Annotated in this window: 66 protein-coding genes, 1 tRNA gene and 1 pseudogene; 34 read left to right on the top strand and 34 right to left on the bottom strand. The window is 62.2% G+C overall.

Annotated features, from left to right (window positions below):
- Positions 1-25 precede the first annotated feature (25 nt).
- Both JT360_RS22705 and JT360_RS22700 read right to left on the bottom strand, forming a co-directional pair.
- Positions 26-409: a hypothetical protein gene (locus tag JT360_RS22705; RefSeq protein WP_214474243.1), complete on the bottom strand. Its 384-nt coding sequence runs from the start codon at positions 407-409 to the stop codon at positions 26-28.
- Between the two features lie 87 nt (positions 410-496).
- Positions 497-2,023, bottom strand: coding sequence for an FAD-dependent oxidoreductase (locus tag JT360_RS22700; RefSeq protein WP_214474241.1), 1,527 nt, complete (start codon positions 2,021-2,023; stop codon positions 497-499).
- 806 nt (positions 2,024-2,829) lie between these two features.
- Here JT360_RS22700 and JT360_RS22695 point away from each other — a divergent pair.
- The 3 genes from JT360_RS22695 to JT360_RS22685 all read left to right on the top strand — a co-directional run bounded on the left by JT360_RS22695 (position 2,830) and on the right by JT360_RS22685 (position 6,592).
- The gene (locus JT360_RS22695) at positions 2,830-3,723 is read left to right on the top strand and encodes a DUF1236 domain-containing protein (RefSeq protein WP_214474238.1); all 894 of its coding nucleotides are present in this window, start codon (positions 2,830-2,832) and stop codon (positions 3,721-3,723) included.
- Between the two features lie 570 nt (positions 3,724-4,293).
- The gene (locus JT360_RS22690) at positions 4,294-5,526 is read left to right on the top strand and encodes a serine hydrolase domain-containing protein (protein WP_214474236.1); all 1,233 of its coding nucleotides are present in this window, start codon (positions 4,294-4,296) and stop codon (positions 5,524-5,526) included.
- Positions 5,527-6,088: 562 nt separating this feature from the next.
- Complete coding sequence (locus JT360_RS22685) at positions 6,089-6,592, top strand: helix-turn-helix domain-containing protein (RefSeq protein WP_250889000.1); 504 nt, start codon at positions 6,089-6,091, stop codon at positions 6,590-6,592.
- Positions 6,593-6,609: 17 nt separating this feature from the next.
- Here the strand turns inward: JT360_RS22685 and JT360_RS22680 are convergent, their stop codons facing one another.
- From JT360_RS22680 to JT360_RS22655, 6 genes are all read right to left on the bottom strand, one after another.
- On the bottom strand, positions 6,610-8,127 hold the full coding sequence (locus JT360_RS22680; RefSeq protein WP_502845484.1) for a CapA family protein: 1,518 nt from the start codon (positions 8,125-8,127) through the stop codon (positions 6,610-6,612).
- Between the two features lie 52 nt (positions 8,128-8,179).
- Positions 8,180-8,575 carry a DUF2958 domain-containing protein gene (locus JT360_RS22675; RefSeq protein WP_214474229.1) on the bottom strand — a complete coding sequence of 132 codons (396 nt, stop codon included), beginning with the start codon at positions 8,573-8,575 and terminating at the stop codon, positions 8,180-8,182.
- Positions 8,576-9,004: 429 nt separating this feature from the next.
- Positions 9,005-9,181, bottom strand: a complete 177-nt coding sequence (locus JT360_RS22670; protein WP_214474226.1) for a hypothetical protein — start codon at positions 9,179-9,181, stop codon at positions 9,005-9,007.
- Between the two features lie 64 nt (positions 9,182-9,245).
- Positions 9,246-10,622 (bottom strand): DUF6538 domain-containing protein, encoded by a 1,377-nt coding sequence (locus JT360_RS22665; RefSeq protein WP_250888999.1) that lies wholly within the window; start codon positions 10,620-10,622, stop codon positions 9,246-9,248.
- A 114-nt stretch (positions 10,623-10,736) separates the two neighbouring features.
- A tRNA-His gene (locus JT360_RS22660) sits at positions 10,737-10,813 on the bottom strand.
- 382 nt (positions 10,814-11,195) lie between these two features.
- Positions 11,196-11,654 (bottom strand): phasin, encoded by a 459-nt coding sequence (locus tag JT360_RS22655; RefSeq protein ID WP_214474223.1) that lies wholly within the window; start codon positions 11,652-11,654, stop codon positions 11,196-11,198.
- A gap of 248 nt (positions 11,655-11,902) precedes the next feature.
- Between JT360_RS22655 and JT360_RS22650 the strand changes: the two genes are divergently transcribed.
- Entirely contained in the window at positions 11,903-15,808 is a 3,906-nt protein-coding gene (locus JT360_RS22650; RefSeq protein WP_214474222.1) for a PAS domain S-box protein, read from the top strand.
- 268 nt (positions 15,809-16,076) lie between these two features.
- On the opposite strand, the gene JT360_RS22645 is transcribed toward JT360_RS22650, so the two are convergent.
- Positions 16,077-18,047, bottom strand: a complete 1,971-nt coding sequence (locus tag JT360_RS22645; protein WP_214474221.1) for an acetoacetate--CoA ligase — start codon at positions 18,045-18,047, stop codon at positions 16,077-16,079.
- A 237-nt stretch (positions 18,048-18,284) separates the two neighbouring features.
- On the opposite strand from JT360_RS22645, the gene JT360_RS22640 reads away from it, so the two are divergent.
- Positions 18,285-20,138 (top strand): AsmA family protein, encoded by a 1,854-nt coding sequence (locus tag JT360_RS22640; RefSeq protein WP_214474220.1) that lies wholly within the window; start codon positions 18,285-18,287, stop codon positions 20,136-20,138.
- Between the two features lie 90 nt (positions 20,139-20,228).
- Here JT360_RS22640 and JT360_RS22635 read toward each other — a convergent pair whose 3' ends face one another.
- The 6 genes from JT360_RS22635 to JT360_RS22610 all read right to left on the bottom strand — a co-directional run bounded on the left by JT360_RS22635 (position 20,229) and on the right by JT360_RS22610 (position 27,180).
- Entirely contained in the window at positions 20,229-21,047 is an 819-nt protein-coding gene (locus JT360_RS22635) for an ABC transporter permease (protein ID WP_214474219.1), read from the bottom strand.
- The gene (locus JT360_RS22630; protein WP_214474247.1) at positions 21,044-22,012 is read right to left on the bottom strand and encodes an ABC transporter permease subunit; all 969 of its coding nucleotides are present in this window, start codon (positions 22,010-22,012) and stop codon (positions 21,044-21,046) included. Before JT360_RS22630 ends, JT360_RS22635 begins: the two co-directional genes overlap by 4 nt.
- Before the next feature lie 8 nt (positions 22,013-22,020).
- Complete coding sequence (locus JT360_RS22625; protein WP_214474218.1) at positions 22,021-23,160, bottom strand: ABC transporter ATP-binding protein; 1,140 nt, start codon at positions 23,158-23,160, stop codon at positions 22,021-22,023.
- Positions 23,161-23,237: 77 nt separating this feature from the next.
- Positions 23,238-24,335, bottom strand: coding sequence for a polyamine ABC transporter substrate-binding protein (locus tag JT360_RS22620; protein ID WP_214474217.1), 1,098 nt, complete (start codon positions 24,333-24,335; stop codon positions 23,238-23,240).
- Positions 24,336-24,647: 312 nt separating this feature from the next.
- Positions 24,648-25,601, bottom strand: a complete 954-nt coding sequence (locus JT360_RS22615) for a DMT family transporter (protein WP_214474215.1) — start codon at positions 25,599-25,601, stop codon at positions 24,648-24,650.
- A gap of 136 nt (positions 25,602-25,737) precedes the next feature.
- Complete coding sequence (locus tag JT360_RS22610) at positions 25,738-27,180, bottom strand: helix-turn-helix domain-containing protein (RefSeq protein WP_214474212.1); 1,443 nt, start codon at positions 27,178-27,180, stop codon at positions 25,738-25,740.
- Between the two features lie 238 nt (positions 27,181-27,418).
- Between JT360_RS22610 and aceA the strand changes: the two genes are divergently transcribed.
- The 3 genes from aceA to JT360_RS22595 all read left to right on the top strand — a co-directional run bounded on the left by aceA (position 27,419) and on the right by JT360_RS22595 (position 29,692).
- Positions 27,419-28,708: an isocitrate lyase gene (aceA, locus tag JT360_RS22605; RefSeq protein ID WP_214474210.1), complete on the top strand. Its 1,290-nt coding sequence runs from the start codon at positions 27,419-27,421 to the stop codon at positions 28,706-28,708.
- A 57-nt stretch (positions 28,709-28,765) separates the two neighbouring features.
- Positions 28,766-29,008, top strand: a complete 243-nt coding sequence (locus JT360_RS22600; protein ID WP_111546723.1) for an SMc00767 family acetate metabolism repressor — start codon at positions 28,766-28,768, stop codon at positions 29,006-29,008.
- A 276-nt stretch (positions 29,009-29,284) separates the two neighbouring features.
- Entirely contained in the window at positions 29,285-29,692 is a 408-nt protein-coding gene (locus JT360_RS22595; RefSeq protein ID WP_250889002.1) for a response regulator, read from the top strand.
- 79 nt (positions 29,693-29,771) lie between these two features.
- On the opposite strand, the gene JT360_RS22590 is transcribed toward JT360_RS22595, so the two are convergent.
- Entirely contained in the window at positions 29,772-30,482 is a 711-nt protein-coding gene (locus JT360_RS22590; RefSeq protein ID WP_214474208.1) for an HAD family hydrolase, read from the bottom strand.
- 146 nt (positions 30,483-30,628) lie between these two features.
- Here JT360_RS22590 and JT360_RS22585 point away from each other — a divergent pair, with 146 nt between their 5' ends.
- The 4 genes and pseudogenes from JT360_RS22585 (at position 30,629) to JT360_RS22570 (ending at position 35,108) form a co-directional block, all read left to right on the top strand.
- Positions 30,629-32,065 carry a glutamine synthetase family protein gene (locus tag JT360_RS22585; protein ID WP_214474207.1) on the top strand — a complete coding sequence of 479 codons (1,437 nt, stop codon included), beginning with the start codon at positions 30,629-30,631 and terminating at the stop codon, positions 32,063-32,065.
- A 46-nt stretch (positions 32,066-32,111) separates the two neighbouring features.
- A pseudogene (locus tag JT360_RS22580) lies at positions 32,112-32,407 on the top strand (four helix bundle protein); the annotation flags it as partial.
- Positions 32,408-32,552: 145 nt separating this feature from the next.
- Entirely contained in the window at positions 32,553-33,839 is a 1,287-nt protein-coding gene (locus JT360_RS22575; protein ID WP_214474206.1) for an NAD(P)/FAD-dependent oxidoreductase, read from the top strand.
- A 459-nt stretch (positions 33,840-34,298) separates the two neighbouring features.
- A complete protein-coding gene (locus JT360_RS22570; RefSeq protein ID WP_250888998.1) occupies positions 34,299-35,108 on the top strand; it encodes an SH3 domain-containing protein in 810 nt (269 codons plus the stop codon).
- 133 nt (positions 35,109-35,241) lie between these two features.
- Here JT360_RS22570 and JT360_RS22565 read toward each other — a convergent pair whose 3' ends face one another.
- Positions 35,242-35,988 carry an SDR family oxidoreductase gene (locus JT360_RS22565; RefSeq protein ID WP_214474245.1) on the bottom strand — a complete coding sequence of 249 codons (747 nt, stop codon included), beginning with the start codon at positions 35,986-35,988 and terminating at the stop codon, positions 35,242-35,244.
- A gap of 306 nt (positions 35,989-36,294) precedes the next feature.
- Between JT360_RS22565 and zwf the strand changes: the two genes are divergently transcribed.
- The 3 genes from zwf to edd all read left to right on the top strand — a co-directional run bounded on the left by zwf (position 36,295) and on the right by edd (position 40,358).
- Positions 36,295-37,764, top strand: coding sequence for a glucose-6-phosphate dehydrogenase (gene zwf, locus JT360_RS22560; RefSeq protein ID WP_214474202.1), 1,470 nt, complete (start codon positions 36,295-36,297; stop codon positions 37,762-37,764).
- The gene (pgl, locus tag JT360_RS22555) at positions 37,746-38,462 is read left to right on the top strand and encodes a 6-phosphogluconolactonase (RefSeq protein WP_214474200.1); all 717 of its coding nucleotides are present in this window, start codon (positions 37,746-37,748) and stop codon (positions 38,460-38,462) included. The genes zwf and pgl overlap by 19 nt, the downstream gene beginning before the upstream one ends.
- A 72-nt stretch (positions 38,463-38,534) precedes the next feature.
- Positions 38,535-40,358, top strand: a complete 1,824-nt coding sequence (gene edd / locus JT360_RS22550; RefSeq protein WP_214474198.1) for a phosphogluconate dehydratase — start codon at positions 38,535-38,537, stop codon at positions 40,356-40,358.
- Positions 40,359-40,427: 69 nt separating this feature from the next.
- Here edd and JT360_RS22545 read toward each other — a convergent pair whose 3' ends face one another.
- The 4 genes from JT360_RS22545 to JT360_RS22530 all read right to left on the bottom strand — a co-directional run bounded on the left by JT360_RS22545 (position 40,428) and on the right by JT360_RS22530 (position 46,884).
- Positions 40,428-42,092: a vWA domain-containing protein gene (locus JT360_RS22545; protein WP_214474196.1), complete on the bottom strand. Its 1,665-nt coding sequence runs from the start codon at positions 42,090-42,092 to the stop codon at positions 40,428-40,430.
- Positions 42,093-42,217: 125 nt separating this feature from the next.
- Positions 42,218-43,216: a GlxA family transcriptional regulator gene (locus tag JT360_RS22540; RefSeq protein ID WP_214474194.1), complete on the bottom strand. Its 999-nt coding sequence runs from the start codon at positions 43,214-43,216 to the stop codon at positions 42,218-42,220.
- A gap of 11 nt (positions 43,217-43,227) precedes the next feature.
- Positions 43,228-44,127: a bifunctional methylenetetrahydrofolate dehydrogenase/methenyltetrahydrofolate cyclohydrolase FolD gene (folD, locus tag JT360_RS22535; RefSeq protein WP_214474193.1), complete on the bottom strand. Its 900-nt coding sequence runs from the start codon at positions 44,125-44,127 to the stop codon at positions 43,228-43,230.
- A gap of 183 nt (positions 44,128-44,310) precedes the next feature.
- On the bottom strand, positions 44,311-46,884 hold the full coding sequence (locus JT360_RS22530; protein ID WP_214474192.1) for a GumC family protein: 2,574 nt from the start codon (positions 46,882-46,884) through the stop codon (positions 44,311-44,313).
- A 198-nt stretch (positions 46,885-47,082) separates the two neighbouring features.
- Here JT360_RS22530 and JT360_RS22525 point away from each other — a divergent pair, with 198 nt between their 5' ends.
- Entirely contained in the window at positions 47,083-48,378 is a 1,296-nt protein-coding gene (locus JT360_RS22525) for a lipopolysaccharide biosynthesis protein (protein WP_214474191.1), read from the top strand.
- Positions 48,379-48,433: 55 nt separating this feature from the next.
- On the opposite strand, the gene JT360_RS22520 is transcribed toward JT360_RS22525, so the two are convergent.
- Genes JT360_RS22520 through JT360_RS22510 form a run of 3 tightly spaced genes read right to left on the bottom strand, consistent with a single transcriptional unit; the run spans position 48,434 to position 51,323 of the window.
- Positions 48,434-49,363 carry a DUF6492 family protein gene (locus tag JT360_RS22520; protein ID WP_214474189.1) on the bottom strand — a complete coding sequence of 310 codons (930 nt, stop codon included), beginning with the start codon at positions 49,361-49,363 and terminating at the stop codon, positions 48,434-48,436.
- Positions 49,360-50,154: a WecB/TagA/CpsF family glycosyltransferase gene (locus JT360_RS22515; RefSeq protein WP_214474187.1), complete on the bottom strand. Its 795-nt coding sequence runs from the start codon at positions 50,152-50,154 to the stop codon at positions 49,360-49,362. Before JT360_RS22515 ends, JT360_RS22520 begins: the two co-directional genes overlap by 4 nt.
- The gene (locus JT360_RS22510; RefSeq protein WP_214474186.1) at positions 50,151-51,323 is read right to left on the bottom strand and encodes a glycosyltransferase family 4 protein; all 1,173 of its coding nucleotides are present in this window, start codon (positions 51,321-51,323) and stop codon (positions 50,151-50,153) included. The genes JT360_RS22515 and JT360_RS22510 overlap by 4 nt, the downstream gene beginning before the upstream one ends.
- A gap of 172 nt (positions 51,324-51,495) precedes the next feature.
- Here JT360_RS22510 and JT360_RS22505 point away from each other — a divergent pair, with 172 nt between their 5' ends.
- From JT360_RS22505 to proC, 3 genes are read left to right on the top strand one after another with little or no spacing between them, the layout of a single operon-like run.
- On the top strand, positions 51,496-52,494 hold the full coding sequence (locus JT360_RS22505; protein ID WP_214474185.1) for a glycosyltransferase family 2 protein: 999 nt from the start codon (positions 51,496-51,498) through the stop codon (positions 52,492-52,494).
- Positions 52,463-53,791, top strand: coding sequence for an O-antigen ligase family protein (locus tag JT360_RS22500; protein ID WP_214474183.1), 1,329 nt, complete (start codon positions 52,463-52,465; stop codon positions 53,789-53,791). The genes JT360_RS22505 and JT360_RS22500 overlap by 32 nt, the downstream gene beginning before the upstream one ends.
- A 59-nt stretch (positions 53,792-53,850) precedes the next feature.
- Positions 53,851-54,666, top strand: coding sequence for a pyrroline-5-carboxylate reductase (proC, locus tag JT360_RS22495; protein ID WP_214474181.1), 816 nt, complete (start codon positions 53,851-53,853; stop codon positions 54,664-54,666).
- Positions 54,667-54,669: 3 nt separating this feature from the next.
- Here proC and JT360_RS22490 read toward each other — a convergent pair whose 3' ends face one another.
- The 8 genes from JT360_RS22490 to JT360_RS22455 form a co-directional block, all read right to left on the bottom strand.
- Positions 54,670-55,986 (bottom strand): NAD(P)H-dependent oxidoreductase, encoded by a 1,317-nt coding sequence (locus JT360_RS22490; RefSeq protein ID WP_214474179.1) that lies wholly within the window; start codon positions 55,984-55,986, stop codon positions 54,670-54,672.
- A gap of 83 nt (positions 55,987-56,069) precedes the next feature.
- Positions 56,070-57,464, bottom strand: coding sequence for a multicopper oxidase family protein (locus JT360_RS22485; protein WP_214474178.1), 1,395 nt, complete (start codon positions 57,462-57,464; stop codon positions 56,070-56,072).
- 109 nt (positions 57,465-57,573) lie between these two features.
- On the bottom strand, positions 57,574-58,716 hold the full coding sequence (locus JT360_RS22480; protein WP_214474176.1) for a hypothetical protein: 1,143 nt from the start codon (positions 58,714-58,716) through the stop codon (positions 57,574-57,576).
- A 507-nt stretch (positions 58,717-59,223) separates the two neighbouring features.
- A complete protein-coding gene (locus JT360_RS22475; RefSeq protein WP_214474175.1) occupies positions 59,224-59,763 on the bottom strand; it encodes an A24 family peptidase in 540 nt (179 codons plus the stop codon).
- A 9-nt stretch (positions 59,764-59,772) separates the two neighbouring features.
- Positions 59,773-60,327, bottom strand: a complete 555-nt coding sequence (locus JT360_RS22470) for a tetratricopeptide repeat protein (RefSeq protein WP_214474173.1) — start codon at positions 60,325-60,327, stop codon at positions 59,773-59,775.
- Between the two features lie 51 nt (positions 60,328-60,378).
- The gene (locus JT360_RS22465) at positions 60,379-61,335 is read right to left on the bottom strand and encodes a type II secretion system F family protein (RefSeq protein ID WP_214474172.1); all 957 of its coding nucleotides are present in this window, start codon (positions 61,333-61,335) and stop codon (positions 60,379-60,381) included.
- A gap of 9 nt (positions 61,336-61,344) precedes the next feature.
- Entirely contained in the window at positions 61,345-62,316 is a 972-nt protein-coding gene (locus JT360_RS22460) for a type II secretion system F family protein (protein ID WP_214474170.1), read from the bottom strand.
- The gene (locus JT360_RS22455; protein WP_214474169.1) at positions 62,316-63,701 is read right to left on the bottom strand and encodes a TadA family conjugal transfer-associated ATPase; all 1,386 of its coding nucleotides are present in this window, start codon (positions 63,699-63,701) and stop codon (positions 62,316-62,318) included. Before JT360_RS22455 ends, JT360_RS22460 begins: the two co-directional genes overlap by 1 nt.
- Positions 63,702-64,245: 544 nt before the next feature.
- On the opposite strand from JT360_RS22455, the gene JT360_RS22450 reads away from it, so the two are divergent.
- From JT360_RS22450 to JT360_RS22405, 10 genes are all read left to right on the top strand, one after another.
- Complete coding sequence (locus JT360_RS22450; protein ID WP_214474166.1) at positions 64,246-64,461, top strand: Flp family type IVb pilin; 216 nt, start codon at positions 64,246-64,248, stop codon at positions 64,459-64,461.
- Between the two features lie 87 nt (positions 64,462-64,548).
- Positions 64,549-65,577 carry a Flp pilus assembly protein CpaB gene (gene cpaB / locus JT360_RS22445; RefSeq protein WP_214474163.1) on the top strand — a complete coding sequence of 343 codons (1,029 nt, stop codon included), beginning with the start codon at positions 64,549-64,551 and terminating at the stop codon, positions 65,575-65,577.
- 53 nt (positions 65,578-65,630) lie between these two features.
- Positions 65,631-67,076 (top strand): type II and III secretion system protein family protein, encoded by a 1,446-nt coding sequence (locus JT360_RS22440; protein WP_214474162.1) that lies wholly within the window; start codon positions 65,631-65,633, stop codon positions 67,074-67,076.
- Positions 67,063-67,356: a hypothetical protein gene (locus JT360_RS22435; RefSeq protein ID WP_214474159.1), complete on the top strand. Its 294-nt coding sequence runs from the start codon at positions 67,063-67,065 to the stop codon at positions 67,354-67,356. The genes JT360_RS22440 and JT360_RS22435 overlap by 14 nt, the downstream gene beginning before the upstream one ends.
- 71 nt (positions 67,357-67,427) lie before the next feature.
- Complete coding sequence (locus JT360_RS22430) at positions 67,428-68,873, top strand: TadE/TadG family type IV pilus assembly protein (protein ID WP_214474156.1); 1,446 nt, start codon at positions 67,428-67,430, stop codon at positions 68,871-68,873.
- A gap of 4 nt (positions 68,874-68,877) precedes the next feature.
- On the top strand, positions 68,878-69,402 hold the full coding sequence (locus JT360_RS22425; RefSeq protein ID WP_214474153.1) for a TadE/TadG family type IV pilus assembly protein: 525 nt from the start codon (positions 68,878-68,880) through the stop codon (positions 69,400-69,402).
- A gap of 1 nt (position 69,403) precedes the next feature.
- The gene (locus JT360_RS22420; RefSeq protein WP_214474146.1) at positions 69,404-70,051 is read left to right on the top strand and encodes a TadE/TadG family type IV pilus assembly protein; all 648 of its coding nucleotides are present in this window, start codon (positions 69,404-69,406) and stop codon (positions 70,049-70,051) included.
- Positions 70,048-71,211: a CpaE/TadZ family protein gene (locus JT360_RS22415; RefSeq protein ID WP_214474142.1), complete on the top strand. Its 1,164-nt coding sequence runs from the start codon at positions 70,048-70,050 to the stop codon at positions 71,209-71,211. The genes JT360_RS22420 and JT360_RS22415 overlap by 4 nt, the downstream gene beginning before the upstream one ends.
- Positions 71,195-71,782: a L,D-transpeptidase gene (locus tag JT360_RS22410; protein WP_214474140.1), complete on the top strand. Its 588-nt coding sequence runs from the start codon at positions 71,195-71,197 to the stop codon at positions 71,780-71,782. Before JT360_RS22415 ends, JT360_RS22410 begins: the two co-directional genes overlap by 17 nt.
- On the top strand, positions 71,779-72,354 hold the full coding sequence (locus JT360_RS22405; RefSeq protein WP_214474138.1) for a hypothetical protein: 576 nt from the start codon (positions 71,779-71,781) through the stop codon (positions 72,352-72,354). Before JT360_RS22410 ends, JT360_RS22405 begins: the two co-directional genes overlap by 4 nt.
- Positions 72,355-72,397: 43 nt before the next feature.
- On the opposite strand, the gene JT360_RS22400 is transcribed toward JT360_RS22405, so the two are convergent.
- Entirely contained in the window at positions 72,398-72,928 is a 531-nt protein-coding gene (locus JT360_RS22400) for a hypothetical protein (RefSeq protein ID WP_214474137.1), read from the bottom strand.
- A gap of 453 nt (positions 72,929-73,381) precedes the next feature.
- Between JT360_RS22400 and JT360_RS22395 the strand changes: the two genes are divergently transcribed.
- Genes JT360_RS22395 through JT360_RS22380 form a run of 4 tightly spaced genes read left to right on the top strand, consistent with a single transcriptional unit; the run spans position 73,382 to position 78,970 of the window.
- Positions 73,382-74,830: a TolC family protein gene (locus tag JT360_RS22395; protein WP_214474135.1), complete on the top strand. Its 1,449-nt coding sequence runs from the start codon at positions 73,382-73,384 to the stop codon at positions 74,828-74,830.
- Positions 74,831-74,870: 40 nt separating this feature from the next.
- On the top strand, positions 74,871-77,003 hold the full coding sequence (locus tag JT360_RS22390) for a type I secretion system permease/ATPase (RefSeq protein WP_214474133.1): 2,133 nt from the start codon (positions 74,871-74,873) through the stop codon (positions 77,001-77,003).
- Between the two features lie 46 nt (positions 77,004-77,049).
- The gene (locus JT360_RS22385; protein WP_214474131.1) at positions 77,050-78,339 is read left to right on the top strand and encodes an HlyD family type I secretion periplasmic adaptor subunit; all 1,290 of its coding nucleotides are present in this window, start codon (positions 77,050-77,052) and stop codon (positions 78,337-78,339) included.
- Positions 78,329-78,970 carry a ribbon-helix-helix domain-containing protein gene (locus tag JT360_RS22380; protein WP_214474128.1) on the top strand — a complete coding sequence of 214 codons (642 nt, stop codon included), beginning with the start codon at positions 78,329-78,331 and terminating at the stop codon, positions 78,968-78,970. Before JT360_RS22385 ends, JT360_RS22380 begins: the two co-directional genes overlap by 11 nt.
- Before the next feature lie 102 nt (positions 78,971-79,072).
- Here JT360_RS22380 and JT360_RS22375 read toward each other — a convergent pair whose 3' ends face one another.
- A complete protein-coding gene (locus JT360_RS22375; protein ID WP_352128105.1) occupies positions 79,073-79,945 on the bottom strand; it encodes a transglutaminase-like cysteine peptidase in 873 nt (290 codons plus the stop codon).
- Positions 79,946-80,334: 389 nt separating this feature from the next.
- Here JT360_RS22375 and JT360_RS22370 point away from each other — a divergent pair.
- On the top strand, positions 80,335-82,228 hold a 1,894-nt coding region (locus JT360_RS22370; RefSeq protein ID WP_214474126.1), incomplete at its 3' end, for a cadherin-like domain-containing protein.

Genomic DNA, 82,228 nt, shown 5'->3' with positions numbered 1-82,228 from the left:
CAAATAAGACGTTCGCAATCGACTCCTAGCGTAGGGCAGACCTTAGCAAGACCGTCCTTTGCCGGCTGTGATCTCGCGCGCTTCCCGAGCATAGAGCGCCAAAGTGCCGAACACGGCGCCGTTCCCTGAGAGTATGGGTGTTGACCAGCAGGCTCTGAGGATAGGGCCGCGCGATCCGCTCTGCCTGTAGTTTGGTATACGGTCCCATCGGTCGGGTCTTTTCATCGCCGCGACGAATCCGGCAATACCAGTGGCGGCCGTCGGAGAAGATTTCAACCAAGGTCGGCGCATCCTTGGCCACCTGCTCGGCGACCTCGTCGGCAAATTCCACCATCTTTGAGTAACGCTGGGCGGGCGAGACCGTGTGCAAGCTGATGGCAGCCGCTGGTTCCTGCTGTGCCGTGGACATAATCGAACTCCTTTTTACTCACGACCGTATTCCGCCTTTGCCATTCCGACTGTGCGCTTTTCGAGTCGGAGTGACGAAGGTGAGCTGCTATTGGCGCTCCATCTCGACCTCTGCCTCCAGGCTGTCGAGGTCCCGGAACATCGAAGCGACAGCCAGCGTGCGCCCTTCGCGCTTGAAGCGGAGCAGGCAGTCCTTGGCTGCAATGTCGCCATCGACCGAGATCTCGTCCCATCGTACTGCATGGCCGACATAGTTGATCGGGACGTCGTAGTGCTGGCTCCAGAAGAACGGCACGGCCGCGAATTTCTCCCGCCGGCCGAGCATGTTGAGCGCCGCGGTCTGCCCCTGCCGCTCTGCAACCACCCAATGCTCGACCCGAATGCTCTCGCCGCTATGAGGATCTGGCCAGCGCGCAATGTCGCCGGCCGCGAATACTCCTGGCTCGCTCGTTTCCAGAAAGGCGTCCACGACAACGCCGCGATCAACGACCAGCCCAGCCGTTTCGGCAAGCCCGGTCCGTGGCCGCACACCGATGCCGACGACGACGAAATCGGCCGCCAGCGTGCCGCCGCTGCTGAATTTCACCTCGCCGCCGGCAATGCTGGTTGCGGTGTCGTCAAGATGGAATAGGACGCCATGCTCCTCATGGAGGGCCCGGACGAAGTCGCCCATTTGCGACCCCAGGACGCGCTCCATGGGTCGTTTTTCCGGCGCCACGACATGAACTTCGATATCCCGAGCACGCAGGGCCGCAGCTACTTCCAGGCCGATGAAACTGGCCCCAAGCACGATAGCGCGGCGCGCGTTAGTAGCTCGCTTGATGATCGCCTTGCAATCGGCGAACGTGCGCAGCGTGTGTACGTGCGGCTCATCGGCGCCTGGGATGGAAAGGCGCACCGGTTCTGCCCCTGTGGCAAGCAGCAGCCTGTCGTAAGGGACCCTGCCCTCATTTGCGACGACGACCTCGCGGGATTGCCGGTCGATGTGAACGGCTTTCGTATCGAGACGCAGGTCGATGTTGTTTTTTGAATAGAACTTCTCACCGCGAAGCGGAATCCAATCTTCCGGTGCCTTTCCGGCGAGATAGTCCTTGGAGAGGTTCGGTCGGTCGACGGGCGGCGCTTGGTCATCGCTGATCATGACGATGCTGCCCTGGTACTGCTGGCGCCGCATCATTTCGGCCGCCGCGAAACCAGCCGCGCCGCCGCCGACAATGACGATCTTGTCGGGCATCGGGCCAGCGCTTCCGTCGCGTGGCTGCGGCACCGTCCGCTTGAGCTTCTCGCCCACGAATATCTGGCCATCGCGCTGTTCCACCGACCAGCAAGCGAGTGGATTGAACGCAGGCGCTCGCAACGCCTCACCGGTGCGCAAATCGAAGCACGCGTGATGCCAGGGACACCGAACGGTATCCGCCACCACAAGACCTTCGACAAGAGGTCCGCCGTAATGGGTGCATGTCGCCGAGGTGGCGAAAACCTCGCTTCCCCGGCGCACCAGCAGAACCGGCTCGTCGCCGCAATGGCCGACAAGCTTTCCGCCATCGGGAAGCTCGGACAACGAGATGCCCTGGACCAGATCCGGCCCATCCGCTTTCACATGATCTTCAGCCATTTTCTTCTTCCTCGGCGATCCGACGTCAAGATCGCCGGTACATCGAAACGGCAATCCCGATGCGTCGGATTACCTTTGCCTGGCCAGCGCGCCCTCAGATTCACGGCACTGTTTGCGCCAACCCTTAGTCGGCTTCGCGCCGCAGTTTCTCGCCGTCGTTGCTATCATGCAAACGAATTTAATCGGTACTTGGATGCAATTTTTCTGGTGGATCAGGCGATTTGCCGATGCGCGAATTGCACGTCTATCTCCATTTTGCCCAATCGAGCCCGCTGGTGGCAGCAGTCGCCACGAAACTCTCAAGTTGGTGTGAAGCAGGCCCGGCTCCCACTTGTAATCCCACCAACACCCCTCAGGGCTGCTTTGGCGCCCTGGCGGGGACGCCAACAATCACCCTGTCATTTTTGCAGGGTACGCCGCCGGCGGCACGTGGACTATCGTGCATGTCGCTCGGTTCGCTTGCACCGCCATTTTGCTGGCGGGTCTGCCGGCGCTATTCTTAGGCCTTGACGCTCAGACGGAGACTGCGAGGTGGACCGGCCGGTTCGGCGGGGCCTCAACGGTGGCGGCCTTTGCACATCTTCATGTCGTCGTGACGTTGACGTGAGCGAATCGCCTCCTACGCTGCGCCTGCGATCTCCACAGCCGTCGGCGCTGGCCAAACGCCGCCGGCCAGGCCTTGTTCCTGAAAAATTGCCGTCGGCGTTTTCACAAGACGCCACCGGGGTTTGCGGGCAAATTCGGAACAATGCCTTTCGCCTGGGGTTTATCGGAATGAAGGGACCGAGTTTCCGAGGAGAAATCAGATGAAACATCTTCTGATCACGAGCATGATCGCGCTCGGCGTCGGTTGCGGCGCCGCGATGGCGCAGACCGAATCCGCGCAGCCGAGCGCAGGCGACAATTGCGCCGCCGGCCAGGCCGACTGCCAGAAGGGCGGCAAGGCGGGCGAGCAGGCCCAGGGCAAGATGAAGTCGCAGACCGAGCAGAATGCCCAGGGCAAGGCCGGCGCCAACACCGAGCAGCAGGCTCAGGGCAAGACCAAGGCGAAGACCGATGAGCAGGCCCAGGGCAAGGCCGGCACCAACACCGAGCAGCAGGCTCAGGGCAAGACCAAGATGAAGACCGATGAGCAGGCCCAGGGTCAGGCTGGCACCAAGACCGAGGAGCAGGCTCAGGGTACGGCTAAGTGCCAGACCGGCATGGCCAACTGCCCGAAGGGTTCGAAGACAAACGAGCAGGCCCAGGGCAAGACCGAGATGAAGAACACTGAGCAGAATGCCCAGGGCAAGACCGGCACAACCACTGAGCAGAACGCCCAGGGTACGACCAAGATGCAGACCCAGCAGAATGCCCAGCGTAGGACCGGTACAACCACCGAGCAGAACGCCCAGGGCAACACCAACGTCCAGACCGACCAGAACAAGACGGCCTCGATCAACAACGTGACGGTCGAGCAGAGGACGCAGATCACGCAGATCATCCACGAGACCCGCGTCCAGCCGGTCGCGAGTGTCGACTTCGACATCTCGGTCGGCGTCGAGGTGCCGCGGCATAAGATCCGCCTGCATCGGCTGCCGGCCCGTATCGTCAAGATCGTCCCCGCTTATGAACGCTACGAGTATTTCGTGCTGGCCGACGGACGCATCGTCATCGTCGATCCGGACACCTACGAGATCGTGGCGATCCTTGAGGCCTGATCGGGACAACATCGCGAAAGCAAAAGGTCCGCCGTGCCGCAAGCCTCGGCGGCACCTTTTTGCCCGGCCTCGAAATACGCGGGATGGCGGATGAACCGAGTGGCCTAAGGACGAGCGGCCGATCGTTTCGCTTCCCGCCGGCTGATCGCTACGCCTGGGATTTCGGCCCCTGCTCTTACGAGCGGGGGTAATCGACACCAAGCAGGACGGCACTTGGACCTCGCCGACCGCGTTGACATCGGATCGTCACTGTTGGCGAGCAATGCCATGCCAGGCTGAGCCACCCGCCAATAGAGATTGTTTGTGGTGCTTAGGTGCGCAACGAGGTCGCCAGCGGGCACCCGCTTGCTGATGACTTTCGGCCTAGAAGCCGTCAGTCCGTTCACGTGACCCAATGCGGCCTGACGGCAATGCGCCGCAAGTCTGCCGTAGGGGACCGCATTTGGGATTCCTGAGAGCAGACGTCGTCTGCAGCTTCACTGGAGGTCAAGCAGACAACTATTGGCAATAGTGCGGGGAGAGCGCAGGATTGTCCAAAGGGCCTCCGTTTGCGACAGGGGCATTTGGGCGATGAGTCAATTTGGTAGTGAACCAGTTCGTGTTCCTGCGGACCTCGGCTTCGACAAGGCGCGGCTGGCGCGACTGAAGCGGTGGATGCAGCGCTATGCCGACACCGGGCGCTGGCCGGGCGGTGCAGTGCTCATTGCCCGTCGTGGAGAACTCGCCTTTTTCGACTGCGCCGGGCACGCCGACGTCGAGGCCAAGCGGCCTTGGCAGCGCGACCTCATCGCCCGCATCTACTCTATGACCAAGCCTGTCACCGCCGTCGCGCTGATGATGCTGTACGAGGAGGCGCGCCTGCATCTCGACGATCCGGTCGAAGCTTACCTGCCGGAATTCAAAAACAGTCAACTTCTGATACCGGGCGCAACGTCGCTGGACCAAACAGTGCCCATCAAAACGAGGATAACGATCCACCATCTGCTGACCCACACATCTGGCCTAAGCCTTTTTACGAACCCCGGACTGCTCGGTGAAGCTTATGCCAAAGAAAAACTCGGCCTCGCCCTTGCTTACGGTGGGCTCGACAAGATGGTGCGGGGGATCGCCGAGCTGCCATTGGAATGGGAGCCGGGCACGAAATGGCAATACAGCACCGGGTCCGATGTCATCGGCCGCATCGTGGAAGTCGTTTCCGGAATGACGCTCGACAAGTACTTCGCGACTCGCATCTTCGAGCCCCTCGGCATGATCGACACCGGCTTCTCTGTGCCGGAGTCTGAGATCAGCCGTTTTCCCCCGCTCTATGAGGCTACGGCTGGCGGCATGGCATTGCACGAAGCGCCGGAGGTTTCGGAATGGCGGCAAGGCAGGGTTGATACGTTCTGCGGCGGAGGCGGGCTCGTCGGAACCATCGACGACTATTGGCGGTTCACCGAAATGCTGCGGGCTGGAGGTGAACTCAACGGCGAACGCATCCTCAGTCCCCGCACTTTGAGATTGGCGGCGCGCAATCACCTACCGGGAGATCTTGCCTCTATGGCCACCGAAGTTTGGGCCGAAACCCAGTTTGACGGCGTCGGGTTCGGTCTGTTGGGCTCGGTCGTCCTCGATCCGGCCAAGGCACAAATTTCGGCGCAAGTGGGCGACTATGGCTGGGGCGGGGCGGCAGGCACCTTCTTCTGGGTGAGTCCGGTCGACGACCTGATTGTCATTCTCTTCACGCAACTGCTGCCTTCGAGTGCCATTCCCGTGCGCAAAGAGCTGCGCGCACTCGTCCATGGCGCATTGACGGGGGCCTGAGACACGTCAACAGAAACTGCGCGGAGCAACTTTGCGCTTGGCAGGCTTGGGCCGTGGTTGAGATGACTGCCCGCGCAACCTGAATGTCCGCTCTTGAGGAACCGCAGCCTGAAGCTGCCCGTCCCCTTGCGGGCCCAAAATCAGCCGTAAGTCGGTTCCTGCAACGGCTCACTCAACGCGTTGGTGACGAACCGGCTAACTGGACATGCGAGCGCGAGAACCTATGAGCGGCAAGCCCTCACCTTTTTTAACCGGCGAGCATGAATTCGACACCCACGATTATCAGAGCAGTACTGACCTGGGATTCTACCCAGCCATTCTCCAGCGCGTTCAGCGATGCTTTGTCAGCAAGCTCCTGCCGCACCCAGGCGAACAAGGCGCGGGCGGCTCGAATCCGTGTTGAATTGACCACCCCAGCACGATGGGCAGGTGGATATCTTTTGTCATGTATGCCTCTACTTTACACACTATAAGGTGTATTAGGTGACAATTAACTTCAGAGAGTCGACACAACTGCGACAGCCTCCTTCGAGGATGACCCGGTGGAGCATCGAAGGCATTGTTGAAATCGAAACATTCCGACCTCTTCCAGACCAGGGCAACTCCTGATGGAGCGGGTAGCCCTCATCCCGCCGATCAGTATGTGGGCAGACAGATCGCAACTGTTCGCGTTCAATCAGACGTTTCTCAGGCTCAGCTTGCCCGGGCGATAGGCATCAGCTTTCAACAGCTCCAGAAATACGAGAACGCCAAGAACCGCGTCAGCGCATCCATGCTCTACGAAATCGCCAGCTCATTGGACGTCCCCGTCAGCCGCTTCTTCGAAGGCCTGCCCGGAAATGACGAGACAAGCCGTAACGCTTCGCCACTGCCAGTCGATGAGCGCATCGACTTTATCGCCAGCGCGGAAGGCCGGCGCCTGATCAAGGGGCTGATGCAGCTTCCTCCACGAGTGCGTGGCCGGCTCTCAGCTCTGATAGCCGCCTTAGGAGAAGAATTGGGATTGGGCGACTCGGACGACGAAACGGCCGACGGGTACTCGCCGGCCGAGCGTAAGATGGCCTGACAGCCCATCAGGACATGTCAGCCGTATTTCCGCGCAGCGGGAACATCGATGCGACCGCTGGATCCGGAAAGCGCTATATCGGTACCGAAGACCCGCGAACGGGTTGCAAACCCCTCAAGGATATTTCGCGCGGCGCTCCCGATTGCCGCATTGGGAACCAGCCTGCCCGTTGCCGATCCGGTAGACTGCGCGTCCACGCCGACGACAACGGGCAGGAGGTCTATCCCTTCAAGGCTTCCGCTCACGTCATACCGGCACGCTGCGACGATGCTTTGCCAGACTTCCGGCGGGTCCCATTCGTTTTCGTCGGGGTGCACCTGGAAAAGGAAGTTTCCAAGGCCATAGAAGATCGGCGCGCCATTGTAGATCTCCAGCGCTTGAAGCACGGGAGCGCCGTGACTGACGAAGAGGTCCGCCCCGGCGTCGACGCACGACCGGGCAAATGTCTGCACCCAGCGCGGCACATCCTGCCAACCTGGTTCCCAATGGTGATGATGCAGATAGGCGACGACGAAGTCGCCTTGCGCCGCCGCCTGCCGGATAGCGGACAAATGGACGGCCGCGCTCTGAGAGTCGACGTCGACGATGCGGCCGAAGTTGGCCGCTTGCGCAAACACAGTGCCGAAGAAATTGATCTCCTCGCCGCTCGTCACATCCGGTGGATCCTCCGGTTGCGCATAGTTGGCGAGTTCGAAGGGGGTGCTTTGCAGATGTTCGCCAAGCCTTGCCAGTCTGCGGAAATGCCCGTCTGGCACCCCAAACTTTCGAACGGTCTTCAGTTGGTTGACGCCTGGGCGAGCCGGGCGAAACACTGTGCCGTTCGCGGCATACATGTTGGCCGGGCCTGGGCCTGCATCAATGGCAAGAAGTGCGACCTCGCGCGTCCCAAGCCGGCGGCGTCCCGGTAGCGCCGCGCCTGCCTCGTCCGCCCCTATCCCAGCATGTAAGAAGCCGCGCGCCTCCACCTCCTCCAGGGTATTCAGCACGCCGTGAGGACCGAGATCGAAAGCGTGGTTGTTCGCCAGTGCAAGAGCGTTGAAGCCGATTGCCTGCAACGCGTCCAGCACTTCCGCTTTGGAATAGCCGAAGTACTTGCCCTTGGTCGGCCAACCGCCATGCTTACCGAGGATCGTCGACTCGAAGTTGGTGAAAACGAGGTCGCCCTGCCGCGGCGCGCGTTCGATGTTCTCGGCGAGCGAAACCTCCTCGGCCAGAAGCGCGCCGGATGAACTGCCGACAACACAGGGAACGGGTGCGGTCTTGGCGAGCCGCTTCTGCTTCACCAGCATTTCGAGTGCACGATAGCGGCGACCGCCAGCCGGCACCTCGAACATGCCGGTTTCTTCACCAGCGGCATCGAGCACGGGACGTACATGGATGCTCTGGATCAGGCCTCGGCGGGCGATCGAGGCTGCCAGGTCCTCGATCGAAACGCCTGCCTTGATGCGCCGGACGTTGGTCTGGGCAAGCACCAGCTTGTTGAAAGGAATGTCGCGCGAGGACGACAGCGTGATTTTTTGAACCGCGCTAGCCATAGGGTTTTCTCCGCGACGGGCGCCGAGAGCCTCTCTCTCAGCCCTGAACCCGTCACGAAAATCCCCTCAACCCTCTTCCTCTTCTTGCCTCGACGCTGGCTCGGCGGCCGCGCGCAGCACGCGTTCGGGGGATGCTTCCGGCCGCGCGGGCAGCTTGGACATAGACCGAGATCAGGCGGCGGCCGACGAAAAGAATGCGCTGTGCGATGCCAGTTGACTGGCTCGAAGAAAGCTTGCGGGGGCGAATGAGAATCTGCGCCGCCAATGCGTCATGGAAGAACCCAACAACCCAGCGACAACGGCGCTGAATCCAAGGTTTGCCTTCGAACCTGAATACGTCTGGCACACCATCGTTGTATCTCATCGACTTTCGCGCCGGCACCGTCGGCGCGCCAAGAAAGAACGGCGCATAAACCGCAGTCCTGCGCGCGTCCGCAACAACGGACATTGTCGCGCGCAGGACGGAGGAAATTCGCCCCCGCCGCGGGCGGTGATCAGGACAGCCGTAGGAGCGTCAGCATAGCGCCGGCCGCAGGACGGGACGCGGGACCGACTGTCCCCGTCCGCGGTGGCCCGCATAACGCTTGCGAATCGGCGTTGCGCTTGATGACATCCCTATTGTGCGTGCCTGGGCACAATACTGTCGACGACATAGGTGCGCTCCGGGTGGGTGGCGGCGCGCAGGCCTCCAAACATCCGCCCTTGTCGATAGAGACGTCAACGACAGCCGGGCCTTCTTGATACTGGACAGGACTGAGCGCTGCTATTGCCTCTCCACCTGCGGCGTCCGCGATGAGCGATCCGTCCTAAATACACGCTAGCGCCGCTGTTTGCCGCCCGAGCCACAGGCACACCTTCTTTCCCGATCAAAGTCCGTCTACGCAGAAGTTATGCTGAGTTCGCGGATGCACAGAAAGAAGCGGTCGTGAGGCGGCACGTGCGCGCTCCTGAGCATGTCACTGCAGAACGCATCGAGCGCGTGCTCGACCGCGTCGCCGAAATTATTGTCGCGCGAGGCGACCAGGGCGAGGCATGGCTTCCGTTGTACGACCATTTGGAACGAGCCCTGCAGGACCATCGGGCGAAGGAAGAACGTCTCGAAGAAGTGCGCCAGCGCGTCATACGATCGCGAGGTCGAATGGCAGCGCGATCTTCCTGAGTTCTTCCTGCCACATCTTCATGTCGCCGCCCTCGCCGTATCTCGGACGATCGATGGTGTGACCCATCAGCATGCGCCGAAGCTCCTCGTCCAGCCTGGCGTTTTTCATCCGATCTTCAAACGAATGGCGGAGCGAGTAGACAGTATGCTCGCTTGTCGGAAACAGCTCGTGTTTCTTGAAGTGTTTATTCAATGTGGCCGACAACTGAGCCTCGCGATCCTTGTAGCGGGGAAAGCCTTTCGGATGCCCCTTGAATACCTCAAGCGCTACGCCGACCAACGGCACCCTACGCACCGAGGAGGCCGTCTTGATTTCACGCGGATCCTCAGGATCCTCGCGCGGCTCAACCGAGATATGCGGCACGTCGTGGTCGAGATGGATGACCCCTGCATGCAGGTTTGCGAGTTCGCTGGGCCGACACCCGGTTTCGATGAATGCCAGGACGATACCTCGGGCCTGGTCATTGAGTTCTGTCAAAGCACCCGGTGCGAGGATCTTGTCCTTAATCCAGTCGGTCGGGAACGGCGGCCGACTGCGTTTTGACTTGTCTTTGAACGAGAGGTCGGCAAATGGGTTTTTCTGTTCGGGGAACCCCAGATGGCGATAATAGTCGCGGTATAAGGTTCGGAGGTTGCCCATGTTCCGGTTGCCGGTCGACGCCGAGCGGTCGCCCGCGCCCTCCTCTGGTGCCACGCGGTCCAGCCAGTATTTATGAACTTTGCGCGCGTCATCGCGCGTGATCTGGCTCATTGGCTTGTCTTCGACCAGTTCGATGAAGACGTCGACGCTCATCTTACGCTTGGCCTTCCAACGCTTGCGCTGATCAGGACTTTTCGTGCGCAGCTCGTCACGGACGATCTCGGAGAAATATAGCTGGAGTGCGTCGGATATCTTGTCGTCTGGCGGCGCCACCATGCCGGTGACAGCGTCGACGACGGGAGATTTTGCCGGCTCGCCAGCGATACTCTCCACGCGCCGCATGATGGTCTCAAGCGGCTCGGAGGCGAGAATTTCGCCCAGTGGCCGGTAGACGAATCCAAGCGATTCTGCCCGCTTCATGGCCAGCTTGTAGCGGACCTGCGCGGCTTGAGGATTTTCTCCAAGCAGCAATGCAGCCCAGAGTCCGTTATCCGCAGCCTCGTGGAGGTCGCGCGCGGTTCTGGCCTTTGACTTGTCCTTCGTGTCGAGCGATCGGCGCACGAATTCGCCGCGCTCATCGAGGCCCCTGACCTCTGTTGGGACCCGTCGTCGGTAATGGAAATAACCGCCCCTCAGGTGGAGGTAGCGATCAGGATCTTCCTCTTCGCGCCTTCGTCCCACGCTCGCCGATACCATTTTGTATCACAATAGGTAGCACAATTTGTGACACAAAATTGCCTCGTCAGCAATCCTCCAAGCCAAAAGGCCTAAGTTTTGCGAGTGAAATCAGCAGCTTACGGGAGAAGCCGATGGTACCGTTGGCTGGGATCGAACCAGCGACCTCCGGATCCACAATCCGGCGCTCTAACCAGCTGAGCTACAACGGCACATTTGCCTGGGCGGATCGCGGCGGAAATTCGTTCCGCTGATCCGCTCTGTCGTTCGGCGATGCGTCCTTACGGGCTTATGGATTTTAATTCAAGGCTTTTGCAAAGCAAAGGTCACTTGCCCACATCGGCGCGATATCGTTCGGACAAGGAAACGCGATATTGTTCGGACAAGGAAACATTGGGCAAAGAAAAAGGCCGGCGGGAGGAGGTGCCGGCCTTTTCCTGTTACGAGCCAGCGGGAGGAGGTGCTGGCTGGTCACCCCGGAGGTGGAGGGAGGAGGTTCCACCCGCCGGGTATTCGTTGATGGCTGCCATCATAAGCATGATCGGTCTAAGGAAAATGCGACCTTTTGTTGCATCTTCCGATCATGCGCAAATATTAGGCAGCCTTAATGTCTTTCACTGCCTTCTCGAAGGCGGTCTTGATCGGCTTGGAGACGTCCTCGGCCGCCTTGGAGGCAACAGCCTGGAAGTCCTTGGCCTGATCGACGGTCATCTCGACGCGCTTGCGCAGGAAGGCGGTCTGCAGCTCGACGACTTCCGACAGCGACTTGGCACCGATCAGGGCTTCGAGATGCGAGAAGCCGGCTTCGGCATTGGCGCGCAGCGCCGCGATGGTCTTGAGCGACAGGTCGCTGGAAACAGTCTTGGCGGTCTCATAGGTCGACTCCAGAGCCTTCTGGGTCTCCTCGGCGCCGGTCTTCAGCTTGGCATAGGCCTCCTTCGACTGCTCAACGCCCTTTTCGGCGAAAGCGCGGATCTGGTCGGTAGCCTTGGAAGCGTCGAAGCTCGGGAATTCAACGTTTTCGATCGTCTCGGCGGTCTTGGTCCTGGACATTTTCCATCCTTTTCAGCGGCAGCGGCTTTGACAGAAAGCCGTCTCGTTCATGTATGATGGCAATATAAAGGCAAATTTTGTGCATTGCAATATCTTTGTTGCAGTGCACAAAAAATTCTTTTTTGCCGTTAACCACAAGCCGAAATTCCAGCCTTTGCACGTTCTGGCTTGTGGACCTTCGCGGCTCCGGCTTTTATTAACAAAGTGTTAACTGCAATTTCGCCGCTCCGTGAGGGTTCGCCAAGCGCATGCCGTCCGAATATTCCTTCCTCGACGTCGCCGTGCTCGACGCGGTCCGCCAGCGCTTTGCCGCCGGCGACGCGATCGCGATCCTGTCGGTGGACCTGGAGCAGGTGATCTGGGCCAATGGGCCGGGCGCCGCAATGTTCGGCTATCCCGACATCGAGGCGATCATCGGAGCCTCGGCGCGATTGCCGCTGATCGCCCGCCGCCAGATCATGGCGACCAGTGGCTTTCCCGAGATCGGCAGCGATCGCGCCATCCTGGTACGGCTGGCAACCGGCATGACCAGCCGTGCCGTCGGCTTCCTCGCCAGTGCCGTGACGCTGCCCGATGGCGAAAAGGCGATCATGCTGGCGGTGCCGGCGGTACAGACGGGCTCGCGCAGTGCAGCCGAGATCGCCAGCCGGGCGATCAGCGGTTTCACCGAAGACGGCCATTTCCTCGCCTTCATCGATGCCAAGGGCAATGTCGAGGCCGCGTCGGACGGGTTTTCAGGGCTCGACATCGAACCCGCGACACTGGCGGCTCTGGTGGCCGATGTTGCCGCCGAGGGCGAGCGCATCGTCAAGCGCCTCGTTCCGGGCGGCAAGACATCCTACCCCGCCGGCCTCGCCCGGCTGACGCCGGAGCGGCATCTCCTGGTGGTGATCGATGAGGACCAGCTCGAGGACAATGCTTCCGTTGACGAGGCTTCAACGGATGAACAAAATGCGGTTGACGGCGCTGTAGCAACGATGCCGGACGGCGAAGGCGCTAGGTTCGAGTCTCGCCAGGACAACCAGCCCACGGCAGATATGTCGCCGACGGAGAAGACCGGGCAGCAACCCGCCCCTTCGGAGGTCGTCGCTGGAGACAGCCCGAAACCGGCAGCGCAGGATGAGCCGGCGACAGGTGGCACGCCGTCGCAGCACGACCATTGGTATTTCAATGCCGGCGAGCACGACCGCCAGCCCGCGCGTGACGCTGCCACACCCGGCGGCCCGGAAACAGGGACCAGACAAGCCGTCGCCGACGCCTCCGTGGAAAGTGGCAGAGCGGACATCCAGGCCACCTCCCCGACCGCATCGACGGCAACTCCAGCCGCCCGGACGATCGACCGCTCGGCGGCGCCGATGCGTTTCGTCTGGCGCACCGACGCCGAGGGCAAGTTCAGCACGCTGTCGCCGGAATTCGCCGACATCGTCGGCAAGCCGGCCGCCGACGTGATCGGCCGGCGCTTCAGGGATGTCGCGGCGGCCTTCGGCCTTGACGCGTCCGGCGAGATCGCCGGCCTGCTGGAGCGGCGCGACACCTGGTCCGGCCGCTCCGTGCTGTGGCCCGTCGTCGGCACCGACCTGAAGATCCCCGTCGACCTGGCGGCCTTGCCTGTCTATGGCCGCAGCCGCGCCTTCGAAGGCTTCCGCGGCTTCGGCGTTGCCCGTCCCAGTGACGCGGTCGTCGATCCGGAAGCAATCGGCATGGCGCTGGTGCCCAATGGCGAGGCGCCGGCGGCGCCAGCACCGGAATCCATCGAAGCTCCCGCCGAAGAGCGGAAGGCCGAGGAACCGAAGGCGGCGGATCCGTTCAAGGGCGAGGTGCCGGCGCTGACCATCGTGCCGAAGCCGGAACGGCGCTTTGCCGACAAGGTGATCCGGCTGGCCGAACACCGGCAGCCGGCCAACGACAAGGGGCTGTCGACGCTGGAGCGCAGTGCCTTCCGAGAGATCGGCGAGCGGCTGAAGAAGGACAGTTCGGCGGCCGAGCCGCCGCGAGCGAAAAAGCCCGGCGTCGAAAGCCCAACCGAACTGGCGGCAGAAATATCCGCTGAACCTGTGGCGGAGGCAGAGGCGCCTACCGCGAAGACGGACATTCCGGTCGATGCAGCCGGCGAGGTTTCGGCGGCGGACCATGCTGCAACGCCGCCCGAAGAGCCGCAGGATGCCGGCGAACCCCCGACGGCGACAGAGCCCGAGGACGCGATTCTGGCCGAGCCCTCCGAGACCGAGCTGGATGCCGAGGACGAAGCGGATCTCGCACGGCTCGACGGCGTGGACGAAGCGGCGCGTGCGGAAACCGACACCTCGCCCGGCGCAACCGGCTCGCTGCTCGACTATGCCGACCGGAGCGACGAAGCCGGTCCTGTCGCGGACGGTGACGAGCCCGTCGCCACAGATGCCGAACCGGCTGCCGCAGATGCTACACATGAGGCTGTCGACGACGACAGCATGACATCAGCCGATTTTCGCGATGCCGAGGACAATGAGGACTGGGCTGACGGCAACGGGGCCGCCGCGCCTGATGGGCAGGCGGTCGCGCAGACCGGTGAAAGCGCCGGCGGCGCCGTCGAGAGCCATGCCGGACGACCACGCCTGCAAACGCCGCCGCTCAAGACCGAAGGGATTGTGCCGTCGGCGTTTTCCGTCGGAGACGAGAGCAAGGCACCCGATACCTCGCTGCTCGGCAAGCTGCCGGTGCCGCTGCTCATCCATTCGGGCGACCAGTTGCACTATGCCAACGAGGAGTTCCTGAACCTGACCGGCTACGCCGCGCTCGAGGATCTGGAAGATGCCGGCGGCCTGGGCGCGCTGTTTGCCGATCCCTATGCCGATGACGGAGCTTCCGACAGCAGCGACCACGCATTGCGGCTGAAGACGCGCGATGGCCAGGAATTCCCGATCGATGCCATCCTGCGCTCCGTTCCCTGGCGCGACGGCAAGGCATTGATGCTGGTCGTGCGCCGTTCCGGCGAGGACGAGGCGCCCGCAGCCCTGCATGTGATCGGCGAGGAGCCGACTCAGCCCGACATTTCCGAGCTCAAGGCGCGCATCGCCGAGATGCGCACCATTATCGACACCGCGACCGACGGCGTCGTGCTGATCGGCAGTGACGCCACCATCCGATCGATCAGCCGCCCGGCCGAAGCGCTGTTCGGTTTCGACAGCGACGAGGTGACCGGCAAACCGTTCGCCTCGCTGTTTGCCATCGAAAGCCAGCGCACGGCGCGCGACTATCTCAGCGGACTGTCCGAGCCCGGCGTGGCGAGCGTCTTGAACGACGGCCGCGAGGTGATCGGACGCGAAGCGCAGGGGCGCTTCATCCCGCTGTTCATGACAATCGGCCGGCTGCCCAACGACAGCGGATTCTGCGCCGTGGTGCGCGATATCACCCAGTGGAAGCGGGCCGAAGAGGATCTCACCCAGGCGCGCGCGGTGGCCGAACGGGCTTCCTCGCAGAAGACCGATTTTCTCGCCCGCATCAGCCACGAGATCCGCACGCCTCTCAATGCCATCATCGGCTTTTCCGAATTGATGGTCGACGAGAAGTTCGGACCCGTCGCCAATGACCGCTACCGCGACTATCTGCGCGACATCAACCGCTCGGGCAATCATGTGCTCGATCTGGTCAACGACCTCCTGGACATTTCGAAGATCGAGGCCGGCCAGCAGGAGATGGCCTATGAGGCAGTGTCGCTCAACGACACGCTGGCCGAGACCGTGGCGATGATGCAGCCGCAGGCCAACCGCGAACGCGTCATCATCCGCTCCAGTTTCGCCTCACGGCTGCCGGAGGTCGTGGCCGACCTTCGCTCCGTGCGCCAGATCGCGCTCAACATCCTGTCGAATGCCATCCGCTACACACAGGCCGGCGGCCAGGTGATCGTCTCGACGGCTTATGAAACCTCGGGCGATGTCGTCATGCGTGTGCGCGACACCGGCATCGGCATGAGCCCGGCGGAGATCGAACAGGCGCTGAAGCCGTTCAAGCAGATCAATGCGCTGAAGCGCGGACGCGGCGACGGCACCGGCCTCGGATTGCCGCTGACCAAGGCGATGGTGGAAGCGAACCGCGCCCGCTTCACCATCAATTCGACGCCCGGCGAAGGCACGCTGGTGGAGGTTGCTTTTCCCTCGACCCGGGTGCTGGCGGAATAGGCGACCGCTTTCAACCAGCCCGCTCCCGTAAAAGAAAAGGCGCCCAAGGGACGCCTTAAGAGATGGGATTGCTGTCACAACGGGGGCTTGAGCGAATTCAGATCCTCCGGGGGCTGAGGAACGGGATTTCTCCCTCAAGTTACGTGCGACTATCGGGGTCGGCCCTTAACAAGTCCTTACCGGCTCGCCGAAAAATTTACGAATGTGTACCACTCGTGAAATCTAGGTAAATTCGAGTGACAGATTTGGTTAACCATGCCGGCTGGGATCACTGGGCGAGCTGCGGCAGGTTCCTGAACAGCTCCAGAGCTTCCGGGTTGGCAAGCGCTTCCTTGTTCTTGATGGCGCGGCCATGCACCACGTCGCGCACCGCAAGTTCGGTGATCTTGCCCGATTTGGTGCGCGGAATATCGGTGACGGCGACGATTCTCGCAGGCACATGGCGGGGGCTCGCGCCGCTGCGGATCTTGGCGCGGATGCGTTTTTCCAGATCCTCGTCGAGCGTCACACCCGCGGCCAGCCGCACGAACAGCACCACGCGCACATCATTGTCGAAATCCTGGCCGATGCACAGCGCTTCCAGGATCTCCGGCATCTGTTCGACCTGGTTGTAGATCTCCGCCGTGCCGATCCGCACGCCGCCGGGGTTGAGCGTGGCGTCCGAGCGGCCATGGATGATCATGCCGCCATGCACGGTCCATTCGGCGAAATCGCCGTGGCACCAGACATTGTCGAAACGCTCGAAATAGGCCGCGCGATATTTCTTGCCGTCGGGATCGTTCCAGAAGCCGATCGGCATCGACGGAAAGGCCTTGGTGCAGACCAGTTCGCCCTTCTCCTGCCGGACCGGCCTGCCGTCGTCGTCCCAGACGTCGACGGCGAGGCCAAGGCCGGGCCCCTGGATCTCGCCGGTCCAGACCGGTTCGGTCGGCACGCCAAGCACGAAACACGAGACTATGTCCGTGCCGCCGGAAACCGAAGCCAGGTGCACGTCCTTCTTGATGCCGTCATAGACGAAGCGGAAATCCTCGGGCGACAGCGGTGAGCCGGTGGAGGAGATCGCCCGCACAGTCGACAGACCATGGCTGCGGATCGGCTTGAGACCGGCCTTGCGCACGGAATCGATGAACTTGGCCGAGGTGCCGAAGAAGGTCATCTTCTCGACATCGGCGAAGTCGAACAGAACATTGCCGTCGGGGTAGAAGGGCGAGCCGTCATAGAGCAGCAGCGTCGCGCCGGAGGCCAGGCCCGACACCAGCCAGTTCCACATCATCCAGCCGCAGGTGGTGAAGTAGAAGAAACGGTCGCCGTCGAGCAAACCGGCATGCAGCCGGTGCTCCTTGACATGCTGGACCAGCGTGCCGCCGGCCGAATGGACGATGCATTTGGGAATGCCTGTCGTTCCGGACGAAAACAGGATGTAGAGCGGATGCGAAAACGGCAGCCGCTCGAAGCTGACGGGCTTGACGGCGAAGGGCGACAGCGCCTCCTCCATCGCCACAGCCTTGTCGATGGTGGCAGCCACGTCTACCGAGGTGCCGAGATAGTCGACGACCAGGACCTTTCGGACACTGCCGAGCTTGGCCGCAACCGCAGCGATCTTGTCTGCGACCTCGATTGCCTTGCCATTGTACCAGTAGCCGTCTGGCGCGATGAAGACGACGGGTTCGATCTGGCCGAACCGATCGAGCACGCCCTGCTCGCCGAAATCGGGGGAACAGGATGACCACACCGCGCCGATCGAGGCAGCGGCCAGCATGGCGGCGATGGTCTCCGGCATGTTGGGCATCATCGCGGCAATACGGTCGCCCTTCTTCACCTTGAGCGACAGGAAAAGCTGCTGCAGGCGCGAGACCAGGCCATGCAGTTCGTTCCACGACAGCCGCCGCTCGACCTTGTCCTCACCGCGAAAGACGATCGCCTCGCCCGCGCCGGTCTTCTTCAGCAGGTTCTCGGCGAAATTCAGCGAGGCGTCGGGAAAGAAAGAGGCGCCAGGCATCTTGTCGCCATCGGCGAGCACGTGCTCGCGCCGATCGGTCCCCTTGTCGCCGACGATGCCGCAGAAATCCCAGACGAGGCTCCAGAACGCCTCGCGGTCTTCGACCGACCAGCGGTGAAGCTCGGCATAGGAGGAGAATGTGGCGCCGGCTTTCGCTTCCGCGGCCTTGAGGAAGGCAGTCAATGGCGAAGCGTCAATCTGGTCTTGCGTCGGCGTCCAGAGCGGTACTTCGGCAGCCATGATCGATCCTCCCACGGTCGTCATCGCTTATGCATATCGCAGCGCAGCAGAGCAAGATTTTGTTGGGCGCAAGCGGTCGGGTGTGCGCAAATGCCATCGCCGGGCCATAAAGACTTGAAATGCGTCAGCCCTAAGTCGTACTGACGACTGGAAGTCGTGGTGACGACCGGAAGTCGTGTGACGACTGGGTTATACCCGTCGGACGATTTTTATCGGAATGGAAGCATACGGGGCGATATGCCATCATCCTTGATCCGCCGCGGAGTATGGGCGATCGGCGCTGCCGTGATCGTCATCGCTCTGGTGGTCGCCGCCCTGCCGCTGATTGCCTCGACGCGCATCGTGCGCGATCGCATCGCCTGGGAAATGAGCGCCTGGAGCGGGTTCCGGGTCGCCATCGATGGCTCGCCGCGGATTGAGGTCTGGCCGAAATTCCGCGCAATCCTGACCGATGTGACGCTGTCGAAGTGGACGGATACCGACGCGTCGCCAGTCGTCGAGGCTGAACGGGTCGAGGTCGACCTCTCGGCCATGGCGGCATTGCGTGGCGACGTGGAGTTCTCCACGGCACGGCTGGTGCGGCCGACGATCCGGGTGCAGCGAACGGCGGACGGTCTGTTCCTGCCCACGGCGCCGACCGGCGGCCGCATCGCGCGTTCCATCGATGCGGCGCGCGGCGTGGTCAGTGCCGATCCTGCCAAGCCCGATCTCGACAAGCTGCCCGCCGACACGTTCGGTACGGTGGAGTTCAGGGATGGCCGCATGGTTGCGTCCGTGAACGGCAAGGACGTGGAGATCCTGAGCAGCCTTAGCGGCCAGGCGACATGGGCGGCGATGAACAGCAATGCGACGCTGTCGGCAACCGGAATCTGGCGCGGCGAAAGCGTGACCGTCGATGCCGCCTCGCCGAAGCCGCTGGTGCTGTTTGCCGGCGGCATGGCGCCGCTCACCCTGTCCTTCAAGGCCGCGCCCGCCACCTTCTCCTTCGACGGCACGGCCAGCATGTCCGAAAACGCCTATTTCGACGGCCAGGTGAAGTTCGCGGCCCCTTCGCTGCGCCGCGTGCTGGAATGGTCGCAAGCCGGCATCGCTCCGAGTGCGGCGATCGGCTCCGTCAGCATTTCGAGCAAGGTCACCGCGTCGGCCGGGCGCGTCAAGTTCGAGAACACCGCGCTGTCGCTGGACAACAATCCGGGTATGGGCGCGCTGGACCTGTCGCTCGGCGACGCACAGCCGGTGATCTCGGGCACGCTCGCCTTCGACACGCTCGACCTCAGATCATTTTTGTCCGCCTTCACGCCGCTGGGACCGGCGAGCGGGGCTGGACCAGGTGACGCCGACACAAATTTCGCCGACCGCGTCAACCTCGACCTCAGGCTGTCGGCGGCGCATGCCACGGCGGGTGCCATCCAGCTAGCCGATGTCGCCGCCACCGCCCAGGTCAAGGATGGCCTTTCCGTCTTCGACATCTCCGATGCCTCGGCCTTTGGCGGCAACATCCAGACCAGCCTCCGCTTCGACCGTAAGCCCGAGGGGACCCAAGTCGAAATCCGGCTGCTTGCGTCAGATGTCGATGGCGGCGCATTCGGCACGGCGGCCGGAATGACCCGGCTGGTGCCGGTCGGCACCGGCACCGTTTCGGTCATCCTCAAGGGACCGGGCAGGACCTGGGATTCGATCTTTGAGAACGCGGACGGCTCGGTCTCGGCGACCTTCGGCCCAGGCGCGCTCAGCAAGTTCAACCTGCCGGCCTTTCTCAAACATACCGAACAGGGCGGCTTCTTCGCGCTCGACGACGTTTCGGACGGGACATTGCCGATAGACGGCGCCGAAGTGAAGGCAACCATTTCGAGAGGCGTGGCGAGGCTGGACAAGGCCGAGGCCAATTCGGCGAAAAACAAGATCTGGCTTTCCGGCATCGCCTCCTATGCGGGGCGTGGGCTGGCACTGTCCGGCGGCGTCATCCAGCCAGACCAGACGGCGGCGCAGAAGAACGGCCAGCAGGGGCCGAACCAGTCATCCTTCTTCGTCGGCGGAACGTGGAGCACGCCGTTCATTTCACCGATAAGCCGCGGCGTTTCGGGCGAATAGCCACGCGGTTTCGTTAAGTTGACATGATCTTATCCGAAAACCGGCTTCCATCCTCGGGTCAGGCCCGAGGGCATGCTTTTCGGATCCTGCTCACCCGCGCTGCGCGGCCCGTTCGTCGAGCTGGCGCTGCACCTCGCGCCGCTTGTTGGCGATCGAAGCGAGGATGACGCCGACCGCGACAACGGCGATCAGGATGGTGCAGGCGGCATTGATCTCCGGCGTCACACCGAGACGGACCTGGCTGTAGATCTTCATCGGCAGCGTCGTGGCACCCGGCCCCGAGGTGAAGCTGGCAATGACCAGATCGTCGAGCGAAAGGGTGAAAGCCAGCATCCAGCCGGACACGATCGCCGGCAGGATGACCGGCAGCGTGATCTGGAAGAAGGTCTTCGCCGGCGTTGCGCCGAGATCCATCGCCGCCTCCTCCAGCGAACGGTCGAAGGAAACCAGACGCGATTGCACGACGACCGCCACGAAGCACATGGTGAGCGTGATGTGGGCAAGCGTCACCGTGAAGAAGCCGCGGTCGAGACCGATGGCGACGAAGAGCAGCAGCAGCGACAGGCCGGTGATGACTTCCGGCATGACCAGCGGCGCGAAGACCATGCCGGAAAACAGCACCCTGCCCCTGAACCGCGTGTAGCGCGTCAGGGTCAGCGCCGCCAGCGTGCCGAGCACCGTCGCCACCGTTGCCGAAATCACGCCGACACGCGCCGTGACCCAGGTGGCATCCATCAGGCCCTGATTGTGGAACAGCGACACGTACCATTTGGTCGAGAAGCCGCCCCAGACGGTGACGAGTTTGGATTCGTTGAAGGAGAAGACGATGAGCAGCACGATCGGCAGGTAGAGAAAGGCAAAGCCCAGCACGATCGAAGTGACGTTGAAGCGGCTCCAGGTGGTGTTCATTTGTCCTGCTCCTGGGCCCTGGCCTGTGCCTGCTGGAAAAGCATGATCGGCACGGTCAGCAGCAGCAGCAGGATGACGGCGACGGCCGACGAGACCGGCCAGTCACGGTTGGCGAAGAACTCGTTCCAGAGCGTCTTGCCGATCATCAGCGTCTGCGATCCGCCGAGCAGATCGGGGATGACGAACTCACCGACGGCCGGGATGAACACCAGCAGGCAGCCAGCGATGACGCCGGGCAGCGACAGCGGGAAGGTGATCTTCCAGAAGGCTGATGTCGGCGGGCAGCCGAGATCCTTGGCCGCCTCGATCAGGGAATAGTCCATCTTTTCCAGCGACGAATAGAGCGGCAGCACCATGAACGGCAAATAGGAATAGACGATGCCGATGAAGATTGCCGTGTAGGTGTTGAGGATGACCAGCGGCTGGTTGATGATGTGCAGCGACAAGAGCAGCTGGTTGAGCAGGCCTTCGGGCTTGAGGATCCCGATCCAGGCATAGACGCGGATCAGGAACGACGTCCAGAACGGCAGGATGACCAGCATCAGCAATGTCGGGCGGATGGTGGCCGGCGCACGCGCCATGCCGTACGCGATGGGATAGCCGACCAGCAGCGTCAGCACCGTCGAAATGGCAGCGATGATCAGGCTGGTGACGTAAGCCTTGAAATAGAGCGCGTCCTGCGTCAGCCAGACGTAATTGTCGAAGTTGAGATTGCGGAACCTTTCGAAAAAGCCGGAAATACCCTCCCTGAAATCGAGCACCGGTGTGTAGGGCGGCATGGCGATCGCCGTCTGCGACAGCGAAATCTTGAAGACGATGACGAAGGGGATGAGAAAGAAGAATAGCAGCCAGAGATAGGGGACGATGATGACGAGCCGGTTGACGAAACCGGCGCCCAGGCGCGTCAGGAACGGCTTGGCGGCAGTCGATGGCATAGCGGCATCGGTGACGGCGATGTTGGACATATCAGCCACTACCGCGCCAGCACGACGCCGGCGTCGGGCCGGAAGGACACCCAGGCGCGGTCGTTCCAGGTCAGCGGATCCTCGGTCACGCGCGCCGCGTTCAAGGCGCTTGCCCGCACGATTTGCCCGTCGTCCAGCCTGACGTGATAGACGGTCATGTCGCCGAGATAGGCGATGTCGTAGACTTCGCCTTGCAGCGCGTTGACGGCATCGGCCGGCTTTTTTGACGAGACCTTGATCTTCTCCGGCCTGATGGCGAAGACGATATCGGCATTGGCGGCAGCGGCGCCGCTGTTCTCGACAACGATCTGGGCTCCGCTCGACCCGGTGATGCGTGTGGTGTTGGCCGACCGCTCGGCGACCTTGCCCTCGAACATGTTCACATTGCCGACGAAATGGGCGACGAAGCGCGACGTGGGGGCCTCGTAGACTTCCGCCGGCGTCGCCACCTGCATGACCTCGCCCTTGTCCATGATGGCAATGCGATCGGCCATGGTCATCGCCTCTTCCTGGTCGTGGGTGACGACGACGAAGGTCAGCCCGAGCTCCTGCTGCAAATCCATCAATTCGAACTGGGTTTCCTCGCGCAGCTTCTTGTCGAGCGCGCCGAGCGGCTCGTCGAGCAGCAGTACCTTCGGCCGCTTGGCGACCGAGCGCGCAAGCGCGACGCGCTGGCGCTGACCGCCGGAGAGCTGGTGCGGCTTGCGCTTGGCGAACTGCTCGAGCTTGACCAACTTCAGCATCTCGGCGACGCGCTTTTCGATATCGGGACTGGGCATGCCTTCCTGCTTGAGGCCGAAGGCAATGTTCTTCTCGACCGTCATATGCGGGAACAGGGCATAGGACTGGAACATCATGTTGACTGGCCGCCGATAGGGCGGGATGCCACGCAGATCCTGGCCGTCGAGCAGGATGCGGCCGGCGGTCGGTTCCTCGAAGCCGGCAAGCATCCTGAGCAGAGTCGACTTTCCACAACCCGAGGCACCGAGCAAGGCGAAGAACTCGCGCTCGAAGATGGCCAGCGACAAATTGTTGACGGCGGTGAAGTCACCGAACTTCTTGGTGACGTTCTCGAACTGTATATATGGCCTGGCGCTCGGGTCGTTCCATGGCGTGAAATCCCTGCGGATGCTGCCAAGCGATTTCATATCCCACTCCGTGCTGTTTTTGATGTCCCAACAGAAAGCAACCCCGGCAGCCAGCTGCCGGGGTCGTGTCATATGGCTTACTGGCCGGTGACGATCTTGGTCCAGGTACGGGTGATGACACGCTGGGTCTTGGGATCGTACGGCGAGACCGTATAGAGCTTCTGCAAGGTCGCGTCGTCAGGATAGACCGCCGGATCGGTCAGCAGCGCCTTGTCGACGAACTGTTGGGACGCCTTGTTGCCGTTGGCGTAGAGCACGGCATTCGACGATTTGGCGATCACTTCCGGCGTCATCATGTAGTTGAGGAATTCATGCGCTTCGGCGACATGCGGCGCATCGGCCGGAATGGCCATCTGGTCGAACCACATCTGGGCGCCTTCCTTCGGCACGGAATAGCCGATCTCGACGCCTTGCTTGGCGTCGACCGCGCGGTTGCGGGCCTGGAACACATCACCCGACCAGCCGACCGCCAGGCAGATGTCACCATTGGCGAGTGCATTGATGTACTCGGACGAGTGGAACTTCCTGATAAAGGGGCGGACCTTCATCAGCGCGTCCTCGGCCTTGGCGATGTCGTCGGGCGAGGTGCTGTTCGGGTCGAGGCCGATATATTTCAGCGCCGCCGGAATGATGTCGGCCGGCGAATCCAGCACGTAGACGCCGCAGTCCTTCAGCTTGGCGAGCCTTTCGGGATTGAAGAACACGTCCCAGCTGTCGATCTTGTCGGTGCCGAGCGCTGCCTGCACCTTCTTGATGTTGTAGCCGATACCGACCGTGCCCCACATGTAGTTGATCGAATACTCATTGCCCGGGTCGTATTTGGCGGTTCTTTGGGAAACCGTGTCCCACATGTTGGAGAGGTTCGGCAGCTTCGACTTGTCGAGCTTCTGGAACACACCGGCCTGGATCTGGCGAGCGAGGAAGTTGCCGCTCGGCACGACGACGTCATAGCCGCTGCCGCCGGCAAGCAGCTTGGTTTCCAGGATCTCGTTGGAATCGAAGGTGTCGTAGACGACCTTGATGCCGGTCTTCTTGGTGAAGTCGTCGATGATCGTCGGGTCGATATAATCGGACCAGTTGAAGACATTGACGACGCGGTCCTCGGCATGTCCGGCGGGCGTGAACAATGTCAGAAATACCGAGGTCGCCGAAAGCCAGAGCGCTTTGCGGATCATGCTATTCTCCTTTGGTGAGTGTTCCATCGCCGGCTCGTCGCGACTTGTGCGCGGCCGGGCATTTGCTTCAGACTATTGAGGTTTCCAAGGCACAACAAGCGCTGCTTGCGGCCGCGCAGCCGTCCCGGGCTGGGAGGAATCACGGCGCCGTCAGAAGCTTTCGCCGCCGCGCGGACAGAAATACAGAAACTTGGTCCGGTCTCGATCTGACCGGCAGGGAGACTTGGCAAGATAAGCCTGTCTTGTTGTTGCCGAGGTCCCAGCCTGCCCGGGCGGCAGTGACGTTGTCAATGGCAAAGCTTTAGCGCCGCATCAATTAGGCGACGGCACCCCGGTGACCCCAGCGCGTCTCGGCCGTGCCTGGCGCTTGAACTCGAGCCCGATATGGACAAGCAGCGCCGTGACCACCACCGCGCCGCCGATGATGGTGCGCCCGGACGGCACCTCGGAATGGATGAGCCAGACCCATATAGGCCCAAGAATCGGCTCGAACGTGCCGAGCAGTGCCGCGATGGCGGCCGGGATCAGGCGCGCGCCGGTGGCGAAGAAGGCGAGGCCGATGCCGAGATTGACCACGCCGAAAGCAAAGAGAAAGCCCATGTCGCCTGCCGAGACCGTGAAGGTCGATGCCTGCGAGGCGGCAAGGCCCGCGGCCAGGATGGTGCCGAGACAGGTCGCCGGCGTCATCCTCACGCTGGAGAACCGCCTTGTGATGACGGTGGCGATCGAGAACATGAACGCGATCAGCAGCGCCAGCCCGTCGCCTATGGGCGAGACGGCGCCATCGAGCGATTCCGACACCATGATGGCGACGCCGGCGATGACGGCGGCAATTGCCATCCAGGTCACGGCACCGACCCGTTCGCGAAACAACGCCCAGGCAAACAGTGCCGCCAGAAGCGGCACGCCGGCCTGCATCAAGAGGATGTTGGCGACCGTGGTGTAGGCGAGCGCCACGACGAAGGAAGTCGACGCGATGGCGAAGCAGAACCCCACGGCAAGGCCGGGCAGGCCCATGTCGCGAAACGATCTCAACATGCCGCGCCAGCCGTCTCGCCAGGCCATGAACGAGAGCAGGAAGGCGGCGGCCCAAACGGAGCGCCAGAAGATAACCGTCCAGCTGTCGCCGACGGTGATGAAACGAGCGATGGTGCCGCCAAAACTCCACATCAGCGCCGACAGGAAGACCAAAAGCATGCCGACGCGCTCCTCGCGCGGCGAGACTGTCGAGGTAACAAGGTTCGGTGATGATGCTGCGTCTGTCATGGGCGCGACTGTCGAGCTTTTGTGGACGGGACGATGCGCAAGGGACGACAAAAAACTGCTCTGTTCGCGTAACGCAAAGACTTGAGCAGCGGGTGATCCAGACACCGGCGACGATTGTGGCACCTTTGCTGCCGCGTTACTGGAAATCGAAGGCGCTCAGGCCCGTCACCATCTCGTCGAGGCCGAGCGGGCGCGTCACCGGCGGCTCGGCACGCGCCAGGCAGCCGACACGTTCGCAAAGCCGGCAGGCCGGTCCGACCGGCGTTGCCGCGACAGTGCCCGGCCCAGCCTTTGCGCCTGCGCCAGGCAATGCCGCGCCATAGACGATGTCGTCGCGAAAGCCGATGTCGCAGCCGAGCAGCAGCGCCGTGCGGCGCGGTCGTTCGGAGAACGCGCCTTGCGGCCCTTCCAGCGTGCGCGCGATGCACAGGAACTCGGCGCCGTCGGGCATTTCCACCGCCTCGACGAAGACCTGGCCGGGCTGGGAGAAGGCGACATGCACGGGCAGCTTGGGGCAGCCACCGCCGAAGCGGCTGTGCGGAAAGCCCTGGCTGCCGGCCCGGCGGAAGCGGTTTCCCGCATTGTCGACCTCCAGCATGAAGAACGGCACACCAGACGCGCCCTGACGCTGCAGCATGGTCAGCCGGTTCGCCGCCTGCTCGAAGGAAACGCCGAAGCGCGAGCGCAGGACATCGATATCGTAGCGGGCGCGAACGGCGGCGGCGTGAAAGGCCTGGTAAGGCATCATCAGCGCATGCGCGGCATAGCGGCCGAGTTCGAAGCGGGCGAGACGGCGGGCCTCGTCCGTGCTCGGCTTGAGCGCCTGGATCTCGCCGGCGACCGCGACCGTCATGCGGATCAGGCAGGCCTCCATCGCCACCTCACGCAACTGGTCGAACGGCGACAGCCGCTCGGACAGGAACAGGCGCTGCGAGTGGCGATCATAGCGGCGGCGCCAGTTCGGCATGGTGGCGACCGGCAGGACCTTGACCACGATGCCGTATTCGCGCTTCAGCCAGGCCTTGAGCGCGCCGGACAAATCGTCGCCGGCATCAAGCACTGATGTGAACGCCTCGGCCTCCTCCTCGAGTGCCGCAAAATGGTTCGGCCGCCGCTCGAAGATTTCGTGCACCTCGTCGATCGGCAGGCGGGCACCGGAAAGCGCCGTCGCCCGGCCCTCGCGCGCCAAAAGCTCGTTGAGGTCGGACAGGCGCTCGGCCTGCTCGCGATAGGCGCGGAACAGTTTTATCACCGCGGCGGAAGCATTCGGCGCCGCCTCGGCCAGCTCGATCAGTTCCTGGTCACCCGGCAATTCGCCGACCAGCAGCGGGTCGGTGAACACCTCCTTCAAGGCCGCGACCGAGCCCCTTGCCTCGCCCTGCAATTCGTGCGGATCGACCTTGTAGACGGACGCCAGCTTAAGGATCAGCTGGACCGTCAGCGGGCGCTGGTTGCGCTCGATCAGGTTGAGATAGGACGGCGAGATGCCGAGCCCCTCGGCCATCGCCGTCTGGGTCAGGCCCTTGGCATTGCGGATGCGGCGAATGCGCGGTCCGGCGAAGATTTTCTGATCGGCCATCGACTAGCCTTGACAAGAATTTACACAGCTCGTGGCAAACCCACGTCGCCCGACGCCTTTACAATCATGACAACTTTACAGAAGCTCTCTGTCAAACACAATACAGATTTTCCCTTATGTTCCACCACGTTTGTTGATTTATCTGGCTCATTCCGCGCCGAAATGTAAATTCAGTCACATTCCAACGAGCCAACGATTGGCCGCCGGCCACAAGCGCAGCAATCCTTCGGAGTGACACATGACTGATTTTTACAACCTCGTTCCCTCGGCACCTGAAGGTCGCTTCGACGGCATCGAGCGTCCCTACTCGCCGGAGGATGTGAAGCGGCTGCGCGGGTCGGTGCAGATCCGCCAGAGTCTCGCCGAAATGGGTGCCAACCGGCTGTGGAAGCTCATCCACGAGGAGGACTTCGTCAATGCGCTCGGCGCCATGTCCGGCAATCAGGCGATGCAGCAGGTGCGCGCCGGATTGAAGGCGATCTACCTTTCGGGCTGGCAGGTCGCGGCAGACGCCAACACCGCGTCCGCCATGTATCCCGATCAATCGCTCTATCCGGCCAATGCGGCGCCCGAACTGGTCAAGCGCATCAACCGCACCTTGCAGCGTGCCGACCAGATCGAGACCTCCGAGGGCGAGGGGCTTTCGGTCGAGACCTGGTTCGCACCGATCGTCGCCGATGCGGAAGCCGGCTTCGGCGGGCCGCTCAACGCCTTCGAGATCATGAAGGCGTTCATCGAGGCGGGTGCGGCCGGCGTCCACTACGAGGACCAGCTGGCGTCGGAAAAGAAGTGCGGCCATCTCGGCGGCAAGGTGCTGATCCCGACCGCGGCGCACATCCGCAACCTCAACGCGGCGCGGCTGGCGGCGGACGTGATGGGCACGCCGACGCTGGTCGTTGCGCGCACCGACGCGGAAGCCGCGAAGCTTCTGACATCGGATATCGACGAGCGCGACCAGCCCTTCGTCGACTACGATGCCGGGCGTACGGTCGAAGGTTTCTACCAGGTCAGGAACGGCATCGAGCCGTGCATCGCGCGGGCCGTCGCCTATGCGCCTCACACCGACCTGATCTGGTGCGAGACCTCGAAGCCCGATTTGGCGCAGGCCAAAAAATTCGCCGAAGGGGTGCGCAGGCACCATCCGGGCAAGCTGCTGGCCTATAATTGCTCGCCGTCTTTCAACTGGAAGAAGAACCTCGACGACGCGACGATCGCCAAATTCCAGAGGGAACTCGGCGCCATGGGATACAAGTTCCAGTTCATCACGCTCGCCGGCTTCCATCAGCTCAACTACGGCATGTTCGAACTGGCGCGTGGCTACAAGGCACGGCAGATGGCGGCCTATTCGGAGTTGCAGGAAGCCGAGTTCGCCGCGGAAGCCAACGGCTACACCGCGACCAAGCACCAGCGCGAGGTCGGCACCGGCTATTTCGACGCCGTCTCGATGGCGATCACCGGCGGCAAGTCGTCGACAACGGCCATGCATGAATCGACCGAGCACGCACAGTTCAGGCCGGCCGCCGAATAGCCGAACAGGAAACACCGAGGAAACGCCCAACAGGGCTTCAGACACAGGAGAAGACCAATGGCATCGATAAGCCGCGTCAAGGAACGGGCAGAGGAACAATCGACGACAATGACCGTCGACCAGCAGGCGACGATCCGTATGCTGGCCAACGACCTGCACAGGCTGAACCAGTCGGTGATGAAGGCGGTCGAGGCGGGCGTTTCGGTGGAACTGGTGCGCTCGGCCCGGCACCATGGCGGCGACGGCAATTGGGGCGATCTGCTGATCCCGGTGATCGTCACGCAGCAGAGCCATGGCTGACTCGAAATCATTGCAACCGGCCGTTCACCTGCGCAGTGTTTGCGCAGGTGAATTTTATTTTCATGCAACCAATCCGTGGACAGGGCAGTACAGTACCGTTGCTTGACTCCACTGTTGGAGGCGACCTTCCCAAGGCCTTTTATTTCAACTTGACATGGGGCGCGATCTCACGCCAATTGTCGCTCGGATTTCAACTCTGCATTGAAATGGGAGCGAGTTCTTGGCCGACTTGGGTGCCGTGTGAATCGTGACGGCGAGACCGCAAAACATCCGAATCTGGGAACCCGAGGTTCAAGCAGCGAGACGATCCACGATCCTTCGCAGGTGCTTGTCGTCGGAAAATCGCCAATCAATCGCGTGGTGGTGTCGAAGATTGTCGAGCGTTCCGGGCTCAGACCGATCTCGGAAGCGCCCGACATGGCGGTGAGGACATTGCGGTCGCTCGTGCCCGGCGCGATTGTGCTGGACGGCGGCCCCGACAACAAGGACTGCGACAATCTGATGTCCGGCATCGAAGCGTTGCGGCGTGCCTCGGGCAGATCGTTTCCTCCCGTGATCCTGCTTTCAACCAAGAATGGCACGCCGGAGAGCCTGGGCCTGTCTGATATCATCGATGTGGTGGTGGCCAAGCCGATCACACCCGAACGGCTGCAGCCGGTGATCGATCGCCTGATCGGCCGCTAAGACATTTCCGGGAAGAGGTCAGCAACGGCTTTCCGTCCGGAATTGTGTGAAAACAAACAGTTGAGGCCGACGATCGGCCTCACTTCATGACGCTTTCGACCAGCCCAGGCAATTGCCCGAGGTCGGATATCTGGCGGAACCGAGGCTCGGCGACCGGCGCCTCGACATGCTCGAGAACCCAGGTCAGTTCGTGCGGCACGTGGACGCCCCAACCGCCGGCCTCGATGGCCGGCACCACGTCCGATTTCAGTGAATTGCCGACCATCATACTTTTTGCGGGACCGTCGCCGTGGCGGCTGAAGAGGCGGGCATAGGTCGCGGCAGTCTTGTCGCTGACGATCTCGACCGCGTCGAACAGATCGCCGAGGCCGGACCCGGCCAGCTTGCGCTCCTGGTCGAAGAGGTCGCCCTTGGTGATGAGCACGATGCGGAACGCGCCGGCGAGTTTCTCCACCGCCTCGCGCGCATGCGGCAAGACCTCGATCGGGTGGCTCAGCATCTCGCGGCCGGCATCGAGAATCTCCGCTATGACCGAAGCCGGCACGCGCCCGTCGGTGACCTCGATCGCCGTTTCGATCATCGACAGCGTAAATCCCTTGATGCCGAAGCCATAAACGGCAAGGTTGCGCCGTTCGGCCTCGAGCAGTCGGTCCGAGATCTGTTTTTCCTCGCCGTGCTCGGCGAGCATGGCGGCGAAGCGCTTCTCCGTCATGCGGAAGAACTGTTCGTTCTGCCAAAGCGTGTCGTCGGCGTCGAAGCCTATCGTGGTCACTTCGCTATTGGTTCGCATCGTCGACTTCTTGTGTGCAGGGCAGGCCGACCCTAGGCCAATCCACGGGCTCTTTTCAACCGCGGCGGCAAATGCGGGCGGCGGCTCCCCTTCCCTTCCACAGCGGCGCACGGCTATACTTCGAAATCCGCAACCCAATCTGGTGAATGATGCCGCCTGCAAAAAAGGAAGTCCGTCCGTCGAGCCGCGGAGGACGCGCCCGTACGCCTGCCTTCGTGAAAAACCTGCGTGGCGTGAAGAACTGGAAGGAAGTCAGCGAATGGCTGGAATGGCGCGGCATCGAGGATATCGAATGCATCACGCCTGATCAGGCTGGCGTGGCACGCGGCAAAATGATGCCGTCGAAGAAATTCACCTCCAACACCTCGCTCGCGCTGCCTTCGGCTGTCTTCATGACGACGATTTCCGGCGGCTACCCCGAGGACGGCAACGGCTTCCACTATCCCGAAGATGACGGCGACCTCAAGCTGATGCCGGATCTGTCGACGCTGACGGTGGTGCCCTGGGAAGAAGACCCGACGGCCGCCGTGATCTGCGACCTCGTCCACCAGGACGGCCGGTCGGTCGAATTCACGCCGCGCAATGTGCTGAAACGCGTCATCGCCGCCTATGACAGGCTTGGGCTGAAGCCGGTGGTCGCACCCGAGATCGAATTCTACCTGGTGCGCAAGAATCCCGACCCGGATTATCCGCTCACCCCGCCCGTCGGCCGGTCCGGACGGGCGATCGGCGGCGGCGCCGGCTATTCGATCGCCGGCGTCAACGAGTTCGACGAACTCATCGACGACATCTATCATTTCTCCGAAAGCCAGGGCCTGGAGATCGACACGCTCATCCATGAAGAGGGCGCCGGCCAGCTCGAGATCAATCTGCGCCATGGCGATCCGATCGAACTCGCCGACCAGGTGTTCATGTTCAAGCGCACCATTCGCGAAGCCGCGCTGAAACACGAGATCTATGCGACCTTCATGGCCAAGCCGATCCAGGGCCAGCCGGGTTCGGCCATGCATATCCACCAGTCGATCATCGACAAGAAGACGGGCAAGAATATCTTTTCGTCCGAGGACGGCTCGGAAACCGAGGACTTCTTCCACTTCATCGGCGGCATGCAGAAGCACGTGCCGAACGCGCTGGTGATGTTCGCGCCCTATGTCAATTCCTACCGCCGGCTGACACAGGCGGCCTCGGCTCCGGTCAACAACAAATGGGGCTATGACAACCGCACCACGGCGTTCCGCGTGCCGCGTTCCGACCCTGCGGCGCGGCGCGTCGAAAACCGCATCCCGTCCTCCGATGCCAATCCCTATCTGGCACTGGCGGCCTCGCTTGCCTGCGGCTTGATCGGCATCACCAGGAAGATCAAGGCCGAGCCGCCGGTGCTGACGACCGCCAACGCGGACGAGATCGACCTGCCGCGCAGCCTGCTCGAAGCCGTCGACCTGTTCGAGGGAGACGAGGAACTCTGCGCGCTGCTGGGCAAGTCGTTCGCCGCAACCTATGCGGCGATCAAGCGAGCGGAATTCGAGACGTTCATGGAAGTGATCAGTCCGTGGGAGAGGGAGTATTTGTTGCTTAATGTTTAGGGGAATAGGGGAATAGGGGAGTAGGGGAGTAGGGGAGTAGGGGCAGATGGCCGAGAAAACAGGTTCCTACAAGGACTTGCTAGTTTGGCAGCAAGCGATGGACCTTGCAGTGGCTGTGTATGGCTCCACGAAATCATGGCCCAAAGAGGAACCCTATGGGCTGACCAGCCAAGTTCGACGCTCGGCAAGCTCGGTACCGGCAAACATTGCCGAGGGTATGGCAGGGAAGTCCGTGGCTCCTATCAACAGTTTCTTCGCATTGCTCAAGGATCGCTGAAAGAATTGGAAACGCAACTTATTGTCGCGGAGAGGACCGGCATCGCCTCGGAAAAAACAACAGCTTCGTTGTTGGCCAGTGCCGAAAGTGTGGGAAAGCTCTTGCGGCTTTTGATCCGTAAATTGTCTCCGGAATAGACTCCCCTACTCCCCTACTCCCCTACTCCCCTACTCCCCTACTCCCCTACTCCCCTACTCCCCTATGAGCATCATGCCCTACCAATCCCCCATTTCTCCCGGCCGTTCCTGGTATGAGGATACTGCGGGTCCGCGGCCTGAATATCCGGCGCTCGACGGCGACCGGAGCTGCGATGTCGTCATCATTGGCGGCGGTTTTACCGGGCTGGCGGCGGCAACGCATCTTGCCAAGGCTGGGACCAATGTCGTTTTGATCGAAGCCTACCGTTTCGGTGACGGCGCGTCCGGTCGCAATGGCGGGCAGCTCGGCACCGGCCAGCGCGCCTGGGCCGAGGAGTTGGAGGCGGAATACGGCTTCTCCCGCGCCAAGGCGCTGTTCGATCTTGCCGAGGAGGCGAAGGCACATCTCATCGAATTCGCGGCCGCCAACCAGATCGATATCGACTACATGCCGGGCCAGCTCTCGGTGGCGCACAAGCCGCGCTATGTCGACGACTACAAGGCGCATGCCGAGATCATGGCCGGCCGGTTTTCCTATCCGCACATCTCTTTCATGGACGCGAAGGAGACGGCGGAGCGGCTGGGCTCGACCGCCTATTTCGGCGGCACGCGCGACACCGGCACCGGCCATATCCATCCCATGAAACTGGTGATCGGCACGGCACGCGTAGCGGCACAGGCAGGCGCGCAGCTGTTCGAAGGGACGCCATCGACCGGCATCATTTCCACCGGCGGCAAGGTGAAGGTTTCCACGCCGAAGGGTACGATATCGGCCCAAAAGTGCCTGATCGCGGTCAATGCCTATGGCGGCACGCTCGAGCCGGTGAGTGCGGCGCACATCATGCCGATCGGGTCATTCATCGGTGCGACCGTGCCCCTGAGGTCGGGCTCGAAAGTGCTGCCCGGCGGCGAATCGGTCGACGATTCCCGCTTCGTGGTGCGCTATTTCCGCAAGTCGCGGGATGGGCGATTGCTGTTCGGCGGGCGGGAGGTCTACGGCGTTAACGATCCGAAGGACATCCACATCCATATCCGCCGTCAGATCGCGGAGCTCTATCCGGCGCTCAGCGATGTCGAGATCACCCATGGCTGGGGCGGCTATGTCGGCATCACCGTGCCGAGAAAGCCATTCGTGCGCGAAGTCATGCCCAATGTGATCTCGGCCGGCGGCTATTCTGGCCATGGGGTCATGCTGTCGAACTTCTTCGGCAAGCTCTATGCCGAAACCGTTGCCGGCAATCGCGACCGGCTGAAGCTGATCGAAGACCTGAAAATCCCGCCATTCCCCGGCGGCCGGCGCTTCCGCGCGCCACTGCTGTTCCTGGCGCTCAACTGGTTCGCGCTGCGCGACAGGATCTAATGGAGGCCGCCTAAAATCGGCTCCCGGTTTCGGGGGAACGCCAGGCAAGAAATAAAACCTGAAGCGCGTCGTGTGAATCCGCTTTCGACACAACTAGGCGGGAAGAGAATCGGCCGCCGCGATCCCATTCAATCACGGTCTAATGTAATATTGTAATATTCATTGTACATTTGTTGCCCTAGCGGCACGTTGCGGAACTCCCGGCAAAGGCGCAGAATCCTTAATAAAGGCGTACTGATGCCACAATCGCGGACGAAAGGTTCCGCTTCTGGGGGACTATTCGGGGATTGCTGCGGGTTTGCCCGTGTTGATTTTTGGGGACTGATGCCGATCAGCTGCCGGACTACCGGCAACGATTGAAAGAACATCGGCCCGCTTATGGAGGTGGCGAGAGTGAGAGAGCCCTTCAGTTTCGGTGCTCCGGAACGTCGGCGCTTTGCTATGCAGTTTGGATACGACATGCGGCCATCCTTCTGGCAGGAAGTCCGTTCGAACTCGCATCTGGTGATTGCCGCGGTCGGCACCGCCGCGCTGCTCGGCGTGGCCGCGGTGGCGCTCTGGCTGGCATTGCCGACGAGCGAGCGGCAAGCAGCCGCCAGCCAGGAGCAGAGCATTCCGGCCGTTCCGGTAAAAACGACTAAAATTTCCCCCTCGGGGACGACGGTGACCGTCGCGGCAGCGGTGCCGCGGGTGGAGCCCAAGTCCAGCAAGGTCACACCGACCGTGGCTGTCGCCCAAGCCGCCATTCCCGCACTCGCGGCCAATGATCCTCGCTGGTCCGGCTCCCAGGCAAAGGCTGTGGCGGCTCCTACTCCAACTGCCGCCGGCCAGGCGCCGAGCCAGACCGAAAAGACGCCGGACAAACCGGCTACCGCGGCGGCATTCGCACAATCGGCGGCCGGTACCGATGCCGCCACTGAACTTGCAAAGGTTGCCGCACCGACCCCGGCCGCGGCCAGCAATCCCGATGGCGCGCAGACCGCTGCCATCCCCGAGGTGCAGCCGCAAGCACCCGAACAACAGCCAGCGACGGCCGGTGACGAGGGCAGCAAGGTCAACGCCAAGCCGAGCAAAGTGGCGGCGGCCGGCAACGGGCGCATTCTGAGGGCGGTGACCATGCGCAGCGGCCCGAAGAAGAATGCAGCCGCTATCGCCACGGTGCCGGCGAAGACGTCTGTGCAGGTGATGAGCTGCACGAAATGGTGCCAGATCGTCTATAATGGCAAGACCGGTTGGGTCTACAAGAGCTACATCAAGACCGGCGCGTAATGTGCCTGCGCATTAGCCTTGCTGCCGAGATCGGCCTACGACGATCCACTTCCGAGCACGCGCCGCAGCTACTGCCGGAGGCCGGGTCAAGCCAACGGATGGCATTTGCCTGGCATTGCCACGACAATCTGCTTCAGATGCAGCGGCCGCCATCGACCTCCAGCGCCACACCGGTGATGAAGGCGGCTTCATCCGATGCCAGCCAGAGTGCCGCATTGGCGATATCGAGCGGCGTCGACAATCGGCCGAGCGGGATCGAGGCGCGGAATTTCTCGCGGATCTCAGGCGTGTCGGCGCCCATGAATTTCTCCAGCATGCCGGTCTCGCCGGCGACCGGGCAGAGGCAGTTGACGCGGATGTTCTTCGGCGCGAGTTCCACCGCCATCGACTTGGTGGCGGTGATCGCCCAGCCTTTCGAGGCATTGTACCAGGTGAGGCCGGGCCGAGGCCGCAGGCCCGCGGTGGAGGCCGTCGTCAGGATAACGCCACCGCCTTGCCGCTCCATGATCGGCACCACGGCAAGAGCCGCGTGATAGATCGCTTTCATGTTGACTGATGTGATCAGGTCGAAGGTCTCCTCGTCGACCTCGAGCATGTCGCCATTGCGATGGGTGAAACCGGCATTGTTGACCATGATGTCGATGCGGCCGAAGGCGCTCTTGGCGGCATAGATCATTTCGTCGAATTCGGAGCGCAGCGAAACATCGGTCTGCGTCCAGATCGCCGCCTCGCCGATCTCGCCGGCGACGCGCTCTGCCCCCTTGGCATTGAGATCCGCGACAACCACCCTGGCGCCCTCTTCCGCGAACCGCTTGGCCATGCCCTCGCCAAATCCGGATGCCGCACCGGTGATGACGGCCACCTTGTTTTCCAGACGCATGCTTTTCCCACTCATCGATATCTTCCTGGAGCCAATCAGGGCTTCCCGCCGTGGCCCATGCCGCGACAGGAAACGCCATTTCTCCCTTAGCTTTCGTCACATTCACGTTCTATGCTGCAACTGCGAAAGCTTCCGGAGTCGCCGTTCATCGACAAGCTCTCCAGGTGGCGCCAGTGTCAAGCGCACATGTGGGCCCAATCAATATCCTGCGATTGGTCCTCGATGTGACCGCATGGCACTGGAAAATTTAAATCGATTAGAATATATCAGCCGCGTACTTGCGACCGGCGTCAAAGCGGACAGACCATGACCAGCCAGATCATCCCCGTCGATCCTTTCGACTTCATCATTTTCGGCGGCACCGGCGACCTGTCGGAACGCAAGCTTCTGCCCTCGCTCTACTATCGCCAGCGCGACCATCAATTCTCCGAGCCGACACGCATCATCGGCACGTCTCGCTCGAAAATGAGCGACGAAGAATTCCAGGCCTTCGCTAGCCAGGCAATCTCCGATCACGTCAAGCCGGCCGATATCGACGCCAAGGAGTTGAAGACCTTCCTGGCGCGGCTTTCCTATGTCTCGGCCGATGCGACGAGCGGTGCCGGCTTCGACAAGCTGAAGAAGGCGATCGGCGAGAGCGAAAGCATCCGCGCCTTCTACCTGGCCGTCGCACCGGCGCTGTTCGGCGATATCTCGCACAAGCTGAAAGAGTACAATCTGATCACGCCGAACTCGCGCATCGTGCTGGAGAAGCCGATCGGCCGCGACCTTGCCTCGGCGCAGGCGCTCAACGACCTGGTCGGCGACGACTTCCATGAAAGCCAGATCTTCCGCATCGACCACTATCTCGGCAAGGAGACGGTGCAGAACCTGATGGCGCTGCGCTTTGCCAACGCACTTTACGAGCCGCTGTGGAACTCCGCCCATATCGACCACGTCCAGATAACCGTGGCCGAGACCGTCGGCCTGGAAGACCGCGTCACCTATTACGACAAGGCCGGCGCGCTGCGCGACATGGTGCAGAACCACATGCTGCAACTGCTCTGCCTCGTCGCCATGGAGGCGCCGTCGTCCATGGACGCGGACGCCGTGCGCGACGAGAAGCTGAAGGTGCTGCGGGCGCTGAAGCGCATCAACGGCAACGAGGCGCCGAAGCACACGGTACGCGGCCAGTACCGGTCCGGTGCGTCCTCCGGCGGGCCGGTGAAGGGTTATGTCGAGGAACTTGGCAAGGACAGCAACACCGAGACCTTCGTCGCCATCAAGGCCGAGATCGGCACCTGGCGCTGGGCGGGCGTTCCATTCTATCTCAGGACCGGCAAGCGGCTGGCGACCCGGGTTTCGGAAATCGTCATCGAGTTCAAGCCGATACCGCACTCGATCTTCGGCGACAGCGCCGGGCCGATTTTCGCCAACCAGCTGGTCATCCGCCTGCAGCCTGACGAAGGCGTCAAGCAGTTCATCATGATCAAGGATCCGGGCCCAGGCGGCATGCGGCTGCGCCAGATCTCGCTCGACATGAGCTTCGCGCAATCGTTCGACGGCCGCGCGCCCGACGCCTATGAACGGCTGATCATGGACGTCATTCGCGGCAACCAGACGCTGTTCATGCGCCGTGACGAGGTCGAGGCGGCGTGGAAATGGATCGACCCGATCCAGAACGCCTGGGAAGGCACAAGGCAGGAAGCGCAGGGCTATACGGCAGGCACCTGGGGGCCGTCGGCCTCGATAGCGCTGATCGAACGCGACGGACGGACATGGCACGAGAGCAATTGAACGGCGCCAGTTACAACTGGAACGCTTTTCCTGACAGGCCGCAATTGGCCGCGGCGCTGGCCGGCCGCGTTGCCGACCGGCTGACCAAGGCCATCGCCGAACGTGGCGCGGCGTTGCTGGCGGTCTCCGGCGGCACGACGCCTGCCAGATTCTTCGCGGCGCTTTCGGCGGCGCCGATCGCCTGGGACAAGGTCATCGTGACGCTGGTCGACGAACGTTTCGTGCCGGCCTCTTCGCCGCGTTCCAATGCCGGACTTGTGGCTGCCAATTTGCTGCAGAACGCTGCCAAGGCAGCGCGCTTCGTGCCGCTCTACCATAAGGCCGTGGGCATCGAGGATGCCGCGGCATCCGACGATGCGGCACTGCGGTCCCTGCCCTGGCCACTCGATGTCGTCGTGCTCGGGATGGGGCCGGACGGCCACACCGCCTCGTTCTTTCCCGATGCCGATGATCTGGCAAAGCTGCTCGACCCGGCCTCGGACGGGATCATCCTGCCGGTTCATGCGGCAAGTGCGGGTGAGCCACGGCTGACCCTGACGCTGGCGCGGATCATCGATGCCGGCTTCATCGCATTGCACATAGAGGGCGAGGACAAACGCACCGCTTTCGACGGCGCCGTCGCGCCCGGACCGCGAAAGCCGATCCGCGCCGTACTCGACGCCGCGCCCAGACCCCTAGAGGTTTTCTGGGCGCCCTGATTCTAGATTTACTGTGGTCCCGGCAACGGCGGGAGGACGTTTCCGGGACCTCGCCTGAAAGGACCGACCGCCATGACCGCAAGACGAGACATCGAAGCCATCACCGAACGGATTCGCCAGCGCTCCAGAGCGGGCCGCGAGCGCTATCTCAGCCGTATCGCCGAAGCGTCGAACCAGACCGCCAACCGGGCCGTACTGTCGTGCGGCAACCTCGCCCATGGCTTTGCGGTCTGCAGTCCCTCGGAAAAGCTGGCGCTCGGCGCCGACAAGGTGCCCAATCTCGGCATCATCACCTCCTACAACGACATGCTGTCGGCGCATCAGCCCTTCGAGACCTTCCCCGCCCTGATCAAGCAGGCCGCGCGCGAGGCCGGCGGCATCGCCCAGGTTGCCGGCGGCGTGCCGGCGATGTGCGATGGCGTGACGCAGGGTCAGCCCGGCATGGAGCTGTCGCTGTTTTCGCGCGACGTGATTGCCATGGCGGCGGCGATCGGCCTGTCGCACAACATGTTCGACGCCGCCGTCTATCTCGGCGTCTGCGACAAGATCGTGCCGGGACTGGTGATCGCGGCGCTGACCTTCGGCCATCTGCCGGCGGTGTTCATCCCGGCCGGTCCGATGACGACTGGACTGCCCAATGACGAAAAGGCCAAGATCCGCCAACTCTATGCCGAGGGCAAGGCGGGGCGCGCCGAACTTTTGGAAGCCGAGTCCAAATCGTACCATGGGCCGGGCACCTGCACCTTCTACGGCACCGCGAACTCCAATCAGATGCTGATGGAGATCATGGGCCTGCACACGCCCGGCGCGTCCTTCGTCAATCCCGGCACGCCGCTGCGCGAGGCCTTGACCCGCGAGGCGGCGAAGCGGGCGCTGGCGATCACCGCGCTCGGCAATGCCTATACGCCGGCAGGGCGGATGATCGACGAGCGTTCGATCGTCAACGGCGTCGTCGGCCTGCACGCCACCGGCGGCTCGACCAACCACACCATCCACCTCATCGCCATGGCGGCGGCGGCCGGCATCGCGCTGACCTGGCAGGACATTTCGGACCTCTCGGAAGCCGTGCCGCTCTTGGCCCGGGTCTATCCGAACGGGCTTGCCGACGTGAACCATTTCCACGCCGCCGGCGGGCTCGGCTTCCTGATCCGCGAACTGCTCGACGAGGGTGTCCTGCACGAGGATGTGCAGACGGTGTGGGGTGAAGGCCTGCGGCCCTATGCCGTCGAGGCAAAGCTCGGCGCCGACGGCTCCGTGGTGCGCGAGGCCGCGCCGCGTGCAAGCGGCGACGAAAAGGTGCTGGCGCCGTTCAGCAAGGCCTTCCAGCCGACGGGCGGGCTCAAGGTGCTGGCGGGCAATCTCGGCCATGCCGTCATCAAGACCTCCGCCGTCAAGCCGGAACGGCGCATCATCGAGGCGCCGGCCAAGGTGTTCGACAACCAGCAGGGCCTGAACGATGCGTTCAAGGCGGGCACGCTGACCGGCGATTTCATCGCCGTTATCCGCTTCCAGGGTCCGAAGGCCAACGGCATGCCTGAACTGCACAAGCTGACCACCGTGCTCGGCATCCTGCAGGATCGCGGCCAGCGCGTCGCGCTGGTTACCGACGGGCGTATGTCGGGCGCTTCCGGCAAGGTGCCGGCGGCCATCCATGTGACGCCGGAAGCGGTCGAGGACGGGCCGATCGCCAGGATCCATGACGGTGATGTCATCCGCCTGGACGCCGATGCCGGCACGCTGGAAGTGCTGGTGCCAGGAACGGAGTTCGCGCTGCGGCGCACGGCCGAAGCCGATCTCATCGGCAACGAGTTCGGGTTCGGCCGCGAGCTTTTCGCCGGCTTCCGGCAACTGGTGGGCCGTGCCGACCACGGCGCCAGTGCGTTCGGAACCGCTTGAGCCATCTTCCACGGAACACGACAAAGGGCGGCACATGGCCGCCCTTTTTGTTTGCGTGTCAGGCGACAATCACGGCTGAACCGTGACCTCTGCGCGTTCGCCGGCCTTCACCGTCACCGGCATTTCCTTGTCGTGGCCTTCATCGGACATGTGCCGGACCACGACATAGTCGCCGGCCGGTATGGTCTGTTGCCAGGTATCGCCATAGCTGAGTCCGAGCGCCTTGCGGTTGCCCTGGATGTCCTTCTTCGGCGACAGGACCTCGATCGAATAGGCGCCGGGAGCAGACATGGCCAGCACACCCGCGTCGAGCGGCACCTTGATGTCCTTGATATCGCCGACCTTGACGGTGAACGGCTGCTCGACGACCGCAAGATCAAGCGTGGTGACCGCGACATAGTCCTCGGGCGGCAGCCAGAATTTGCTGTCAGGCCCATAGGAATGCGCGACATCGTCACGCGAACCGTCGATCTTCTTCTTCGCCTTGACGATCTGGAAGCCGATGCCCGAGGCGTCGGCCTTGTCGCCGCCGGCTGTATAGTAGGCATTGAGAACGGCATGGCCGACGCCGACGATCACATCCTTTTCGATCTTCTGCCCGGCGGCAAGCTGGATGGTTTCGGTCACCGAGCCGCTGCCGATCTCAACCGTTATCTTCTGTTCCCCGGCGGGCAGGATGATCTTGGTGTCGCCATAGTGGGTGGTGCTGCCGCTCGGGTAGGTGAAATCAAGACGGGCCTCGTCGCTGATGTCGGCGCCCTGGTTGGCCTTGGGATGGATGAGCACGGTGCCGGCGTTCAAGGTGAAGAGCGGCTTATAGACCTGGCCGGCCTCGATCTTGACCTTCTGTTCCACCTTGGCTTCGTCATCACGCGCCACGACGATATAGTCGCCCGGATCGAGATTGCCGTTGTAGGTGCCGTATTCCGTGGTGACGGAATCACCGCGTGAGCCATCGGAATTCGCCTTGTAGATTTCCCAGGCATTGCCATCGGTGATCGGCTCGCCGCCTTCGGCCATCACCACTGTCGGCTGGAAATTGAACTCGGCCTTTGCGGGTTCGGGCGCAGGGGCGGGAGCCGGCGCCGGTTCAGGCGCGGGTGCTGGTGCCGGCGCGGCGACGGTTTCGGCCAACGCTTGCTGCAAGGCCTTCTCGTCCGAGGCCTGGATGTATTTGCCGCCGGTGTTGTCGGCGAGGCAAGCGATCTGCTTGCCTTCGTCGGCGGTCAGCCCGAAGCCGACGACATCGGCGGTGAAGTCGACGCCGGACGCCTCGAGTTCCTTGCCAAGCGCGCAAGGGTCGCCACCGCAGGTTTCGAGCCCATCGGTGATGAGGACGACGGTCGCCTTGTCCTCGGTGTATTTCAGCGCTTCGGCCGCCTGCTTGACGGCGGCCGTCAGCGGCGTCTTGCCGAGGAATTTCATGCTGTCGGCCGCATCCGTGATGGCGCTTGCCGAGCCCGCCTGCGGCGGCACGATCAGCTGGATGTCGTCGCAGCTGCCTTTTTCGCGATGGCCATAGGCCATGAAGCCGATCTCGTCGTCGGCGGGAACCGATTGAAGCACGGTCCGCAGCGATTCGCGGGCGATCTCAAGTTTGGGCTTGCCGTCGATCTGCGCCCACATCGACCCGGATGCGTCGAGAATGATGATGACCTTGTTCGCGGCAAAGCCGAATGTCGTCATCGACAAAAGGAGGATCGCCGCAGCGACGCTCCGTGCAAGTCCCGCCATCGAAATCTCCTGAGTAGCCACCCCGTCCGCCGGCTGAAGCTATTTGAGCCCACCTTGGGACACAAGCCCAGATGCGGCCCTGTCCTCAGGCACCTGGGTTGGGCCGGCCCGAAGCGTGGGGCAGCTCAGTAGGTGGTGCGACGCTCTTCGGAAGGAGGACGGCCAAACTGCAGCCGGTAGCTCTGGGCAAAATAGGAATGCGAGGTGAAGCCGGTTGCGATCGCCACGTCGAGGATCGGCATGTTGGTCTGGCGCAGCAATTCGCGCGCCCGTTCCAGCCGCAGCCGCATATAGTAGCGGCCGGGCGTGACATTGAGGTGGCGCAGGAACAGGCGCTCCACCTGGCGCACCGAAAGACCGGCCGACTTGGCAAGCTGCACCGCCGACAGCGGCTCGTCGAGATGATCGGCCATCAGTTCGACGATGCGCCTCAGCTTCTCCGACTTGCCGGTCAGGTCGCGTTCCGGCCCGACCCGCTGGCGGTCGCCGGCCGAGCGGATGCGCTCATGCTGGAACTGGTTGGCGACGCCATTGGCGAGATTGGAGCCGAAATCGCCGCGCACGATCTCCAGCATCAGGTCGATCGAGGTGGTGCCGCCGGCGCATGTGTAGCGCTTGCGGTCGATCTCGAAGACATTGCCGGTGCAGTTGATGTCGGGGAAGCGCTCCATGAAGCCGGCGCGGTTTTCCCAATGGATGGTGCAGCGGTAGCCGTCGAGCTGGCCGGCCTCGGCCAGCAGGTAGGATCCGACCGACAGCGCGCCAAGCGCGTTGCCGCGCCGGCCCCAGCCGCGCAAGGCTGCCAGAACCTTGCTCTTGCCGGGAAATTCGGTCGTCAGGCCGACCGACACAAAGAGGATGTCGACCGGTGGCAGGTCGGCGACACTGTAGTCGATCTTGAGCGGCAGGCCGTTGGACGCCATCACCGGATCGCCGTCTGCCGACACCGTGGTCCAGCCATAGAAATCGCGGCCGAGCAGGCGGTTCGCCGAACGAAAGGTATCGATAGCGGCGGCCAGCGAGAACATGGAAAACTTGTCGACCAGCAGAAACGCGAACTGCCGGCCACCTTGAACGGGATCATTCGTGACCGGCCGTTCCTGGGAAACAGAGTGGTTCGGCAAAGCTGGCGCTTTCAGAAGGAGGGCCGTTTCAATCCGGCAGCAAGGTAGGCAGAAGCTAACGTATTGGCCATCAGCATGGCAATGGTCATCGGCCCGACCCCGCCGGGCACCGGGGTGATGGCGCCTGCTTCCCTGGCCGCCTCGGCATAGGCAACGTCGCCGACGAGGCGCGACTTGCCCTCGCCTTTTTCAGGTGCGGGAATACGATTGATGCCGACATCGATGACGGTGGCGCCGGGCTTCACCCAGTCCCCCCTGATCATTTCCGGCCTGCCAACGGCGGCGACAAGAATGTCAGCCGTGCGGGCAAGTGCCGGCAAGTCTTTGGTGCGGCTGTGGGCGATGGTGACAGTGCAGTTGGCGGCAAGCAGCAGATTGGCCATCGGCTTGCCAACGATGTTGGAGCGGCCGACGACGACGGCGTTGAGGCCGGACAGGTCCTTGCCGCGCACGCGCTCGATCAGAAGCATCGAGCCGGCGGGCGTGCAGGGAACGAAGGCGGTGTCGAGCTCGCCAGTGCCGAGCTTGCCGACATTGATGAAATGGAACCCGTCGACATCCTTCTGCGGCGCGATGGCCTGGATGATCTTGCCGGCATCGACATGGGCGGGCAGCGGAAGCTGCACCAGGATGCCGTTGATGGCCGGATCGGCATTGAGCTCGCCGATGATCTTGAGCAGCGCTTCTTGGGTGGTCTCGGCCGGCAATGTGTGCTGCAGCGAATGAAAGCCGCATTCCTTGGCGGTGCGGGATTTGGAGGCGACATAGACCTGGCTGGCGGGGTCCTCGCCGACGATCACCACGGCCAGACCCGGCTTGGCCTTGCCCTTGGCGACCAGCTCGGCGGTCAGTGTCTTGACCGTCCGCACCACATCCTCGGCAACGCTCTTTCCGTCAATCACTTCGGCCATGAACCATCCTCAAACATCGTTTCGTCCAACGCCGCTTCCGGGAACACAGTGCAGCGGCGCCGGCAACATGCAGCGCGGCATTGTCACGAAAATACCACCAGGCAATCCCGCCAAAACGCCGTCCGATGCCGTTTACGCGAAACCGGGAAGGTTTTGTTCCGCCTCGGCAACGTATTTTGTAGCTCAGAAATAGCGGCGGCGGGCGCGGCTCTCGGTGAGTTCGCGGACCGCCTCGCGGAATTCGCGCAGGCTGGCGCGAATTTCCTCGATCGGCGCCTGTTCGGCGCTTTCCTCGACCTGCGAAGGCCCTGCCGATGGTTCGGCTGGATAGGCTGGTGACTGCGGCGGAGCAGGCTGCGGCGGGTATGGCATATGCCCGGCATAAGGCGCCATGGCTTGGGTGTAGAGGTGACCTGCCGGCGACGGCGCCTGCCACGGCTGCATCCGCGGATAGCCCGTCTGCTGTACAGGGGGATAGGGTGGCGGAGCCGGATTGATCGGCTGCGGCTGCATCAGAGGCGACCGCGACGGCGGGCCCATCGGGCGGGTATAAGTGGCATCGAAACCTGGCTGGAAAGGCGGCCGCGAATAGTCCGCCGGCTCCGGCCGAGGCATGAAGGTCGAATCCAGGTTCGGCAGGCCGGAGGGCACCGAAGCATCCGCCGCTGGCCGCGTGTTTCCGCCAAAGGCGGCGAACTCGCCGGAAATGTCGTCGTCCGCTTCGGCGGGTGGCTTGCGGGATAGGGCATTGCGCAACGTCGCCATCAGCGCGCCGATCCGCCCGGGCCGTTCGGCTGGCGCGGCTTCGGCCTGTGCGGGAGGCGGCGGCGATGCGGGTGGCGTCGGCGCCGGAGGCACCGGCGTTGCCGGCAGTGGTGGGGCGGGCGGCGTTGGTGCCCGTAATACTTGCTCCTCGAGGGGCGCCTTGCGGTCACGGCGCGAGCGCGATGCCGCGGTCTCGCGCAAGCTTTCATAGGCGCCGCGCATGGCCCCAAGACCGAGGCCGGAGGCAAAACCCAGAAGCAGGCCGGCAAGCGCCGTCAGGGCCCGCGACGGGCCTTTCGCCTCAAGCGGCGCAAAGGCCTTGGAGATGACGTTCATGTTGGCGGTGTTGATGTCCTTCTGCTCGCCGGTCTCCTTGGCGCGCAGCAGGAACTGTTCGTAGACGGAGCGCTTGGCGGCGGCCTCACGCTCCAGTTCGCGCATTGATACCAGATCGCTGTTGACGTCGCCGCTGCGCACCTTGAGCTGGGCAAGGCGGGAAGAGAGGTCCTGTTCGAGTTGTACGGCGCGTTTCAGGTCAACCTGCAGCGAGGACGCGATGCGGCGCAACTCGCCGGCGATGCGGTCGCGGGCACCGGCGATCTGTGCGTTGACGGCCTGGAGTTCGGGATGGCGGGGCCCAAGCCGGATGGCGGCGCGGTCTGCCTCCTGCTTGAGCGTCGCATATTGCGAGCGCAGGTCGCTCATCGTGTTGGAGTTGATCTCTTCCGGCAACGTGCCGGAGAGGACCGAATTGACATCGAGAGATCGCGCCGAAGCCGCCCTTGCATTCAGTTCCAACGTTCGGGCGCGGGCGACCGAAAGCTGCTCGTTGAGCTTCAGCATCTCGTCGTCGCTGATCAGGTGCCCCTGCGCATCGACAAGATCGTGCGAGGCCCTGAAATCCTCAACCTTGCGCTCGGCCGCCTCGACGCCCTTGCGCAGTTCATCGAGCCTTGCAGTCAGTTCGTCGGTCGCGCGGCCAGCGGTATCGGACTGTATCTGGCCAAATGTCTGCAGAAACACGTCCGTCATCGTGTTGGCGATGAGCGCCGATTTCTCGCCGTTCTGCGTGATTGCGCTGACGGTGATGACGAAAGTCTTGCCGCCGCGCTCGACCGAGAGGCTTTCGGCCAGGTTGCCAACCGCGAGCGCGCGCCGGCGAACTTCATCGGCACCGCTCGGGTCATCCTGGCGCGACAGAATAGAATGGATGAGAGACCTGATGCCGAGGCCGCCGGTGCCCTGGCCATTGAACTCCGGATCGTTGACCAGGTTGAGCTTGTCGACAACCTTGTTCAAGACCGTGCCCGAGGTCAGCACCCGGACCTGATTTTCGACGATGGCAAGCGTGGCGTCGGAGGCGACGACACTCTGGGTAAGGTCGCGGTCGGTGAGCTTAAGGTCGCGCGGATCGACAATCAGTTCGGCGGTGGCTTCATATTTCTTCGGCGTCGACAGCGCGATGGCGACGCCGAGCCCGGCACCAATCAGGGTGGTCGTGATGATCAGCAGCTTCGACCTGGCGATGCCGCGCACCACCTGCATCGGATCGATCAGCGGCTTCCATTGCTGGTCATCTCCGCGATCGCCAAAGGATGCGTCGCCCTCTTGGCGGGATCCGGATGCGGCATGAGTGCGAGTGCTGCCGGAAGGTTCTTCATCGGCCGTTCGTGCGCGCGGCATGGCCGGTGGCGGATCGCCGCTGCCGGCGTCCTCCTGCGAGTGCCAGGCGTCGTCCTGCGCGGCCGCGTCCGGCTGCTCGTCCGGCCGAAGCCGCTCCGTGCCAACGGCAGCAGACGCAGTTGGGTTCGTCCGCGCCTCACGCCGGGAACGGGCAAGGCGATGGCGTGTGGCGGCGTCCTCGCGCCATTCCGGATCTGCCCGATCCCCTATCGAGACCAAGGACGCATGGTCCTCACCGCGCATGGCCTGGCCGAGCGCCAGCAATGAACGCTCGCGCCTCCAGTCTTCACGGTTTTCCCTGTCGACCATGTCTTGGAGCTTCACTCTTTGGCCGCTTGGCAGCGGCGGTCGGGCATTCGTTAAGTCACGCTAAACAAGCATAGGAAATAAAAGGTTAATTTTGGCAGGCCGGCGTGTAAGCTTTTCATAACCTCAAGCGCGGCAATTTCAGCGCGTTCGGGCCTCAAAACCGCGCGTTAAGCTTTGCCGCCTATGGCTTCACAGCACATGACCGAGGCTCGTGGCATACCGCAAAGGCGCACTTTCGCCCGGATCGGCACTTTCGTGGCCGAACGGCGGGGGCTGGTCCGCGACTATTTCTCGGCGATCAGCGGTGCCGGCGGGCGGCTGGTGTTTTCACTCGCCTATTTCATCGCACTCGCCAACACGCTGTCGATCTCCGAGTTCGGCATGTTCGCCACCGCTTCGGCGGCCGGCGTGATGCTGTCGCGCATCCTGGCCTTCGGTTTCATCTCGGCGCTCTACCGCACCGCCACCATCCGCCCCAATCTGATCGGCACCTTCACCGCCGGTTTCCTGCTGCTCGGCATCGTCTCGCTGCCGCTGCTGGCCGCGGCCTCGTTCGGCGTCTACCTGGTCTTCTTTGCCGGCACCGTGCCGCTGTCGGTGTTTTCGGCGATCGTGTTCGCCGAAGCGCTGTTGTGGCGGCCGGTGGAGGTCGCCCTGATCGTCAACAACGGGCTGGGTAAATTCGGCCGTGCCGCCGTACTGGCGATCCTGGCGACGGCGCTGCGGGCGCTTGGCGCGGTGTTGTTCATGGTCTGGGCGCAGCACAGCATCTGGGTGTGGTCGTGGTTCTATATCGGCGCCAACGCCTCCTCGCTGCTGCTTGCCTTCGGTTTCTTCTATCCGCGCCAAAGACTGCGGCTTCGCATCGAACTCTATCTGCGGCGGCTTGCTGATTCCATCTACGTTGCCGGCGCCGAGGTGCTGTTCTATCTGCAATCGGAATTCGACAAGCTGCTGGTGCTGGCGATCGGCGGCCCGCATCTGGCCGGCATCTATGCCATCATCATGCGGCTGGTCGACCTGACGGCGATCCCGATCCGCACCTTCTCGATGATGCTGGTGCAACGCATGATGCGCGCGCCGGACCTGTTGTCGCGGCTGACGGTCAAGAGCGGCATCGAGGGCGGCGTGTTCCTCGTTTCGACGCTGGCGCTGGCCGCGCTTGGCATCGTGCTGCATTTCTTCCCCAATGCGCTCGGCAGGAATGTCTCCGAGGCCGCGCCCCTGGTGGCGCTCGCGATCTGCGTCCCGGGCCTGCGCAATCTTGTCGAATACCAGGCCGAGCTTCTGTTCGCGCGCGGCCAGACCTTGGTGCGGGCGCTCAATCTCGGCCTGCTCGCCGGACTGAAGGCGCTGCTGCTGACCTATGTGCTGACCACAATTTCCAACACTTCGACCCTGATCCTGTCGCTCAACATCGTCTTCCTGCTGCTCTACCTCGCATCGATGCTGCTGACCTATTCGGCGCTGCGCAAGCCGGCGAAGGCGATTTAGGACATTCTTGTTTCAAGCATGATCTTTTCCGAAAACTGGTTCCCACTTTTCGGGATCATGCTTCATCCAGCCCGATCAGGCGGCGGATGCGGCCGATATCGGTGCCGATGAAGGACTGCATGCCGATCGCCACCTGCTCCGGCGCCATGTCGGCAACGAAGCGGCGGAACTCGCCGTCCGACAGCGCCTCGCCCGTCCAGTGGACGCGGCAGAATTCTTCCGAAGCGTGGAAGTGACCGGCTCCGTCCAGCAGATCGTCGACATAGCGGCCATAGATCATGCATTCGGAGAATTTGCGCGCCGAGCCGACGACCTCGACCCAGTCGCGGCCATGGACCTTCTCGATCTGTCCGCACATGGCAAGCACGGTATCGCGGCGCCAGGCGATTAGCGTCGAAATGTAGTCGTGGATCGATGACCGGGACGCATCGACGCCGAGCGCCGAACCTGCATTGCGCGACCAGACGCGATGCTCGTCGTGGCCCTCATCCGCAAGCACGCCGTCACGACGGAACAGCCGCGTCTTGCCATCGCGCCAGAACGTGCTGCAGTCGAAAGGCCTCAAGAAGGCGACGTCGGAATCGCAGAAGACCAGAACGTCTTCCCTGGCATGCGCCGCGATGGCGATGCGGCGCAACTGCTGCACGTGCCAACCGCGCAGCGGCTGCGTCTTCAGGCTGAGCCAGACACGCCGTCGAAGCAGGCTGAGCGGATCGTCGAAAGCGCGCAGCCAGCGCGGCAGCAGGTCGCGCTCGTCGACGACCGTGCGCCGGTTTGTCTCCAGTTGGCGGAAAAGCCGGACGTCGCGATGTTCAACCAGGATGTAATGATGCGCGGCACCGGAGACATGCCGATCGATGGTCTCGCACAACAGGCGGCAACGCTCGAAGTCCGGCGCGTAGCTTGCCGTCACCACCGCCGCCGTCGGCGTCTTCGGCAACAGTTCCGGGCCGGCAAGGGCGTTTAGAACGAACCTCTTGTTCAACGAAGCTCTCCGGCCGTTTCGGCTCCACGCGACCATCTCTGCTTGAGCACCCGCCACAGGAATAGGGGATTGCCGACCACGTAGCGGCGCCAGAGCCGGCCCGGCTCGACCGCCAGCCGGAACAGCCATTCCAGGCGCAGGCGCCGCATCCACAGCGGCGCGCGCGGCACCGAGCCGCTCAGGAAGTCGAGCAGCGCGCCGACCGCGACCGGCAAGGTGCAGTGGCGTTCATCGATGTGGCGTTCGATCCATAGTTCCTGGCGCGGCACGCCCATGGCGACCAGCAGCATATCGGGCCGCAGCGCTTCGATCCGGCCGATGATCTCCGGTTCCTGTTCGGCGGAGAAATAGCCATCATGGATGACCACGAAATCGTGCTGCACGGCAAGGGCCGCCAGCTTGACCGATGCCGCCTCTGCGTTGACACGCGTCGCGCCGAGCAGCCCGACGGTCAGCGGCCTGGTCGAGGCCTGCAGGAAGGCCGGCACGAAATCGGTGCCGTTGAGGTTGTCCGGAAACGGCGCCCCATAGAGAAGCCTGGCAGCGAGATCGACGCCGATGCCGTCCGGCAGGATGAGGAAATCGTCAAGCGCCTCGGCAAAGATCGGGTCGGTATAGGCGATGTTCGCATTGTGGGCGTTGAGGAAGCTGAGCTTGGTGAAGCGCCGCTCGGCAATCAGCCGGTTCAGCAGGGCGATCGCATCGCCCCAGCGGATGGCGAGCACCGGAATGCCGAGGATCGTCTTCAAGCTGTCGACCCCGGACACGGCGCGGGCGGTGTGCATATTCATGCAAACACCTCCTGCCTGACCGTCCCGAGTTTTTCGAGGCCGAGCCGGATGGCGACATCTAGCGCCTTGACCTGCTGACGATGAAACGCGCCGCCATCCACGTCCCGGATGGTGGCAGCCGCTGTCTCCAGCGCCTTGGCGAAGGCGACCGGATCGTCGGTGACGACGCAATTGTCGGGGCGATGGTCGATGCCGCGCAGCGAGCGGCTGGTGGCGACCGACGGCAGGCCAAGCTCGAAGGTCTCGATAGTCTTCAACTGCACGCCGCTGCCAGCGGTGCTGATCAGCGGGATAACGGCGGCGCCGCACACGAAAGCCCTGGCATCCGGGACGCGGCCGACAAACTCGACACCCGGATGCGTCGAGGTAACGCCGGAAGGCATGTGGCCAGCGATGCGGATGCGGAAACCGGGCCGCAGATGCGGCACCACCTTGCCCAGGAACCAGTCGAGGCCGATGCGGTTCGGCTGCCAGGTCCAGGTGCCGATCAAAGCGGCGTCGCAGTCGATCTGGCGCGGGCCTTTCCGGGTTGGCGTCCTGGCGCCGGTCACCAGCGGCAGCACCGCCGAGCGATCATCGGAGGCGACGCCGAGTGCCGTGCGATCCTCCTCGGCCAAAGTGAAGACAAAGCGCGCGCGGCGGCACAGACGCTCTTCCATGATCTTGAGCAGCTTTGCCTCGCGGCGGAACAGCAAGCGCTGAAAGATACTCGTGACGGCAGCGGCGTTCTCGCGCGCCGAGAGATGCTCGACATTGTGGGCGACGAAGATCGAAGGCCGGTCTTCGAAGAGCTTTTCGAAGGCGCCGGCGAACTGCACGGAATTCAGCACATAGCCATCGAACGGGCCGGCTTGTTCGAGAGCGGCTCGAACATCATGGTCGGACACCACACGCAATTTGACCGATGCAAAGGTTAGGCCCGACAGCATCGCCTTGCCGACCCAGGCGAGCTTTTGCAGCGCGGAGGCAGTGTCCGTGCGCACGTCGAGCGCACCAAGGACGACCGTGTTTTCCGGGTCGGCCGCGGCTTTCCCGGGCCAGGTGAAGCCGATGACCGTGACACGCGCGCCGGCGCGCCGCAAGGCGGCGATGATCGCGGCGTTGGCGATCTCATAGCCCGAGGCGAGAGCGCCGTCGGGCACGATCGATGTGGCGAACAGCAGATGCATCTCACCTATCCTGTGCTGCAGCCGGTAGCAAAGCGCGGTGAACCCTTGATTAAGCCAGCACAATCAACGCCGGAAAGCCCCTGCCTGGCGGGCTTCTCCGTGCAAGGTGATTAACGAAACCTTATCACCGTGGTGCTACCAGAACCGCAACTCACCATGTGGCTGGACACGGATGATCCCTTTGCCATCGGATGGTTCGGTATCGATCGCTGGACGGTCTCCCCGGCTTGACGTGGAGGCTGTCGAAGCGGTCGTCACCTTGCCGACCTTCAAGCGGCCCGAACAGGTGCTGGAAACGCTGGCTTCGCTGCGCGCGCAGCAGACCGGCAGGCGCTTTGCCGTCATCGTCATGGAGAACGAAGCCGAGGCGCGTAAAGGCGCCGAGGCGGTGCTGCCGCTGTTCGAGCATGGCGAGATGCCGGGCATGGTCATCGTCGCGCATGAGCGCGGCAATTGCAGCGCCTACAATGCCGGCTGGCAGACGGCAATCCTGCACTTCCCGAACTTCAGGCATCTCTTGGTCATCGACGATGACGAGATCGCCGATCCGCATTGGCTGGATCGCATGTGCGTGGCTGCCGAAATGCTCGCTGCCGATATCGTCGGCGGCCCGCAAATGCCGGTCTTTGCCGACCCCGCCCACACGAAATGGGCCGAACATCCTGTCTTCGCACCGCCCTACCGGGAGACGGGGCGCGTGCCGGCACTCTATTCGTCCGGCAATCTCCTGGTCGGACGCAACGTGCTGGTCGCCATGGGGCCGCCCTTCCTCGATCTCAAATTCAACTTCATGGGCGGCGGCGATTCCGACTTTCTCAGCCGGTCGGCGCAAAGGGGCTTTGTGCTGGGCTGGTGCGCCGAGGCCAAGGTGCACGAAACCGTTCCGGCGCGGCGTGTCGAGGCCGACTGGGTCCGGGCCCGCAGCCTGCGCAACGGCGTCATCTCGACACTGGTCGAGAAGAAGAAGCGCGCCGGCACGCCGCTGGCCGGTTTCAAGGTGTTCGCGAAGAGCCTGGCGCTGCTTGCCGCATCGCCGTTTCGCGGCCTGGTCCGGCTGGCGCGGACCGGATCGCCGGCAATCGCCATCTATCCCATCCATGTGGCGCTGGGCCGCGTGCTGGCCGAATTCGGATATGCCAATGAGCAGTATCGCCAGCCCGAGAAGAACTGAGCGCGCCCCGCTCAGCGACGCGTTCACACGCAACGGCGTGGCGACGGCGATCGCGGCACTCTTGTTCACCGTCATCATGGTGTCCTTCCGCCCGTTCCAGCCGGCCGGCGCCGAACTCACCGGCGACGGCGGCGACATCGTCAACCAGCTCGGTTTCGGTTCGCTCGGCGCCGTTTCGATCTTCTCGCTGATGGCCTTTGCCGATCCGCGCATCGTGCGCTCGCTGCTCAGCCCGTCCTGGGTGCTGATGCTGGGTTTCTTCTTCCTGTCGGTAGTGCTGGCGACCGACCCGCCCTCCGCCATGCGCGCCGCATCCTTCACCATGATCGGCATCCTGACCATGGCGACGATCCTGGTGCTGCCACGCGATGCCGAAGCCATTTCCAAGGTCATCATCTTCACCGCCGTCGTGGTCATGGGCCTTTCCTATCTCGGCCTTATCGTCTTCCCGCACGAGGCGATGCATACGGCCGATTCACAGGAACCCGAACATGCGGGCCTGTGGCGCGGCGTGTTCACCCACAAGAACATCGCCGGCCCGATCATGGCCTGCTTCAGCTTCGCGGGCCTTTACCTCTACCGGCGCGGCCAGCGCTGGTGGGGTGCGGGCATCTTCTGCGCGGCGATGATCTTCATGCTGCACACCGGCTCCAAGACCACCGCCGGGCTGGTGCCGTTCTCGGTCCTGATCGTGATGTTTCCCAGCCTGATGGGCATGCGGCTCGGCACACCGATCCTGTTTGCGCTGGCAATCATCGCCACCGCGGTCGGCACGCTGGGCATCGTCTTCCTGCCGCCAGTCAAACAGCTGGCGGCGGTCTATATCCCTGACCTCACCTACACCGGGCGTACGACGCTGTGGGAGTTCGCCGGCTCGATGCTGGCGAAGAAGCCGTGGACCGGTTACGGCTATGAGAGCTTCTGGGGCACTCCGCTGCTGCTCAACCAGGACCAGCCCTTCGACCGGCCTTGGGACATAAGGACCATCGTGCATGGCCATGACGGCTATCTCGACATCGCCGTGCTGATGGGCATCCCTGCCCTTTGCGTGGCGGTCTACACTTTCCTCGTCGCCCCGCTGCGCGACTACATGCGCATTCCGTTGCGCAAGGAAAACATCTATCTCGGCGACTTTTTCATGATGGTGGTGCTGTTCACCGCGCTCAACGCTTTCCTCGAAAGCTTCTTCTTCCATCGCGGCGACCCGGTCTGGCTGTTCTTCGTGCTCGGCGTGCTTGGCCTGAGGCAGGTGTCGCTACGGCCGGTCGCGGTGCGCAGGTCTTCCCGTCCGGCCTGACAGGGGCTTCCCCAGCGAAGCGCGAGCGTCTATGTCAGAGCCTTCCTTCGGAGGGTTCCATGACGATCAGGCTTGTTCTCGCCGGCTGCGGCAATATGGGTTACGCCATGCTCTCGGGCTGGCTGAAATCCGGCAAGCTCGCACCTTCGACGATGTTCGTGGTCGAGCCCAATGCCGAGTTGCGCCAGCGCGCGGCCGCGCTCGGCTGTGGCACGGCCTCGGATGCCGGCGGCATCCCGGCAGATGCCGTGCCTGATCTGGTCGTCATCGCGGTGAAGCCGCAGGTGATCCGCGACGTCACCGCCGCCTACAAGGGTTTTGGCGACGGCCGCACCACCTTCGTCAGCATCGCCGCCGGCACCCCTGTCGCTACGTTCGAGGAGATCCTCGGTAACCGCGCGCCGATCGTGCGCTGCATGCCGAACACGCCCGCGGCGATCGGCAAGGGCATGATGGTGGTGTTCTCCAACCCGCTCGTCTCTGACGATACCAAGCGCTTCGTCGCCGACCTGCTGTCGGCCAGCGGCGAAGTGGCTACCATCGACGACGAGGGGCTGATGGACGCGGTGACCGCCGTCTCGGGATCGGGGCCGGCCTACATCTTCCACTTCATCGAAGCGCTGACCGTCGCCGCGGAAAAGGCCGGCCTGCCGGCGGCGACCGCCAAACTGCTCGCCATGCAGACCGTCTATGGTGCTGCCTCGCTGGCCGCCGAAAGCCAGGAGGATCCTGGCGTGCTGCGTCAGCAGGTGACCAGCCCCAATGGCACGACGGCGGCCGCCCTTGGCGTGCTGATGGGCGAGGACCGGCTGACCAATCTTTTGACGCAGGCCGTCGAGGCGGCGCGGCTACGGTCGATCGAGCTGGGGAAATAGACTTCAGTTCGCTCCATACAGCATCTCGTCCTGCAGCCGGCGCAAGGCGAACAGCCTCGTCGTCTGGTCGGGCGCGGCGTTGTCGGCGGTCAGCAAGTCGCCTTTCCTGACCGGTTTCAGCACCTTGCCGCCCTCGAGCAGGCCGACCGGCACGGCGCGCTGGGCACGAGCCTCTTCGACCGTCATCGTCCAGGAGCGGTAGCAGGTCTCGCCGATCGCATCGATGATCTCGCCGGCCGCGAGATCGCGCTTGGCGACGGCACACACTTCGGCAACGGGCCTTGGCAGCGGCACCATGTCGGGCTTGCCGAAAAGCATGATGCGGGCCGCGGTCAGCGGCACTTCCAGTGACGTCAAATGATAGGGCCGGAACAGGCTGTAGTAGGGACCGTGGCCGATATGCAAATCGTCCATGCGCTCGATGATGCGCGGATGCGTCGCCTCGACGATGACGAAGACACCGGGCGCGACACCCTTGCCGATGGTGTAGTCGACGACACCCTTTTTCAGCAACAGCCCGCCATCCTCGCGTGGGATGAGCACCTTGGCGAGGTCGTCGCGATCGGCCTTCGGGCCGTGCATGCCGGGCACATCGGGCACCAGGCCGGTGGCGTTGGCAATGGCGCACATCTCGACCATGGTTTTCGAGCCGTCGACAAACTCAACCAGCATGCGCGGGTTCATTTTGCGGCGGATCGCTTCCTCGCGATAATCGTCGGGCATGGCATCATGGTTGAGCGGATTGTTCTTGCCCTTCCCGGCCGAGACGATGGTCAGGCCGAGCGCCGACGCGAACTCGATCAGCTCCATGCAGCTCGACGGCTCGTCGCCGGCGCCGACCGAATAGACGACGCCAAGCCGGTCGGCCTGCTGTTTGAGATAGCAGCCGATGGTGACGTCGGCCTCGACATTCATCATCACCAGATGCTTGCCATGCTCCATCGCCATCAGGTCGAAGTCGGCGGCGACACCGGGCTTGCCGGTGGCGTCGATGATGACGTCGATCAGTGGGTTGGTGACCAGCATCTCGTTCGAGGTGACGGCGATCTTTCCGGCCTCGATCGCCGCGGTGACTTTCGACGTGGCATCGGCTTCGACCGCCATCGCTTCATCGCCATAAGCGATGCGGATGGCCTCACGCGCGGTGTGCGGGCGCCGCGTGGAAACGGCGCAGATCGAAATGCCCGGCATCAGCATGCCCTGCGTGACCAGATCGGTGCCCATCTCGCCCGAGCCGATGACGCCGATGCGCACAGGGCGACCGTCCGCGGCACGGCGGGCGAGATCGCGGGCAAGCCCGGTCAAGGCGACATTGGTCATGCAGGGATGTCCATGGTTCTTGATTTGCGGCGGCAATAGCAGAGAACCGCCCTCTCTTGCCAACGAAACCGCCTGATGTGGCTTCACACCACTCTGATGTAGCTCGTCATGCCCGATTTCTGGTGCTCGATAATGTGGCAGTGCAGCAGCCAGTCGCCGGGATTGTCGGCGACGAAGCCGAGGCTCACCTTCTCATTGGGCTGGATGAGATAGGTGTCGGAAATCAGCGGCTCAACCTGGCGCGTCGAGGACGACAGCACCTTGAAGCTCATGCCGTGCAGATGCATCGGATGCGATTGCGGCGTCAAATTCTCCATGTCGATGACATAGCCCTTGCCGAGCTTCAGTTCAGCCAGCGGCGCGGTCGGATCCGGCGTATCACCCGGCCACGGCACCTTGTTGATCGCCCAGAAACTGTAGCCGAGTGAACCGCAGATGCCGTCGCTCGGAATGTTCTCCGCGGTGGCGCTGAGTGCCAGCGGAATATGCTGGGCGGTGGTGAGATCGACTTCCGCCACCGGATTGATCTCCAGCGGCGCAACATCACGAACATCGCGCTTCAGCGTGCTGCCGACCGCGCGCAAGGTCGTGAGCACCTTGGGCTTGGTGCCCCTGACGTCGCGCAAGCTCACCACCGCGCCCTCGTCATCGGGCATGCGGATGGCGAGTTCCATGCGCTGTCCCGGTCCAAGCAGCAAGGTATCGGGGACGAAACGCCGCGGCACCGGATTGCCGTCCAGCGCCATCACGGTCGCCTCGGCGCCGTCGACGCGAAAGGCGTAGATGCGGGTGACGTCGGTGATGGCAACGCGCAGCCGCACCAGCCCCCCGGCCGGCGCGTCATATTGCGGCTGGTCAAGCCAGTTGGCCGTGCGCACCGTGCCATAGGTGCCGGTCTTGGCGGCATCGCGCGGCCGGAACTGGTCGATGAACTGGCCGTCATCGCCAAGGCGCCAGTCGCGCAGATTGAGGACGATTTCGGTATCGAATTTCGGATCGTTCGGGTTTTCAACCACGATCACGCCGGTCAGGCCGTGGCCCATCTGCTCCAGCGTGTTGCAATGCGGGTGATACCAGAAGGTGCCGGCGTCGGGCGGGGTGAAGGCATAGTCGAAATGATCGCCGGTGTAGACATAGGGCTGGACCAGGAAGGGCACGCCATCCATCTTGTTCGGCAGGCGAATGCCGTGCCAGTGGATTGTCGTCGGATCGTCGATGGCGTTGATCAGGCGCGCCGCGAAGGGCTCGCCCTTCTTCATCCTGATGACCGGCGGCATACCGGCGTTGCCATAGGTCAGCACGTCCCGGGTCGGGCCGACATCCATCAGCCTGGCCTGGATTTTTGCCGTCTGCAGCACCACCGGCTCAGGACTGGCGGCTGCCCAGCTGCCGAGCCGGCCGATGACCGGGATCCCAACTCCGCCAATGCCGGCGATCGCGGCCGTTTTCAAAAGCCCGCGGCGTGTGAATACGGTCATTCAGCGCTCCAACTGCCAAGACGAGTGCCCAGCATTTATCGCGGCCTTGGATCACAGACGAGCCCGCAGCGCAAATGGGCGCCGCCCGGAATGAACTCCGGGGATCGCTTCAGCGGAACAGATATTTCGAGACTTCCGGGTTGCCGCGCCGCCACATCACATTGTCCAGGAAATAGTGGTGCACGTTGATGAATATCCACGCGATGAAGAGGAAAAGCGACGAGCCGAGCACCTGTTTGTCGTAGGGCACCAGGGCCGTCAGCGCCAGCGGCACCAGCCAGAAACCGAGCGCTCCGAGAATTGCGCCGGCGACGATGAAGGCCAGCACGCGCAGCCTGTATCGCGGTCCAACAATGGACAGGACCTTCAGTCCCGGCTTCTCGACGGCGTCCGCGCGATCGCGCTCGACATTGGTCTGGTAGCGCCAGACCACCGCCAGATATTGCAACGAGTGGAGCGCCGGCACCACGAGCAGCCAGAGCGGGTTTAGTCTCACAAACAGGATCCAGGCATAGAGGGACACGACGTAAGCGACGACGCCGTTATAGGGCAGCGCCCCGCCATGCTTGCGCCAGCGATTGATGAACATCACCGCGGTGGCGGCCGAGGAGGCTGCGGCGATCGACACTGCGATGCTGATGACCCATGGCGGGACGGTGAAGGTGTAGTAGTCCAGGCCCCAGTACTGCCTTTCGGTGATCACCACGTTCGTCTGCAGCCAGGCGAACAGCCACACCGCGTAGCCGTTGAACAGCAACACCTTCTTGTCCTGGTCGCTGAAGAATTTGCGCTTCAGCACGGCATCCACCATCAGCATGCCATAGCCCTGCTTGACGTAGTGCCAGCCGACGAAAAAGCCCATCGCGTTGGTGGCATAGCCCAGCAGCCGGGCGTTCCCCGTCAGCGAGCCGAAGGCAAAGAAGACAATCATGGCGAGCGGCACGACAATGCCCGCCAGGATGTAGCGGACCTGCAGGCTCCGGCTGTAGCCGTCGCCACGCACCTTGCGCGCGAAGTTGCGATAGAAGATCTGGTAGGAATGACCGAAATGCGGCTGGTTGATGAGATGGGAGAACAGGAACATCGTCAGCGTCAGGGCAGCTTCGTACCTCAGCGGCACGAAATAAAGGACCGGCAAGATGACAAGCGCGCTCCCGCCAAGCATGAAAAAGTCGATGAACGGGCCAAAGAGATATTTTTGCGGGGCGACCGCAAGTGAAGCCGGGGCATCTGCTGAAAGGTGAAGTGCCATGCTGCCCTCCCTTGTGCTGGTTTATTTAGCCGTTGGCGCTTGTCGTAGCTATTATCCAAGTTCGGCTTGGGAACGGCAAGCGGTCGAGCCAGCAGCTGCGAAAAGTTTGAACTGACCAGGGTACTTCAAAACGGATGTCAGACCGGCGCGAGTACATTCATGCTTTGCTAATCATATTAGGTCACGATTGATTCCGCTCTACCCGGGAAGGTGCCAAATTGGAACGAATATCTTCTGATCAAATCGGATGGATTGTCGTTGCCGTCCTTTTGGCATGGTGGGCAATGGAAAAGACCGTAACGGTGTATTCTTCTCCAAAACCGGTAGCGATCGAGCAACCGGTGATGGTGCCGGTCTATGAGCTAAGGCGCCAGCGTTTCGAATTATGGATCAAAACAGCGGGTGTCCGACTACGCGCTTGAAGGGATACCCGTTCGGCACGGCTACTGTATTCAACCGAGGTTTTGCCGGCTCCCATGTCCGTACTTCGTGCAATGGAGCCGAGCTTCAGTTAAGCTGGTTCAGGATTCCGGAACTGGTTGCGACCACCAGTGCGTGATACATCTGCAAAGCCGTTGCACAGATCGCAGCCGCCGATATTGGCACGCCAAATGGCACGATGCCTTTGCGATCCATATGCTGCACGTAGTGGCGAAACACGCCGGCCGGCAGCAAAAACGGATTCTTGACCACGGCGGCAGTGGCGAATGTGAAGACGAGCATCAACACGGAAAAGACGGCAAGGTTGCTTCCGCCGATCAGAAAGGGCGTAACGCTCAATAGCTTCACATCGCCGGCTCCAATTTTACGCAAGAGCCAGAATGGAAACAGTGCGATGAACAGGATAACGCCGCCAAGCGCACTGATGCCCATCTCCAGCCACGAACCGGTCTGTAGGGAGTGGAACTGCAGCGCGCCTAGTCCCAGGCAGAGCAGGAGAAGCACGTCGCGATTGGTGATCTTCTGGGTGGTGAAATCCGTCCAGGCGATCCTTGCAAGGAGCAAAATGGCGAAGGCTTTGAACAGGAGCGAAGCGGTGAGCAGCATGCGGACTCCCTACCGCTCGATATTTTGCACGCTCGACGACAGTAGCTTCAGATTGTTGGCCACGGTCGGATCGTTGGGCGCGAGCTCATAGGCTTTGAGGAAATTCGCGCGTGCGTCCTGCAGCTTGCCGCGCAGCAGGTAGGAATAGCCGACATTGTTGTAATATTCGGGCGATGCGCCGACCAGCTTGAAGGCTCGGCCATACGCCCGGTCGGCGAGATCGAAGCGGTGGATGCGGTCGCAGGACGCGGCCAGACCCATCCAGGCGCCACCGTCATTGGGAGCAAGCTGCGTCGCCTTGAAGAACAGCGCGCCGGCATTGCCATAGTTTTCCGCGCGGAACTGGTTCTTGGCTTCGGCGACGGCTTGGTCCGAAGCGTAATATTCGACGTTGCTGACCGTCTTCAGCCCATCAAAGGCATCTCCAAACGACGTGACGTCGCCTTTCGACGGCTCGTTGGTGCGCACGACGCCACTTGTGGTATCCCCGCCATTTGTCTGGCAGCCGGTAAGAATTGCGATCGTCAGACCGACTGCAATTGCGAGGCGCATTGGCCTTTTCATTTTACCCCCAAGAGCCTCTGACTCAATTTAAGAATCAAAGCATACACCGATTCAGAAGAAAATGCCCTTCATGCGGATAATCACCGGCAGCATGATCACCATCATTACCACTGGGAAGATGCAGAGCCCGAGTGGAATCATCATCTTGACGGGCAACGCATTGGCGCGCTCTTCCGCCAGCAGAATCCGCTGGCCGCGCATCTCGGCGCTATAAACACGCAGGGCATCGGTCAGGCTGGTGCCGAGTTCTTCCGATTGCCTGAACAGCACTGCCAATGCCTTGGCTTCGTCCAGTCCGATGCGGTCGGCAAGCTCGCGCAGCGCTTCGCGCAGCGGCTTGCCGGCGCGAAGCTGCAAATTCATGATCGAGAGTTGAATGCCGAGCCATTTATGCGTGCCGGCCAATTCCTGGCTCACCCGCTCGACTGCTGCCTCAAGGCTCATGCCGGCATCGGCACAGGTGATCATCATGTCCATGAAATCGGGGAAGGCGCGACGATAGACCTGCTTCTGAGCGTTCTCGAAGCGGTCGAGCATGATGCTCGGGATGACGATGCAGCCGAGGCCGATCAGGCCCGCACCACCGAAAGCCAGGAAGCTTGGCAACCGCGGCGGCAACAGTCTCGACAGGAGGGCGTACATAACCAGAAAGCCCATGGCGACGGCGCCCAGCCGGCAAAGCGTGTAGATAAGGGGTGCGCTCGCGTGATAGAACCCGGCGCGAAAGAGCTTGGCCTCGAGGGCGTCAGGCTCGTTGCGCTCCTTCTCCATCGACTTGAAGTAGGCTTCGATTGGCTTTTGCGCCGATGCCCTGGCGAGATGGTCCCGTCCCAGGATCGAGCGGCGATCCACAAGCCCGTCGCCGACGAGACTATCCGTCACCAGCCTTCGCGTCTGAATCGCGGGCAGGAATACCAGCGCGGCGAACAGAAACATTGCCGCCGCCGCCACGAAGACAGCGAGCGAGACCAGAAAGATCAAGTCGTTGGTGTTCGAAAGCAAGCTCATTCCTCGCTCCTAGAAATCGAACGCGACCATGCGATACATGATGTAGTCGCCGAGCAGCGCCCAGAGCCCGAACGTCAGGAACGTCGGCAGGATCAACGGGCTGCCCCAGACCTTGCCATAATAGGAGGGCGAGATGAGCATCAGAATCAGAAACATGACGACAGGAAAGACCGAGATGATCCAGGCGGACACGCGTCCCTCGGCCGAAAGCGCCCTGATCTTTAATCCCAATTTCTGCCTTTCGCGCAACACGGACGAGAGGTTCGCGAGAATCTCGGTGAGATTGCCGCCCGTCTTGCTCTGGATCGAAAGCGAGACTGACAGCAGGTGCAAACCCTCGAAGCCGACCCGCTCCGACAATTTTCGCACCGCCTGCTCTATACTGAGGCCGAAAGTGATCTCGTCGGCGACGATGCCGAACTCCGTGCCGAGCGGATCAGCCATTTCGCGACCGACGAGGCCGATCGCGACGGTGGCAGGGTGACCTGCGCGGAGAGAACGGACGATCATGTCAAGCGCGTCGGGCAACTGCCTGGCGAATTTCAGGATTCGCTTTTTGCCGGCACGACGCAGGACGAGAAGCGGCAGGACAAAGCCCACTGTTAGGAAGACGAGGAGCGCAGCCAGCGTCGAAAGACCGATCAGAAACCAAAGAAGCAACGCCAGCGCCAAACCGGCGAGAAGGAACCACACCGCGAAAGTCAGGGGATTTCCGGTGATGCCGGATTGGGTATAAAGTCTGTTCAACCAGATAAAACCGGAGATAAAGTCTCCTGAATCAGTTAGGCCGCGTTCTCGTAACAAACCCTGCAAGGTCTGTTCCGCCGGGGCCGCATCGCCAAGGCGACGGAGCCGAAGGTTAACCGCCGCGGCCCGAGACCGGCGACCGGATAGCGAAAGATAGAACGCTTCGCCAGCAAGTATGACTGAGGCCGCAGCGACCACGTAGATGAAGTAAAGCAGCGCCTGGCCTGTCGGCATCACATCGTAACCTGTGGGTTGAAGGCATCATTGGCGAAGTGAAGGCCGAGCGTGGCGGCTTCGGCAGCGAAACGCGGGCGGACGCCAGTGGCTCGAAACTCGCCGATGATCGTGCCGTCGGCGCTGACGTCACGCCGGACGAAATGATAGATTTCCTGCATCTGGACAACATTTCCTTCCATCCCGGTAATTTCCGATATCGAAGTCACGCGCCTTCGTCCGTCGGAGAGACGCTGCGTCTGGACGATGATGTCGATCGCTGACGCAATCTGGGCTCGGATGGAATCATGGCTCATCGGCATGCCGGCCATGCCGACCATCTGCTCGAGCCGCGAGATCGCGTCGCGTGGCGTGTTCGCATGGACTGTCGTCATCGAACCTTCATGGCCGGTGTTCATGGCCTGCAGCATGTCGAAGGCTTCTTCACCGCGCACCTCGCCGACGATGATGCGGTCCGGCCGCATGCGCAGTGCGTTCTTCAGCAGTTCGCGCTGGCGAACCTCGCCCTTGCCTTCGATGTTGGGCGGCCGGGTCTCAAGCCGGCCGACATGCGGTTGCTGCAATTGCAGTTCCGCCGCATCCTCGATGGTGACGAGCCGCTCCCTGGAAGGGATGCAACTCGACAGCGCGTTGAGCAGTGTCGTCTTGCCGCTGCCGGTACCACCCGAAACCAGGATCGATTTGCGTGCCTGTACGGCGATCCGCAACAACTCAACCATCGGGGGCCGGATAGAATTGAGCACCACGAGACGTTCGAGCGAATAGGGATTCTTGGAGAATTTCCGGATCGAGACCAGCGGGCCATCCACCGAGATCGGCCGCACCGCGATGTTGACGCGGGAGCCATCCGCCAACCGCGCATCGGCCATCGGCGACGATTCGTCGACGCGCCTGCCGATCGCCGAGACGATCTTGTTGATGACGCGCAACAGGTGCGCCTCGTCACGAAACCGGATTGGCGTTTCTTCGACTATGCCACGCCGCTCTATAAAGACGCGCTTGTGGGTGTTGATCAGGATATCGGTAATGGAGTCGTCCTTGAGCAGCGGCTCGATCGGCCCAAGCCCCAGCATTTCGTCAGCCGTGTCGCTGGTCAGCTGATCAAGCTCGCGAGCGTTCAGCGGCACATTTCTCCCGCGAACGAACTCGCGCACGATGGGACGGATCTCATTCAGGATCTCGTCCTTGGAGGAATTCTCAAGCGCGGTCAGATTGAAACGATCGATCAAATGGCGATGGAGCTCGACCTTCAGCGTCAGGAAAGCGTCGCCATGGGATTCGATATCAGCTGCTGGAGACAGGGCCGGAGCAGCAGGCAGCACCTGCGGTTCCACCTTTGTCACTGCAGCCTGCTCGCTTGGCCCCTTGATAAACCGCCCCAGCATAATCCCCTATGCTCCCCTTAGACGCATATTAGTGGAAACTAAACGTTAACCACACGAGGCACAAGCGCCAGGGCGCTCAGCCGACGCTGATACTTTCAACATAGTTAAGAAGCGGCGCCCGGAAAATATCGTTTTTATTCTGGGGGTAATGCCATCCAAACGTTGGAGATCTCTTTGCTATTGAGAATCCCGAGCGGCCAGCGTGCTCCTCGGCATATGCACCTCTCCCAAACTAGATCGTAACCCCTTAGATATAAAGGAATATGCGTTATAGCTAATTTAGCCTTTGCTATACAGCGCTCGCGAGAGAATTGTGAACGAATGGTTAAGGGCGCTTGAAAAATTAGCCGAATCAAGCTCTTGCTGAAATTTGAATACTGCCGCAACTCGAAAGATCATGTATTGGAAAGTTAAGGAACTGTTAATCCGGTTTGACTCTGCATTTTCCCGAGCCCTAGGATCGAGATGACGGGGGATGCTTGGGTATGGAGTTCATCCTTGGCTCTGTCTCGTCGGGTTCCAACCTCCAAAGGGAGAAATTGACATGAAGAAGCTCATGACGATGACCCGGCAGTTCCGCGACGACGAAAACGGCGCTGCCATGGTCGAATATACGATCCTACTCGGCCTGATTGCTGCTGCCACGATCGCGACTATCGTCGTGGTCGCGGGATGGATTTCGGGAACATGGGCAAACCTTTGCACCGTGCTTGGTGCCAACACCCCAGTCGCTTGCGTGCCGCCGACGCCAGCACCATAAGGTTGATAGCCTCGTCAGGCGCGGACATATCGTCCGGGCCTGACGTCCATTAAGCGAAACCAATCGACAGCTGCGGGGGCAGCGGAAATGCGCGCCAACACACTTATCATGATCGTCCTGGCCGGCATCTTCGGCGTGCTGGCGGTGGTCCTCGTCAATATTTGGCTAGCCGGCCAGCGCAGCGCCTTGGCTCAATCCAACGGCGTGCAGGCCAGCACGGTCGTGGTCGCGGCGGTGCCGCTGAAGTTCGGCGACCCGCTGAGCGCCGACAAACTCCGCGAAATCGCATGGCCAGCGGGCGCAATTCCGGCAGGCTCTTTCAAAACGACCAAGGAAGCCTTGGCCGGCGAAGGCACGAGGCAGGCGCTTCAGGCGATCAGCGTCAACGAACCTATTCTTGCCACCAAGATCACAGGTCCCGGCCAGCGCGCCACGCTTTCGGCAGTGCTCGGCGATGGGATGAAAGCCGTCTCCATCAGGGTCAACGACGTGCTCGGCGTCGCCGGCTTTGTCTTCCCCGGCGACCGGGTCGACATACTTCTGACGCGCACAGTGCGCGGCGACGAAGGGGCCGACAAGAGCTTTGTCGACGTGCTACTGCAGAGCATGAAGGTGCTCGCCATTGATCAAGTTGCCGATGTGAGCAAGGACAGCCCGACCGTCGTCAAATCGGTGACACTCGAGGCCAGCACCAAGGATGCCCAGAAGCTGACGCTGGCGGCTGGCGCCGGCCAATTGTCTCTGGCACTTCGCCAGGCCGCGGCCAGCAAGGGCGAGACGACCGAGCGTGTGACGCTTTCTGACCTGACCGGCGAGACGCCTGAGGATGTCGCCAAAAGGCAGGCCGAACTCGACAAGAAGACCGCCGAAGAAGCTGCGGCTGCCGAGGAGCGCAAGCGCGCCGACGAAAAGATTGCAGGCCTTGCCCAGGCCGTGGAAAGAGTGGGAAGCCGCCTTGACGAGTTGGGCAAGGTCAAGCCCGCTCCGGCCGTGGTGTCGAAGCCGGAAGTGCAGCAAGTGATCAAGTATGTGCAGCCGGAACCGCCGGCGCGTGCTACAGTCGGTGTTTTCCGGGGCGTGAAGCTCGAGACCTATGACGTGCCGCGACAGCCATAACAGACGCGCGGCGAATGAATTGGCCGCCATAGGCGGCGATTGGGGAGACGGGGATGCGAGGGTTTTGGACTGGGATGGCGGCGGCCGCGTTGTCCGGCTTGGCGTCGCTGTTGCTATCGAGCCTGGCGGCCGATGCGGCCGACCGTTTCATCGATGTGTCTAACCCCAGCGTTCATCGGATTTTCCTGCCGATGTCGCAATCGGTAACCCTCCAGGTGAATGCCAACCTCGGCGATATTGTCGTCGGCGACGAGAAGATCGCCGACGCCCAGCCCATGACCGACCGTACGCTCTATGTTATCGGCAAGGGCGCCGGCACCACCACGGTCAACCTGTTCTCACCTGAAAAGCGCTCGCTCGGCGTCATCCAGATCGAGGTCGGCGTCGATGTCAGCGACATGGCGGCGGCGATCCGCCAGGTGTCGCCGAGGTCGCGCATCGAAATCGGCTCGGTCAACGGCAGGGTCAGGCTTGGCGGTCATGTCAAGGACGGCGCCACGCTGGCGGCGATCATGGAAGTGGCACAGCAATATGGCCCCGACGCCATCATCAACGCCGTCACCGTCGACGACAGCCAGCAGGTCAATCTCGAAGTTCGCGTGCTTGAAGCCAAGCGCAATGCGGGCCGTGACCTCGGCGTGTCAATCAGGAGCACGAACAGCCGGGGCACAACCCGGACCGGAACCGGAATTGCCACCGTCGACGCGGATGGAGCCGTGCTCGGCGCAGGCGACCTTGTCAGCGGCCTGCTGTCGAACACCAACCCGTTCGCAGCCCTGATCACCCGCGTCATTGACAGCAACATCAAGGTCGACCTGATTATCGAAGCGCTGGAGGCCAAGGGCGTGGTGCGCACGCTGGCCGAGCCGAATCTCACCACCCTCTCCGGCGAGCCGGCCAGCTTCAATGCCGGTGGCCAAGTCCCTATCCGCAGCGTCGACAAAAATGGCCAGGTGCAGATCGAGTACAAGCAGTTCGGCGTCAATCTGCTGTTCACGCCGATCGTGCTCGCCGATGACAAGATCCACATCCAGCTGGCGCCGGAGGTCAGCGACCTCACAGGTTTCACCACTGCCGGCGACCCGATCTTCACCAACCGCAAGCTGGAAACCGTCGTCGAACTGCGCGACGGCCAGAGCTTCGCCGTCGGCGGGCTTCTGTCCAGCAAGACCACCAAGCTGCAGAACCAGGTGCCGTGGCTCGGTCAGGTGCCGGTGATCGGGGCGCTGTTTCGCAATTCGAGCAACCAGAAGGAAGAGACCGAGCTGGTCGTCATCGTCACCCCGCACATCGTGCGGCCGGTGAAGCCCGGCGAACAGCTGGCGACGCCGTTCGACAAGACACGGCCCGCCAACGACCCGGAATTCTTCGTGCTCGGCCAGCTCGAGGTGAACAAGGACATGATCCGTAAGTATGAAACGGGCGATGGCGTCACCGGCCCCTATGGCCACATGCTGGACTTCAAATCGAAGGACAAGATGCTCTATGTCAAGAAATAGCGCCTTGATCCTCATTCTGTGCGCCGGTGCGCTGTCAGGCTGCGCCGCCGACTATCTCAACCACTACGACTCGGTGACCTTGGCCGCCGGCGACACGCAGAAATACAATTCGATGCTGCAGACGGTCGATCCGCTCAATCCGGCCTCCAGGAACACACATATCGAGGGCGACGGCACGCGCGCCGCCGCTGTTGCACACCGCTACAAATTTCCGCCGCCGCCGCCGCCGCCGCCGGCGATCACGGTCAATGTCGGCGGATCGGGTGTGACGCAGCAGTGAACTGAACGGAAGGATGCGGAGGGCGCCGGGCATGCGAGGGGCCCTGGCGCAGGAAAGCAGAGAGTAAGGTCATGTTGGGGACCATTCGAGCCTTCTGGAACGATGAGCGCGGCATAGCGATGATCCTCGTCGCCATCATGCTGCCGGTGATTGTCGGTTTTGCTCTTCTAGTGATCGACATGAGCCGGGCGAATAGCCTGCACAATGACTTGCAGAAGGGTGCCGACGCATTCGCGCTTGCCGGGGCCGCGGAGCTTGACGGGCGAACGGACGCGATTACCCGCGCGGATCGCGCCATCCTTAATCTCGTTCACAATAATTACCGCTTCTCCACCCAAGGCAGCCAGCAGCCACTGACTGCGACAGCGGTGATAACTAGCGGCATTAGCTGGCGCTATCTGAGCGGTCTGCCTACCAACGACAGTGATCCTATCACCAATGCGAATGTCACCACGGATGCAACCGCGGCGCGCTTTGTCGAAGTCACGGTAAAGCCTGTTGGATTCGCCGCGATGTTCCCGGCTTCGTATCTCACGGGCAACAGCGCCAGCAACAGCATGAACATCGGGTCGACGGCGGTCGCCGGCAATGCGGGCGCTACAGTTTGCCAGATGATCCCTTCGTTCATCTGCAATCCCTTTCCCGGGCAGGATCTCAATCAGATCGCGACTTCGGCCAGTCTTCTGAGAAAGAGCCTCAAACTCATTGCGGGCAGCAACGCATGGGGACCAGGCAATATCGGTTTCCTACGGCCAAGCGACGGCCATGGTTACGGAGAGACCGATCTCGCAACGGATATTGCTATCGGCCGCGTGCCCGAGTGCGTGAACTCTAGGCTCATCTACACGCAGACAGGCACTTTGACGACGAAAGTCACGGCTGCGTTCAACACGCGCTTCGATCTATATGCGAACGGCAACGCCTTCCCATCCAAGAACGATAATCGGTGGCCGCCGGCACCAAACGTGCGAAAAGGCTTCAAGACCACGGGGAAATGCGTCAGCACTCTACAAACCGATACAACTAAATTCCGCGGACTGACCCCTGATCTTGCGTTTAGCGGCCAAATAGGCAGCGGCTTTTGGGACTACGATGGCTATGTCAGCGTCAACAAGCTGACGGCCGGGCTCGCTGGTTTCAAGGATGCCAACGGCCAATCCTATAGCAATACCAATCCGCCGTCGCGGTACGATCTCTACAAGTATGAAATTGATCATGGCCTTGTCGGCACCCAGTCCATCGGGGGAGAAACCGGCACGCCCGGCTGCGCCGCGACGACCGGCGGTACCGACCGTCGTCTGTTCCAGGCCGCCATTGTGGATTGCAGTTCTCAAGCTGTCGTAACTCAGCTTAACGGTCAGAGCGGCGCTGTGCCTGCAATGGGCTTTGCAAGCATATTTCTGACCCAGGCGATCACCGGTAGCGAAGTCATGGCGGAGATCGTGGATATTAACGGCGTCCGGGGCCGGGGCACCCTGTCATCGCTGGTGCGAACCGAAGTGCAGCTTTACAGGTGATGTGATGCTGGCTGCACTGAGGCTGATGTTACGCAAGTTTGGCCGCGAGGATCGGGGCGCGGTTCTCGTCGAAATGACGCTGATCACGCCGTTAATGATTAGCCTTTCGGCAGGCGTGTTCGAATTCGGCAATCTCCTCCACCAAAAATCGCTGATCGAAGCCGGTCTCAATGACGGTGCTCGCTATGCAGCACGCTGCAATCAGACATTCAATGCAGCGCTGGACTGCGCCACCTACGCCGCCAACATCGCCGCAACTGGAACGTACAACTGCGGCGGCAATTGCAGCATTGCCAGCCGCGTCACGAGCTGGCTGCCGACTGCAGTTACGGTCGATCTCAATTATCTTGTAGTACCAGTGACCACGGACGCCAATGGTTTACAAAACTACAGCAGCTCTACGTCGAGTGTCCGGGTGGTGCGGCTCTCGACATCTTTCACCTATACCGGAGCCTCTTTGCTTAACTATCTCGGACTAGGACCGATCACCTTTTCTGCTGCCCACGAAGAACGTTACATAGGGTGGTGAGATGCCCAATCTGGCCCGTTTCAGAAAAGACGAATCCGGCGCCGTGATGGTGGAGTTCACCATCAGCATGGTCGTGCTGCTGGTGCTCACCCTCGGCTTCGTTGATTTCGGCTACGCATGGTTTCAGTGGAATTCCGCGACCAAAGCCGTGGAGATCGGGGCACGCATGGCTTCGATTTCAACGCCGATCGCGCCCGAAATTGCGGCGGCCGGACTCGCGACAATACCGGGCGATCCGATCCCTGTGGGCAACTATGACTTTACGTGCAATGGCGCCACAAGTACGTGCAGTTGTGTCGGCACGGGATGTCCGGCAACAACTACTTTTAACCCGGCGAACTTCAATCGCATTTTTCGCGGCGACGCAGTCGGTGTCGGCACCTGCCCGGCGCTTGCAACGGGGCAACGGCCAGGTATGTGTCATTTCTTTTCTCTGCTCCAGCCCTCCAATATCATCATCAGATATGCGGCGACTGGGCTTGGATACCAAACCCGCGCGGGCGGGTCGGTGCCGACGATAACCGTAAGCCTTCAGAACATGACCTTTCAGTTCTTCTTCCTGAGTGGACTGCTCGGGTTCGGAAACATCTCCATGCCCTCCATGCTGAGCACGGTTACGGGCGAAGACATGAAGAGTACCGCGCCATGAACGCCATCAACACCAAGGTCCTGCCGACCAAGCGCAAGCAGGTGGCGCTGTTTTCGTCGGATCCGAATTTCAAGCGCGATGTGGCGACACGGCTCGATGCGCTGGCGATCTATGATGTCAGGATTTCCGAGACCGGCGATTTTCTGAGAGGCCCGCCCGCGGATACGCGCCCGGGCATCGTCATCCTCGATCTCGGCAATGGCGAGTTGCTTGGCCGGCCAGGCATCGTCGAGGCGCGCGCGCTGTGGGCATCCGTGCCGCTGATCGCGGTTTCCGACGAACTGACCTCGGAACAGACGCGCGTTTTGGTGCGCATGAACGCTTCGGACTGGCTGCACAAGCCGCTCGACGGCAAGGAGCTGCTCAACGCGGTGACCTTCCACGACACCGGCAACCAGGGCACGAAAAGCCGCATCGTCACCTTCATCAGCGCCAGCGGCGGCGCCGGCGCCACGACGCTCGCTTTGTCGGCGGCGGAATTCCTGGCCTCGAAATCGGCTGAGCGCGCAGCGTCGACCTGCCTGGTCGATCTCGATTTCCAGAGCGCCAATTGCGGCGCCTACCTCAATCTGTTCAACCAGTTCGACCTCGCCGGCATCATCGGCCAGCCGGAACGGCTCGATGTCGAGCTGATGGATGTCATCAAGCTTTCGCGCCCGTCCGGTCTCACCCTCTACGCGTTCGAGAGGCCGCAGCTGCCGTTCGAGCCGCATGGCAGCGATTTCGTCTTCCGGCTGCTGGACCTCGTCGCCTACCGGTTCGACGACATCATCATCGACCTGCCCAACATCGAAACGCCCTGGCACAATTCCGTGCTCTCGACCAGCGACGAGATCTTCATCGTCTTCGAGCTCAACGTCGCGTCGCTGCGGCAAGGCAAGCGGCTCTACAAGAAGATCCGCGAGCTGCGCGGCAATGCGGTCAGCATCACGCTCGTCGCCAACAAGCACAAGCGCAAATGGTTCGGGAACCATTTTTCGCGCAGTGAGCTGGAGAAGATATTCAAGGCGCCGCACATCAAATCGGTCGCGCTCGACAATGCCCTTCTGACCGATGCCTTGAACCGGGCGATCCTGCCTTCCGAAGTGGATGGCCGGGCCCGCTTCAACAAGGATCTGAAGAAGATGTTCAAAGAGCGGCTCGATGACGCTGTCCGGTAGGCAGGGGATCGTCCCCCGGCTGGCCGGCGCCGGCGTGCTCAGTCTGGTGCTGGCGCTGTCCGGCCACGGCTTCGCCCAGGCGCGGTCGGGACTTTCGGCCCCGCCACTGCCGGCGATGGGGCCCAGCCTGCGCAAGGCCGTTGCCTTCGCAACCGCCGAACAGCCCGGGACGATCATCATCCGCAAGAACGAGAAGGCGCTTTACCTGGTGACCGGCCAGGGCCAGGCACTTCGCTACCGGATCAGCGTCGGGCGCGACGGGTTTGGCTGGACCGGGGTCGTGAAGGTCGGCGCCAAGACGGAATGGCCGCAATGGCGCCCGCCCAGGGACATGCGCGCCCGCCAGCCGGAACTGCCGGAGCTGGTGCCCTCGGGCCCGTATAACCCGCTCGGCGCACGCGCGCTCTATCTGCTTCGCGACGGACACGACACGCTCTACCGTATCCATGGCACCAACGATCCCTCGGGCGTGGGGTTCGACGGCACATCGGGTTGCTTTCGTCTCACCAACACGGATGTGATCGATCTTTTCAAGCGCGTGCCTGTGGGCACCAAGGTGGTGGTTCAATGACGACGATCAGCGATCCGCACGTGCCTGCCGTGGCCGCCGAGCCGATCGAACCGCGGCTGCTCGACAGGGATGCGAGCCGGTCGCGGCTGAGCGTCGTGGTCGGCGTTGGATTGACGCTGTTTGCCGTGCTGAACGCGACCGCCGCCATCTATCTCTATCGAGGCATCGCCGAGCTGCGCACCGTGGAGGGGCGTCTCGAGGAACTCGGTGCCTTCGAGCAGCGGATCGTTGCCCGGCTCGATACGGTCAACAACGGTTTTCAGAGCCGGTTTGAAAGACTGGACAGCCAATTGCAGGGCCGTTTCAACGAAATCAACGGCAATATAGCCCGCCTGGAACAGGACCTTCCACCGACCGACGGTGCGGGAACCTCGAGCGTGTCGGAACCCGTCGCTGCGACAAGCACCGTGGCGGAAGCGTCTTCCAGTACGGAAGTCGCGGCCGAACCCACGATCATCGATGCGCCGCGGCCACCCAAGAGAAGGGTAGCCACCGCGCCCCCTGCCCCGAATCCGGGATACCAGCGAACCGAAACGCCGGACGGCAAGGTCTACTATCGCAAGATCAATTGAAAAAGCCGGGCGTGAGGGCGGGGGGTACTGGCGCTCCGCTGGATTAGAAATCGCGCTGCAAAGCGACGAGGCGCACGGCCAATGCTTCGCCGCGCTGTCTGGTTTCGCGGAGGAACGCGAGGTGACAGTAGGCGCACGCCGCAAAGCCGAGGACCAGCACGAGGCTGTTCTCCCACGTGAAATCGACCATCAACGGGAAACCGCTGGGTGCCGAGAACGCGGCAATCGTGCTCGCCGTTTCCGAATGGCCGCCGACAGCCATCATCAGCCCGGCGAAAAGCAGCGCGACGTGATTGGCCAGGAAGAAACCGGCCCCCCGTTTCATGTGGCATGCGCTCCAGCACAGCATCGCCGCGGCGACCAGGATGACGCCGTCCAAGGCCATCGAACCGCCGAGATAAAGGTCGACCTGCTGCCAGAACATCGCCGACAGGGGGCGCAGTTCAAGCCAGATCCGCCACATTGTGGGACTTGCCGGATAGACGCCCAGCAAGAACGTCGCGATCCGCGCCCCCGCCAGAACCATCAGGATGAAAGCTGGAAAAGCGAAGAGTAAGGTCGACCTGCGCTTCATCTTGTCCTCGACAATCTGGCATCCAGCATAGATTGAAGAGATTGCGCGAAGCTTAACGCAGGGGCACCCGCCACCGCTTTAGCGCGGGTGTGTGCATGGCAGCCCGCGATTCATCACCGATCCGCTTGTTGTCCAGCCCGGACTCGAAGGAACGTTGCCGATTCTATCGCGGCTTCGGACTCATTCAGGCCGCCTGCGGCTCTGCCCGCGCTCAGGCATTGTTGCTTGCGGCTATCCATGCTGGCCGCTTCCGGGCACAACCCAGACGAGCCGGTTTGTTGTGCTATTTTTGCTACATTACGCAACCTTATCACCAAAAATCTGCCGATTAGCGACTTCTAAAATAATATTCGTTCACTTATTTCGTGAAACTGTTGGATAATCACTTGAGATAGGTTCAGGCTTGGTTGTAGTGCTCGAAAAGAGCGCACGGGAAACGTTGGGGCAGGTTGAATGAATACGACAAGCATGTCAGCCATGGGCAAGCGCCTTGGTCTTTTGATGGCGGCTACGATGCTGACCTGCGCAAGTGCCAGTGCGCTTACGCTCAAGGAAGCGGTGGCGGTTGCCGTCGAATCCAACCCCGAGATCGGCCAGGCCATAGAAAATCGCGAAGCAATCGAGTTCGAGTTGCGTCAGGCCAAAGGGCTCTATCTGCCCAGCCTGGATCTGGAGGCGTCGGGTGGTGCTCGTCGTCTGGACAACTCCTCCCGGCGCGCGCTCTCTATCGAGCATGACGCGCTTTATCCCGCGGAAACCGACCTGACAGTTTCGCAGACGGTATATGACAGCGGTGCAAGAAGAGCCGAGCTGAACCGTCAAGCCTCGCGCGTCGACGGCGCGTCCTTTCGTGTGCTGGAGCGGTCTGAATTCATCGGGCTCTCAGTTGTCCAGGACTATCTCGAATACATGCTTCAGGGCTCGATCGTGGTGGAGGCAAAGAAGAACCTGGGCTTCCATCAGGCGATTCTCCACGACATCCAGGAAGGTATCGCGGGCGGCGGGTTGAATGAAGCCGACCGGCAACAGGCCGAGGAGCGGCTGTTTGCAGCCAAGGCCCGCATGCAGGAAGCCTCGGAAGAACTGGAAGCCTCGAGGATACGGTTCTTCAAGACTGTCGGTAAACCGCTGACCAATGCGTCGAGGCCGGGCGATGTTTCGTCCGCGCTGCCGAGGTCCCTGGACGATGCAATCGGACTTGCGCGCGAGAACAACCCGCGCGTCCATATGGCCAATAGCGATATTTCCGCGGCAGCTTCCCTGGTGGACGCGGCCCGGGCGAAATATGGTCCGTCGATCGTCGCCGAAGGCACTGCCCGGGCCGGCTACGACATTGACGGCGACAATGGAGACACGTCCGACCTGCAAGCACGCCTTGTGCTGCGCTGGAACCTGTACCGGGGCGGCATCGACAAAGCCAATGAGCAGGAACAAATCCGCCGCGCCAGCGAACAGCGGCTTGCGCTGCATCAGGTGCTGCGGGAGATCGAAGAAGCCGTTCGCACATCCTGGGATCGTCGCTTCCGGCAAGCCGATCTGGCAAAGACCCTGAAGCTGCAAGCCGCTTCCAGCGAGAAGCTGGTTGCGTCTTATCGCGAGCAATTCAAGGTCGGGCAGCGCTCGCTACTCGATGTTCTGGATGCGCAGAATACGCGTTTCAACACAGCGACGCTGGCGGACACCGCGTCCTACGCATCCCTTTTCGCCCAATATCGGCTTCTGGCTGCGACCGGGCAGTTGCTGAGGACGATGGATATTCACCCGCCAAAGCAGGCCGCGGCTTACGCACGCACCGAGTTCGCGACACCGGAAACGGCGGACACCGAAACCTATGCGCGGACCCCTTCAGAACAGAAGAATGACCTGCCGTTCGATATCCTGGCACCGGTCAGGAAAAAGTAAGCGGATGTAAGGATCGATCGAAAGTCCCAATGGGCGGATCGTGAACCAGCAACCCAACATCCTCTCCCCGAAGGAGGCGTTCAAGGCCTGCTTCTCGGCCATTGCCGGATATCTCGGCAGGCCGAGCGCGCCAACCGTGCTGTTCGCCGGCGTGCCGCTGTCGGACACGCAAATCGACATCGACGCCATCCGGCATCTTGCCGAGCGCATCGGCCTTGAAATCACCGAATTCAGCCATCGTGACTTTCTTCGGGGGCGCATCGACCTCCCTGCCATTGTGTTTCGCGTTAGCCAATTGCCTGTTGCCCTGCTGGCCGAAACCGAGGACGGCGCATTCTCGACCGCTCCCCAGGAAGACGGCCGCGTAACCCTTGCGAAATCCGAGTTGGCCGCCAGCACCATCAGCGGCGGCGTTTCCTTCTCGCTAACCTATGCCAACGCCACCGAAGGAATGAACGTCGGTTCGGCGCCGAAGATCGAGCGGCGACATTGGCTGACGGGAACAATGGGCCCGTTCTGGCGCACCTATTCGAAGGTTATCCTGTCGGCGATATTCATCAATCTCCTGGCCATCGCCTCGCCGATCTTCACCATGAACGTCTACGACAGGATATTGCCGAACAAGGCAATATCGACGCTCTGGGTCCTGTCGATCGGCATCGGTGCGGTCATCCTGTTCGACCTGCTTTTGAAGACCGCCAGGGCGTCCCTCATCGACTATGCCGGGCGCAAGGCGGATCTGCGCATCTCCTATCTGCTGTTCGAGAAAGTGCTGAACTCGTCCCTGTCGGCACGGCCCGGCTCGACGGGCGAATACGCAAATCGGGTGACGCAGTATGAATTCGTGCGCGAATTCTTCACGTCGAACACCATCAGCGTGTTCATCGACACCGCCTTCGTCTTCGTCTTCCTTCTTGTCATCTATGCGATAGGCGGCTGGCTGGTCATCATACCGGCGCTGGCCTTCGTCGCCTCCGTGATCGTCGGACTGATCACGCAGCGGCAAATCGGGAAGCGTGTCGCCGCCTCAATGAACGAGGCCTCGCAACGGCAGGCGCTGCTGGTCGAATCCATCTCCACGCTGGAGACGATCAAGTCGCTGCGGGCCGAGGCCTATCTGTTGCGAAAGTGGGGAGAGCATTCCAAGAATGCGTCCAACACGTCCGAGAAGATCAAGCAGCTTTCGGCGGCCGCCGGCAATATAACGCAGGCCATCCAGCAGATGGTCACCGTCGCCCTGATCGTGGCCGGTGCCTACGCCTTCTCGGAAGGGCATGTCTCCACCGGAGCCATCATCGGCACCGTCATGCTGGCGGGCCGCGCCGTGGCTCCGCTCGGCCAGATCGCCATCACCTTGTCCAGGCTTCGCCAGGCCATGCTCTCCCTGCGCATGGTGAACTCGATCATGGCGCAGCCGGAGGACCGCCCCGATACGGTGGGTTTCGTCAACCGGCCCATCCGCAATGGCGCCATGGTGTTCAGGAATGTCGGCTTTGTCTATCCGGGCTCCGAAAATGAGGTCCTGACCGGTCTGAATTTCTCGGTGAAGCCGGGCGAGCGGATCGGCATCATCGGCCGCATAGGGTCGGGAAAGACAACCATGGGCCGGCTGATTGGCAGGCTTTTCCTGCCGAGCTCGGGCGAGTTGCTGCTGGACGGTATCGACATCCGCCAATACCACCCCTCGGAGGTTCGCGCCGCCGTCGGGATCGTCGCGCAGGCCAATGATCTGTTTTCGGGCACTATCAAGGAAAATCTCCTGATGGCATGTCCGGAGGCGACCGATGAGCAGATCGTCGAGGCGGCCAAGGCCGCGGGTGTCGACGATTTCGTCTCCCGCCACCCGCGTGGCTACGACATGAATGTCGGCGAGCGCGGCACCAATCTCTCGGGCGGCCAGAGACAGACGATGGCGATTGCCCGGCTGTTGCTGACCAAACCGAAAATCGTGTTCCTGGACGAGCCGTCGGGCTCGATGGATCTGGCTTCGGAGCGGCAGCTGATCAAGCAGCTCAAGGTGGCTTTCGATCGAAACACCACGCTGATCGTTTCAACGCATCGCTTCAGCATGCTCGAACTGGCCGACCGACTCATTGTCATCGAGCAGGGCAAGATCGTCGCCGATGGACCGAAGGACCAAGTGATACAGGCGCTGCAGAAAACAAGCGCCTGACAGAAAAAGACTTATTGAACATATTCAGTACGTTGGGGCGTAGGAAATGCTTGCCAGGGAAGACCGGCCGCCGCTTTTTGCGTCGGCATCCATATTGATCATCGGCGCGCTTTTTGTGAGTTCGGTCGCCTGGGCGTCCTATGCCGAGGTCGATGAAATCGCACGCGGCGACGGCAAGATCATACCCGCCTCGAAGACCCAGATCATCCAGGCCAGCGAGCCGGGCGTTGTTCAGGAAATTGCCGTGACGATCGGGCAGGTCGTCAAGAAGAACGACCTCATCATCCGTCTCGACAATACGTTCAACACCTCCAGCCTCGGCGAACAGCAGGCCAAGGCGCGGGCCCTGCAGACGCGCATTGCCCGGCTCAAATTCGAACAGACCGGCAATCTCGAAGGCGCATTTCCCTGTCCGTCCGAAATCCAGAAGGTGGCGCCGGAAATCTGCGACAACGAGCAGAAGCTACTCGTCGCCCGCCGCGACAACTTCGAAGTCAAGCTGTCGGTTCTCAAGTCGCGCCTCGACCAGCGCGAGAAGGAATTGGACGAAGCCACCGCCAATTCCGATCGCCTCACGAAGAATCTCGCCGTCAGTGACCAGGAGGCAAAGCTGGTCGAATCGATGGTCAAGAAGGGTCTGATGGCGCGAACCGAGCAGCTCCGCGTCGAGCGCGAGCTGACCGAGCTCAACGGTCAGCTGACGCTCGCTGGAGAAACGATCAAGAAAGCCAAGTCGGCCATCACGGAGGCCCAGCTTCAGGTCAACGAACTCGGCCTGCAGCTACAACAAGAAGCGCTGAGTGACCTGACGCAGGCGCTGGCCGATCTTTCGGTCGTCGACGAGACCATACGCGGCGCCACCGACAAGGTGGCGCGCACGGATATCCGCTCCCCTGTCGACGGGATCGTCAACACGCTTGACGTCAACACGCTTGGCGCCTTCGTGCAGCCCGGCGCAGTCGTGGCGGGCATCGTGCCAACTTCCGAGACCCTGCTGGTCGAAGCGCGGGTTTCACCGCGAGATGTTGCCTTCATCCGTCCGGGCCAGGACGCGCTGATCAAGGTAACCGCCTATGATTTCTCGATCTTCGGTGGCATCGAGGGCAAAGTCTCGAACATCACCGCCGACAGCCTGGTGGACCAGAAGACGGGCGAGCCCTACTATCAGGTCCGTGTCGCAACCGAGAGGTCGACATTGACGCGGGACGGCAAGACCTATTCGATCATCCCCGGCATGATTTGTACGGTCGACATCAAGACCGGACGCAAAACGATCCTCACCTATCTGCTGAAGCCGATCAACAAGGCACGCGAGGAGGCGATGAGTGAACGATAGCGCCGCTTCCCCTCTTGCCGACCGCGACCGGCTGCTTCCGCCCCTGGCGACAGAAGATTTCGGGCTGGAATTCCGGGTTGTAGCGCGTGGCGGCACGCGGCGCGGCATTCGTCTGGAGCGGGCGTTCTGGACCTCTCTGAAGCAGATGGCCGAAAGCCGCAAATGCACCATCGGCATGCTGATCGACGAGATCGCCGAGAGCCATGCCAACACCGGAAACCTGACATCGGCAATCCGGGTGGCCTGCATGCGCGGATTGGCCGAGGAAAACCAGACCTTGCGAAGGCTTGCATCGATCAAAACGATCAACGCCATTCTGGTCGCCTGCCCGTCACCGGCCTTCGCGCTGTCATCGTCGAAGAAGATCCTGACCTTCAATGCGCCGTTCCAGCAGCTGGTCAGGCGTCAATTGCCGGCGGCGCCGAACGAAGATGCGCGCCACGATCTGAAGCTGGCGCTGGACCTCAATGTCGCCGACATTTTCGCGCGGCTCGATGCCAATGGCGAAATGCCGGTGGCCACTGGTTTCGTCATCGGCGCGGGCGACCGCCGCTACCGGGGGCAATTGAACGCGGCGCGGGCGCCGGTGCTCGAGCCGGAGCTGCTGATGGCCTTTGTTTTCGGCGGCTGATGCATGCCGGCCAAAACTGCCATCGGTTTGGCGAAGACCAGGCCACACCCATGAACAAGAACCCAAAGCGACCTGAACCGGGTGCTTCGCTTTGTCTTGCCGCTACGGCTGCAGGCCCTCTCCGGGTGCGACCGTCGCAAGACCGCCATTGATATCGGCGATTTGGGCCGCGCCGGCTCTGGCGCCGTGGATCCACGCGCGATCGGTGCTGAACGAATACAACGGCACGTAGTCGGGGAGGTCGCTGTCGCGCGAGACGACGTTGCTCAGACTGTCCAGAATGAACACACCGCTTCCGGTGCTGACGGACAGAACAGCATGAAAGAAACCGCGCTTGCGATCCTGCAAGACGACGAGCGACATGCTCTGCGCCGGAATGCCGGCACGCAGCAGCGCCGCCATCTTGAGAATGGCGAAATCCTCGCAGTCCCCCGCCCGCCGCTCGAGAGTTTCCGAAGGCTTGGCCCAGTAGTCGAGCTTGCCGTAAACCGCGATGTCCTTCTTGTAGGCGATCGCGTGGTTTATGCTCGAGTTGATGAAGGACAGCTTGTCGACGAACGGCTTGTCCTTGGCGGCATTGACGATCGCGGTAAAGAGACTGTTCTTGCCGTCACACGCACTGCCCGCGGAACAATCGACGATTGCCTTGTAGACCGGCGCCCAACGCGCGGAAACCGGGAAATTGTGCATGGACAGCGCAACCGATCCGAACACGCCGGGAATGATCGCCGCCGTCTTGATGGGATCGATCCCGGCATTATCCTGCACGGTCGAAGAGCCGTTTTCCTGATCAGCAGGACCGTAGCTGCCGAAAACCATGCCGATTTTGTAGGCCGTGACTGGCTGCCAGGGCTGCGGCCGCAGCAGCGAAATGCCGCCGAGAGTGGGAGGCGTTTCGATCGTCGCCAGCAGCGCATCGGCAGGATCGAGGCTCGCCGGGAAAGTGCTCGCCGACGATGGCTGCGGCAGGCTCATGATGCCGATTGCCAGCAGCAGCGCCTTAAGCCTTGTCGCCCCCGGTGCGGATTTCTCTTTTTTCATAGCGCCCACCTTTGACTGTGGACGCTATCAATTCCGCCTCAAATTATTGGAAAGGAACGCGGGTAACTTTTCTGTACTTGGCAACGTCTATTTTGTGTAAAATTTTATACAACATTATACTTCTGTTTACCGAGTGAACGGACCCAAAAACCCGCCAGACGGGTCGTAGGTCGGCCTCCGCATACCGCGTTATATATGCCGGGTTTACCATGCGTAAAAAAGGCCGAGATTAGCATACCGGGATATATGAAACAGATTGCAGGATGGTTGCAAAGCAGAAGCGGCCACTGTCTCTTTCCGGGAAATACCAAAGGGGTTTGGCTATGGCGAACAGTAACGAATTGGACACCGTTTCTAATTCTTGGGACGAGCATTCCGAACACAACGGCCTGCAGTCGCAGGCAGCGTTCCAGGTCGCGGAGGCAGCCTCGACACAGAAGGCCGCTCCGGCAGCCGCTGAACCGGTTCCCGTCGATGTCGGCAGCGGCGCGCCCGTCAAGCCGGAAGCGCCCGCGGAGGCGAAGGCACCGCCGCCGGCTGCATCGCATGAGTATGTAGCCGACGCCAGCAATGTGGTGAAACTTCCGGCCAATGCCTCGATCGACAACATCAAGGTCGACGGCCATAACCTCGTGCTCGAGCAGGCGGACGGTTCGGTGATCGTCATCAAGGACGGCGCCCTCAACGTGCCGACCTTCCTCATCGGCGACGTCGAGGTGCCGCGCGTGGCCCTGATCGCGGCGCTGGAAGCAAGCCATGTCGATGTCGCCTTCGGCGCCGATGGCTCGATCTCGGCAGGCGGAAATGGCTCGCCGAGCAGCGCCGGCGGAAATTTCGAACAGCCTCCCGGCGGCATCGGCGACGGATTCGGCCTTTCGGCACTGTTGCCGCCGACGGATCTGGCGTTCGGCCAGCCGGACCATCGCGAGCTGTTTCCCTCGCTAGTCGACAGAGGCGTGTCGGTAGTGGCCACGTCGTTGCTTGCCCCGGGCGAGGCAGCCAGCGAAACGGGTCTTGATGGCGGTGGGAGCCAATCGCCGGGCAGCGCCGCGCCGAGCAGCGCGGAAACCTCCGGCACCGGAACGATCAGCGTCGATGCGCCGGACGGTATCGGGTCAATCGTCATCAACGGCGTCACCGTCACCACCGTCGGTCAGCATATTCCGGGCGATTTCGGCTACCTGACGATCGTCTCCTTCAATCCGAACACCGGTGCTATCGAATACAATTACACGGTCACCGAGTCGGTCGCCCATCCGATTCAAACAACCGGATTTGATCCCAACGACACGGTTCCCGACAATTTTACAATCACCGTCACTGACGTCGACGGCGATTCGGCCAGCACCACCTTTGCAGTCGCCATTGTCGACGACGTGCCGACGGCCGTTGCCGACACCGACAGCGTGACCGAAGGCGGCACGGTGAGCGGCAATGTGATCACCGGGCTTGGCAGCGACGGCAATCCGGCCGGCGCCGACACCAAGGGTGCCGACGACGCTTCGGTAAGCGGAGCGACGGGTGCCGGGGCAACGACGGTCATGGGCGGCGACTTTCACGTCGTTGGCCAGTACGGCACGCTGACACTGAGCCCGGACGGGACTTACAGCTACGTCGCCAATTCCAGCATCAGCAACGCATCGCCGGTGACGGACACCTTCACCTACACGCTGACGGACGGCGACGGCGACACCTCGCAGACGACGCTGAATATCACCATCAACGATGGCACCGACCCGTCGGTGGTGACAAACGCGATCATCACGGTGGACGAGGAAGGGCTCGGCACCGCCAATGCGACCGGCAGCGCGGCCGCGACCGACGTCGAGAACGGCAGCGGAACGGTATCGTTTCATGCCGGTTCGGACAATATCACTGGAGTGGCGTTCACGTCGGTTGCCGGGATCACGGCGGACGTCAACGGCGTTGCTGGCGCCGACATCGTCTGGACGCTGGCCGGCCCGACGCAGATCATTGGTTCGATCAACGGCATCGATGCCATCCAGATCGACCTGGTTGCCCCGTCGCTGCCGATCCTGGCGGGCACTAACGGGTCCGCGACAGTCAATGTGACGCTGCTCGACAACTTCCCGCATCCGGACGCGGGTGGTGAGAACGTCATCAACCTGGCCGGCATCAACGTGGTCGCCACCGATACGGATGGTGACCAGGCGAGCGCAACGGTTCAGGTCAATGTCACTGACGACATTCCGGTTG

It is taken from the genome of Mesorhizobium sp. dw_380, assembly GCF_018588885.1.
Taxonomy (GTDB): domain Bacteria; phylum Pseudomonadota; class Alphaproteobacteria; order Rhizobiales; family Rhizobiaceae; genus Mesorhizobium.
The sequence above is the reverse complement of the archived record's forward strand: the minus strand, read 5'-3'. Positions and strand labels throughout refer to the sequence as shown.

What these genes read in the sequence shown, in the direction of transcription:
- JT360_RS22705 (WP_214474243.1), bottom strand. Translation starts at nt 409, where the DNA reads ATGTCCACGGCACAGCAGGAACCAGCGGCTGCCATCAGCTTGCACACG.
- JT360_RS22700 (WP_214474241.1), bottom strand. Translation starts at nt 2,023, where the DNA reads ATGGCTGAAGATCATGTGAAAGCGGATGGGCCGGATCTGGTCCAGGGC.
- JT360_RS22695 (WP_214474238.1), top strand. Translation starts at nt 2,830, where the DNA reads ATGAAACATCTTCTGATCACGAGCATGATCGCGCTCGGCGTCGGTTGC.
- JT360_RS22690 (WP_214474236.1), top strand. Translation starts at nt 4,294, where the DNA reads ATGAGTCAATTTGGTAGTGAACCAGTTCGTGTTCCTGCGGACCTCGGC.
- JT360_RS22680 (WP_502845484.1), bottom strand. Translation starts at nt 8,127, where the DNA reads ATGGCTAGCGCGGTTCAAAAAATCACGCTGTCGTCCTCGCGCGACATT.
- JT360_RS22675 (WP_214474229.1), bottom strand. Translation starts at nt 8,575, where the DNA reads ATGTCCGTTGTTGCGGACGCGCGCAGGACTGCGGTTTATGCGCCGTTC.
- JT360_RS22670 (WP_214474226.1), bottom strand. Translation starts at nt 9,181, where the DNA reads ATGGTCGTACAACGGAAGCCATGCCTCGCCCTGGTCGCCTCGCGCGAC.
- JT360_RS22665 (WP_250888999.1), bottom strand. Translation starts at nt 10,622, where the DNA reads ATGGTATCGGCGAGCGTGGGACGAAGGCGCGAAGAGGAAGATCCTGAT.
- JT360_RS22655 (WP_214474223.1), bottom strand. Translation starts at nt 11,654, where the DNA reads ATGTCCAGGACCAAGACCGCCGAGACGATCGAAAACGTTGAATTCCCG.
- JT360_RS22650 (WP_214474222.1), top strand. Translation starts at nt 11,903, where the DNA reads ATGCCGTCCGAATATTCCTTCCTCGACGTCGCCGTGCTCGACGCGGTC.
- JT360_RS22645 (WP_214474221.1), bottom strand. Translation starts at nt 18,047, where the DNA reads ATGGCTGCCGAAGTACCGCTCTGGACGCCGACGCAAGACCAGATTGAC.
- JT360_RS22640 (WP_214474220.1), top strand. Translation starts at nt 18,285, where the DNA reads ATGCCATCATCCTTGATCCGCCGCGGAGTATGGGCGATCGGCGCTGCC.
- JT360_RS22635 (WP_214474219.1), bottom strand. Translation starts at nt 21,047, where the DNA reads ATGAACACCACCTGGAGCCGCTTCAACGTCACTTCGATCGTGCTGGGC.
- JT360_RS22630 (WP_214474247.1), bottom strand. Translation starts at nt 22,012, where the DNA reads ATGTCCAACATCGCCGTCACCGATGCCGCTATGCCATCGACTGCCGCC.
- JT360_RS22625 (WP_214474218.1), bottom strand. Translation starts at nt 23,160, where the DNA reads ATGAAATCGCTTGGCAGCATCCGCAGGGATTTCACGCCATGGAACGAC.
- JT360_RS22620 (WP_214474217.1), bottom strand. Translation starts at nt 24,335, where the DNA reads ATGATCCGCAAAGCGCTCTGGCTTTCGGCGACCTCGGTATTTCTGACA.
- JT360_RS22615 (WP_214474215.1), bottom strand. Translation starts at nt 25,601, where the DNA reads ATGACAGACGCAGCATCATCACCGAACCTTGTTACCTCGACAGTCTCG.
- JT360_RS22610 (WP_214474212.1), bottom strand. Translation starts at nt 27,180, where the DNA reads ATGGCCGATCAGAAAATCTTCGCCGGACCGCGCATTCGCCGCATCCGC.
- aceA (WP_214474210.1), top strand. Translation starts at nt 27,419, where the DNA reads ATGACTGATTTTTACAACCTCGTTCCCTCGGCACCTGAAGGTCGCTTC.
- JT360_RS22600 (WP_111546723.1), top strand. Translation starts at nt 28,766, where the DNA reads ATGGCATCGATAAGCCGCGTCAAGGAACGGGCAGAGGAACAATCGACG.
- JT360_RS22590 (WP_214474208.1), bottom strand. Translation starts at nt 30,482, where the DNA reads ATGCGAACCAATAGCGAAGTGACCACGATAGGCTTCGACGCCGACGAC.
- JT360_RS22585 (WP_214474207.1), top strand. Translation starts at nt 30,629, where the DNA reads ATGATGCCGCCTGCAAAAAAGGAAGTCCGTCCGTCGAGCCGCGGAGGA.
- JT360_RS22575 (WP_214474206.1), top strand. Translation starts at nt 32,553, where the DNA reads ATGCCCTACCAATCCCCCATTTCTCCCGGCCGTTCCTGGTATGAGGAT.
- JT360_RS22570 (WP_250888998.1), top strand. Translation starts at nt 34,299, where the DNA reads ATGCGGCCATCCTTCTGGCAGGAAGTCCGTTCGAACTCGCATCTGGTG.
- JT360_RS22565 (WP_214474245.1), bottom strand. Translation starts at nt 35,988, where the DNA reads ATGCGTCTGGAAAACAAGGTGGCCGTCATCACCGGTGCGGCATCCGGA.
- zwf (WP_214474202.1), top strand. Translation starts at nt 36,295, where the DNA reads ATGACCAGCCAGATCATCCCCGTCGATCCTTTCGACTTCATCATTTTC.
- pgl (WP_214474200.1), top strand. Translation starts at nt 37,746, where the DNA reads ATGGCACGAGAGCAATTGAACGGCGCCAGTTACAACTGGAACGCTTTT.
- edd (WP_214474198.1), top strand. Translation starts at nt 38,535, where the DNA reads ATGACCGCAAGACGAGACATCGAAGCCATCACCGAACGGATTCGCCAG.
- JT360_RS22545 (WP_214474196.1), bottom strand. Translation starts at nt 42,092, where the DNA reads ATGGCGGGACTTGCACGGAGCGTCGCTGCGGCGATCCTCCTTTTGTCG.
- folD (WP_214474193.1), bottom strand. Translation starts at nt 44,127, where the DNA reads ATGGCCGAAGTGATTGACGGAAAGAGCGTTGCCGAGGATGTGGTGCGG.
- JT360_RS22530 (WP_214474192.1), bottom strand. Translation starts at nt 46,884, where the DNA reads ATGGTCGACAGGGAAAACCGTGAAGACTGGAGGCGCGAGCGTTCATTG.
- JT360_RS22525 (WP_214474191.1), top strand. Translation starts at nt 47,083, where the DNA reads ATGACCGAGGCTCGTGGCATACCGCAAAGGCGCACTTTCGCCCGGATC.
- JT360_RS22515 (WP_214474187.1), bottom strand. Translation starts at nt 50,154, where the DNA reads ATGAATATGCACACCGCCCGCGCCGTGTCCGGGGTCGACAGCTTGAAG.
- JT360_RS22510 (WP_214474186.1), bottom strand. Translation starts at nt 51,323, where the DNA reads ATGCATCTGCTGTTCGCCACATCGATCGTGCCCGACGGCGCTCTCGCC.
- JT360_RS22505 (WP_214474185.1), top strand. Translation starts at nt 51,496, where the DNA reads ATGATCCCTTTGCCATCGGATGGTTCGGTATCGATCGCTGGACGGTCT.
- JT360_RS22500 (WP_214474183.1), top strand. Translation starts at nt 52,463, where the DNA reads ATGAGCAGTATCGCCAGCCCGAGAAGAACTGAGCGCGCCCCGCTCAGC.
- proC (WP_214474181.1), top strand. Translation starts at nt 53,851, where the DNA reads ATGACGATCAGGCTTGTTCTCGCCGGCTGCGGCAATATGGGTTACGCC.
- JT360_RS22490 (WP_214474179.1), bottom strand. Translation starts at nt 55,986, where the DNA reads ATGACCAATGTCGCCTTGACCGGGCTTGCCCGCGATCTCGCCCGCCGT.
- JT360_RS22485 (WP_214474178.1), bottom strand. Translation starts at nt 57,464, where the DNA reads ATGACCGTATTCACACGCCGCGGGCTTTTGAAAACGGCCGCGATCGCC.
- JT360_RS22480 (WP_214474176.1), bottom strand. Translation starts at nt 58,716, where the DNA reads ATGGCACTTCACCTTTCAGCAGATGCCCCGGCTTCACTTGCGGTCGCC.
- JT360_RS22475 (WP_214474175.1), bottom strand. Translation starts at nt 59,763, where the DNA reads ATGCTGCTCACCGCTTCGCTCCTGTTCAAAGCCTTCGCCATTTTGCTC.
- JT360_RS22470 (WP_214474173.1), bottom strand. Translation starts at nt 60,327, where the DNA reads ATGAAAAGGCCAATGCGCCTCGCAATTGCAGTCGGTCTGACGATCGCA.
- JT360_RS22465 (WP_214474172.1), bottom strand. Translation starts at nt 61,335, where the DNA reads ATGAGCTTGCTTTCGAACACCAACGACTTGATCTTTCTGGTCTCGCTC.
- JT360_RS22460 (WP_214474170.1), bottom strand. Translation starts at nt 62,316, where the DNA reads ATGCCGACAGGCCAGGCGCTGCTTTACTTCATCTACGTGGTCGCTGCG.
- JT360_RS22455 (WP_214474169.1), bottom strand. Translation starts at nt 63,701, where the DNA reads ATGCTGGGGCGGTTTATCAAGGGGCCAAGCGAGCAGGCTGCAGTGACA.
- JT360_RS22450 (WP_214474166.1), top strand. Translation starts at nt 64,246, where the DNA reads ATGAAGAAGCTCATGACGATGACCCGGCAGTTCCGCGACGACGAAAAC.
- cpaB (WP_214474163.1), top strand. Translation starts at nt 64,549, where the DNA reads ATGCGCGCCAACACACTTATCATGATCGTCCTGGCCGGCATCTTCGGC.
- JT360_RS22440 (WP_214474162.1), top strand. Translation starts at nt 65,631, where the DNA reads ATGCGAGGGTTTTGGACTGGGATGGCGGCGGCCGCGTTGTCCGGCTTG.
- JT360_RS22435 (WP_214474159.1), top strand. Translation starts at nt 67,063, where the DNA reads ATGTCAAGAAATAGCGCCTTGATCCTCATTCTGTGCGCCGGTGCGCTG.
- JT360_RS22430 (WP_214474156.1), top strand. Translation starts at nt 67,428, where the DNA reads ATGTTGGGGACCATTCGAGCCTTCTGGAACGATGAGCGCGGCATAGCG.
- JT360_RS22425 (WP_214474153.1), top strand. Translation starts at nt 68,878, where the DNA reads ATGCTGGCTGCACTGAGGCTGATGTTACGCAAGTTTGGCCGCGAGGAT.
- JT360_RS22420 (WP_214474146.1), top strand. Translation starts at nt 69,404, where the DNA reads ATGCCCAATCTGGCCCGTTTCAGAAAAGACGAATCCGGCGCCGTGATG.
- JT360_RS22415 (WP_214474142.1), top strand. Translation starts at nt 70,048, where the DNA reads ATGAACGCCATCAACACCAAGGTCCTGCCGACCAAGCGCAAGCAGGTG.
- JT360_RS22410 (WP_214474140.1), top strand. Translation starts at nt 71,195, where the DNA reads ATGACGCTGTCCGGTAGGCAGGGGATCGTCCCCCGGCTGGCCGGCGCC.
- JT360_RS22405 (WP_214474138.1), top strand. Translation starts at nt 71,779, where the DNA reads ATGACGACGATCAGCGATCCGCACGTGCCTGCCGTGGCCGCCGAGCCG.
- JT360_RS22400 (WP_214474137.1), bottom strand. Translation starts at nt 72,928, where the DNA reads ATGAAGCGCAGGTCGACCTTACTCTTCGCTTTTCCAGCTTTCATCCTG.
- JT360_RS22395 (WP_214474135.1), top strand. Translation starts at nt 73,382, where the DNA reads ATGAATACGACAAGCATGTCAGCCATGGGCAAGCGCCTTGGTCTTTTG.
- JT360_RS22385 (WP_214474131.1), top strand. Translation starts at nt 77,050, where the DNA reads ATGCTTGCCAGGGAAGACCGGCCGCCGCTTTTTGCGTCGGCATCCATA.
- JT360_RS22375 (WP_352128105.1), bottom strand. Translation starts at nt 79,945, where the DNA reads ATGAGCCTGCCGCAGCCATCGTCGGCGAGCACTTTCCCGGCGAGCCTC.